This is a genomic window from Vibrio sp. D401a (assembly GCF_030248515.1).
GTDB lineage: Bacteria > Pseudomonadota > Gammaproteobacteria > Enterobacterales > Vibrionaceae > Vibrio > Vibrio rotiferianus.
Window position 1 is genome coordinate 1 of record NZ_JAHGAI010000036.1, and the last position, 115,343, is coordinate 115,343.

A 115,343-nucleotide genomic window follows, 5' to 3' on the forward strand; every position below is an offset into this window, starting at 1 on the left:
TTATTCGAAGAAAGAGTCAGAAGAGCTTCGAGCGCTAAGGCGCGAGAACAAGCGACTCAAAGATGAAATGGAATTCCTAAAAAAGGTCTCGGCGTACTTCGCGAAGCAGAAAGAGTGAAGTACGAGTTCATTGAAAGCTATACCTGCGAGTACTCGATTAGCTTAATGTGTCGTACGTTAGAGGTGAGTCGAGGTGGTTACTATAAGTGGTGTCATCATACGCCGAGTGAGCGTTCAAAGCGGCGAGAGCGCTTTGAACAGCTCGTCATGTGTACCTTTGCCCAATGCAGGGCACGTTACGGTTCAGTGCGCATAGCCGAAGAGCTAAACGAAGCAGGCTATGCCTGTTGCGTGAATTATGTGGCTGATATCATGAAGGAAAAAGGTATCAGGGCACGTAATGGTAAAGGGTTTAAATACAACAAGGATGTGGCTGCGATGACGAATGTTGCTGACAATTTACTGCGAAGAGACTTTGAGTCTGAGATGCCAAATCAGAAGTGGGTCACGGACATCACGTATATCTGGGTGAAGAGCCGTTGGCTCTTCTTGGCGACAGTGATGGGCTTGCATTCAAGGCGTATTGTGGGTTGGTCGCTAGGGAGAACGATGACCGTCGAGCTCATCACCAATGCCCTAAAAATGGCGTTTGAGTCACGTAAGGCGCCTAAGGGCGTCATTATCCACTCGGACCGTGGTGTACAATACAGAGCATATAAATATCAAGACTTCATGCGCAAGCATGGAGGTGTACCGAGCATGAGTCGGCAGGGTAACTGCTGGGATAATGCGGTGATGGAGTCGTTCTACAGTCGACTGAAAGTCGAACTGATATACGCAGAAGACTATCAAACTGTCGAAGAAGCCCGAATGGGCATCTTCGAATACATCGAGGTATTTTACAATCGCAGAAGAAGACACTCAGCGTTGGGGCATGTCAGCCCAGTTGAGTACGAAAGTTTGTAGTTATGTACTGTCTACTTTTTGTGGGGTACACCAATTAAAAGAGAGCATTTTAAAAAATTGTGAAACTGTTTATTGTTCTCAAGAATTCTATGCTCTGTTCAAAAAATACAGACTGATTGGTATTATTTGGTATGCCGAGTTGGAATTTGTAATAGTACCCTTTGTGAAATATTTTGAATATTAAAAAATTTATATTTTTTGAGTGTTTGTGAATTTGGTAGATCCCATTTCCATACTTATGGTTTATAAGAAGCGCACTTACATTAAAGTCATCTATTGTGTTTATCTCAGCTACGTTAGATTCGTCAAATGGTTTACATGACTTACACTCCGATTTTATTATTATTAGAGTCGATGAGATTTTATTAAACACCCATTCGTAATTTACTTCACTAGTACCAAACTTTTCGAATGAGTATTCACCCCAATATTCTATATTATTGATACTTATACCATTGTTATGTAATGGGCTACTTAAGGACGTAGATGATAATAAAATGAGTAATATCGCAATAAATAGCCTTTGCATTTGTCTTTCCTTAGGTTAATCGGTTACTACCAAAAAACCATAGCTTGTCAGTTTATACTGAGTGCTATCAGATTTTTTGGGATTCTGATTGTTTGTGTATGTAAGTAGCTTTTTGGAACTCTCAGTTCTGATCATTTTCTGGATCTTAGCCCACACATGTTTACCGTCTAAGTATGATTGACCAAACGAAGGCTTTGTCATAATACAACCATGACTCCCTGTATCGTCATGGTAGCCAAACCGTATACCATCACGCCACTTGCCATCATGTAAAAACTGATCGTTTATATTGTCATCAACTAAAAATAGACCAAAATAAGATCGGAAACCGCTTGGGTTTTCTGTAATTACCCAGTTACCTTTAGGTAGATGCTTGTAACCATCCCAACCACCAGATGTTGCCTGCATAATGACTTTTTCGCTGCTAGCACCAGGTATAATTTTTTCTACAATAAGCTGACGTTTTTTGATTGAAAACGTTATTTTTAAACTCATGGTCACCTCTTTTTTATGTGTATGTTAGTTTCTAATCGTTGTTAGAGGAACAAAACCACAATAGTCATGCGATAGCCTAGAGTCGGTTCTCATTTTAAATGCAACTTATTGTTTAATTGGGCTAGTTTAGTTCGGTAACTGCTTTAATATAACAAAGAATTTAAGAGTGATTCTCCACGCTTGGCATTTTTGGTTTAGGTTAAGATCTGTGTTTAAGGTGCTAAAATTGAGTATCGTGGTTGCGTGGCTCACACCTTAATGCGGCGTTATTTCCGCAACGGATCTCTCAGGCTGTATGTACGTGGTTGTAGCCTAAGAGTGAAAGTGGCGGGGTAATCGGGTGGAAAAGCGGCGAAAAAAGCGAATATTGGTCATTTCCATGCTAGCCTTAAAGCGCTTTAAGCGCACCTTAATATGGCGCAGCAATTAAAGAGTGACGCTAAAGCGATTTAAGGTAGTGAGCTGCCAAATACTTCGGCTTCGATTTTTGCCTGTATACCGAAAATTTCTCGTCATATCAAAAGATTAGGCGTAAACATAGCCGACTTTAGTTGCGGAATAACAAGACGTTCAAGGCGATTTGAAACGCATTGGGGTTTTAGTGCCCAAATATGCACGGATTTATCAGAGTTTATTTTAGGTTAGGGTGGATCTGCGTCTCTCACACCTTAACTGCGCGTTATGCTCCCGAGTACCCCACGTTTAGTAGACACTTTACTAAGTTAGATCTAGGGTCTAATTGAGAAGTGATTTATGGCTAAACATCGTAATCCAGCGTACACCGAAGAGTTCCGCAAAGAGGCAGGGCGTCTGGCCAGCCTTCCTGGCCGAACAGCCGTCTCCGTTGCCAAGGAGCTGGGCATCAGCGCCCAGCAGATTCGGAACTGGAAGCGCCAGTTCACGCGCCTATCTGATAAACAGTTTAACACCTTAGACGGTGTCGATTACTCGAAGAAAGAGTCCGAAGAGCTTCGGGCGCTAAGGCGCGAGAACAAGCGACTCAAAGATGAAATGGAATTCCTAAAAAAGGTCTCGGCGTACTTCGCGAAGCAGCAAGAGTGAAGTACGAGTTCATCGAAAGCTATGTCGGTGAGTATTCCATTAGCTTAATGTGCCGCACCTTAGAAGTGAGTCGGGGCGGCTATTATAAGTGGTGCCATCATACGCCGAGTGAGCGTTCAAAGCGGCGAGAGCGCTTTGAACAGCTCGTCATGTGTACCTTTGCCCAATATCGGGCACGTTACGGCTCAGTGCGAATAGTCGAAGAGCTCAACGAAGCAGGCTATGCCTGCTGCGTGAATTATGTGTTTGATATCATGAAGGAAAGAGGTATCAGGGCACGTAATGGCAAAGGGTTTAAATACAACAAGGATGTGGCTGCGATGACGAATGTTGCCGACAATTTACTGCGAAGAGACTTTGAGTCTGAGATGCCAAATCAGAAGTGGGTTACGGACATCACGTATATCTGGGTGAAGAGCCGTTGGCTCTTCTTAGCGACAGTGATGGACTTGCATTCAAGGCGTATTGTGGGTTGGTCGTTAGGGACAACGATGACAGTCGAGCTCATCACCAATGCCCTAAAAATGGCGTTTGAGTCATGTAAGCCGCCTAAGGGCGTCATTATCCACTCGGACCATGGTGTACAATACAGAGCATATAAATATCAGGACTTCATGCGCAAGCATGGAGGTGTACCGTGCATGAGTCGGCAGGTTAACTGCTGGGATAATGCGGTGATGGAGTCGTTCTACAGTCGACTGAAAGTCGAACTGATATACGCAGAGACTATCAAACTGTCGAAGAAGTCCAAATGGGCATCTACGAATACATCGAGGTATTTTACAATCGCAGAAGAAGACACTTAGCGTTGGGGCATGTCAGCCCAGTTGAGTACGAAAGTATGTAGTTATGTACTGTCTACTTTTTGTGGGGGCTCCAGATCAATCGAGAGCTAAGGGAAAAAACGAAAGTACTTATAGCAGGAGCCAATGGGTATATTGGTAGCCACGTGACTAAGATGTTTGTCGAAAGTGGCTTTGAAGTTTCGACCTACAGCAGGATTAGTGGTGTCTTACCTCCTGCTCGGAAGTTTAGCAAGGTGCCAACAGATTTTTCTGTTTACTTTGATATCGTTATAAATTGTGTTCGCCCACATTGGTCAGAATTTTCGCCGGAGGAAATAGCTGATATAGAGTCCAAGCTGCTAACGCAGTTGGACAGATTAGCGGCTGAAGGTGCGACAAAAATCCACACATCGGGCGTTTGGTTATTTGGTAATGTAGAAAATTACACATAGCAAATTTTTTAAGAATGAATCGCAACGTGTGGCATTTTTACTATGCGTTGGACTTCGTGTTTATGGCGCAGTGGCGCTGTACATTAGTAGCTTTTTTACGCCTCAACTCATAGGGTATGCCAGCTAGTTTGAGTGAGGAAATGCATAGCTGTGTACTGAGCATAAACCAAGATCTTCAAAAATAGGGCTAAACCTGAATTCATGAGCTTTAATATAAGCACTGACTGAAAAGAAAGGTGGCCAAATGTTAAGTGAACTCAATGATCGTCTTGCTACTGTTTCGGAAAATATCGCTCAACTCGAAGGGCAGTTTGGCGAGTACTTCAAACCAGACCGTTGTCAGTGCACAGTGAATAATCATGAGGTTTTCCTCGAGTATCAGCATGATTTAGTGTTTGAGGAAGCTTCGGAGCAAGCGCAAGTGTTGTTGCGTTTGTTAGACATTCCCACCATTGTTGGTGGTAGACGAAATTTACTGCGTGATGTTTCTGGGAAAGGCGACACTACTAAGCTTCACTTGGACTTATCCTGTACTGAAGAGGATCTATTACTCCAGTATGTTTGTTCTGAGCTGTTGTTATTTTTCCAGAAAATTGCCAATAACCCTTAACTCAAAATTTGAGTTGAGTATTTTTGGTGTATTGGTTTTCACCTAGAGATCTCTCCTATTTGTTGTACGAGCGTACAGAGGTAAGACTGGTCGTGAGCTGACAGACAATGAGTTACCTATATAGTCATCCTGAATGAATTTAACCAATTAATCTGTACTTGGTCATATAGAATTTCTAAACAAGGAGAGTTCTATGAGACTGTTATTAATAGGAATGTTGTCAATAACCAAGCTCCCTGTGTACGCATCAGTTCCAATTACAAGTATCTACAAGTTGATGACACTTGATGTTCTTGGCGTGGTCCCCAGCGAAGTGAGGGTCGTAACAAAGACACCGGAATACTTTGAAGTTACAGAAGTGGATCTCAAGATCACATCACCTGACAAGGGCGGGAAAGCACAGGAAATATTTCCACTAGTTTTGGACGTAGCTGCTACCTCAAATGAAGAGGTGTTGGAAGACTTACGTATAAATGAACGTTTGTATACGCTGTCATTATCCGATCAAGATTTGTCTCGCTTGACCGCTAGTCTCAATAAAATTCGCACTGAAAGGGCTGAAGGACAAAGTGATAAAGAATATAGCTTAGGGATTACCATCGTTAATGGGGGTGTCCGGTCTGAGCAACCTATAAAGTCTGCCCCTGTTTATCTTTATCTTCAGCCTAGTGAAAACATAGGTATGTTTAAAGTATTAGATGATTTTAACCTAGGCTCGCAGGACTTAAGTCCATATAAAAATGTTCAAGATTGGATTGATTGTTGAGCTAATCAGACAACAACTGCTTCAAAAGGTATTATGGGAAGGATAGGCTGCGTAATCATATTGATACGCAGCCAACTATAGATAGGGCTGGCTAGTATTGTCTTCTTGATCCCCTAGTTACAACTTTCGTAACCTGAAGCTAAAAGCAGTTCACGTTCATGCTTAATCAGCTTGGCACGATCTTCAATTAGTTCATTCAATGCTTGAGAGGGTTTACCCGCTAATGCTTTGAATGCGTCAAACGACTCTGCACTGTCAATCTCGTCGATCATGCCGCTGATGACGTTACGCGCTTCGCATGGGTTATCATCGGTAGTGAAGTATTCTACTTGCTTCGCTGCCGATTTCATTTCAGTCAACAGTTCTAATGGGCTAGTTTCTTTTGCCACAGCCATGTAATTATCAAGTACACGCTTCGCATACAACAATTCTTTTAGTGGGATATCACGGCCACTTTCAATCAGCGATTCATTAAGGATCATACTTGAGCTCATGGGCATTCCTTTTTTATCAATAATTCGAACTTCTTGGGCATTGGCTTGAGTCTAATTTATTGAAGCCTGAATGGGAATGCCTAAAAAGCACATTATTAAACGATTTTTCTGATTATTTACGCTTTGTTAGTGAGTAAGTACGCAAGTTGTGTATTTGGTAGAATCTTCAGAAGATAAGTCAGTTAGTCGCTCTGAATGTTCGATTGTTCTCAGAGCTCATCAAATGTGGGTATTATCTGTTCTCAATATTCAACACTAATTCATGAAGAAGCGACCTGGCGTCACCCCAAAGCTTTGTTTGAATAGATGATTAAAAGCACTTACGCTGGTAAAGCCACACTCTAATGCCACGGTAGTGACAGGGTGAGTTTGTGCCAACAAAGTCAGAGAGTGGAACAACCTTATTTGTTGACGATACTCTATGAAAGACATGCCAACTTCATTACGAAACAAGCGGCTCAAAGTACGGCTGCTGACGTTAATTTCTTCGGCCCATTGCTTTAATGAACGATTGTCCGCAGGCTCGTCCAACAGCGAGTTACAAACCAATCCGAGCTTGGCATCGTTGGGAAGAGGGACCTGAATGGATGCTTGTGGTGCGACTTTCAATTGATCCAACAAAACCTGAACAATACGCCAATACGAATCTGTGCTTGCTTGATCGACTGGTTGCTCAGAAAGATGAATGATCATCTCACGCAGCATTGGTGACACATTTAGAACATCACTCTGATTTGGCAGCTCTGTATCGATGCTTGGCAACAAGTAGACGTTTTTCATCGCCGCATCGCCATACATGTATATCTTGTGGCTCTCATGCGCCGGGATCCACACTGCTCTTTGAGGTGGAACGACCCATAACTTGGATTCCGTCTCGACCGCCATCACACCACTGCTGGCGTACACCAGTTGGTTGTGCCGATGGCAGTGCCAATCAATGACGTGTCCATTGGCGTAGTGCTTGGGAATGACCACCGCCTCTAAGCAATTGATGTTGGCATCCAAACAGATGGTTTTGATGTTTTGGCTCATTTGAGCAATAACTTGTCTCAATGGAATCTATACGCCAAATGCTAGCCAGATAAACTCAGCTTGTCATTAATTAGCTTTCCTTTATTTGGTATGGAGTCGAGATGAACCGTTCATTTCACGCAGGTGTCCTCAATGTGGGGCATGCGCTCAATCATTACTTCTTGCTCATTTTTCCTTCTGTTGTACTGACGCTGCATAAAGAATGGGCCATGAGTTACGCAGAGCTGCTCCAAGTGGGGAGTGGGGCAATGCTGGTTTATGGCGTGATGTCTCTGCCTGCAGGTTGTCTGGCGGACCGTTGGAGCCGAAAAGGCATGATGCTCGTTTTCTACTTTGGGATGGGCACCTCTGCGTTATTTACTGCTCTTGCGCAAACGCCATGGCAAATGGGATTGGGGCTTTGTGCCATAGCCTTGTTTGCAGCGATTTATCATCCCGTCGGTATCGCACTTATATTCAGTTCTGCAAACAAAACCGGCAGGGCTATCGCGGTAAATGGACTAGCAGGTAACTTAGGTTTGGCGTTTGCTGCAATGGGAACCGCTTTGTTGTGCCAATGGTTCGCTTGGCAAGCCGCATTTTATATTCCAGGTCTTGTGTGTGTATTTACTGGTGTTGTGTACTGGTTTGCATCGAAAGATGTTACTGATATAGAGCATGCGAAAAATATACGTGACAGCGTAATAATGCCTTCGCGACAACTCAACGTGTTGTTCGCTTGTGCTGCGGTGATTGTCTTCTTCGGTGGTTTGGTCTTTCAATCTACTACGACCTCGTTGCCTAAAATTATGGATGCACAATTTAGCCAATCATTGAGCCTTTCAAGCACGTTAACCTCATCGATTTTTGTTTGTGCCGCGTTTATTCAGCTTGTTGTTGGTGAACTAATAGATCGCGTTGATATCAAGAAACTGCTCGCCTGCATTGCTGGTGGACAGTTGTTATTCCTCCTATTGGCGACGGTTACTCATGAGTGGTCATTGGTTTTCGTGTTTGTTGGTTTGATGTTGTGCACATACGCGCAAATACCAGTGAACGATTGGCTTATTGGCCGTTATACAGATGCGAAATGGCGCTCTAGAATCTATGCCGTTAAGTACACGTTAAGCTTTAGCACAGGGCCTATCGCGTATTGGCTTATTGCAGCGACCTATGCTTACACACAAGAGTTTTTACTGATGTATTTCATCCTTGCAGGTGGGATGGGGCTGGCATCACTGAGCGCATTGATGATGCCTGCTTCAAGCAAAAGAAAAACGGATAGCACCACATTAGTGAAACAGTGAAACAAAAAAGAGCGCATGTTGCGCTCCTTATTTTTATCTAATTAGTTACTTTAGAAGAATACCAGTTATTTTGATACGCCTTTGAAGCAAATAGAGCGTTGGCCTTAGCGCGCTCTATCACGGCAGGGTCAACTTGAATTGGCTTCATAGTTTGGTTAACAAAGTCATATTCCATTGTGGAGACTTTCTTACCCGGTGAGAACACCACTAGGTTATCTCGGGTTAAGTAACCAAAGTTCTTATCGTACTGCATCATTGCTCGCTCATCTTTACGTGCCAGAGGCTTAGTCAAGTCACGACCAATCATCGGTGTTTTGGCATCAATACCAATAAGTGACAATAGTGTTGGCGGCATATCGATGTTGTTTGCAATACGGTCATCTTTACGCGGTTGGATGTCTTTACCAATGATCAACGCAGGAATGTGGAAGTGCTTCACGGGCACCAAGTTAGCACCAAATACACGAGCATCATGGTCAGCAATGACGATGAACACTGTATTATTCCAGTATGAAGACTGCTTTGCTTTGTCAAAGAATGTCCCCAGAGCATAGTCAGAATATTTAACCGCGTTATTTCGTGTCATGTACTCATCATCGTGCTGCTCAATTTTACCCTGTGGGTACTCATAAGGGCTATGATTACTTGAGGTAAATACCAAGCTGAAGAAAGGCTTGTCAGTTTTAGATAAGCGCTCAAACTCTTGGTCTGCTTTAGTGTAAAGATCTTCGTCACTTACACCCCAAGAGCCAACAAATTCAGGGTTCTCATAGTCCTTTTCTTCCACAACATGGTCGAAACCGTTACCGAAGAAGAAGGTTTTCATGTTATCGAAGTTTGCTTCACCACCATAAATGAACTCAGTGTGGTAACCGCGGTTTTTCAGGAAACCGGCAATAGTAAAGAAACCTGTTTGGCTTTTGCTTAGTTTTACAACTGCTCGCGATGGTGATGGCGGGAAACCTGTTGTTACCGCTTCGATGCCACGAACAGAACGAGTACCCGTTGCGTACATTTGAGTGAACTGCCAGCCTTCATTCATCAGCTTGTCGAAGTTAGGCGTGAGGGGAAGGCCACCTAGTGAGCCTACGAACTGTGCTCCCAAACTTTCTTGTAGCAAGATAACCAAGTTTTTTGGCTTCCCTTGGTAAGTCGCTCTATTAGTGTTCATTGTTGGAAGAGCTGATGGGTCAAAGTCAGACTTCGCAGAAGAGGTGCGAACGAGGTCTAGCATCTTCTGGTTATCCATTTTTCCGTAGAACTCTTCCGCGCTCTTTTCTGATTTCATATTGTTTACAGCAAACAACAGAGAGTAAGAGGAGTTTAGTGCCAAATCATTCATCAGTGGGTCGTTAGAAAATGCCACCATTGCAGGGTTTAGAGGGCGATGTCCCAGAGAAGAACGTGCGCCAGCAACACCAATTAGAACCACTAAAATGGCAAGGGCAGGACGCCATTTCCAGTTTACTTGTTGTGCGTTGTCGGTAAGCTTTTTACTCCATTTCCAACCAAGGAAAAGGGTAAGCACCGTGCCTACGGCACCGATAAAGAGCTCTAGTTTGTAACCAGTCCAAAGCATGCTGAACACTTCTTTTGGATAAATCAGGTATTCAACAAACAAGCGGTTTGGACGTAGGTCGTATTCTTGAATAAACGGAGCCGTGGCCAGTTCCATGTAAACCAAGATCCACAAACCTGCGACCATCCAACAACGTAGAACCCACTTCCAGCATTCGCCGACCTTACCTTGGACAGGCAATAGAGCAGAAAGTAAGCCCGGAAGAATGAACAGCCAGCAGATAGTGGCAAAGTCTACGCGTAGGCCCTGACCCAAAATATAGATAAGGTCGTTAAAAGATTCGATTCGGTCAGAGAGCCAAATAGCGAGTAAAATCCGTGAAACGGAAAGAAAAGCAAGCGAAAATAGCGCAAATACAGCAATAGGCTGCAAAGGCCCAAATGCGGGCTTCTTCATAAATATTCCCTAATTTACTGATGTAACTGATTTTTATGGCGTGTCTTTTATCAAAGAAAACGTGAAACAAACGTGAAATATAAGGCTTATTTATAAATTTAATTGTAATGATTAGTACGGCTTTGTAAGGGGGAGTAATGCCATACGGCATGCGCAGTTCGGTTTGTCGCCACGAAAGGCGTGAAAATCGTAGGGTTGATTTCTATAGATTTCTTATTTAGGGTGTTGGGTATGAACTATTTAGCTATTTCTATCTCAACCAACTGTTGTTGTTGCACCTCCCAAGACGTGCGGCGGCTTTCGCGTAGCTATTAGTTAGCAAAAGATCATACAGACATATTAAAGGCCGCCGATGTTTTCATCCGCGGCCTTTTTGCATTTAAAGGAATAACAATATGAGTCAGTCAAAATTACAATTATTCAATACACTAGGGCGCACCCTTGAGCCGTTCAATACCATCGAATCTGGTAAAGTCGGGTTGTACGCTTGTGGTCCTACAGTGTACGACTACGCGCATGCAGGCAACTTAAGAACCTATCTTTTTGTGGATGTGCTCAGGCGCACGCTAGAGCTCAACGGCTACGACGTAAACCACGTTATGAACATCACAGATGTTGGTCACTTGGTGTCTGATGCCGATACTGGTGAAGATAAAATGGAGAAGGGCGCGAGAAAGCAGAACAAGTCCGCTTGGGAGATCGCAAAGTATTTTGAAGACGCATTTTTAGATGATCTTACTAGCCTCAATATCACTAAGCCTTCCATCATTTGTCGCGCTACAGAACACATACAGGAACAAATTGAATTCGTCCAAGAGCTTGAACAAAAGGGCTTTACCTATCAAACCTCCGATGGCATTTATTTTGATTCGGCCAAGCTTCCAGATTACGGAAAACTTGCCAAACTGGACCGCGATGGGTTAGAAGCGGGCATTCGCGTCGAAATGGCAGAGAAAAAGAGCCCAACCGACTTCGCACTCTGGAAGTTTAGCGGCGACACACCAAGACAAATGGAATGGGAAAGCCCTTGGGGAGTGGGTTTTCCGGGGTGGCACATCGAATGTTCAGCGATGGCAGAGAAGTACCTTGGGGAGGTGTTCGATATTCATGTTGGTGGGGAAGACCATATCCCAGTTCACCACACCAACGAAATTGCTCAATGCCAAGCGAAGAATGGACACGTACAAGCGAATTACTGGCTGCATGGTTTCTTCCTTCAATTGAACAAAGAGAAGATCTCCAAGTCCGGTACGTCACTTCGTCTTGATGCGTTAATCGAGAAAGGCTATGACCCGCTGGCTTACCGTTACTTGGTGCTGACCAGCCATTATCGCAGTCATTTGAGCTTTACGTGGGAGAGCTTGGATGCCGCACAAACGGCTCTAAAGCGCCTGAAAGCGAAAGTGTCGGCACTACCAGAAGGTGGCAAAGTCGACCAAACGTATGTTGAGCGTTTTATGTCACTCATCAACAATGATTTAGCCATGCCACAAGCGATCGCACTAATGTGGGAGTTACTTGGAAGTGCATTAAACGATGCAGATAAAAAGGCAACGGCACGCTACTTTGACCGTGTGTTTGGTTTGGAGCTTGATAAAGTAGAAGAAGAGGAAATTCCGCACGAGATCTTGGAATTGGTAGAGTTGCGTTTGCAAATGAAAAAGCAGAAGGAATACCAACAAGCTGACGAAATCCGTCAGAAAGTTGCCGAACTTGGCTACAGAATCAACGATGCTGGTGATGGCTCAACGGTAAGTAAACAAGGCTAGCAAGCTGAAAAACAAAAAGGCTCACTGCGATAGTGAGCCTTTCTTATTGAAACGATAAACGCTCTCGTCGTTATTGAATCGCTAACTCAGGTTGCGAAGCCGTATTCATTTCTGCGGTTTGATTGTACTTCTTAATCACTAGCGTCAAGCGAATCAGCATTGCAATTGCTGCGGTGGTTAAGCCGGTTACGATACCAATCCAGAAGCCTTCTTCGCCCATGGCAGGAACGATTTCATCTGTGATACCCAGTAGCATACCCAGTGGAAGCGCCAAGCCCCAGTAGGCTAGAATCGCCAGAATCATCGGGATCTTAGTATCTTTGTAGCCACGCAGAGCGCCGTTTGCAGACGTCTGTAGTGCATCGCTGAATTGGTACATCGCAGTAAACATCAGCAGAGTCGCTGCTGTTGCTGAAACCACAGGATCTGTGGTGTACAAACGAATGATCCACTCAGGGAACAGCAGGAAGAAGCCGACTGAAATTAACGACAGTAGCGCAGCGGTAATAATGCCTACCAAGCTGCGGTGAGAAGCTGTCTCAAGCTTTTGTTCACCCAATGCATGACCAACGCGAATCGTGATACCAAATGAAAGACTCATTGGGATCATGTACGTCATGCTAGAGATGTTCAGGGCAATCTGCGCCGCAGCAACGTTTTCTGCACCAATACGACCAATCAATAGCGCAATCACCGCGAAGATGCTGCCACAAACCGCGATGTTCAAACCAATCGGCATGCCGAGTTTGAACAGTTGTTTGATCTCTTGCCATATCGGCTTTAGCTCAGCGAAGTGCAGAATGTTTTTGTAGTGATGATGGCGTTTGATGTAGCTAAACAGTAGGGCAGACATCAGCCAGTAAACCAAGCTCGTTGCCCAGCCACAACCAACCGCACCCAATGCAGGCATGCCGAATTTACCGTAAATCAGAATGTAGTTAACAGGGATGTTTACCAACAAACCAATCACAGAAATCAGCATGGGTGCGCGAGTGTTGTTCATCCCTTCGCAGAAGCCATTCAAAGTGTAGAACAGCGCAATGCCAGGAACACCGAACGCCAATGCGACAACATAATCACTCGCGATAGGAATGATCTCAGGCGCAACGCCTAGGCTAACGAGAATGGTTTCGCCAAGCAGCAAGTAAACAATCAAAATTGCGCTAACGAACGCAGACAACCAAAGCATTTGAATAAACGCGATACGTACGTTATCCAAACTTTGTGCGCCGCGGTGGTAAGCAACGACAGGCGTTAGTGCCATGATGATGCCGCGAAGCAAAAGCGAAACGGGTAGCCATAAACTGGTGCCAAGTGCTATCGCAGCAAGGTCGGCAGCACTCACTTGGCCTGCCATTGTTGTATCGATAAAGCCCATCGACTGAGTGGCAAGTTGCATCAGAATGATAGGGATCGATAGGTGTAACAAAGCGCCCGATTCTTTAAAAAAACGAGAAAAAGAGGAAGGTGTGTTTTGCATGGATGTAGTTAAACACCAATATCAATGCACCAGTGGAAGCAGGATGGCGTTGTGCATTGTAGGGTGTGCCGCGTAGGCACGCGCAATATACGGATTTTTGTTATGAGGTTCAATGTGTAATTTAGATCACAAGAAAACGATTGCTTTGGCTGCCAAAAGTATTATTTGCTCTGTGAATGTATTGCGTTTTTTACTGCTCATTTTTAGATGAAAACAAGCGATTTTCGACACACTCGTTTCAATAATAATCAGTCATTATTCCGCTTTTCGATGGTTACAAATCTTTTTATCTGACCTCTCGATTTATTTATTGTGTGATTATTTTCTTGGTGATATTTATCGCCTTAGTTTAGGCAATGCATGGAATAAAGAATGGAAGCCGAGCAATTAGAAGTACTCAATTTCATTAGCCAATACCCACCTTTTGATGACTTACCGGAAGAGCACTTAAGAAACATCGCAATGAATGCTGAAGTCGCGTATTACCGCGCAGGGACGGACATTCTCAAGAAAGGCGATGACATTCGTGATTTGTACATGATCCGCAGTGGTGTGGTCGAAATCTTCCGCCGCAAAGGCGAGTTGTACAACCGTATCGATGCTGGTGGCTTGTTTGGACAAATGGGGTTGTTGATGAACAACCGTGTCCGTATGCCAGCCAAAGCGATAGAAGATACCTTGGTTTACTGCATTCCAGAGAAGATCTTCACTGAGCTATGTGACGAGTTTGAGAACTTTGCTGATTTCATGGAATTGGAAGACAGCGCGAGGCTGCGCACTGCGGTATCAAACCACTCAGATGGGAATGACTTTACTACTGCGAAAGCACGCAAGATCTTAAGCCGCGAGCCAGTGACACTAGAAGCCACTGCAACGGTGCGTGAGGCGGCAATCTTGATGGCGGAAGAGGGCGTTACTGCGCTTTTGATTGTCCGCGCACAAGAAGACATTACTGAAGACGACGATGACCAACTGCTTGGTATTTTGACCGAGAAGGATCTGTGTGTTCGCGTTTTAGCTGAAGGTAGAGACAGTGATATTCCTGTAAGTGAAGTGATGAGCTACGACGTCGTATCGCTCGATTACAGTGCTTACGTGTTTGAAGCCATGCTGACAATGCTACGTTACAACGTCCATCATCTTCCTATTCTTAAAGACAAAAAGCCAATCGGCGTAATTAGCATGACGGATATCGTCCGTTATGAATCGCAAAACAGCTTGTTGCTTGTGAGCTCTATTTTCCAACAAAACTCGGTAGAAGATCTCAAAGCGGTTTCTAAACAAGTGAAAGACTGCTTTGTGCGAATGGTGAGTGAAGATGCAAATGCCCACATGGTAGGGCGTGCTATGTCGGTGATTGGCAGCAGCTTTAAACAGAGACTGGCAGAGTTAGCAGAACAAGAATTAGGTCCTGCGCCAATCCCTTATTGCTTATTGGCAATGGGCTCCATGGCGCGTGATGAACAGCTTATCGTCACAGACCAAGACAACGCGCTGATTCTGGATAACAGCTACGACCCAGCACTGCATGGTGAGTACTTTGCTCAACTCGCAAAATTCATTTGTGATGGACTAGCCGAATGCGGTTACACCTACTGTACAGGCGACATCATGGCAACCAACCCAGAATGGCGCAAAACGCGTTCAGAATGGGAAGAGTGCTTTGCGAACTGGATTGATGATCCAACACCAGAGAGACTTCTCAACAGCAGTATTTTCTTCGACTTACTTGGTGTACATGGACGTGTGAAATGGGCAGAGCAGTTGAGCGGCTTCATTGTGCGTCGTGCTAAGAAGAACAATCGATTCCTGGCTTGTATGGCTTACAACGCGATTCGTCGCACGCCACCACTAGGTTTCTTCAAAGACTTCGTGATGGAGAAAGACGGTCGTCACCGCAATTCCATCAACTTGAAACGCCGAGGCACTGCGCCAATGGCGGATCTGATTCGTGTGCATGCTTTGGCTATTGGTTCCCGTTCGCAAAACTCGTTTGAACGTCTGGATGACATCAACAACGCGGGCATCTTACCCAAAGGCCGTGGTATGGACTTAAAAGATGCGATGGAGTTGATCTACATGGTGCGAATCCGACATCAAGCATTGGATATCGAAAACGGGGAAGAGCCGGATAACAACATCGAGCCAGAAGAAATGTCGGAGTTTGAGCGTCGCAACTTAAAAGCCGCATTCCAAATCCTAAGCAACGCGCAGAACTACATTAAGTTCCGTTACCAGAGAAGTGGCAAATGATGTGGTTTTCAAAACAAAAGCAAGATATCACTGATTTGCTTGATACCAGCCAGACACCTGATTGGCCAATCTTCTTCGAGCAACTCGCCGAGCAAGCGAACGATACTCGATTAAAACGTTATTACTCTAAGCCTATTGTGAATGGTGATACGCCTTTAAAAGAGGTACCGTTTGTCTCCGTCGATTTTGAGACCACGGGTTTAAACGCCGAGGAAGATGCCATTCTCACCATAGGTTTGGTGCCATTTACGCTAGGGCGAGTACAGTGCAGCGGCTCTCGTCATTGGGTGGTGAATCCAAATCGAGAACTGAATGAAGAATCTGTGGTGATCCACGGTATTACCGATTCCGAAGTGAAGAATGCGCCGCAACTTGAACAAATTCTGGATGCCATTCTTGATGAGTTAGCCGGAAAGATTGTGGTGGTGCACTACAAAAATATCGAGCGTCAATTCTTCAATAATGCGTTGTTAAACAGTGTGGGTGAGGGGATTCAATTTCCAGTCGTTGATACGTTGGACATTGAATACGCGATTCAACGTCGTGAGTGTGAAGGTTGGTTAAATAAGCTCAAAGGCAAAAAGCCGGGATCTGTACGACTCGGCCACGCGCGTGAGCGCTACCATTTGCCAGCTTATCAGCCACACCATGCGCTGACCGACGCTCTTGCTACCGCTGAGTTGCTTCAAGCCCAGCTGCAGTATCACTTTGATGGTGACATGCCACTGTCCGTGATATGGCAATAACTCATCCATATCGTCTATGAATTGGCGATAAATTTAATTAGTCGTCCTGATAACAAAATGCAATGCGATATCAGGACGATTAACGCTAAAATTACAAAGTAGAGCAACCCTTCTAAAAGCGACGTAACGATCGCAAATAAGCTTTGCAGCAAGTGACGCAAGAAAGCCATCACTCAAAGTCCTACACAGATTTTAATTTGGTCACGTATTTTAAGGAGATAAATCGTGAGCACCGACAACAATGGCGGTATCCAACGCCCCGACGGTAAAGTGAACCCGATCGATACTGATTACCAGATCGGTCAGGATAACGTCGCGCTAAAAGTAGGTCCTTTTGGACTTGATATTCACAACCGTGTGTTCGCTATTTCAGGTATGTCGATCATCCTGTTCGTAGTGTTAACACTGACATTCAGACAACAAGTTGAGCCGTTTTTCGCGGGTCTACGTGGTTGGCTTGTTTCTAACCTTGATTGGTTCTTCCTATCTGCGGGCAACGTGTTTGTCGTAGTGTGTTTGATCCTGATCGTAACGCCACTTGGTCGCGTTCGTATCGGTGGTACAGAAGCAACTCCGGATTACACGTACGCAGGTTGGCTAGCGATGCTGTTCGCGGCTGGTATGGGTATCGGTCTGGTATTCTTCGGCGTATCTGAGCCTATGTCTCACTTCAGTGCTGCTCTTGGCGGTGTGAACGTTGAGAATGGTGTTCGTACTGACTGGGCTCCACTAGGCGCAGCAGAAGGTGACACATCAGCTGCGTCTGCACTTGGTATGGCAGCAACGATTTACCACTGGGCACTTCACCCTTGGTCAATCTACGCACTGTTGGCGCTTGGTTTGGCGATCTTCTCGTTCAACAAGGGCTTACCTCTAACGATGCGTTCTATTTTCTACCCTCTTTTTGGCGAGCGCGTTTGGGGTTGGACTGGTCACATTATTGATATCCTAGCGGTAGTCGCGACGGTATTCGGTCTTGCGACGTCTCTTGGCTACGGTGCATCACAAGCAGCAACAGGTCTAAACTTCCTGTTCGGTGTACCAATGACAGATATGACGCAAGTTGTGATTATCGTGATCATCACAGCACTTGCTTTGATCTCGGTAGTTGCTGGTCTGGATAGCGGTGTAAAACGTCTGTCTGAAATCAACATGGGTTTAGCGGCGTTATTGCTTTTGTTCGTGATCGTTGTAGGTCCAACACTCGCAATCATGACTGGTTTCTTCGAGAACATCATGTCTTACCTAGCGAACGTTCCAGCGCTTTCAATGCCATTCGGCCGTGAAGACGTGAACTACTCTCAAGGCTGGACTGCGTTCTACTGGGCTTGGTGGATTTCATGGTCACCATTCGTAGGTATGTTTATCGCGCGTGTATCTCGTGGTCGTTCAGTTCGTGAGTTCATCGTGTGTGTAATCCTGATCCCATCAACCGTGTGTGTATTATGGATGACGGCATTCGGTGGTACGGCGATCAGCCAATACGTGAACGATGGTTACCAAGCGGTATTTGACGCAGAGCTTCCACTTAAACTGTTCGCGATGCTAGATGTGATGCCTCTTTCTCAAATCACGTCTATCGTAGGTATTATTCTGGTTGTGGTGTTCTTTATCACGTCAGCGGACTCTGGCTCTCTTGTAATCGATACGATTGCAGCGGGCGGTAAAGTAGATGCACCAACACCTCAACGCGTGTTCTGGTGTACGTTCGAAGGCTTAGTTGCAATCGCACTAATGCTTGGTGGTGGTCTAGCGGCTGCACAAGCGATGGCGGTAACAACCGGTCTGCCATTCACTATCGTATTGTTGGTTGCAACGGTATCTCTAGTGAAAGGTTTGATGGATGAGCCTCGCCCAACATCAAAATCAATGAAGAAAGCGAAAGCGTAATTTAAGCTTCCTTCATAACAACAAAAAAACGGCATGCTTCGGCGTGCCGTTTTCTCATCTGAATTCTTCATCTTTAGCCATCAATCTACTGCAACTTTCTTCCTGCTCGAAACAATTCCCCAGTGCGAAATTGACGATGTTTTGCTCATTTGGCTTCAATTTATTTTTTACCCTATAAATACATTAGAGCTCAAACTATTTTTAAAGTCATGTTCATTTGGTCTTAGTGCGACATAGATCAAATAAGTAAGGTTTTTAAGCGGCTTTGTTTGATTTCTATGCACAATCAGTGTGCATAATAAAAAGGAAATTTAATTAGTGTACGAAGGATATGTATCTACACATGATTACCTCAGCCCCTTGGGTTATGTATCCAGAGATTGGAGAAGACCCAAGCAAAAAATGGATTTTTCGTGAACCTGTCGTGTCTGATGGCGACGATATTTATGGTTTGATCGCAGATTGTCCTCCGCTCGATATGAACTCGTCATATTGTAATTTTCTTCAATCTAGCCATTTCAGCAAAACTTGTATTTTGGTCGAGCACAAAGGCGAGATTGCAGGGTTTGTTTCTGGCTATCAGAAGCCGGATGAACCTAATGTGCTGTTCATTTGGCAAGTTGCGGTTGCCCCTCGTTTCAGAGGAAATGGCTTGGCGTCTCAAATGCTTGAACGCTTACTACAGCGAGAAGGGCTTGAAGACATCAACGCTATCGAAACCACAATCACTAAATCCAATGATGCATCTTGGGCGTTATTTAAAAAGCTTGATGCACAACATGGAAACGCCGGCGAAGTGACGACTTTCTTGGATGAAAAGGATCATTTCAAAGGTAAACACGATACCGAGTATCTGTATCGTATTCCCCTCAAGTAATCCCCACAAAATAGGAATCAAATAACGGTCTTATCATGGATATTTTCAAAAAGCAGGAATCCAACGTACGTTCATACTCGAACAGTTTTCCAGTCGTCTTTCGTAAAGCAAAAGGTACCTGGTTAGAAACAGAACAAGGCGAACGCTACCTCGATTTCCTTGCTGGAGCGGGATCTCTAAATTACGGTCATAACAATCCAGTACTTAAGCAAGCGCTCCTTGAGTACATTGAAATGGATGGCATTACACACGGCTTGGACATGCATTCAGAAGCCAAAGCCGCTTTTCTTGAAGCACTAAATCAATACATCCTTGAACCAAGAGGGCTGGATTACAAAGTCCAGTTCACAGGCCCAACCGGAACCAATGCCGTAGAAGCTGCAATCAAGTTGGCAAAAAAAGTGAAGGGACGCAACAGTATCGTTGCCTTCACAAACGGTTTCCATGGTTGTACGGCAGGCGCACTTGCAGCAACGGGTAATCAACACCATCGCCAAGGGGCGGGTTCTAGTTTAAACAATGTTACTCGTATTCCTTTCGAAGGTTATGCAGATATTGATGGCCTCAAATTGTTTGAAACCATGTTGTCAGATAACTCGGCAGGCATGGACAAACCGGCTGCAGTTTTATTAGAGACAGTACAAGGTGAAGGTGGCCTTAACGTTGCGTCTAACCAATGGTTGCAGCGTCTTAGCAAACTTTGTAAAGCACACGATATCTTATTGATTGTTGACGACATTCAAGCAGGCTGTGGTCGTACGGGTACCTTCTTTAGCTTCGAGCCAGCGGGCATTAAGCCCGATATGGTAACGCTGTCAAAATCGATTGGCGGTTATGGTTTACCAATGGCCATCGTTTTATTAAAACCTGAGTTGGATAAATGGAAACCAGGCGAACATAACGGCACATTCCGTGGCAACAATCATGCGTTTGTGACAGCAGCGAAAGCAATTGAAACATATTGGTCAAATGACCGTTTTGAAGCGCACATCAAGCGTTGTTCGAGCATGGTTGATGAAGTCATTCAGCGATCGGTAAAACGATTCCCAGAAATGTTTATACAGCGCAAAGGTCGCGGGATGATGATTGGTATTGAATGTAAGAACGGTGAAATCTCTGGTGATATTGCAAAAGCGTGTTTTGAGAACGGAATGGTGATTGAAACCGCAGGACCAAATGATGAGGTGGTGAAGTTCTTTTGCCCATTGACCATTTCTGAAGCCGAACTTACCCAAGGGCTTAATATCTTCGAGGGCTCGGTAGAAGCCATCGCAAGCAAACTTTTCAAACAAGCATCATAGCAAGGAAAGAATTATGATCGTTAGAACACTCGATGAGTGTCGCAATAGCGAAAGACGAGTTGTGTCTGATAACTGGGAAAGTGTCCGTATGTTATTGAAAGACGACAATATGGGCTTCTCATTCCACATCACGACGATATACAAAGGAACCGAAACACACATTCATTATCAGAACCATTTGGAATCTGTATTTTGCATGAGTGGAGAAGGGGAAATTGAAGTCGTTGGCGGTGAAACTTACCCAATCAAACCGGGTACGTTGTACATCCTGGATAAGCATGACGAGCATTACTTACGCGCCTATAAAAACAAAGAAATGGTCATGGCGTGTGTGTTCAATCCACCAATCACGGGTGCGGAAGTTCACGACGAAAATGGCGTTTATCCTCTGGTGGACTAGCCCACTGATGTTTTAAAGGGGTGATGTTTCACCCCTTTTTCTTCTCCATTCTTTTAAATTACCAATCATTAAGGCCCCCTCATGACATTTACCGTAGAAAAAATCGGCGGTACATCTATGACAGCATTCGATGCTGTACTCGACAACATTCTTCTTCGTCCACAAAACCCATATAACCGAATTTTTGTTGTTTCCGCGTATGGTGGTATGACAGACGCTCTATTGGAATGTAAAAAAACCAGTAAGCCAGGTGTCTATCAGCTTATCGCTAAACGAGATGAAACTTGGCAAGACGCACTCGCCTATGTTGAAAGCCGTATGCTGCTGACAAACGAACATATTTTTGCCGATCCGATGAATCGTATGCGCGCGGACAAGTTCATTCGTTCTCGCATTTCAGAAGCAAAAATATGCGTAACCAATATCCTAGAAACTTGCCAATACGGGCAGTTTTCTCTGCGCCAGTACTTACCGCAAATTCGTGAGTTTCTTTCATCCATTGGCGAAGCGCACAGCGCTTATAACACCGCCTTAAAGCTAAAGAACATGGGTATTAACTCGACCTTTGTTGACCTATCCGGTTGGGATAACCAACAACCTCGTAGTTTAGATGAGACAATACGTGAAGCGTTTGAAAAAATAGATGTGACCCAAGAGCTGCCAATCGTGACGGGTTATGCGTATTGCAAAGAAGGGCTGATGCTCACTTATGATCGAGGCTATAGCGAAATGACCTTTAGCCGAATTGCTGCAACAACCAAAGCTGACTTGGCGATAATTCATAAGGAATACCATTTAAGCTCTGCAGACCCAAGGGTTGTTGGTGTTGAGCGTGTCAATCCAATTGGAACGACCAATTATGATGTGGCCGATCAGTTAGCGAATCTTGGTATGGAAGCGATTCACCCAAATGCAGCAGCAGGACTGCGTGAAAGTGGGATTGAATTACAGATCAAAAATACGTTTGAACCAGAACATAAAGGGACACTGATCTCTGCAGATTATCGTCCGGAGAGTGATCGCATTGAAATCATTGCCGGTAAGCAGAAAGTATTTGCGCTTCATCTATTTGATCAAACCATGGTTGGAAAGGTAGACAACGTCAGCTACGAGTTGATGGAGATTATCGCAGATGCTCGCGTCAATCTCATAGGGAAGGAGATGAACGCAAACTCTATCACCTATTATCTAGGCGGCAGTGTAGAGAGCTTAAACAAAGTGCGCTACAAAGTAGAGAAACGCTATCCACAAGCCTCAATTAATGGACGCATGGTAGCGCTCATCTCTGCAATCGGTTCTCAAATCGATACCAATAAAACGTTAGCTAAAGGCGTTTTTGCACTGATGAATCGCGACGTGACACCCATTGCTCTCCACTCATCAATGAGAAACGTTAACGTGCAGTTTGTTGTGAGTGACGACGAGTATAAAGAAGCAATTTGTGCGCTACATGAAGAGTTCTTTGAACAAGACAGCGATACAAGTAAGTCGGCGAATGTCGCTTGAAGTTGATTGACGGCAGTTAACTATTAGGCAACGGTTAGCTGCTAATAGAAAAGAAGGGGCGTGTTTATCGTCCCTTTTTTGTGTCCGTCAACAAAGATCAAGACACTTGAACATATAGGGTTAGCTAGATAGAATTTTTGTTCCTCAGTATTTACCTCAACTAACACATGAAACTTATTCGCTGACGACACTTGCCTGATTTTTCAAACTTCACGTTCTACTCTGATATTCGGAGGGAACAAACTCGAATTAAATTAGGTAAACATCATGAATAAGAATCAAACCATTCAATCCGGTCATTACCACCTTAAAATTATCGTTCGTGGCAGCGGTATCCCTTTAGTTATTATCGGCAGCGCAGATTACTATTTGCGTGTCACGCCAACTGCATTGTTCGACCATTTCCAATGTGTCTTTGTCGATCATCGTGGCTTTGCTGAGTGCGACGTTATTCCCAATGCAACTGACGCAACGTTAGAGGCCATCAGTGCTGACATTAAATTGGTCATGGATAAGCTCGGCATCGAAAAAGCGTGGATGTTTGGTCATTCTGGGCATGCATTAATGGCAACCCATTTTGCTGTGAAGTTTCCTCAATATGTTGAAGGTTTAGTGCTTGCGAACATCTCACCAAATTTGTCACCACAAATGCAGGCGTTCCAATTTCAACGTTGGGAACAAGAAACGGACAAGGAGAGAAAGCAAGTTTTCGAACGTAATTTCCCATTACTTGCTCGCGACATTGAGCAAAATCCGGAGCGAAAATTCGTTCACTTGTGCCATCGATTAGGCGCGATGCGTTGGTATGATCCTGAGTTTAATGAACTGCCGTTGTGGGAAGGGTTTCCAACCCATACTGCTTTGTTAGATGAGCTTTGGGGAGAAGTGTTTGCTGAATTTGATACGGCGATTTATCAGCAACTTCCCACTGTACAGGTATTAGTGATCAGTGGAGAGAAAGATTTCAGCATTGCGCCAGTTTCATCATGGGATCAGATTGATTTTGGAGAGGCAGATATGAATCTCGAAATCATTGCAGAATCGGCTCACACACCAATGCTAGAGCAACCAGAACGATTTGTGAAAGTGATGAGCGAATTAGTCGCAACGAGTTAATTCAATCACGTCTATCTATACAAACAAACAAAGCAAAGGAGCCCAAGCTGGCTCCTTTGAAGTATTTCATTCATCAACTTAGATATTTGGACGTGCCGTCTCGTTGGTTGATGGTGGAAGATGAGGAAGTGTTACCTCTGGTTGGTCACCCGTTAATGAGCGTAAGAACTCAGTAATTTTGACCGACTCTTCTTTCGTCAGTTTCTGACCAAGCTGAAGGTCGGCCATCATTGCTACTGCTTCCTCTAGATCCCAAACCGAACCGTCGTGGAAGTACGGATAGGTGAGTTCGATGTTACGTAGTGTCGGAACTTTGAACACAAACTTATCGAAATCATTACCCGTGATCGCTTTACGTCCAACATCTGGGTTATCCGTTGCAAACGGCTTCACTAAGCCCATCTTTTGGTACATTTGACCACCGGCGAGAGGGCCGCTGTGACACGCTGTACAACCTTTCGCTTTAAACAAGTTGTAGCCTTCGACCTGCGCTGTTGTTAGTGCTTTATCGTCGCCCTTCAACCAAAGATCGAACGGTGCGTTTGGTGTGCGTAAGGTTTGTTCAAAGGTCGCAATTGCGTCAGTCACGTTATCAATGGTGATCGTCTCACTGCCGTAGGCTTGTTTAAACCACTCGCGGTATTGAGGAATCGACTTGAGCGTGTCGATCGCAAGCTGGTGACTAAAGGCCATCTCAAGTGGGTTTTCGATCGGGCCAGCCGCTTGCTCTTGCAAATCTTTTGCGCGTCCATTCCAAAACTGAACAAAGTTCAAATCCGAGTTAAACACCGTTGGTGAGTTGATAGGGCCAATTGCCCATTTATGACCAATGGAGCTTGGTAGGTTATCGACGCCACCTTTTGCGATGTTATGGCAAGAGTTACAAGAAATGGTGTTGGAGGCGGATAAACGAGGTTCAAACCACAACGTTTTACCCAGTTCTACTTTCTTCGCATCAAGTCCAGCAACCGGTTCGATCACCTTGATGGGCTCTGCGGATTGGCGCTCTGCGTAGGCACCGAAAGATAGGACTGACAAGACGCTCACTGCTATAAGAGTTTTCATAATAACTTCCTTTTTAAGTGATTTTTCATTCTCACTAGGGCGGCGTACTTCTTATTGGTACGCTCTGGAAGTCACGGTATAGCAATCGTTTTATTCGATAAAATGCAAAAAATCGATGGTTTTTATGGCAAAAAACGATGTTAAAAACGCACAAACTTTGCACGATTTGATTTTGCTAGCTTCCCAAGCAGTTGGTCACCTTTCATTTACAAATATGCAAAGAATATAAACTACAAGTTCGTTGATTTAGGTCAATTATGCAATCAAGTGAACCTTGGTAGGCGAAAAACCTAAGATATAGGAGAGGCTCGGTTTTTATTGCGTAAATTATCGGTAAGAGTGGGGTATATAACAGGCAATAAGTCAGGTGTGTAGAATTATTCTATTTTAGGGATTTTGCTCTAAGTCTAAATGAGTTTTTGCATTTCAATTTCAATAAAGCTTGGTTATTGATCATGTTTCTGAGTATGTGAATTATTATCAGTTATGCATATGGTTGCTCATTGTCTAGTTTGATTTGTGTAACGTCACTGCAGCACGTATTGAGCGTACTACGCTGATTGTCTGTGTTTTCGTGTTGACAGTTTGGTACTAGGTAAAAATCAACAAGACTATGATTTCAAGGAACATTTTATGTTAAAGAAACTACTAAGTTGTTGTATCACCTCGGCACTCTGTTTTCATTCTTCTATCGCTTTTTCGCAATCTAATGAGATTGCGGACAGTGCAGAGTTACAACAAGCTCCCGACGCATTGCCTGCCACTTTGATGCTTGCTCCGGACGACATCGCCATTGCAGATCGCTACATAGTGGTATTTCAACAACCGCAAATGATGGCGAGTAACTCAACGGAATTCGAGCAATTCACGCAACAGTCTGTAGACCGAATGTCCGGTTTGTATTCGATACAAGTGGAGTCGGTTTTCGACCACTCGATCGGAGGATTTGTCGCTAACTTGAGTCCTGAGCAACTAAAAGATCTGCGTTCTGATCCTCGTGTGGATTATATCGAGCAGGACAGAATTCTATCGCTTGACCCAATAGTCTCGGCAGACGCAAATCAATCCAATGCCATTTGGGGGCTAGACCGAATCGACCAACGCAACTTACCACTCAATAACAACTACAGTGCCAACTTTGATGGGACTGGGGTAACGGCTTATGTTATCGATACTGGTGTGAACAATGCGCATGTTGAGTTCGGTGGGCGCTCGTTTTCTGGGTATGACTTTGTCGACAACGATGCAGATGCAAGTGACTGTAATGGACACGGTACACACGTTGCGGGCACCATTGGCGGCAGCTTGTATGGTGTTGCGAAAAACGTCAACCTTGTCGGCGTGAGAGTATTGAGCTGTAGCGGATCGGGTTCTACATCTGGTGTTATCGCCGGTGTGGATTGGGTGGCTGCGAATGCTTCCGGACCTTCAGTCGCCAATATGAGTTTGGGTGGCGGTCAATCTGTCGCTCTCGATAGCGCGGTGCAAAGTGCGGTTCAATCGGGTGTCAGCTTTATGCTTGCGGCAGGTAACTCCAATGCCGATGCGTGTAACTACTCTCCAGCGCGCGTTGCTACTGGTGTAACTGTCGGCTCGACCACCAGCACGGATGCACGTTCGAGTTTTTCAAACTGGGGCAGCTGTGTGGATGTGTTTGCGCCAGGCTCACAAATCAAATCTGCATGGTATGACGGTGGCTACAAAACCATTAGTGGTACTTCGATGGCGACACCACATGTAGCGGGTGTAGCAGCACTGTATCTTCAAGAAAACAGTTCGTTGTCGCCAAGCCAAGTAGAGGCCTTGATCGTTAGCCGCGCAACAAGCGGAAAGGTGACGGATACAAGAGGCAGCGTGAACAAGCTACTTTATAGCTTAACCGATGCAGATTGTGGCCAAGACTGTGGTGGCCCTGATCCAACACCGGACCCAGAAGGCAAGTTAACCTCGGGTGTGCCAGTGAGCGGTTTAAGTGGTTCAACCGGTCAAGTCGCGTATTACTATGTTGATGTAGAAGCGGGACAGCGCCTAACAGTACAGATGTATGGTGGCAGTGGTGATGCTGACTTGTATCTACGTTTTGGTGCAAAACCAGCCCTGAATTCATGGGACTGTCGACCTTTCAAATACGGTAACAATGAGACATGTACGGTCAGCGCAACACAAAGTGGACGCTACCACGTCATGATTCAAGGTTACTCAAACTATAGTGGTGTCAGCATTCAAGCGAGCTACTAGTTATTATTCTCGTTATTACAAGAGAACAAAGCCCACTTTCCGGTGGGCTTTTCTTTTGGCAATACGTGCTTGAGGATTACTGAGTTTCATAGGAGACGTTCGACGTTATTCAAACGCATCAGTCTTTTGCTTCAAGAACTCAATGAGAGTGCGAACTCGAAGCGGCATCAAGGCTTTCTCTTGGTACACCGCATAAATCGGAATCTCTAAATCGTGCACATCGGGTAGAATGCGAACTAAATCTCCTCGCGCTAATTCTTCCTTCATCATAAAGCTTGGCATGATGGCAAACCCAAGATGATTCAAAACGAATTCTTTGACTGTCGCAGCGGTTCTCACTTGCACTTTTGGACTGTGAACCAAGCGCGTGACCTGACCTTGGCTGTTGGTCATCGTGAGTTGCTTATCGCCGTGAACGATATGGTGGCTAATCCAATCCAACGAGAGAAGATCTTCTGGTGCCAATACCGTTTCTACCTTGCTGAGATAGGTTGGCGTAGCGCAAATCATGTCGCGAAAATAGCCCAGCCTAACCGCATATAAACTCGAATCTTCCAAAGCGGAAGAGGCGCGCAATGCAATATCACAACGAGATTCAATCAGATTGCTGTAACTGTCGCTCTCAATAATGTCGAGTTTGATTTCCGGATAGAGGTGTAAGAACTCACTCAATATATCGACCAAAGCTGAGCTAGGCGTGGAGATACGAATCGTCCCACTTGGGATTTGATTGGCGTCTTGTGTTTCTGCATTCGCTTCTGAGGCGATATCACCAATCAGTTTGCATTTCTCGTAGTAACGTAACCCAGCGTCAGTCAACGAAAGCGAGCGAGTGGTGCGATGCAACAGACGAGTATTCAGCGCTTGTTCGAGCTTAGAGACGATCTGCGAGACGCGTGCCTTGCCAATATCAAGATCGTCCGCTGCTTGAGTAAAGGATTGTTTCTCTGCCACTTTAGCAAAGACCATCATGTCATCGAGTGAGATCATACCGATTACTTTCCAAAAGCTATTTATTATTGTTTAGTCAGAATGAACAATTAGTTTAATCAAAGGCTAATTATCTATCAATCATCAAACGATATAGTGTCTCCATCGACAGCGGGAAGCCAAAACAGCTTGGTCATTTCCGCCTTATTCAGAAAGAAATAATGTAAGAATTGAATGGAGAAACCATCATGTCAGATCGCAAAATTCTAGTAACAGGCGCATCAGGTAAACTAGGTTCACAAGTCGTAAAAGCATTGCTTGAAGACCTAAATGTTCAACCAAGCCAATTGATTGTGACCACTCGTAACGCAGATAAACTACAAGCGTTAGCAAGCCAAGGTGTAGATGTTCGCGAAGCGGATTTTTCTAGCCCAGAGTCATTAGAGAAAGCATTCCAAGGAGCAGACAGCATGCTACTGATCAGCATTGACGCTTCTGGTCCTCGTACTCAAGCACACTTGAATGCGGTATCGGCAGCCGAAAAAGTAGGAGTGAACCATATTGCCTACACATCCATGCCTTCAGCAGAAAGCTCGCCAGTGATGTTTGCTCATGAGCACGAAGCTACCGAAAATGCGATTAAACAAAGCAGCATCCCTAATGCCACCATCACGCGCAACAACTGGTATTTTGAAAACTTGGCCGAGTACTTTGCCAGCATTCTGCAATCCGGTTATTGGTTGACGTCGGCAGCAGAAGGTCGCTCGGCTCAACTGTCACGTAAAGATCTGGCTTTTGCAGCGGCGTCTGCTTTAGTAAAACCAGCACAAGGAAAAGTGATCTTGCCAATGAACGGCGCGCAATCTATGACACACGCAGAAATGGCGAAAGTGATAGATAAAGTACTGGGTACATCGATTACTATGGTGGACTTATCTGATGAGGATTACCAAGCGAAGCTTGAGTCGTTTGAACTGCCTGCACCAATCGTAGAGTTGTGCGTCACAATGGACAAACACAACAGAGGAAACTATTCAGATGGTACGAGTGAAGCGTTTGAAAAGCTGACTGGTAAACAACCGCAAAACTTTGAGGCGTGGCTTGAGGAGAATAAAGCAGAACTACATAAGCTGGTGAACGTCTAAGATACACAACCTTATTTAGGACGGTATAGATGAGGAAAAAAGAGGCGTTAAGTTCTAGTAGCAGATACCCGCAAATTTATCCGTCAAAACGAGAGTATGAATTTCATTACTAACGTCCAGAGCATGGATACGAATAGCTAGGTAAGGTTTTGCCAGAGAGTGATCTTTACCAAAACAAACTGTAATAGTGCCTGCAACAAACTGTTTAAGAGTGATTTGCAACGCTTGGCATTTTTGCTTTGCGTTGCATTTAGCGTTTAAGATGGCATGCGGCGGCTCCAGTATTGCCTTGCTCACACCTTAACAGAGCGTTATGAGGCCTAATCTATAAGTAGGCTCTCTTCTTCCCACCGACTCTCTGTACGTTTATCTAGGCGTCCACTCATTCGAGTAAGAAAGAGTGCGACGATCACTATCACAGCACCAATCCACGGGGTATGCATCAATCCCAATTCAGATACAATCATACCACCACCCCAAGAGCCAAGAGCAATGCCAACGTTAAACGCCGCAATGTTTAAGCCAGATGCGACATCTACCGCATCGGGAGTGAATTTTTCGGCTAGTTTGACCACATAAACTTGTAGTCCAGGAACGTTACCGAATGCGAAGGCACCCCAAACTAAAATGGTCGCCACCGCAGCGATAGGGTTAACGGCGGTAAAGTTAAATACAACTAAAATAGTGGCTAGTCCCGAAAAAATAATCGTTAATGCTTTAATCGGCCCCATTTTATCGGCCATTTTACCGCCCCAAATATTACCAATCGCCACGGATACACCGTATACCAGCATAATAAGGCTGATAGCATTGGCGTTGAATCCTGTTTCCTGTTGCAAAATTGGAGCAAGGAAAGTGAAAGCAGTAAATGTTCCACCGTAGCCGAGTGCCGTAATTGCATAAACCAGTAGTAACCTTGGTTGAGTTAGTACTTTTAATTGTGATGATAATTTGGCCGCTGCTGGCTGCTTCAGGTTGCTTGGCACTAAGAAAATACTACCAACCAACGCGATCAACCCCAACAAAGCAACAATTAGAAAAGTCGATTGCCAACCAAAAGTTTGACCGATGTATGTACCGAGCGGCACTCCCGTTACTAATGCTACTGTTAACCCCGTAAACATAATTGCAATCGCGCTGGCTGCTTTTTCTTTGGGCACTAGTCCTGTCGCAATCGTAGATCCGATAGAGAAAAACACGCCATGGGCTAAACCCGTCAAAATGCGGGCAATGATTAGGGTGTTGTAACCAGGTGCTTGCCATGCCAATAAGTTACCAACAACAAACAGTGACATAACAGTAATGAGTACGTGCTTACGGTTCCACTTTCCCGTTAGCGCTGTTAAAACAGGTGCGCCAATCGCAACACCCAGTGCATAAAGGCTCACTAGTAGTCCTGCGGATGGTAGTGAAACGTTTAGGTCAGAAGCCATGGTCGGGATCAAACCCACGATCACAAACTCCGTTGTTCCGATTGCAAAGGCGCTGAGCGTCAATGCGAGAAGTGCTAATGGCATATCATTTACTCTCTTCTGTTAGGTTCTAGTACACAGCAGCGAATGTGTTTATCAAGATGTTGCTGAGTCCTGATTTGGTGGAGAGATTCTGCGTTGAATTTCCATTGCAAAAAATAGGTTATTTAACAAATGATATTTGTTATAAATGCAATAATTAAAATTAAACCGTTCAGAAAATGGTAGGTAAAAATGCGCACAAAATCGGATGATTTAGAAATTCTACTTTCTGTGATCGATACTGGCGGATTTACAGCGGCAGCAGACAGCTTAAATATACAGGTGGCACGGGCATCGCGAGCGGTGAGTAAGGTGGAAAACCAGCTTGGTGTGACGATCTTAAACCGAACAACAAGACGTATTGAGCTAACGGATGAGGGGCGACAATTTGTTGAGTCGGTGCGAATAGGGCTTATGCAGCTACAACAAGCGGAAGATGAAATCATATCCCGAGGCGAATTACCCAAAGGGAAGTTACGCGTCGATGCCGCCAGTCCATTTGTATTTCATCAGTTGGTTCCGCTAGTACAACCATTTAATCAAGCCTATCCTGATATTGAGTTGGAGTTGACCTCTAATGAAGGTTTTGTTGATTTGCTAGAGAAGAAAACCGATATCGCTATTCGTATCGGTGCATTAAATGATTCAACGTTACATGCTAGGCCTCTTGGCAGAAGTTTACTTTACATTGTTGCTTCACCTGATTATTTATCAAAGCGCGGCTTTCCTAGTAAGAATAGTGATTTGGAACATCACGATACCATCGGATTTTCTACGCCCAAAACACTTAATGAATGGCCTCTAAAAGGATTTTCAGGACTGACACCAACGCTCACCTCAAGTAATGGCGAAACAGTTAGGCAGCTCGCGTTGACGGGGAATGGGATCGCCTGTCTGTCAGGGTTTATGGTTAAGGAAGACATTGCTGAGGGAAGATTAATTTCTTTATTAGAGGGAGAAAAAATCAGTCACTCCGGTAGAGAACAAATCAATGCGGTTTATTATAAATCTTCTTCTGTCGCCAAGAGGATTTCTGCGTTCATTGATTTTATTCAGCCTAAATTAGACCTGTAAATGGTTCAACGTGAGGTGAGTCCACGCCTTGCTTACACTACTTTTTCAGGCTTCTTAGGCAAAAACTTTAAAGTCCCACGGTACTTCGACATATAACAGGACCATTACGGGTACATTCTTGAACTCTTTAGCAAATATTATTTGTCTTTGTGGCTATCAATATGATGGGATGGGTTGCCGGTATTCTTCCTAGGTAATAACAGAGCGTTATCCACATTGAATATATATCAAAATTACGATTCAAAGGTGCTCCAACTGCTCCAACTTATGCTTAACCTTTCGATTTTTAACAGGAACCTTAAGTGAAATCCTGCGTTATATTTTCATCGCATATGGCTTAAGGTTTATAGTTTTAAGTTGAACAATCATTCATAATAAGTGTCTTATTTTTTATCTGTTTTATAAATGTACTGGTCGATTCTATGAAATTTGGATTTATGGTTGTCAGTTTGATGAGTAGTTTTTCTCTAAATAGTTTAGCTAACGATATCGTGAGTACTACGTCAGTTAGTGAAGGAGAGGCAAGTTGTATTAGTGTCGTTTGCAAAAGTGTCATTGTAGAGGAAAGTGTTTCTAAGGCTGGGGAGTTTCCAAAAAGAACCGGTAACGAGACCTTGTCGGCAATAGGGAGCGTACTGTTTATAGCTGGTGAAATTGGTTTAGCTGAAAACTTACAAGAAGAAGGTCCTTACAAATGGGCTTCGGAGAGACCTTGAGTCGAAGCGTTCACTTTTACTAAGCTAGATCTAGGTCTATTGTTTGAGCTGGAAAAATACCCCATAAAGGTAATACTGAAGCCTTCTAGTTTTTTGTACCTAAAAGCAAAAGCGCCCACATTTATTCAAAAATATGGGCGTTTATCTTTCTAACTTCCTACTTGGTATTGCTTGGACGCTTCCAATGCTATCATCGACGTTTTATGTTTTGCTCAGTTTGCAAGTTGTAACCATGCGCAAACCTGCTAGAACATTAGCAATTGTCGCTGCGACAACGATAGTAAAGGCATTACCCCGCAATTTTACTTAATGATCATCTGATAAAATTGTAGGAAGCAAGTCCACAAGTAAAGAAATGGGAAGTTTAGATCTGAGATAATATAAGTCAGAAGTAATAGTGGTAATTCAACGAAGCCTTCGTCTCGCTGTTATGTTTGCCAAAAATAGAAGTATTTAGTTGGCTTGTGTCTACTTTGAAGCCGACTGACATATTCTCTGCTACCATGTATCCACCACCTATTTCAATTTGGTTGCTCCAACCTTTGAGTTCCTTAACATAGGTCGTCTTAGGGTTCGCATAGAGCCAATGACCAGCATCAAAACCATACATCGCGTACACACCAGTCTGACCTACTAGTGAGTCTTTGTTGCATTTTACGCCCGCTACTTTTGCGTTCATCCAAGTATTACCACCGTACAGCATCGGTACAACGATGATGGCATCAGTTACTTGGAACTTCTGAACGACACCAGCCATTATTGTATTCGTAGCATCATAGCCTGTAATACCATCACGCTTTTCAGTTAGTTTCTGATAGCCACCAATCGCATCAATAGACCAGCCAAATCCTGAACTTTGATCAATATTGAAGTATCGAGCTCGATAGTCAATGCCACCATTAAAGTTGTTAGTACCAAGCTCTGCTGTCATTACCTGTGAAGTTCCATTTTCTGTTAAGCCGTAAACAAAAGTTGAGCGAACACCTTTATTGTTACCACTTACATCTTTTTCTACGCCAAAGCCAGTATAGCTCGCTGTCGGATCACCATAGTTAACTTTCTCTGTCTCTGCACTTTGACCAAGAAGTCCTGCTTCCTCTTGAAGTTCAGTAGTGATCACACCCTGAACTGTTGCTTCGTCTAAATAGGCTGCTTGAGCACCAAATGTTGATAAGAATGCGAGTGTTAATAATGACTTTTTCATCTGTTTTGCCTTAAGGGTTAATTTTATTTGCTTGCAGTCAATAGCGTTTGCATGACATGCATATCTCAGCTTGTTCCCTTAGCTAGCAATCTTCCTATCGCTTAAATATGTTCTGCTGATAATCCGTTAGGGTTGGAGGTTACGACTATTCGCACCTTGTAAATTTGTTAATTGGGATCTGTATTACTGCTGCGCAGCCGCAGATAGTAGTGTTGGAACTACGTCCAAAAATGTCATTGCAACAGTGCGTTTAGCTTGGTGCTCGGGTTGAGAACCATTGAAGTGAAGAACAATACCTGTTGAAGGTTCGCCGATAGTCACTTGACCGTGGATTCCCACAAATGCCAAGAATTTGTGCCCCTTAATGTTGAAAGTACGAATCTGGTCTTTGTACCAAGCATCTTTTGCCATTTTTGATTCAGAGCCATTAGCCCATGCGATACGCACTTCTTCATTGCCTTCGAGGAGGTTATTGATAAATTCTGGAGCGATGATTTGCTCTCCCGCTCGATTTTTGCCACCGTTGACAAGTACATCCATCATCTTAGCGACATCTCGTGGTACGGCGTTAAGGCCGCCAGAGCCAACCGCTTCACCGTTAGAATTTGATTGTAAATAAGCGTTGTTCTCAAATCCGACTTTTTTCCAGATGCGCGCTTCCATGTTTTCCGCAAGTGACTTACCAGTAACACGTTGAACAATCATGCCTAGCATTTCAGTGTTCGCACATTGATAGTCGTAAGTGATACCAGCCTCTGTATCCAATCGCTTGTTTAGCGTTGCGCCAAAGTCTAAAACCGATTCGAGCTCTGGGTATTGGTTTTTACCGTACCACTCTTGTACATGCGTCATTCGTTCGTCCCAAAGCATGCCTGGTGTAAAATCAATTTTTATACCTGAACGCATATCTGCAACTTCTTGGACCGTTGCACGAGCAAAGCCGGGTGATGCTTTTAGTTCTGGTAAGTAATCTGTAATAAGTGCATTCATATCCACTTTTCCTTCTGCTACTAGCTGTGAAAGCGTCATAGAAGTGAACGATTTAGTAATACTCATCATCAGGTGAGTACGATCTTTATCCATTCCGTTCCAGTAGTACTCGTCGACCAATTTCCCATCCTTCAGAATGACAAGTGCATCTGTATTTAGTCGATCACGAATGATGACATCGAGTGGGTATTCACCGTCAATGTCATGCCCTGATAGTTTCGATAGTTCTAAGCCAGATGCCTTACCCAGATCGTGAGAGTAATCGCCAGTTTTAAGCTCAACATGTGGTGTGAACCTATAGGCGTTAATCATTGTTGTACGAGCAAGTACACCATGGTCCCAGTTTTGTTGAGTAATACCGACTGCTGAAGCTGCTTCAAGGAACGCTTTATCAGGGGTGTGGAGAGTTGCTGCCTGCACGCCAAGTACTGAAGTTAGCGCGATTGTTGCTGCTAGGATCGTTTTTTTCATGCTTAATGCCTCATCTACAAGTGATTGGTATTAGCGGTATTGAGTATTGTGGTTTTCGATACCGCGTTGAGTTTTGATGAGGTCAATTTATCTAGTCGATAATTACCAAGCAATTTGAAAGGTTTTAGAGATTCCTAGAAAACGCTCTATGTGGATGCGTCGGGGTATATACGTACAGGCTTCAAGTTCGGGAAAAAGAAGTTTTAATTAATACGATAAAAATCAGATTGATATAAGGGGGCGTTGTTTCTTAAACGAGTCTAATCTTTTCTAACGCTTTCAAAGAACAAAGGATTACTTTAGAAAAGAGAAGTTAGACATGATGGAGGCCTACAAGAACCGAAGAGGGCAGTGACATGATCTATTTAGCAATCGCCATTATTTCAGAAGTTATCGCAACAACACTTCTCCCTGTTACCAATGGCTTTACTAAACTACTGCCCTCCATTGGCTGTGCAGCTGGCTATGGTGCCGCATTTTACTACCTATCACTTGCAACAGCTTCCGGCATGTCAAGCTCTACAGCCTATGCGATATGGTGCGGTGTGGGTATTGTGCTGATTGCACTGGTTCAAGCTCTGCTCGGTAAGTTGCCAAACGCTCAGACAATTCTTGGCTTAGTTTTCATCATATCTGGTGTTACGTTGATCAATTTAGGTGGGAATGTAAGCCATTAAATTGGCAGTGTCTTTGGGTGATAAAGAGGGAAAAGTATCATGCTTTGCCCCTCTTGGTTACAATTAAGGACTATTCAGACCAACCTGACCATTTCACCCAGCTCTCGATTAATCTTGGGTCTCCATACGTGCGTGCAAAGCGTGGAAAACTTTGTGGACACGACACTCCCAAGGTTAATTGCGACCACTCGTTGAGTTTGTAATGACTGGTGTAACCATCCTCCATCATCGCATCAAAGGCTAAGTGGCATTTCTTCCAAAATGCATGATTGGTTTGTCCTTTTTTTGCTTCCCAAGGGAAAGAGGGCAATACTTCTGATTGGGAATATATCGCCTCTCCCATCATATGCAGTAAGCGACTTACCTTATCGATTCCAATATCTTGTAATGTAATGTCCCTTACAGCGTTAATATCGTCACCATACTTTGCAGCAACGTTATTAATAATAAAATCCATATCGAGGTCAGTACACAGCTTATAGCCAAACCAGTCTAGCTTTGACAAAATCTCATCTCGATAGTCTTCTTTGGTAAACTCTTTGTTGCGAATCGCGCGTCGGTAAGCGACAGACTTTTGATTCTTATCTGTCAGATAGGATTGGAGGTTAGGATAGGCTTCTAACGCTCCTGGGTTCTGTGCCAAAATATCAAGCAATTTCTCTTGATCAGTTAAAATGTCACCTAGTTCAGCGCGAGTTTTAGTATCCATTATCAAATCTCTTCAATAGTCAGCTTGTCATTGATATTAAACGGATGAAGCTGTGTTTTCTAGACTACATAGGCTGCGAATTAACCGCATGTTTTTAAATTTCTCACCTATTATGTGCCTTTTAAATCTACTACCTATTAATTACTTCACTGCTTCCGCTTCCACTAGCGGTGCTTGAGTCGCAGACAAGTTTTGTTTTACGTAACTAGTAAGTTGTAACCATGCAAACAAGCCTGCTAGAACGTTAGCAATTGTCGCCGCGATGACGATTGTAAAAATGTCACCCTGTAACGAGCCGATGGCAATCGCTGGGATGTACAGAACCACCAATCTTACAAAGCAAACGAATAGGGCAGTTTTGGGTTTACCTAATGCGTTGAAGATGGAAGTCACAACCATACACAAACCTAAAGGGCCGTAGCTAAACGGAATCACCCAAAGCGCTAGCTTTAACCAGTCTTGCATTGTGTTGTCCGCCGATAGTAGAGGAACAACGATTGGTAAACTCACCACCAACAAAGTTGCGATGACCAAGTGGAACAAATTCACAAAGCGAGAAGCCGATTGTACGAGCGCTTGGATTGAATCAAAACGTTCGGCACCGAGTTCACGGCCAATCATTGGTGGCAAAGACATGGTGAGTGCCAGCGTGAAGATCAGCAAGAAGCTTTCCACTCGGTTTAACAAACTCCAAAATGCGATTTCATTAGTACCAAGATGAGCGATGAACATAACCGTCACGAAAGCACTGACTGACGGTAAAATCTGATTCATCATGGTTGGAATCGTGGTTTTGATCAGCAGGGCGACATCATTTTTGCTAGCTAAAGCCGAAGAGAAAGGCGCGAACCATTGTCGACCTTTAGCTTTGTGCATCATGTAACCCGCGCTGATGGCAAAGCCAAGCATCGATGCTAATGCAGCACCCGCAATCCCCATGTTTAGAACGAACATAAAGATCGGATCAAGCACGAGGTTAATAAGGCTTGCGATAACAAAGACAGAGCCCGTGACTTTAGTATCGCCATTCGCACGGTAAACACAGGTCATCAAATACAGCACGGCACTGGATAGTGCGCTCAACAGCCATAAGCCCCAGAACTGACCAAATAACGTTTCGAGTTGTTGGTATTGCGCGCCACTGTCTTTCAAAGAGACAAAAGCAGAAAACACGCTTTGCTCCATCAAGCACAACGCAAATCCAATGAGAGTGATAAAAGCGCTGCCGACCATCAATGCAAGTGAAGCGATATTTGTCGCGCGTTGCGTATTATTTGCACCAAAAGCATGTGAGATGATCGACGTTGCTGCGACACCAATGCCGACTTGAATGCCAATAAAGCCAGCTTGAAACGGCATCGTGATACCTTGCACAGTAAGCTCGTTCACGCCAAGCATGCCGATAAACACTGCGTCGATAAGTTGTACTGACATGATCGCAAAAAGACCGACAGTCAACGGCAGTGTTTTTTCGAGAACGGATTTTAAGGTCGAGGAAATCTCTATCATCACAAGGCTCTTGATTCGAAAGTTCGGGAACAATGCCAGTATAGGGTTGCGATTGTTAATGATAAGAGGGCTAATCCCTAAATCAGTTTTTAGATTTGGTTAATAATCCAAATCAGTCGGCGTATTTGTGTTGTGTGTTTGACTGGTTATACTCAACGTATCTTTCTGAAAATATGCGTATTCGTTAGCCAATCTGATATGAAAAACAGCCTCAGTATTCGAGCTTATACCAAGCAATTACAGAGCCATTCACACGGGGATTATCATCAATTGGTGTTGCCTATCCACGGCAATATTGCGATTGAGATGACAAACTTTGTCGGTAAAGTCACCGTTGGTGAGTGTGTCGTGATTCCTGCTGGCACTGAGCATGGGTTCAAAGCCGATGAAATGGCGCGTTTTATTGTTGCGGACTTGGACGTTTTGCCAGAGCACTTTCTTACGGAACAATTGGCAGTGTTTTCTGTTACGCCACCACTGTTAAGCTATCTTCATTTTGTAGAAAAACAGTTGCAGCACCAAGTTGATAGTGGGTTAGAGAGCTCGATTTTGAATGTGTTCTCTATGCTATTAGAACAGCAGACCCACGCAAAGCCTGTTGACCCTAGGATTCGAGCAGTACAAAGCCATATTGCTGAAAACATGGATACGCCTTTGTCTATCGATGAGTTGGCTAAGATAGCTTGTTTGAGCCCGACTCAATTTAAGAAGCGATTTAAAGAAAGTCTTGGTATCAGTACATTGCAGTACATTACTGAGTTGCGAATGGAAAAAGCCAAAGCTTTGCTCACACATACCGACTTACCAGTTCAACTGATTGCCGAGCGGGTCGGGTACACCGATTTATCTGCGTTCAGTCGTCGCTTTTCAATCCACTTTGGTTTGTCGCCACGCGAGTTAGCCCGTCAATAACGTCTCATTAAACGATTCTTGCGTCCTTTCTGCAAAGTCCGTTCTTCTTAATCAACGTATCCTTTTCTCTACGGAAAATCATTATAGAGAAATAAAGCATGTCATCTGTTGCGATTCAATCGACGAGTCAATATCAAGCGGGCGCACTGGCGATCTTGTTCGCTTCTTTGATGTGGGGAACGACAGGCACAGCCGCGAGTTTTGCTCATCAAGTCAGTCCGTTAGCCATTGGCGCTTTTGCTATGGGTCTTGGTGGAGTGATTCAAGCAATGTTATCTTGGCGTAGCATCCGTCATCAACTCCATCAGATTTTACTGTTTAAGTTAGCGTTAACAATAAGCGGCGTTGCATTAGCTGTGTATCCTTTGGCGTTTTACACGTCGATGAAGCTTTCTGGTGTTGCCGTTGGTACCGTTATCTCAATTGCCAGTGCGCCTTTCTTTACCGTTTTAATAGAGTGTCTTTTTAGCAAAGGTAAGCGCATTTCTACCCAATGGTGGGTGAGCTTCGCATTTGGTGTGGTGGGCATCATGATGTTAGTCATGGCGAAATCGGGTGGGGCGGTTGAATCAGACCAAGCCTCTTATCTTTTGGGCATCGTTTTGGGGCTCATCGCAGGGTTAAGTTACGCCATTTATTCGTGGGCCGCTAAGCGAATGATTGATAGCGGAATCAAATCCCAAGCGGCGTTAGGTAGTATCTTTGCTGGTGGTGCTCTGTTGTTATTGCCTAGCTTAGCGTTTACCGGAGAAAACCTATTCACCGGCGTCACGAACGCTTTTGTTTCAGTCTATATGGCGATCGTTCCAATGTGTTTGGGTTATCTCGCGTATGGTTATGGATTAAGGCACGTTGATGTTAGCAGTGCAAACCTTCTCACGTTATTTGAACCTGTTGTTGCGGCGGTGTTGGCGGTTTGGATTGTTGGGGAGAAGATTGCTGTCTCTGGTTGGATTGGCGTTGGATTGATTGGTGTATGCCTGATTCTTCAAACCTTAGATAAAGAGGCGAGCAAACCAAAACAGATGACATGATTTCCTCGCGAATAAGGTTCCCAAACTAACGGACATCGATGAAAAGCGTTAACTCGCATGCATATCGGTTTTTCGTTTTCTATGAAATAGAACTGCCATTGCTACGGTCTGTCTTAATCAACGTATGACCAGTTCGCTATTTACTAAAAGTATGAACACATTCGGGGAAGATTATGTGGATTAAGAAGAATCATCGCTGGGCTTTATCTGAAAACGAAGCGACGCCAGAGTCCGTCTATAAAGAGCGTCGCGAAATACTGAAAAAGCTTGGCATTGCGGTTGTTGGTATGCCACTCGCTGCGAATGCACAAGCGGGTATTTTGGACATCTTCTCGTCAAAGGAAAAGCCAGTCTCAGACAATCGAATTGACCTTAGCGCAGCAAAGCCACAGCAGTACCAAGCGGATCTTTCTCTTACTCCTGAAAGTAAGGTTCTGAAATACAATAACTTCTATGAGTTTGGTACCGATAAGTCTGATCCCGCGAAAAATTCTTCTGAATTTGTGTCTGACCCATGGACGGTTGAGATAGACGGCTTGGTGAATAACCCGATTAAGCTCGACTACGACGACATCTTTAACAAGTTCACACTTGAAGAGCGAATCTATCGTTTGCGTTGTGTGGAAGCGTGGTCAATGAACATTCCGTGGATTGGTTTTCCTTTAGCGGACATCATCAAAATGGCGAACCCAAAAAGTAGCGCGAAATACGTCGCTTTTGAAACCCTCTACGATCCAAAACAGTTCCCAGCTCAAGGCTCGTTCAGCAGTATTGAATATCCTTACGTCGAAGGGCTTCGCCTTGATGAAGCAATGAACCCGCTCGCGCTGATTTCTGTGGGTTTATACGGTAAGACGCTTGCGCCACAAAACGGTGCGCCGCTTCGCTTAGTTGTACCGTGGAAGTACGGCTTCAAGAGCATCAAGTCTATTGTTCGAATTCGTTTAACTGACCGAGAGCCGCCAACAACGTGGAATCGTTTAGCGCCAAATGAATACGGTTTTTACGCGAATGTGAACCCGAATGTCGACCATCCACGCTGGAGCCAAGCAAGCGAGCGTTTCATCGGCGAGGGCAGTGTGCTCAGCTCTCGCAGGCAGCCAACATTAATGTTCAACGGCTACGAGGAAGAGGTGGCACATCTCTATAAGAATATGGATCTGAGGAAATTCTATTGAGAAAGCTGACGCCAAAATACATCATTGCGCTTAAAGTCCTGATCCACCTTGTCTCTCTCGGTTTCTTAGGTCTGCTGGTCATTGCGATTAATACCGACAACTTAGGTGGCGATCCTGTTCAAGGCATCATTCATTACACGGGTATTAGCGCGCTTAATACGTTGTTTATTACCTTACTGGTTTCTCCGCTTGCACGTTGGACCAAGCAGGGTTTGTTAGTTCGAGTTAGGAGACTACTCGGGCTATACAGCTTTTTCTGGGCAGTGCTTCATTTGGTTGCGTTTGCTGTGCTCGATTTGGGGTTAGATTGGAGTTTGCTTGCCTCTGAAATCGTCAAACGCCCTTATTTGACCTTTGGTGCGGCAGTGTGGGTAATCTTGTTACTTCTGGCGGTGACTTCGACTCAATCCATTCAACGTAAAATGGGGCCTAAATGGCAAAAGCTGCATAACTGGGTTTACTTAGCTGCGATATTGGCACCGATTCATTTCTATTGGTCGGTGAAGTCAGAGGTAGCAGAGCCAACCATCTATATCCTAATCGCCATTGGTTTGTTGCTGGTGCGTTGGAAGACATTGAAGCAGCGAGTGTTTCGAAAAATGTTATCCAGTTGATGCGCCGTTAGACTAATTGCGATACATGAATCAACAGACTAAAAGGGGCTACGTGAGCCCCTTTCTTAATTGGATAAAAAGCCGCTAACCCAAAACCCAAGCTTTCTGTTGCTGTTGGCTCACCACGCTTCTATTCCTTTTGTTCGCTCTCGCCAAAGACCTTGAACTAGGTCTATCAAATCCCATCACAACGCTCATACCGTTAGCCCGAACCCTACGACTAATGTCTAACCACCTGAGACTATTTGTATTTTTTCGTTTGGTATAAGGTACTAGCAACTGAATTTTAAGAGTTCATAAAGATCAGTCATCGAGTTCTCGTAGCAGAGAATTTATAGACAACGACTCGCTTAATCTTCGTTTAGTGAGTAAACAACGTTGGTTGGAAAAACACACCTTAGAGTGTGAACGAAAGGAATCACAATGAGCAGCACTTTAGAGTCCGTACATATTGGAATAGATAAGCCTAAAGCCAGTGAGGATGAACTCACTTATGAACAACAACATAAACCAAGTTCGGAGTTTGAGTCCCGAGAACAATATTTAGAGCACGAGTTGCAAATCATGGCGCCTAAGCGTTGGCGTCCCAATTTGCCGTTTAAAGATTATCGATTCGAGGTAGAAGACACCATTCCAGCGATGGCTGCGACCATTGGTAAAGTCGTTATGGTGGGAGCCATCGCAGCAACCTTTGCCGGAGCGCTAGGGCTGAATGAAGGCTTTATTTTAGAAAATGTTCGTTATGAACTACTCATCGCCTCTGTTTTCATTATTCTTTTTTCAGGCTTTCTACTGCCGACCGCAAACCTCGCGGGTACACACGGCCCGCTAATCCCACTAATTCCTATCGTCGTTGCAGCAGGCGGGCACCCAATGGCCTTTGGTCTGTTGATTGGCGCTTTTGGCATACTGCTAGCCATCAGTAAAGGTGGTAGTATGCTGGCAAACCTTACCAGTAAAGGCGTGTGTGGCGGCTTATTACTATACCTAGGCTTTGTTGGAACCGTCTCTCAAGTGAAAAAACTGTTCGCTTGGGCAGAGGGAATAGGGATGAGTCACATCGCTTTTGTCGTGATCTTTTGCACCATTATATTATACGCATTATTGGAACATTTTCGTAAGCGTTGGCTAGCGGTTCCTCTTAGTTGCTTGCTAGGCGGTACGTTAGCTTTTGCCATGGGGGCGCCGTTTTCTTTTCAAACCGAGCCCGGCTTACCCAATATGAACCCGATGTATTGGTGGGGAGAAGATACAGGTTGGATGCTAGGTTTACCGACGATTGAACACTTCATGGTGGTACTGCCTTTTGCTATTTTGGCCGTAGCCATGTGGTCGCCTGATTTTTTAGGGCATCAAGTATTCCAAAAAATCAGCTATCCAGAACGTACAGAAAAAGTACATATGAACATCGACGATACCATGACCACAGCGTCAATTCGTCAGACGTTCGGCTCTTTGCTCGGTGGTACTAACTTTACGTCTTCGTGGGGAACTTACATCGTTCCTGCGGCTATCGCTAAACGTCCTATTCCTGCTGGTGCTTTGCTAACGGCACTGTTCTGTATCATCGCTGCTGTTTGGGGCTACCCAATGGATTTAGCGATATGGCAACCTGTACTTTGTGTTGCGCTTATTGTTGGGGTATTTGTGCCTTTGCTAGAAGCAGGAATGGAAATGACGCGTGAAGGGAAGACCACTCAATCGGCAGCGATTGTTGTATTTTCTTCAGCGCTCGTTAACCCTGCATTTGGCTGGTCTCTCACCATGTTGCTAGACAATTTAGGCTTAGTCGGCTGTAAAGAACGTAGTGGAGAGCTGAGTAAAATGAGCCGTTGGGTGTTGCCAGGCATTATGTTTGTTGTGCTAACAAGCGTAATGGCGTTGGTTGGTCTATTACCGGGAATTCCAGCGATTATCCCGAGTTTTCGTTAGGTAGGCTCATCGTACGATTTTATAGTTTGAAGACCCTTTTTCTAACCTGATAGAAACGGTTTAGTTCTGTTGATCTAAACCGTTTTTTGTCCCATTTCGAGTTAGAACAGAAGTGATGAGATAACACTGGATTAATCCTCTAACATAGGCGGCCGTTTGTTCTTGTGCCAACCTCCTATGGTCGCTCATATCAAATCAACTGATGCTTGCTTTTCGCTACTTCCCGAATTTGATCAACTAATGTTCGAACTTCACCATGCTCACTTTTATCTGCTGCACACATCAACCTCAACTCGCAACGTAATGTTGGTGAAACACGTAGCCGAGAGACCTGCTTCTTCCAATCATCAGGAAAAGCTAAACCAGGGATGAGTGATGTGCCGTACCCAGAGGCTACGATAGAAAACAGTGCCGCAGTGTCTGAAACCGTCGTTTTTATGTTCAGCGTGTGTTGATGCTTATCAAATAACTCCTGTATAAATATTTCACACCCAGAGGAAGACACAATAATCGGTTTATCATTCAAACTTACTAAGTCGACGATCGATGTCTTCGGTTGACCATAGGGGGTAATAAAATAAAACTCATCCTCAAAGAGTAACTCACTGCAAGTCGGATCCATGTTATATGCGACTCCAATATCTGCAATTCCCGCTTTTACCCACTGTTCTACTTCTTGGTCTGTGCCAGTAAATAAGTTGATCTCTAGATTTGGGTGCGTTCTACGGACATTCACCAAGATCTCAGAAAGGATGACTCGAGACACGCAGTTGATTGCTGCTACATTCACTGTGCCGGAAATAGATGAGCCGGCTAGTTTCAATATATCGTTGATGGCGCTCAGTGCGATGGTTGCTGATTCGCTTGCAGCTAACCCAGCGGCCGTGAGAGTAACACCTCTTGATCCTCGTACCGCTATGGGTGTCTCGATTACCGTTTCAATAGCTTTGACCGCATGGCTAACGGCTGCTTGCGTTACATGAAGATGCTCTGCTGTTCGACTAATGCTGCCAGTCTCTCGAAGTGAGTCTAATGCCTTCAACATCATTACACTGATATTAGCATTTTTCATATCGGTATTAAATTATGTCAATTTACTAATATCAACATGGTAATTAGTCTATCTCCAAATTGAAAGCACAAACTCAAGTTCCAAACTAAAAGAACTTGTTGAGTAAGCGCAACGTGCAAACAACTACAGTGTTGTTTATCGGAGGATATAAATGTCGAAAACAATCTTAATTACGGGCTCAAACGGCAGAATTGGCTCTGCATTGGTAAAGTATATCGACGACTTTTTACCTGATTACAAATTGATCCTCGCAGATCTGAGTGTCGATGATGAGCGAGGAATAAAGTTAGATATTAGTGATCTAGCTGCTGTTCGTTCAGTGTTTCAAGAGAATAATATCGATGTTGTGGTTCATTTAGCGGGGCTCGCTTCTCCTGATACGCCATTCAAGCACTTACTACCTGCCAATATCGTTGGTGCTTACAACATCTTTCAAAGTGCGTATGAAAGTGGAGTTGATCGCGTGGTGTATGCGAGTAGCGCGCAAACAATCGAAGGTTATCCGCTTGATATTCAAGTAAAAGAAGATATGCCGACACGTCCTAAGAATCTATACGGTGTCAGCAAAGTCTTTGGCGAAGCACTTGGTGCATACTATGCGTATCAAAAAAATATTGAGGTAGTCGCTGTCCGAGTTGGTGCTTTTGAGTATCAGCAGGAGTGGAGACAAATGAGTTCACGAGACTTGAGTGCATGGAGTGAACCGCAAGACCTCTGCTTATTGCTAATAAAAAGCATTGAGTCTGAATTAAAGGATGAACCTTTCGTCATCGCTCATGGAATCTCAAATAATCGCTTTAAGAGGTTGGACATTACTGAAACTAAAAAGTCTCTTGGCTATGACCCGAAAGCAGATGCTTTTGACGCGTGGAATATGAGCTTTGCAGTCGAGAGCGAGCCTAGCGCTTGTACAGAGAAAAAACCAGCAAAGGAGTCGCTGTTTTGGGATAACTTGAGTACATATTCAAGAATAAAAACGTAATAACTTCACTTCTTCGTAGGGGACTTATATAGAACTAGCGAGCGTAATGGCGTTGGTAGGTCTATTACCAGAGATACCAGTAATTATCCCAAATTTTCGTTAGGTAAGCTCATAGTACGATTTATGGTTTGAAGACCCTTTTTCTGGCCTGATAGAAACGGTTTAGTTCTGTGGAGTTAAATCGTTTTTGCCCCAGAACGTGTTTACAATCGCTCAGCTTTTATGAATACCCCGTACTTCAGATAGGATAAAATCAGCGATACTACTAACGGATCGGAGCGTAATTGGTGATGTGATAGGTTAACCTCAATGTAGGCATGCATATTTGCTAGTTTTGCGGAATTTACGCTCACTAAGCCGTCATTCGGTTCTTCAAAATATCGATTCGTCCAGTTATATCCCTGAGTACCCGCGATGATCCCTACCTTATAATTTGGGTCTCCCAGCATCGCGCCAAAGCTCTCTTCTGATGTTGTTAATGCTAGGGGGATTTCGCCCAGCCAGTTCATCCAAAACTTGTCAGCATAGTGATCCGCGACTGTGCTTCCGTGGTTCGGCGTGCCAATCATCACAACTCTACCCAATCGCTTTTGCTGTAAAAAGGCATGCTCCTCTTGAAGGTAGTGTCGAATCAATAATCCTCCAAGTGAGTGCCCAACGAAATGAACCGTTTGTGTATTTGCGCTTTGGTCTAAGCAACTGTTGATTTGTAAATATGCCTGTTCGATCAGTGCTTTCTTTTTAATACCAATTGAGCGGTAGTCTAGGGTACAAGTTTGATAGCCAGCAGCCCTGAGTTCCTTAGTCAATGCCCCCATTGCTCGACCACTTTTCGCCAATCCATGGGCAAGGATGACCAAATCAGCTTCATCGTTCTCAACTTGCGGTTCTGGGAAGTTCGAACAGCCAACGGTGACTAGCAAGAGAAGTAATACCAACGGCTGCAATAAGATGTTTTGCGTGATACTCATATCGAAAATCTTAATATGATGAAGCCCTTATCACGGAAAATGAGATAAGGGCATCAGGAAGTTTAAGATTGGTTTAGTTCACCGATATTTCTTTAAGTTCAGGTAGTTGGTACTGCTTCATCGCTTCGACATCTGGGCGATATGCGCGAATCTGACCACGCCAACCATCGACATTGGTTTGGGCAAAGTTTACGTTCTGCGCCTCTGCAATGCTTTGGCATTTCTGATCACCAAAGATAACGGTAAAGCTGCCATCTTCATGACTCTTAAATTCTGGACGACTAGTGCTTACGATGTTGTTTTCATCGGTCATCAGGTAGTTTTGCGAGTCATACATGGTTAGAGAACCAAATGCTTTTGCAGGGATAGCGTCAAATGTCGCGGTGTAGCATTTTCCTGCTTCGGTATTTTCAGGTGCCCATGATGCGTACATTGCCGTTGATTCAGGACTTAATCCCCATGAGCCAGCGATTGTGTAGGTCCACTTTTCCCAGTCACTCACGTCATGGATATTGAACTGAACCGAATCGTACATGTTTGGCAGGTTTCCCCACTCATCAAGCAGAGCATTGCGCAGTGCCGCCACTTGTTCTTCGGTTGTGCCTGTCTCATAGGCAACGGCAGAGTTTGATTCAATCTTCATCTTTGGCTGTAGAACATCTTTGATGTAATCGAGATCTTCTTGCGTCGCATCGGTACCTGTACGAATGCCAACGAAGACATAGTCTGTATCAATTTCACCAGCAGCGTATTCGTAGACACCTGGCTCCCATACATATTCAACAAACGTATGGTTCTGGTCTTGAATGTGCAAAGACATAAAACGATCACCCATTTCAGGCACTTCGATAGTAAAGCCTTCACGAGTATCAATAATAGCGAGTGAGTAAACCGTATCCACATTTGGGGTGACAACCCAGTTATCACCCGCTTTGCTCAGCCCTGGGAAGTGAATGAATTCATTAATCTGACCTCGGTTTAGCATGTTCAGCGCAAACAGGTCGCCTTCTTTCTGCTGGTATTCCATTGCTGTCATACCGAAATCAAGAGGGTTCACAGCCCAATTTGAAGAGTCAATATTGGCGATCACCTCAGCAGTGTTCGTTGTCGCAAATACTGAAGATGAAAGTAGGGCGATTGAAAGCGCAAGAGTTGTCTTTTTCATAGTGTTTACCTTATGCAAATTATTAAAGCTGGTAATTAAATTCGATGATGTGAGTGCCGTCTTTATAGCTAAGCTGTTCATTCCACTGGGCGAAATAACGAACGTTGAACTTAGGATTGATTTGGTAAGACGCGGCAAACTCGTGATTCAGCACATTGTCATCATCCACAAACGCATGGTTTTTGTAGTTATCCGAACCAGACAGTGTCTTCATAAACATTGGGTTGTAGTTCAGCCAAATGTTATCGGTTAACTCGAGTTTGCTGTAAGTCCCCACCACCGCGAATGTGCCGGGTACCGTATAGCCACTGATCGTTTCGCCATTGTCATTGAGAGCGTTGTTAGCAAATGCAGCGCCCACTCCGGCTAGTGGATAAAGTTGCAGTGCACCAAACGCAGGTACGGCTTGGATTAGGCTGTAAGAAAGCGAACCGGCTTCCGTATCGAAGTTGTAGTTGAAGTCCACTTGAGAACCTCGACCATTGGTGAGGTCAACCCCAAAGCGGCGTAAGCGCAGGCTATCAATGCTGTCATTGGCATAGTCACGCACTCCGAGTGCATCACCAAAAGCCCCTTTTAGTTCCAATACATTCATGCCCATCGTTGTATCGCTGCCTGTATCGAAGGTCTGACCCATTTTGAGGTTGATACCCTTGTCTGTGTATCCCATACCAACTTGTGTATACACCGCGAGTGGGTCTGACATGTCTTGAACGGCTTCCGTGCCTTGGTTGCTGTGTTGGTCTGCATAAGCTAAAGGTGTAGCCATGAGCATACCGAGGATTAATGGAAGTCGTTTGGTTTGAAACATATCTTCTGCTTTCCGTTGTTGAGGCGATAGACGTATCTTAGGAAAATTGAGATATGCTCAGAAGTGAAGCTGTTGATTGCTAGAAATTAATTATATTAATATCTAAGTCGTTATTCTTTTCAGAGGCTTGCTAATGAAATCGTTTGATTACAACTTACTTAAAGTTCTACGCGTTTTGATAGACACTCAAAACACACGCCAAGCTTCTGAGGTGCTGAACCTGAGTCAATCAGCCGTCAGCCATGCTTTGAATCGTTTAAGAGATACGTTTGATGACCCTCTTTTTGTGAGAGAACGTTATGGATTAGTGCCAACAGAGCGTTGCTTAGATATTGAGAAGTCTTTACCCAGTTTGATAGAGCAAATCGATGGATTGCTTGAGGAAAGCGGGGGCTTCAATCCAATGCAATACGAAGGGAAGATCTCTATCAGCCTAACGAATGCGCTCACCAATGCTATAGGGGCTCAACTGTATCGAGAGTTGAGTAAGCGAGCGCCTAACGCCCAATTTGAGCTCATGGATTGGACATGGCAGGTTGAGTCGGCGCTTCTATCAAGAAAGGTACACGTCGCTTTGGACTATGGCCCAGAAAGCTATTCGAAGCAGATAAGGCAGCAATTGATGCCAAAGAGCCGTTATGTAATCTGTGTTCGCGAAGCGCATCCACTGACCAAGTTGAAGTCTGTGACGCTGAAGGATATTGCTCAATACCCTTTGGTTCTTATTCGGACACCGGATTGGCGTAGTCGACACGAAACAGCGGAGGATACCTTACTTAAAGCAGGCTATATGCCGAACGTCGCTCTGAAGTCTGACTCGCCTCAAGTCAATTTCGACGCTATTCGCCGCTCAGACGCGATATTTCCAATGATACGCTCAACTGAACCACTACCAGAGGGTATCAAGTGTGTCGAGTCCATCGAGCAGTCACCAAAATACAATATGGATATTTATGCCTACTACCTATACCAAACAAAGGACCTTGCATTGAACGCTTGGTTGATTAAAGAGATTGAATTGATACTTGAATCGACTTTCTAGAACTTACTGTCATTCATAGACGGTGAAATTAGGTTAATCCCTAACTTAGAATTGCCCCTTATCTAGATAGACTGCTTTTGACTATGCCATACTAGCGCTTATGAACTTCAACTAATACAAGCAAACCCAAAAGGACCATTGTGACGGTAAACGCTGTGCTTAAGGCGATAGAGATGGTGAAAACCAAGTCTGATAGAGAGTCTATTTGTATCAATCATGATGTCACAATCAACTTTCACCCTGATCGATACACTACATCCAATAAACCTTTACTCTTAGCGATAGCGCAAGATGGGTACTTAAAGTCTCAGTTTGAAACTCAAACCAGCAATGGTGGACTCACTGCATACAAAGGTGGGGAGCGATGCCTTTGGGAACAAAGTATTTTTGGTAGAGCTTACGATAAAGTAGACAATTGCTTTCGCCCCGAATATGGGGCGCTGAATTTTCGAAACTATGACGTTGGGGCGGCACCTCGCTTTGGTTCTTCATATTTTAAATTAAAACCTCATACACTAGAACGAACAACATTCTGTTATCCAGATAGTTACTTTGAACCACAGGACTTCGCTGTTTCAAATCGTCTAGAATCTGTGATAGACAAGGCGAACTCTTCATGTGCAGACTTGTTAGATGATTATATTGAAGCCCATATTCACGGGGTTGTGTCTATTCGAAATGACATTGAGAGTGTCGTGTTAGATCCCATTTATAAAGGCAGTGAAATTCACGACCAAGCGCTGGAGCTAGGGGCTCCTTTGGAGTGGCATGGCGGTTTTGAATTATCAGTAGAAGAAATGAGCCGCTACCCAGACTATCGAGGTCAGTCATTTATTGATTTGGCTAGAGAGCTTGTCCCCAATGGTATGCTCAATGCCAAGTTACTAGGTTTAGCTGTAACTGAGCATGGCTATGAAGAACAAGATATCAAAAAAATTTGGCACTACTTGGCTAGGTTTGGCCGAAAGCGATAGTTTCTTCTTTCTAGACAAATTAGCTTTTCGCATTAGCTTAATTTGGTAAAACGCGCCGTTGTAAAGTATTAGATCTAACACGTTATTGTCCAGAAGTAAGTCAATGACTCTTCAGCTCAGCTCAGTCACTAGAACACCCACGCAAACAAAAAGGGGCTACGTGAGCCCCTTTGCTTTATTGGATAAACAGCCGTTAACCTAAGCTTTCTGTTACTACTGGTTTGGTATTGCGTTTGGCAATCCAGTAAGCAACGCCTCCCCAAAGTACTGTAAGCACCCAAAGTGCGGTCCAGTGTTTTGCGACTTGCTGCCACGTTGCGCCCATCTGGTTGAGTGCTAAAAAGCCTTTGATTGCCCAAGTGCTCGGGCTCAAGTCTGCAAACCAAAGTAGCGGGGCAGGGATCGACTCTACAGGCCAAATAAAACCTGCTAAGAAGATTAATGGCATTGAGCTAACCAGTACGACTAACGTCACTAGCTCGCGTCTTGGTAGCAAATACCCAAGCCACAAACCTAAGCCACAACAGCCGAGCAAGAACGGCAACAGCAAGGTCAACAATTCGCCTGCGTTGGCAACATGGTTGACGTTCAAGCGTTCAAAACTGAAGCCAAAGTAGTAGGCGCTGAGTAGGTAGTAGATAGCTACGAAGACCAAGGTTCTGGCAAGTAGCAGAGCACCCGTTGGCACTTGAGACCAATAACCGCGACCATGACGTTGTGTACCTGTCTGCAAGCCGACGGCCATGATCAATGTTTGTTGAAGGATCAATACAAACACTGCTGGCACCACGTATTCGATGTAGCCCATGGTCGGGTTGAAGGTTGGCTTCATGTTGAGTTTGATTGCAGAGTAGTCATGGCTGGCCATGCTCAGCGGCACGCCATCGATCACCATCTTGCTTACTTTAACTTGAGCGCCAAGCGTACCACCTGCTGTTGCCAAGCCTTCTACCACGGTGCCGTAGACCAAGAAGTAAGAAGCGTCGGCAGCATAAGCCAGAGTAGGACTGCTGCCAAGCATCAAGTCTTTGTAGAAGTGTTCTGGAATCACCAAGAAGCCAGTGATTTCACGATTTAAGAATGCTTGTTTTGCATCGGCAATCGTGTGTAAACGCGTCACGACTTTAACCTGAGGCGTCGCGTCGACCATACGCTCTAGAGTTAAACTTGTTTGGCTGCCATCGAGATTCACAATTGCAATCGGCTGCTCTCTTGGCGTTTGTTGCGCATAAGGAAGCGGGTACAAGAAGGAGTAAAACACCACGCCACCAAAGACAGTCAGTACCACGACAGGATTGGTCATCACTGAGCGAAGTTCTGTTTTAATCAGTCGCCACAGTGTCATACTGCCTCCTGTTTGCTATCTGTTGAAGGCGCGCCATTTTTCAACGCCGTGTTACGATGTTTTGCCATCAGTGCTGCCGTCATCAGTAGCGGAATAATGTACCCAACCATTGGCCAGAGTGAGCCAAGAGATTGTGCTGCACTTGCGCCGTAGCTTGCTTGATCCACTTGAACTTCGATGTAATGCGTAATTGGTAATAAGCCTCGCCATGCTTGCGCCAACGCGTTCATGTCGGAAACCGGGAAGGTAATCCCCATGAACGCGAAGCTCGGTGCCGTAAATGCACCGGCAAAGCTCATCGCGCGTGCAGGATCCATCGATAGGAAGAAGAACAATGCTCCCATGATGATGCATGCGATAGTCGTTACGAACTGCGCCAACAACATCACTAGATAACTGCCTTCCATCGGCCAATCAAGCACCACATAAAACCAGACTAAGAACAGCGCGCCTTGCGCCATAAAGACAGGAATGTACTGGCTTAGAATTTTGCTTAGTCGAGTGAAAGGGCGCTCGCCTAAGAAGGCAAAGCTGTTGTTGCCGTTACCATAAAGGCGAAAATGCGCTGCGAGGATCAAAATAGTGCTGACCACGACGCAGATTTGCCAGATAGCAGGCACAATCGCGGTGACCAAGAACTGAGCGTAGTTGGTGTTACGGTTAAACAGAGCTGTAATCTGGGTGGAAATCGGTACGGCCTGCCCAATGGCGGCCAACGTTGTGGTATTGCCTTTTGCTAGGTTACCCATGGCTTCAAGCTGAGCATCAAAATACCCTTGAGATTGCGCAACCGCAGAGTTAATCAGCTTCGCAACCAAAATGTATTGGCTGTTAAAGAAGACCGATAGCTGCGGTTGTCGATGCAAAAGAATGTCTTGGTCAAATTGAGGGGGAATCACGGCGTAAGCGTAGATATCACCCTCGACCATCGCATTCTTCGCTTCTGTTGCACTGGTGAAGTGGTAATCAACAGAAAGGGTTGAAGAGGCATCAAGAGATTGAATCATCTTGCGTGACAATTGTGAGTGCTGCAAATCAACCACTCCAATCGGGAGATCTCTGGCAATGCCTGCAGAGAAAACGCCCCAAATGGTGACTGCCAATAAGATCGGCACCCATGTCAAGCAAGATAACAGCCATTTATCGCGCCGCAGGACTTGTTGTTGTGAGATTTGAATCGTCATAGTTTTAAACCAACGCGATTACAGCTCAACCACAACACTCATGCCCATGCGTAGCTCAGGCTCTGGTTGGGTAGGGCGAGCTTCGACTTCGAATGTTCGAAGATCAAAACCTTTCGATGCGTCTGTCGCGCGCCATGTTGCGAAATCACCCATTACCGCAACGTGAGTCACTTTAAATTCAACGTCTTTATCTAACGCTGGTAAGTAAGCTTTGAATGTGGTGCCTTTGGTGAAGTGTTTTAGCAAATCTTCGCGTACGTTCAGTGTCGCCCAAGAATCTTGCGTATCAATAACCGTCACAACCGGGAAGCCTTGAGGTGCAAGTTCGCCGCTTTGCAATAGAACTTGAGAGACTTCGCCATCAAACCAGCTAAAGATTTGCGTGTCTTTTGCGTACGCTTCTACTTCCGCAACTGCGCCAGCCGCCATGCGTGCTTTTTCTGCTGCTGCGACTTTGGTTTCGCTACGCGCGCCTTCTTTCGCCATGTTGTACATTTGAAACGCTGCGCTTTCGGTGTATTTAGATGCTTGCCATTGCGTCATGGCTTCATCACGTTTTTGCTCCGCAACTACGCCATCTTTATAAAGGTTGTTTACGCGTTGGTAAGTCTTTTCCATCAAGTCCGCCGCGGCTTTCGCTTTCAACCATTGGTCTTTTGCGGCTTGGATTTGTTGCTCACGCACGCCTTTTTCTGCTTCTAATGCCAAGGCGCCAGCGGCTTTTTCACCCGCCTTGGCTTGTTCTAGTTTTGCTTCGATTTCTGGGCTGTGAAGAGTGAAGATCAATTGACCTTTTTCTACATCATCGCCTTTGCGCACCATGACTTCATCAATACGACCTGGGACTTTAGAAGAGATGCTGTATTGCTGCGCTTCAATCAAACCTTGTAAACGTGCTGGTTCTGGTTGATACGCTTGGTAGAACTGGTAACCAACCCAAGAAGCGACACCCAAAGCACAAAGTGATAGTAGAGCGGGTTTTAGAGATTTTGCTGCCATGACTTATTTTGCCTCTTTGGATGCTGATGCTGGAACGTAAGCAGTATGTTGGTATTGAGCGAAGCTGTTCATTTCGCTGCTCAGTGCTAATAGTTTGGTTAAAGAAATCAGATAACGGAAACGTGCCGCTGATTGCTGTGTTTCTACGCTGGCGACATACAGTTGCGCGTCAACGACATCCAAAGAGGACGATAAGCCCTGAGTGAATGCTTTTTCGCGCAAGCGTAGGTTCTCGTTTGCAAGGGCGATACTAGATTCTAGACCTTGCACTTCATCAATGGCTTGTTGTGCTTCTAGGTAGGTCTTTTGTACTAGAAGCGACAAGTCTTGCTTCGCTTGTGATTTCAGCGCATCCACTTGGGTGACCATGCTTTGTGCCGCTTTCACTTTTTCGCTGCGGCCAGTGGACTCGATCAGTGGGATGTTTACGCCCACACCCACTAACCAATCTGGTTTCATTTGGCTGGCAAGGGAATCGTCTTCATACAGACTGTAATCACCGTACAGGTAAACTTCTGGGTAATATTTGCCTTTTTCAGCTTTGATTAGACTTGATGCTTGTTTGTGTTTGGCATCCAACAAATCTAAGCCGGGGTAGGTCAGCAGGGTTTGATCAACAAACGCGCTCAACGGCGGTAGATTGTTGTTAATGAATAGGGTTTCTGAAGGCTCTACCGAGTCGTTCTGCGCTAAGATCTTGCCCAGAGCCGCTTGAGCGATACTCAGGTCACTGGTGGCTTTTCGCGTTTCAACTTTAGCTTTGTCTAATGACGCTTCAGCTTGAAGGCGTTCAACACGAGCGATTTGGCCTTGTTCTTCCATTTTAATCGCAAAATCACGGTGCTTGGTTAAGCCTTTTTCTACCGCTTGGCGTGTTGCCAATACTTCTTTGGCTAGAACAACAGAAAAGTAGTATTTAGAGAGATCTTCAAAGCGGGCTTGTTGCTCCATCGCGAGCTGGCTTTTCGCCTCGTCCGTTTTACCTTCTGCGGCGGTTTGAGCCGCATTGATGCGGCCGCCAGTAAAGATAGGCCAAATAGCGCGAATAGAAGAAGAGAAGATGTCACGCTCTGTGATCGTCGATGTGGTGTTTGCGAGAGCACTAAAAATAGGTTGGAAAACGGGTGGCACGCTGATGTGTTGCCCAGTGCTATCGAGAATTTGCTGACCAGATAGGGTCACGTCTGTATCTAAACGCGTGTAATTCGCGCCGATGCTGACTTGTGGCAAGTTGAGGTTGTCTGTCGCGCTTTGCTGGTATTCATAGCTTTCTACGTTAGCGCGTTGCGCTTTAAGGGAATAGTTGTTTTCTAACAACAAATTCCATGCATCATCGAATGTGATGGGAGCAGAGTGACAGGCAAGAGAAATCGAGCTGCTGAGAAGGCCCAAAATCCAGAACTTTCCGGTTTGTTTCATAGTGGCTACTTTGCTTTAGAGTATAAGCTCTAATATAAAGTATTCATGAGACAGTGTTAAGTGATTGGACAAAAGAAATGTTGGATAAATGTTGCGTCCAGTTAAGAAGTCCTAAGCTAGACGCAGCATAGTTGTGTGACTGGTGCTAAATCACTTCATTGAAGGGCAATGGTATTCTGCTCTCCATTCAAGCTGACGAGAGCCTCGCATAGTATTCAGTAAGTCTTTACCAGTCATCTGTGGAAATGATAGTAATACTTTTAAATCTGATGTGCTGGCGTCGCTCTTTTCATAAGCTCTGACGTGAGTAAACGTTGAATACATATTCTCTGACAGCATAGCCTTATTCAGGCAAATTCCAAATGTATCGCGTTCCATGTTTTGAGTTTCCTTTTAACTATAAAGCATCTCCATTTATAGTTATTGCAGTTGCAGATGGTGTCTAAGTGTTTGTCCTACGGTCAGTATTTGTATTTTATTATCAATGTGTCTTCAAATTTTCTGACGCAAGTGCTGAGCGTTAAATAGACTTCCAGTAGGCTGCTTTATCATAATGAAGCTCTTAATGGCTTCTGACTAAAAAGTATACGACGGAAAATATAAAAACGCCTCAAAAACAGCTAAATCTGTTGTGATCATGTTCAAGATTTAGATGGCAAAATTTGTATGATGCTGAATAAATTACAACATTATTTCGTTGGTAATATGATTGTTTTTTGATATTTCATGGCGTCTATAAACTAGCCCGTCGGGGCGAGTGATTTATAGAGATAGAGGCAAGATCTGGCGCTTGCCTCGAGTCGCTTAATATTAACAAAGACGGTTAGTCGTCGGCTCCGCATTTAGCGCATTCTTCGTAAGTACGTTCGCCTTCGCTAATCACTACATACTCCTTTACGCATTGGTCGCAAAGTGCAAGCTTAGGGTAAGCGAGTTTTTGCTTCTTGGCGTTTATATTGCCTTCGGTTACGTAGAACTTTCTCATTGGATTTCATTTCAAGTTGAACTGTGGCGAAAGTTTACCTCTATTCATGTGTAATGTTGAGCGATAACCCATTTCTCTTTAACCCGGCGATAAATTGAACGCAATTTGCCGAGATCATTCCGTCTGTTCACAGAATTGTCATTTGATGAAAGCCAGTCTGTTAACTCAGTGTTAATTTAGAGGGTGTCACCACAAAGACGTGGATGTTTTACAGGGATAAGGGAAAGTTCATGAGTTGGAGTACGATCAGCTTTCGCAAGCGTATGCTCATTATAATGACCCTTTCAGGGTTGATTGAGTTACTTATCCTTGTGGCTGCGGGCTTTACTTACCTTAAATTCGATCAAGAACAAGAGATGGGGGAGAAAGCACTAGGTGTTGCGCGTTTCCTATCGACATCCCATATCGTCATCGAGATGATCGAAGCTCAAAACTCTGAGCCATACCAACAGCGATTTCGTGAAATGACCGATGCGTTAGGTGCTGCGTTTATTGTTATCGGCGATAAAGATGGCATGCGTCTGATTCACCCTGTCGACGAGCGTATTGGCAAGCCGATGAAAGGCGGTGACAACCAAAGAGCGCTGGTGGAAGGGAAGTCCTATATCTCTACGGCTCAAGGATCGTTGGGTTATTCCGTTCGTGGTAAAGCAGCAATTTTCGATCAACAAGGCAACATCATCGGTGTGGTTTCGGTCGGTTATTTGCTGGAACGCTTACAAGACCGCATCGAGCCTTTCTTTACATTCCTTATCTTAATGGCATTAATCGTTGTTGCTGCCAACGCGATTGTTTCCAACTATGCATCCCGAAAATTTCAGCGTGCCATTTTGGGTTTTGAACCAGAGGAAATTGGGCGTTTGTACGGTGAACTCGACGTCACCATGAGCACTATTAAAGAAGGGGTATTAAGTATTGATGCCCAAGGTGTATTGCGTTCCATCAACCGAAGTGCGTGTCAGATTTTAGGTATTGAAAGGGAATCGGCTCTGAATAAACCGCTGACAGATACCCTGAGAGACAGCGATTTGTATACCGTGCTGGAAACAGGGCAAGAAGATCACGATATCGAGATCTTCCTTAATCACAAGCGTTTAATTGCCAACCGTTCGCCAATCTACGTCGAAGGAAAAATCGTCGGTGCGGTTTCCAGTTTCCGTCTGCGTGATGAAATAAACGAACTTACTGAACAGCTTTCGCAAACTAAAGAATACGCCGATTTGCTTCGCTCTCAGACTCACGAGCACAGAAATAAGCTTAATACGATCAGCGGATTGGTTCAGATGGGGGAACTCGAAGCGGTTCAACAATTGATTGGGCAAGAGACAGCGCACTATCAAGCGATGATAGAATTTTTACGCGATACCATCAAAGACCCGCTTATTGCTGGCATGTTACTGGGTAAAACCGAGCGTGCACGTGAACTGGGATTACAGTTAGTGGTAGAAGAAGGCAGTCGATTGGAGCCATTACCTGAGTGGTTAAATGCAGAAGATCTGGTCACGGTACTTGGCAATCTGATCGACAACGCTTTCGATGCGACGTTGTCTGCCATTCGTGTTGAATCTGTGTTTGCGTTGGAGCGTCGTAGCATTGATGTGTCGATCAGTGATTACGGCAACGAAGTGATTTTAGAGGTAGTCGACCAAGGGTGTGGTCTACCGGAAAATATTGAGCCACAAGAGCTCTTGAAAAAGGGCATTTCAACCAAGTCGCGTCAGAATCGAGGTGTGGGATTGCATCTTGTTAATCAACTGGCGACGCGTTATCACGGTTATGTTGAGATGCTGCCAAATACAGAACATGGAACGAGAATTACCGTGTATTTGCCTAAGGAAGAACAAGTATGAATACGGCAACGCGAGTCATGATCATCGAGGATGATATTGCTATTGCAGAGCTACATCATAAATATCTGAGCCAACTCTCCGGCTTGGAAGTGGTGGGCATTGCTACGACACGGATGGAAGCAGAATTACAGCTTGAGGTGCTCAAGCCTGATTTGCTGCTCATGGATGTGTATTTACCCGATGGAACAGGATTAGAGATCCTCAATACGCTTCGTGCGAACAATCAAACTTGTGATGTGATTTTAATTACCGCGGCAAGAGACGTAGATACACTACAACAAGCGATGCGAGGTGGGGTAGTTGATTACCTGCTTAAGCCGGTGATGTTTCCGAGGTTGGAGGCCGCATTGCAAAAGTACATTTCGCAACGCCAACAACTCAATGTCGCAGAAAGCTTGGACCAGAATTTAGTTGATAAGATGCTGCAATCAAATGTGGCATCAGACACGTCATCGCAAAGATTGCCCAAAGGGATTGATGGGGTGACTTTGGATAAAATTCGAGGGTTGTTCGTCGGCGAAGAGATGTATACGGCGGATGAAGCTGGAGAGCAAATTGGTGCCAGCCGAACAACGGCCAGACGTTATTTGGAATACTTGATCAGTTCTGGTGAATTAGAGGCAGACTTAAACTATGGCACGGTAGGACGACCTGAGCGTTGCTACAGAAAAGTGACAAGGTAACCCAATTCGAACTTTAAATACTGTTCAGAAGCGCTCCGTAGTAAAAGCTAAGAGAAATGAAAAGCGGTGGCTTATTGGTAGCCACCGCTTTTCATTTGTGAAATATACGGTTTGTTTTTATGTTCTCGAATAAGAACTTGTTTGAGCGGCTTGTTAGGCGTTAGAACTTGTATTCAAGCTTCGCTTCGATAGATCGCTCAGCACCAAACCAACAGTTGTTCTTGTCGTAACAGCTGTAGTATTCCTCATCAAAGATATTGCTCGCAGATACTGTGACGCTTGCGCCGTCGAGTGATTGTGAAGCCGCCGACAAGTCATAGCTCGCCGCTAGGTCAAACAAGGTGTAATCTGGCACTTGGTCACTGTTTTGTGCATCCATTTCTGTTTTACCTACGTAACGAACGCCAGCACTAGTGCGAAGCCCTGCTAAAGTACCTTCGTAGTAGTAGTTTGCCCATAAAGAAGTGGTTTGTTCTGGTACCCAAACTGGCGTTTTGCCTTCTTGGTGGTAGTAGCTGTCTTCTTTAATTTCCATATCGATATAGGTGTAGTTTAGCGTTAGGTCAGCTTGCGGCGTTGCTTGCCATTTCGCTTCAAGCTCTGCACCTTGAGAAACCACTTCACCAGCTTGGTATTGCGGTGCATACGGGTTGTTAGGATCGGTCAAGATCGCGTTTTTCTTGGTGATATGGAATAGGGCTAGGTTGCCCGATACGTCGCCACCCAGAGGAGCATATTTGAAGCCCAGCTCCCATTGGTGACCAGTAGAAGGGTCGAACGCTTTACCTGATGCGTCAGCCCCCGCGATTGGTTCAAAACTCTCTGAGTAAGTCAGATAAGGAGACAGACCAAAATCAAGCTCGTACAACGCACCAACTCGGAAAGAGATGTTGTTTTCATCAAGCTTTTCCTTGCTCGGTGTGACTGTGCCTAGGTAATCACTCACGGTGTTGGTGTCGGATTCGTATGTATCCCAGCGAAGTCCCGCAATCATCACAAGGTTGTTGTAGCGAAGCTGGTCTTGGAAGTAAACGCCAAGCTGTTTCGTCTTGATGTCCAATGCTTGCTGGTAAGCGAACTTTAGAGCGTCGCGGTCAATCTGATTGTGATTAGGATTAAAGATGTCTTGCGTAAGCGAGTAACCTAAGGTGTCTTTGTATTTCACATCAGAATCTAGGTATTGGTAATCTAACCCAAATAGCAAGTTATGCTCGAAATTGCCATGGGCAACGTAGCCAGATAACTGGTTATCAATCACAAATGAAGTTGACTCTTCATCTGTGAGGTAAGCATTACGACCAATCGTGCGATTATCAGCGGCTAATGGGCTGTTGTACGTGTTTTCTTGGTACGAGTCAGCCGTCATGTAACGTGCATTTTGCAAGAACTGCCAGTTGTTGTTGAAGTCGTGCAGAATTTTGTAGCCAACCATCAACACTTCACGTTCATAGGTGTTCCAGTTTTTGTCGCCCAAGTAAGTATCAGGAGACAACGAACCGAGTGGATTATCGAGAACGGAACCCGCTGCTGGTACGGTGGTGTAAATACCTGCCGAAGGATCGTTTTGGTAGTACACGTTAACATTAACAAGCGTGTTGTCTGTCGCTTGCCAGTCGAATGAAGGTGCAATCAGATAACGTTCGTCTTTTGATGTCTCTGCTTGACCATCTCGCTGTTTCGCCAACCCTACGATGCGGTAGTTCACGTTTGAATCACCAATTTGCCCCGTGGTGTCGAAGTTAAGCTCTTTCAGGCTGTTGGTGCCAGTACTGACTGATACCGTGTTAGCTGGCTCAGATTGCGGAGTTTTTGCAATGATGTTGACCATGCCGCCTGGTGGGATGTTTCCATATAAAACAGACGTTGGTCCTTTGAAGACTTCGACTTGCTCTACTGCAGCTGCATCAATTTGTGGCTGTAAGTTCCAGCCGTTGAATAGGAGCGGGAGACCATCGTAGAAGTTGGTGTAGTTAATGAAACCACGGATATTGAATAGGTCTAGACGCGTAACGGCACCACCGCGTAGTTCGGTATTTACACCAGATGAGTAACGAAGTGCTTCACTGACCGTGCTCACTCCGCGTAAATCAATCTCATCCTTGGTAATGATGGTGATTGCCTGTGGGGTTTCTTCTGGTTCTAATGACGTTTTTGTTGCCGTATTTCGGTAAGTTTCGCCTAATACGGTCATTGTTTCGAGTTGAGTTACGTCTTCGTCAGCAACAGCGTGTCCTGCGATCAGCGCAGAAACAACAACTGCAAGTGTTGAGCGATGAAATTTAATCGGGGTTTCCATTTTTCCTAATTCCACTACTTTTTCTAGTTATTGATAATGATTGTTATTTGTATTTTATAGATAGGAAAAATAGAAAAGTTAACAATTTGGTGCAACTCGCTCTAAAGGATAGGACTTTTCTCTTAGTTCGAGTGTTGGCGGTAACGCTCTACGGGTAACCAATATTGCATTTGGGCGTTATCACTGTCTGCCTGGTAGTCTGCCGGATAGTTTTCAAGTTCATACCCATCGACACCGCGATAATTTGAAGCAGGTAACCAACACATAATGAACCACTCAAGGGTTTGCGCAAGTTTCGCTGCCTTACCAATGTGAGTGATTACGGCATAAGTTTGCTGTGGTACGAATAAGGTCTCTAGTTGATCGGACACTGCATTTGGAATGCTTGGTAAATGGACGTTGTCGTCGAGCTCATAACCTGCCCAATATTGAAGATTTGAACCATCAAAGTGAGGTTGGGTAACATCAATAACACCGAGATGGCGAACTGGCGACTCTTCGACTTGATCGGCAATAAGAGAAAGTTGAAGCCACAACTGCGGGACTTTGTAATGGAAGTTTGGAGAAGGGGAGAACAAACCGCTGATTGGTTGAGAAAGCCCCTGTAGATAAAAGCTTGGTTTCGTTTCTATCTTTACTTCGATAAAGTGCCCATCATTGTGCGATGCCTCTGGAAGGTGGCGTAACGTAAATGGTTTACGTAACCCTGATAACTGTTGGTTCTTCCGATACTCACGAGGGCTGACAGAAAACATCTGCTTGAATGCGCGGCTGAATGCGTGCTCGGAGGCAAACCCCATTTCCAGCGCAATATCCAAAGAGCGCTCACTTCCAGCGACTAATCGCTCTGCAGCGTAGCTTAACTTAAGCTCTCTCACGTAGTTTGCAACCGAAAGCCCGGTTTGTTGCTGAAACACGCGCTGCAACTGCCAGCGAGACCAGCAACTTTGTTGCGAGATGTCATCAACGCTCAAAGGAGAATCAAGATTACTATGAATGTAATCCAATACGCCTTGAATACGATACGTCGATTGCTGTTTTGCTGAGCCCTGGGTCATAGCTGTCCTAACGTGTGTTGATAGAATTCTCCATTATCTTTAATTAAGTATCATTATCAACAACTATGAAGTAGAGTTGTAAATTCTGCATAGCGCACAGAGCTTATGTAATGGATTGCAAACTTGAGTGATAAGTAGTCTATTTAGAGTTTTTGCTTAAATTTTGGCTTCTAATCTTCAATGGTGTTTATTTCTTAATTTTCATTGTCTTATGACGATTTTTGTAAATTATTTAAACGTTTGCACTTCCAAGTGTTGATGTAAATCAAATACTCGTAGACAATACGCCCCCGTGTCGGAAATCTCCTCCACAGAGTGCAAGGTTGTACTCGAGAGACATAAGTGTCTTAAATGACCTCCAAACGCTAAATTTCACACACTCGTGAGAGGTTTAGTCATTGCGGTAATTTTAGACTATAGGCTTTACCTATCAACGTAATAGGTAAGACCAATTTTCTATTTTGTGGTGCCATTGATAGGGTTGGCTCAATCCTTTTAGCCGTATCCGGGCACACAATAAGTACCTCGTTTTTAAGGGAAAGATGATGGTAATACCAGAAAACAGTAGCATCGTTATTTTTGGTGCTTCAGGTGACCTTACATACCGTAAGTTAATTCCTGCTCTATACCACCTTTATGCGAACAAGCAGCTTCCAGAAAATTTTGCCATTCTAGGTGTCAGCCGCACTGAGTACAGTGATGAGTCTTACCGTGAGAAGTTGTTAAAATCGCTTCAAGAAATGGAAAAAACTGAGCCAGAAACGCTTAATGCATTTATTAACCACCTGCATTACCAAGCAATCAATACATCTGACACACAAGATTACAGCAAGTTGGCGACACGCTTAGACCAACTGGCAGACGAATACCAATTCGAACAACGTAATACGCTTTTCTATCTTGCGACGCCACCAAGCCTATACAGCGTGATCCCTGCAAGCCTTGCAGCACACGGTCTGAACAATGAGGAAGATGGCTGGAAGCGCCTGATCATCGAAAAACCATTCGGTTACGACCTTGAATCAGCGCGCACGTTGGACAAAGAAATCCACGAGCACTTCCAAGAGCATCAGATCTACCGCATCGACCACTACCTAGGTAAAGAAACGGTTCAGAACCTGCTTGTCCTACGTTTCTCTAACGCGATGTTTGAGCCATTATGGAACCGTAACTTCATTGATTACGTGGAAATCACAGGCGCAGAATTCTTAGGCGTGGAAGAGCGTGGTGGTTACTACGACGGATCTGGCGCTGTACGCGATATGTTCCAAAACCACCTGCTACAAGTGCTAGCAATGGTGGGCATGGAGCCACCTGCACAGATCAATGCTGACGCGATGCGTGATGAAGTCGTTAAAGTGCTTCAGTGTCTTAAACCGCTGGATGAGAACGCACTGCGTAACGACCTTGTATTGGGTCAGTACACAGCATCGGATGTTCGTGGTCAGCATCTTCCGGGTTACCGTGAAGAGAACGGCGTAGCAGACGATTCTCGTACCGAGACTTACATCGGCCTGAAAGCTTACATCAACAACTGGCGTTGGAATGGCGTGCCTTTCTACGTACGTACAGGTAAGCGTCTACCGACTCGCGTGACAGAAGTGGTTATCCACTTTAAACAGACACCACACCCAGTGTTTGGTCAAAACGCACCAGAGAACAAGCTGATTATTCGTATTCAGCCAGACGAAGGCATCCAAATGAGCTTTGGTCTGAAAGAGCCGGGCGCAGGCTTTAAAGCGAAGGAAGTGAAAATGAACTTCCACTACGCTGATCTGCAAGAAACCCAAATGCTAACTGCTTATGAGCGTCTACTTCTTGATGCCCTAAACGGTGATGCAACGCTATTTGCTCGTAGCGATGCGGTTGAAGCGTGTTGGAAATACGTGCAACCGATTCTAGATTTCAAGCAAGACCCACAAGCGCTATTCGGATACGCATGTGGTACATGGGGACCAAAAGAAGCGGACGACTTGCTACAGCGAGCTAACCGCGCATGGCGTTTCCCTTGTAAAAACCTAACAGATACGGACTACTGCGAACTATGATCAACCACAAGATCTACCAAACAGCAGAGCAGGTAGTAGAAAGCCTTGCTAACGACATGAAAGCGTTTAGCGAAATGGGCCGACCTGTTCACATCTCTCTTTCTGGCGGCAGCACACCAAAAATGCTGTTTAAGCTACTAGCAACAGAAGCTTACGCGACGTCAATTCAGTGGCAAAACCTACACTTCTGGTGGGGTGATGAGCGCTGTGTTGCGCCTGATGATGCAGAAAGTAACTATGGCGAAGCGAATGCTCTACTATTTACACAGGTGAATATTCCTGCTGAGAACATCCACCGCATCCGTGGTGAAGAAGAGCCAGAAGCAGAAGCACAGCGCTTTGCGAAAGAGATGGCAGAAGTGATTCCAACTGAAAATGGCACTCCTGTGTTTGATTGGATCTTGCTTGGTGTTGGCGCAGATGGTCATACCGCATCACTGTTCCCTGGTCAGACAAACTACGATGATGAGAACTTATCAGTGTTGGCTTCTCATCCTGAGTCTGGTCAAATTCGCGTATCGAAAACGGCACGCGTACTAGAAGCAGCGAAGCGCATCAGTTACTTGGTACTTGGCGCTGGTAAAGCCGACATTATCGAAGAGATTAACAGCTCACCAGCACGCGTACTTCCATATCCGGCAGCGAAGATCCAAGCGAAAGCGGGTCTGACGGAATGGTATTTAGATTTAGACGCAGCGGCAAAAATCGCTTAATGCGGCCGCTAGTCGAATAAAAGACAATTGGAGAGAAACAATGAAAGGTGATATCGGTGTAATCGGCCTTGCTGTAATGGGTCAAAACCTTATCCTAAACATGAACGACCACGGCTTTAAAGTTGTGGCTCACAACCGTACTGCTGCTAAAGTAGACGAGTTCCTGGAAGGTCCAGCGAAAGGCACAAACATCATCGGTGCATACTCTCTAGAAGAACTAGTAGAGAAGCTAGAAACACCACGTAAAGTGATGCTTATGGTTCGTGCAGGTGACGTTGTTGACACGTTCATTGACAACCTAATTCCGCTTCTAGACGAAGGCGACATCATCATCGACGGTGGTAACACTAACTACCCAGATACAAACCGTCGCGTAGCACATTGCCGTGAGAAAGGCATTCACTTCATCGGTACTGGTGTATCTGGTGGTGAAGAAGGTGCGCGTTTTGGTCCTTCAATCATGCCTGGCGGCGCTGCTGAAGCTTGGGAAGCGGTTAAGCCAATCTTCCAAGGTATCTCTGCAAAAACTGACGCTGGCGAGCCATGTTGTGACTGGGTTGGTAACGACGGTGCTGGTCACTTCGTTAAGATGGTACACAACGGCATCGAATACGGTGACATGCAGCTTATCACTGAAGCTTACCAGTTCATGAAAGACGGTCTTGGTATGTCTGCGGACGAGATGCAAGCAGTATTCGCTGATTGGAACAAGGCTGAGCTAGACAGCTACCTTGTTGAAATCACTGCTGACATCCTTGGCTACAAAGATGAAGACGGCGAGCCTCTAGTTGAGAAGATCCTAGACACAGCAGGCCAAAAAGGTACTGGTAAATGGACTGGTATCAACGCACTAGACCTAGGTATTCCACTAACGCTTATCTCTGAGTCTGTGTTCTCTCGTTGTCTATCTGCACTGAAAGACCAACGTGTTGAAGCTGAGTCTCTATTCGGTAAGACAATCACTCCAGTTGAAGGCGACAAGCAAGAGTGGGTTGATGCACTACGTCAAGCGCTACTAGCATCTAAGATCATCTCTTACGCTCAAGGCTTCATGCTAATGCGCGAAGCATCGAACGAAAACGGCTGGGACCTAAACTACGGTAACGTAGCACTAATGTGGCGTGGTGGTTGTATCATCCGTTCTGCGTTCCTAGGCAACATCCGTGATGCGTACGAAGCGAACCCAGATATCGCATTCCTAGGTTCTGATGAGTACTTCAAAAACATCCTACAAGGCAGCCTAGCAGCATGGCGTAAAGTAGCAGCGAAATCTCTAGAGTCTGGCATCCCAATGCCATGTACGATTTCTGCGCTATCTTTCCTAGACGGTTACACAACAGCTCGTCTACCAGCGAACCTGCTTCAAGCTCAACGTGACTACTTCGGTGCTCACACTTACGAGCGCATTGACCGTCCACGTGGTGAATTCTTCCACACTAACTGGACTGGTACAGGCGGCGACACAGCGTCTACAACGTACGACGTTTAATTCGCAGTCAGTAAGCTGATCAAAGCAAAAGGATGCCCAAGTGGCATCCTTTTTTCATTCTTACTCTATAGGAACTCAAAGAGCGCCTAAGCGCTCTTTTCTTTTACATTGCCTTTTGGGTGATGGCCGAATCTGTCATTCAAGTAGAGAAGTCCACTGACGAAAAGTGCCACAACGGAAACCGTAAAGAGGGCATACATACTTAATACCCAAGCGAATGTGGCTGTCAGAAAGGCAATGAAGGAAAACATTCTGCTGAATGACATCACATGACCTAATTTTTTACTTTTCATAACGCCTCCCAGAGCTTAGTGGGTAGTATCAGAGTGTTCTCACTCCGCATTTGTATTGTCTCTTTTTTGCTCAGAAGATACCCAAAAAACGGGCTAAATATTTCTCAAAAAAGATTAAATATTGACCTAGTAGACAGTTTTGAATAGAGATGTGTTGTGAGTTTCATTGCATAAAAAACGCGTCGGCAATTTTGATTGTGGTGAGCATCAGAATTGATTCCTAACTTTAAGTAGAGTGAATGTATCGCAACTGATAACGCAGGAAATTCTTATGCTAAAGACTCAACTCAAACGTATCGCTGTGCTGACTGGCTTACTGGTTTCATCTTCTGTTCTGGCAAATACCAGCAACTACAACACAGATATTCCAACAAGCATCATGACGCCGAATACGGTAGAAACAAGCATCGGTACTTTGAATTTCAAGGATGGTGTGCCAAGTCAACAGACCATGGATACGCTTTATAACAATCTCGATACTATGCGAGCGACAGAAGTATTCATGAATGCCATCCCTCTGGCGTCGTTAGAAGCGCTACGTATGGGACATGAAAAGATGGGATTGACGAAATCCAATCAGGTGATGCTATTTGATAACTTGATGGATTCAAATCCTTTATTCCTAACCGGTAACACGGATACGGTTTACGCATCGGCGTTTCTTGATCTAGAGCGTGATGGTCCAACGGTTGTGGAAATCCCGCCGGGCATGGGGCCAACTACAGTCAATGATGCCTTCTTCCGTTTTGTGACCGATATGGGCGTAGTAGGGCCAGATAAAGGTCAGGGCGGCAAATACCTTATCTTGCCACCAAACTACGATGGCCCAGTGCCTGAGGGCTACCATGTTTCTCAATCGACAAGTTATGTGAACTGGTTTATCGCACGAGGCTTCTTGAAAGACGGTAAAACGGATGCAGCGGTCAACTCGTACCACACTGGTTTGAAGATTTATCCTTTGTCTAAGAAGGATGATCAACCGAAGATGGCCTTCACTTCAGGTAGTGGTAAAGCCTTCAATACTATTCACGCCAATGACGAACATTTCTATGACGAAATCAAAGTGGTTATCGACAAAGAGCCTATTGATTTTATTGACCCAGAAATGCGTGGTTTGATTGCGACTATCGGCATTCAGAAGGGCAAACCATTTGCACCGGATGCTCGCATGCAAAAGATCCTTGAAGATGGTGCTGCTATTGGTAATGCAACGGCTCGTGCGCTGATGTTTAACCCACGTACAGAAAACGCGTACATTTGGGACGATCGTAACTGGAAAACTGCTTTTATCGGCAAAGATTATCAGTGGCTGATTGATGAAGGTAAAGGTGGACGTAATCTGGATGCGCGTACTTATTTCTTCTACATGGCAACGGTAAACACGCCAGCGATGGCGCTTAAGATGATTGGCAAAGGCTCTCAGTACGCCATTGTTGATAAAACGGCAGAGGGTAAGTTCTTTGATGGCGGTAAGAATTACAAGCTGACGATTCCTGCGAATGTACCAGCGAAGAACTTCTGGTCTGTGGTGGCTTACGATACGCAAACACGTTCAGAGCTACAAACTAGTCAACCGTTCCCAAGTAAGAACGACAAACGTGATGAGATGATTGCTAACTCAGATGGCTCGATTGATTTGTACTTTGGCCCGAAAGCTCCAAAAGGCAAAGAAGCAAACTGGATTCAAACCGTACCTAACAAAGGTTGGTTCACCATCTTGCGAGTATATGGTCCACTAGAACCTTGGTACGACGGTACTTGGAAGCCAAGTGATATCACGGAGGTTAAATAAGATAAGAGCTTAAGTCCTAGAAGCTGAAGAAGTAAGCCGACCTGTTTATTGGTCGGCTTTTTTGTATTCGTTGACGATGTGGCAATTGAATTTAGTGGCTTAGCTAAGTGCTTGTTTAATAAATGCTTCTACTTGAGCAATGATCGGATGTTGGTAGAAGGCACGATGGTACTGAATGCCAACGTCAAACATCATGGGTTTTCCTTCCAACGTCAAAGGCAATCGACGAATGCCTGCGGGTAGCTCTTTGTCATCGATATACATGCCAACAAATACATACGGGCTGACTTTCACACAATCTAGCGCAGCACTCATGGAGGAGACGGTCAGTTTTTGTTCTAGATTCACGCCAGTCAACTTACGCATTCGCTCGTAATAGGCGCTCACATCGAGCGAACCCATTGAGACGCGCACAGTATCTAGGTTCTCCATATCGCTCAGCTCAATTTCTTGTTGTTGACTGAGTGGGTGTTGATCATTGACGTAAGCGAAAATCGGCACTGAGCTGACTTTGCGTTCGACCATCCTTTCATTGAGTTCATTTGGAAACCCACCAATCCCAATTGCGACAGCGCCGCGCTTTGGGTTCTCTATGCTTTCTATCGACCAATCAATAAAGGAAATCTTAGGCTTTTGTTCATCTGTGGTAAGGGCGGTAACCAAAGGGATCGTTAACATGCCAGAAAGAGGATTGATAATACTGAATAGGTATTCGTTAGCATGCTGATTCGCATTGTAGCTTTGTGCCAGCTGCGGTATCTGCTCAAGTTGCTCTAGAGGTTCCCCGATAGCCTCACACAATTGTTGACATAGCAGCGTAGGGGTATAAACGCCTTTCTCTGCATTGAACAGTTCGTTATCAAATCGCAGGCGGCATTCGGCGAGCTGCCTAGTAAAGGTGGCTTTGCTGATGTCTAGCGTATGACACACTTTCGCCTGCGACTTTTGCTGGCTCAGTAGATAAAGAAAGCGATACAAATTTAAATCGATGGTATTTTTCACGAAGTAAGCGCCTCAAAACGTTAAGCTTTAAGTATCAACGTCTCTCATCCTCTGTTCCAATAAAATCGAAAACAAATTTTCCTTTTGTGACATGGGGTTAGGTCGTAAGGGTATGGTGTATCAAATCTGATTAAGAAACAAAGATTGCATAAAAGGTGAAAAAGAGTGCTAGGTAAGCCTTTGAACTCATCCTATAATTAGCTTGCATATGGAGGATGTTTAGTAGACAAACATCCTCTATTTTTTGAAACCTACAACAAGGAACCGGCATAAGTCGTTTTTGCTGGTGTTGTTTACATTTACCAAGAAGGTGATTTAACACTATTAATTGAGGTTCTTACGATGACTCTTAACAAGTACTTTGTTTTCATTCCGGCAGATATGGATCAGGAAACGCACAAGGAACAGAAAGTGAATTCTGAAACGGAAACTCAACGTCAGGCATTAGTAAAACAGGCGCAGCAAGAAGGCGGACTGTAAGGCTAGGTTTCAAAATAAGAAGAGCACCCAAAGAGGTGCTCTTTGTTTATCTCTCACACTTCATCATTTCAGCATACCAAGACTCTTGAGTTTGCGATAAATGGTATTGCGGCTCAGACCCAACATGCGCGAGGTTTTACTGATGTTGCCTTGGTTTGCTTGGTAGGTTTTTACCAACTTATCTTCCACAGTCGTACGCATGTCTCTGGTTTTTGACGTATCCACTTGTTTGATAACGTTTGTTTGGCTTAGCTTTTTGGCAAGATGGTTAGGTACGTGGCTAAGCTCGAGTTGCGCTTCTCCTTGCGCCATCAAGGCTGACACTTTGATTAAGCTGTCGAGCTCACGCAGATTCCCCGGCCAACCATAGCCCAACATTAATGATAGTAGGTGAGGGCAAATGCTTTGTTCAGACTCGGCGTGACGACGATGAATGTTCTCAATCAGCGCTTGTTTGTCGCTACGCTCTTGGAAACGAGGCAATTCGACGATGAGTCCGTTTAGGCGGTAATAAAGATCCTGACGAAACTCACCTTGCTCAACCAATCGCTCTAAGTCTTTGTGTGTTGCGGCGATGATTTGTGTATCCACTTGGATGGTTTGGTTTGAGCCGACAGGCAACACGGTTTTGTCTTGGAGAACATGCAGCAGTCGGCTTTGCGCTTCTAATGGTAAGTCTGCGATTTCATCTAAGAACAAGATGCCTTTGTGCGCTTGACGGATCTTACCTTGGTAGCCTTTGTTGTTTGCTCCGGTGAAGGCACCTGCGACATAACCAAACAGTTCGGATTCGACCAAGTCTTTCGGTAGCGCACCGCAGTTCACGGAAACCAAGGGGCCGTTTTTTCTCTGGCTGTTTTTATGCAGAGCTTTAACGAACTCATTTTTACCTACGCCCGTCTCGCCAAGGATCAACAAGCTAATGTCTTTATCGATAACGCGATTGGCTTGCTGCCAACAGTGCTCGACGGTGGTGTCGCCGTAATGCAGGTCATTCGAGGCAGAAATAGCACGAGATGATGTTTTTCGCTCCGATAGTGGCTGAGTTTTGAAGACTAAAGATTGGTTACTGGCAGAATCGTCAAGTATGGAGGCGAGTTGTTGTCCAACAACATTGGTTTGAGCCAGCAGTTGTGAGGCTACTTGGTTATGAGCCAGAATTTGACCTTCTTCATTGGCGATGATGATGCCTTGCCAACCGCTATTCAGTAAACCTTGCTCACAAGCTAAATCAACTCGAATGTGCCCTTGAGGGATTTGGTTGAGTAGTTGGTTTTCTACCTGTTGAACCATGTTTTGGACTAAGACTTGTGTTGAAAAGTCATGCTTCTTTTGCTCACTGGTAATGTCCAGTACACCAATCAAATTACCCAAATGATCAAAGATCGGGCTCGCTGAGCAACTGATAAAGCGATGATGTTGTATAAAGTGTTGGTCACCAATCACGGAAACGGGTTTTGCTTCCACTAGCGCAGTGCCAATGGCGTTGGTGCCTTTGAGTTTTTCCTGCCAACACGCGCCAGAACTAAGCGCAATTTCTGTCAGCTTTTCACGGAACTTAGGTTGCCCCCAGCTCCCAATGATCACGCCTTCGGCATCGGTCAGTATTAATCGACTGTCGCTGTGGGAGAACAATTGATTAAACAAAGGCAAGGCAAATTGCTTAACGGCATCGATTAAGAAGTGGAGCTGGTGGCGTCGGTCCTCAAGTAACGCTGAGGTGACACGAATATCGTCTGGTCGACGTCGCTGTTTTAAACCCGCTTGTTCACTTCTGTCCCATGAAGTGGAAAGCCAATTGCTGTTGGTAATGTGTTGAAGTTCCATGACTGTACCATTTTGTCACAGTGAGGGTGTGCCATTCTGGAACACTTGAACACTGGTGTTCACACCATACATCCGCTCAAACGTCACTCACTTAGTTTGTTATCGCTTGGTAATCATAGTTTTACATTTAATTAACAACAAGGTACTCATTGTTGGCATGTGACTTGAGTGATGTTCTTGCAACAATGCTGAGTTGAACACTCGGTTGTTTAAAACAAAAAAATGAACGAGAACAAAAGGAAGAGTTATGATCTATGCACAGCCAGGTAGTGAAAATGCCATCGTTAATTTCAAATCGCATTACGACAACTACATCGGTGGCGAATGGGTAAAACCAACGGGTGGTGAATACTTCGACAATACATCGCCAATCAATGGCCAAGCGTATTGTAAGGTCGCTCGTTCTGGGGAAGCAGACATCAACCTTGCACTGGATGCAGCGCATAGCGTAAGAGCACAGTGGGCGAAAACCAGCGTGACTGAGCGTGCGAATATACTGCTAAAAATCGCAGACCGCATTGAGCAAAACCTCGAAGAGCTTGCAGTTGCAGAAACATGGGAAAACGGCAAACCCGTTCGTGAAACGTTAGCGGCAGACTTACCTTTAGTTGTGGACCATTTCCGTTACTTTGCAGGTTGTATCCGTGCTCAAGAAGGCAGTGCGGCTGAGTTAGATGAACATACCGCAAGTTATCACTTTCCTGAGCCGATTGGTGTTGTGGGGCAGATCATTCCTTGGAACTTTCCAATGTTGATGGCGGCTTGGAAGTTGGCTCCTGCGTTGGCCGCGGGCTGTTGTGTGGTACTTAAGCCTGCTGAGCAAACGCCGACTTCAATTCTGGTTCTGATGGAAAAGATTGGTGACCTTCTGCCGGCTGGCGTGGTGAACGTAGTCAATGGCTTTGGCTCAGAAGCTGGGCAAGCACTGGCGACGAGTAACCGAATTGCTAAGTTAGCGTTTACGGGGTCAACTGAAGTGGGCAACCACATCCTAAAATGTGCGGCGGAGAGTCTAATTCCGTCGACGGTTGAGCTCGGTGGTAAGTCTCCGAACATCTATTTCCCAGATGTGTTTGATCACGAAGATGAGTATTTAGATAAGTGTATTGAAGGTACTTTGCTTGCTTTCTTTAACCAAGGCGAGGTGTGTACTTGCCCATCACGTGTGCTGGTACATGAATCTGTGTTCGATAAGTTCATTGCTAAAGTTGCAGAGCGTGCAAAAACCATTAAGCAAGGCAATCCACTGGATACTGATACTCAGGTTGGCGCTCAAGCCTCGCAAGAGCAGTTCGATAAGATCCTGAGTTATCTAGAGATCGGCCGCCAAGAAGGAGCTAAAGTCGTATTTGGTGGAGATGTAGCGAAACAAGAGAACGACTTGGAACAGGGCTACTATATTCAACCGACTTTGCTACAGGGTCACAATAAGATGCGAGTTTTCCAAGAAGAGATCTTTGGTCCGGTAATCGCAGTGACTACTTTTAAAGATGAAGCAGAAGCGCTGGCGATTGCCAATGACACTGAATACGGTCTGGGCGCAGGCGTGTGGACACGTGATCAAAACCTTGCTTACCGCATGGGACGTAACATAGAAGCGGGACGCATTTGGATAAACTGTTACCACGCTTACCCTGCGCATGCTGCGTTTGGCGGCTACAAGAAATCCGGCATTGGTCGAGAGACGCATAAGATGATGCTCGATCACTATCAGAACACGAAAAACCTGTTAATTAGCTACGACGTCAATCCGCTAGGATTCTTCTAAATACATCGCCTTCAGGCAAAAGAAAAAGCAGTAAAACAAAGCCCCGAGTGTTCGGGGCTTTTCTTAGGGTCTGTTGTTCTTTTGTGGTTAAATTTTGTTCGAGATAAAATTGTTTTAGGCGAGGCAAGGAGTGTGTAGCCTAGTCATTCTAAGCAAATACTCCTTAACAAAGCATGAAACGATTTTAGCCGAACCCTTTGGGCAGCGTATGTTGGTTATTCCTACTTCACTATCGACTTCTCATGTAGGCTAACTACACATCAAAATCTCTGCCTTGTGTAACCGCCCGACAATTCGCTGCAAAAATCAGCTCGAAAGGTCAGCAGACCCTAGTTAACAAGCAACGGCGTTTTGGGTACCTTCGTGGTCTCGATGATGTGCACGGATCGCTAAAAACTCGTCTAGGTGTTCGATCAGCATGTCGACGCAATCTGGGTCGAACATCAATAACCTATGCTCTTTAATAAAGTTTGCCGTATCAGACAGTGACCAAGCAGCTTTATACGCGCGCTTACTTAGCAAGGCATCGAATACATCGGCCAGTGTTACGATCCTCGCTTCTAAGGGAATGTCGTCACCACATAATGCATCGGGTAAACCTGTACCGTTGTAATATTCATGATGATGGCGAATGATGTTCTTAATAAATTGCACTTCATCCTGTGCAATCATTGATGTGTCAGACAGCGCGACAACGTCTTCAATGATCCGCTCTCCAAAAATGGTGTGCTGATTCATAACTTCGCGTTCAGCTGCTGTAAAGCGCTTATCACTGAAGAGTACATCGTCAGGGATTTTGTATTTTCCTATATCATGAAAGGGGGCATATAGCCTGATACGATGGATAAACTCAGGGGTAATAGACCTATTTTTATCTGCTAGTAACCGTGCAAGTCGCTCACTGTATTTTCCCATTCGTATTAAATGCTCTGCTGTTTCAGGGTCTCTTTCGTGCCCCATCTTCAAAGCAATCGCTAAAGCTGATTGAAAGTGCTTTTGTTTTTCATCTAGCTGAATGAATATTCCCGATATGATTTGGCTCAGGTAGGCGAAGTCTCGCTGCGTATGCTCATCCGAGAAAAACTTGGTTTTTGTTGCATTGCAGAAAAGGAAACCAATGATAGAACCACGATTATATATAGGTGATGCATAACTGCTTTTGTGGCCGAGTTTGATCAGTTTCTTTATGCGTTCGGTGTTGTCGAAGTTCTCTAGGTCATCAACGATTCTAACTTGGCAGTTATAGGCGACCTCCGTCAATGAAGAGTTTATACGAAGCTCTTGGTCCTCAAAATCAAGACCAAATGGTTGAGCTATAGTGTCATTTACATAGTAGTTAGAAGCCTTGTTTCCTTTGATTAATACCACAGAAAAGCGGCTGAACTCTGGGTAACTTGTTTGAGTGAGCTTAAATAGCTCATCCAGTATTGCTGTGGTCTTCTTTTCTTTGGTCGCTGTTTTACTTAATAGGGGATAATCGAGCATGTTTGCCAACCTTTGTTGCACATTTTTGCTTTTTATAATGGAATCGATTTCTCATAATTTAGACTTAAAATGTAGCACCCGAATTACATTCAATTAACCCGTCTTACTTTGAAATTAGATTCCCATCATAAAAGTAAGGTTATGTATGTAACGATATAGTAAAAAAGCTTGAAGTAACCACATATAACGAGAATGTTAGACATTACTTAACTATCTGTATTTTTAAATTATTCATGAATTTCTAGGATGTGATCTTGTGCGTTAACAACTTGTTAATAGTTGCTATACTTACTTCACTACAACAACGGAGAAGGACATTCAATGTTTAAGTTAAAACAGCTCGCAGTGGCGGCATCGCTAGTTGCAATGAGCGCAAGCTTTTCAGTTTCTGCTAAAGATACGTTTGTGACCATTGGTACGGGCGGTGTAACTGGCGTGTATTACCCTACGGGTGGTGCAATCTGTCGTTTGGTGAATAAATCACGTGCTGACCATGGCATTCGTTGTTCAGTGGAAAGTACTGGTGGTTCGATCTACAACATTAATACCATTCGTGCGGGTGAACTGGATTTAGGTATCGCTCAGTCAGACTGGCAGTACCACGCTTACAACGGTTCGAGCAAGTTTGAAGACAAAGGCCCATTCAAAGAGCTTCGTGCAGTGTTCTCTGTACACCCAGAACCGTTTACGGTTGTTGCTCGTAAAGATGCCAACATTCAATCGTTCGATGATCTAAAGGGCAAACGAGTTAACATAGGTAACCCTGGCTCTGGTCAACGCGGTACGATGGAAGTACTGATGAAAGAGTACGGTTGGACGAATGACGATTTCAAATTGGTGTCTGAGCTAAAAGCATCAGAACAGTCTAAAGCGCTGTGCGATAACAAGATTGACGCGATGATCTACACTGTAGGCCACCCAAGTGGTGCTATCAAAGAGGCGACCACCTCTTGTGACAGCAACATCGTAACTGTGGCTGGTCCGCAAGTCGATAAGCTAGTTTCTGACAACAGCTTCTACCGTATCGCAAACGTACCGGGTGGTATGTACCGCGGTTCAGACAGCGATGTACAAACCTTTGGTGTGGGTGCGACGTTTGTTTCTTCTACGGCAGTGCCAGATGAAGTGGTTTACAACGTAGTGAAAGCGGTATTCGAAAACTTTGACGATTTCCGCCGTCTACACCCAGCATTCGCGAACTTGAAAAAAGAAGAAATGGTGAAAGATGGTCTGTCCGCGCCGCTTCACCCTGGTGCTGAGAAGTACTACAAAGAAGTTGGTTTGATTAAGTAATCTGTCGCTACGCCAATAAAAAACGCCATCGTATTTCACGATGGCGTTTTTGTTTGTCGTTCGTCAGTGTTATTGCACTTTAAACCGCGAAACTACATCACCCAGACCAGTAGAGGTTGCTTTCAGTTCGTCGCTGACTGATGTTGTTTGCGAGGCGTTCTCGTTGAGCTTACGAATGATCTCTTGAATCGCGCTCATGTTACGGCTGACTTCTTGAGTCACCTGACGCTGCTCTTGAGCAGATGTCGCCATCAAAGTGTTCAAGTCGTTAATCTCTACCACAGAATCTGTCACTACGTTTAAAGAGTCCATTACCTGATTGGTGCGATCTGCGGTTTGTTGACAACTTGAACGCGTTGAGTCCATTTCATTGACCACATTATCAGTCGTCGACTTCAATTTCGCTAACATCTCATTGATTTGAGAGGTGCTTTGCTGTGTACGAGCGGCGAGGGCACGCACTTCGTCAGCGACGACTGCAAAACCACGTCCTTGCTCACCGGCACGGGCGGCTTCAATTGCAGCGTTTAATGCTAGTAGGTTTGTCTGTTCTGCGATCTCTCCAATCACTTGTAACACAGAGCTGATCTGCTTGGTGTCTTCGCTCATTGTTCCAATGGTGTCAGACATAGAGGCTACCTGAGTGACCATGTCACTTACGCTTTGAACCGCGTTTCCAACAGTACGCTTCGATTCCTCTGCATAGCGATTGGTACGGTCAGTAAGCTTAGCTGCATCATCAGCACTGCTCGCAATAGACTCTGCCGTGGCGCTCATTTCTTCAATGGCAGTGATGGCTTGTTCTGATTCAATAGTGTGCTGATTTAGAGTGCTACTATTGTTATCCGACTGTTTGGCAAGCTCACCAACCGCGTGGTCGATATGCGCAGATGAATGAGACACTTCAACAAACATCTTCTGCAGTTGGGCAATGAACAGGTCTATTGATTGGGATATATGGCCGATCTCATCCTTGCTGTTGATATTGAGTCTTTGAGTTAGGTCGCCGTTGCCATCAGACAGGTCACTGACTAATTTCTTCAATTGCTCAAGCGGCTTAAAAGCAAAGTGGAGCAAAACAATACTACCCAAAATGATTGCAATGCCAGCGATTGATAGCGCTAATGTAATCATCCAATTCAGCTTGTCCGTGTTAGCTTGAATGTTACTTTGGTCAATATATCCTATCAGCTGCCACTGGCCATTGCCGAATGAGATGTTACGCTCTACAGGCGTTAATTCACTGCCTTGCTTATTACTGTAAATAACAGTTCCATCACCGATAAGTTCAGCAAAGCTTCCCTCAGCCGCAAGTCCAACAATGACCTTACTTAAGGAAGCCAGGTCGTAAGTGAAAAAATCAACGGAGTCGTCAAATCTTTTGATTGAGAAAGTGATGTATGGGACAGTGTCTTTGACAGTGATAGGGCTAATACTTAGTTGCTCAGTTTGGGTCTCTGCAGCGTCGATAAAATATTGAGCATCTTCTTCACTCATGTTGCCCGTATCATCGAACGCGTAACCGTTGACGATTTTCACAACCTGAGCAAAACCAGAGGTCTCTTTTGCGTCTGCAATGTCCATCATACTGAAGTTGAGATTGGTGGCTTGCGCAACTTTACTATTAAGTTCAGCTTCGAGTTTGTCGCGGGTGATGTCAATGATATGGGTGATGTTCTTGCTGTCTGATTGATGAATGTAGTTGCTTATAAAGTGGTTGACGCTGAAGTAAGAGATAAGAGTGGTTGTGGTGATGATCGCGATGATCAGCAACACCAGTTTATTCTTAAACGAAAGGTGAGCCATATTACCTATACATCCTTGTTGAGTGACCATAAAAAAGACTGCAATCCGGCAGTCAAACAAAATTACGTTTTTTGTTGAATTGGCTCAATAATAAGACACCTGTATGGTAAATGTAAATAAGTTCATATATTTATGTTATCGCTTGAGGCTCGATTTTTAAGTGTAAACATCGATAAAAAAGTAGATAGTGATGGCGATAGAAGAAAGGGCAACGAAGCCTTTTACATGACTAGGATTCAACCGGCGAGATACACGCGCTGCCAAGTAGCCGCCAACCAATGTGCCAACCATTACAACGCTGCCTTTGGTCCAATCGATTGAACCGTTAGCAACAAAGATCACGATGGCAATCAGAGAAACACAGGTCGAAACCAGTAGCTTAAGCCCGTTCATTAAGTTGATGTCTTGGTGCCCTGCAACCACTAAATAACTTAATACGATCACGCCTAGTCCGGCATTGAAGAAGCCGCCATAAGCAGAGACACCAATCAAAAGAAGACTTAATGCAATCACACCCAGAATGCCGGCGTGTTTGGTCTCTTTGGTCAGAAATTTAATCAACGCGGTCATGCGTGAGCCAGTTAAAAAGAGCACGGTTGCGAATAAAAGTAGCCATGGAATAGCTTCAAGAAAAACAGATTCCGGCGTATTCAGCAGAAGGTAAGCACCGACTGCACCACCGATCAAACTGAAAGAGATAGTGAAAGCGAGTTCTTGCTTGTTCTTCATGATTTCTTCGCGAAAACCGATTGCACCACTGATGTAACCTGCGCAAGATGCATAAGTATTCGTCGCGTTCGCCATGATGGGAGGCACGCCAACCGCCATTAATGCAGGGAAGGTAATGAAGCTACCACCACCGGCGACGGAGTTCATGATCCCACCAACGACGCCCGCAGCAAACAAGAGAGCAAATTCCAGCAGCATAAAAAGTCCTTTTTTGTTCTTATAGTTTTTGTTTCTGAACGATTAACACTACGCAACTCACCCAAAGAAATAAAGTAGCGATTAGTCCAAGAAAAAAGCCACCGCAGAGGGTGGCTTGGTTTCAAAGGTCTATCTTGAGGGAGAGATAGAATGCTTATTGCTCAACTTTCACTGGTTGCGCTTTAAGCTTTTGAAAGAGTTTTACAAAAAGTGGACTGCCAAGTACCAGTACCGCAAGCACTGTGAATGTCAGTGTGATTGGGCGTTCCCATAAGAAGCTCAGTTCACCGTCGGAAATCATCAATGCACGGCGCAGGTTTTCTTCCATTAATCCACCAAGGATAAAGCCAAGCAACAGCGGTGCGAGAGGGAAGTTTGCTAACCTTAGTGCGATGGCTGCCATTGCCACAAGTAACATCACAAACACGTCCATGGTGTTGAAAGAAACCAGATACACACCCGTAATGGAGAAGAACAGAATCATCGGCAACAACACGGTTCTTGGTACTGCCAACAGCTTTGAGATGTATGGGATCAGCGGTAGGTTAAGAATCACCAACACAATGTTGCCGAAGTACATGGAGATAATTACCGACCAGAACACATCTGGATGTTCAACAAACAGACGAGGACCTGGTTGAATACCGTAAGCGATTAATGCTCCTAGCATGATTGCGGTTGTACCAGAGCCCGGAATACCAAGAGTCAAAAGAGGAACGAAAGAACCACTTGATGCCGCGTTGTTCGCTGACTCCGGAGCGACCAAACCTCGAATGCTGCCTTTACCAAACTGCTCTTTTTTATCCTTTGGAGCAAGGTTACGTTCCATGCCGTAACTTAAGAAGGCGGCGATGGTTGCACCTGCGCCCGGAAGAACACCAGTAAAGAATCCAAGGATTGAAGAGCGAATAGAAACAGGCGCTACTTCTTTGATTTCTTCCTTGGTGACTTTCATCGAGCCAATGTTGCTCAGCTTATCTTGTTCCTCATCACGCGTATCTTCAGAAGGCTTCAAAATACCCATCAAAGTTTCACCAAGTGCAAAGGTCGCCATCGCCAACAATAGGAAGCTAAAGCCATCCATCAAATCCGTTAGACCAAAGGTGAAGCGTTCGACACCGACGCCTTTATCAATGCCGACTGTAGACAACATCAAGCCTAGAATGGTCATCATCCATGCTTTTATTACTTGTCCTTTGCCAGCGAACGCAGCCACTGCGGATAAGCCAAGAAGCATTAGCGCAAAGTAGTCAGAAGATTGGAAGCTTAACGAGACGTTAGCCAATGCAGGTGCCGCCACAAGCAGCATTATTGCTGAAAGCGTGCCACCAGTGAAAGAAGAGTAAGCCGCCAGTGCAAGTGCTTTACCTGCTTGTCCTTTCTGCGCCATTGGGTAGCCATCAAACGCGGTAACTACGGTTGAAGAACAACCCGGTGCGTTGATAAGAATAGATGAAGTTGAACCACCAAATACCGCACCATAGTAAACACCTGCCATCAGAATCAGACCCGAAGATGGATCCAAACCATAGGTGATAGGAATCATCAGAGCGATGGCAGAAATAGGACCAAGCCCCGGTAGCATGCCGATAAACGTACCAACAAAACAGCCAACAATCACCATCATGATGTTCATTGGCATCACGGCGGTGGATAAACCTTGTAGAATTCCATCTAACATAATTCAGTCCTTTCTTTTGACTACCAGATGGTGAAAATCAGACCAGGCTCAAGGTAGATATCCAGACCTTGAGTGAGCAACAAGTAAAACGCGATAACGAACGGGAATGAGGCTCCAAACAACACCGATTTACGTCGTTCGCCAAGAAGGTAAAAGCCCGCAAGCAGGAAGAATCCTGTCGCTAATACAAAGCCGATGTAAGTCAAACCCAGACCATAAAGCGCCATCAAAACTAAAAAGGCGATAAGCAATTTCCAGTTGAATGACATCACAGCGCCGCTTTGTTTATCGGGCTGACCAGTGACCAATAGCATTAGCGCTAAACCAATCCCGACGTAGGTCAGAATGGTCGGTAAAGTGCGAGCCGTGAAGGGTTCGTATTCATCCCCGGGAAAGAGAGGGATTTGCGTAGTTTGGTAGCCATAGCATAGGCAAAACAACAAAAAGATCATCGCGCCAACACGATCGCGGCACAGCAAGTTCTCTTTGGTAAAAATATTGGTTGAATGAGACATATCCAACTCCTAGAACAACAGGAAAAGACCGTATATGGGCGTTAATGAAGAAGGACCAAGTCATTAACAATTAAGCGCATCGCTGCTAGTCGAATTACTTAGTGTTTACCAATCAATAAACAAAGGAGTTTTTACTTGTCGAATATCGACAATGCCCATATACGGTGAAATTAGAGTGCAAATACAACGGGGCTAGGGATAGCTAACCCCACAAACTCGGATGGGAGTTATTACTTTTTAAGGAAACCTAATTCGCGCATTAGATCGCCCATTTGCTGCTCTTGCTCTTCTAGGAACGCGAAGAACTCTTTATCCGCTTTGTAGTTGTCAATCCAACCATTGCGGTCACGAACAACTTGCCATTCGTCCGTTTTGTACATTTTGGTCAGAGCCGCGTTCCATTCGTCGAGCTTGGCTTGGCTTGTGCCAGGAGCGGCAAAGAAGCCACGCCAGTTCGCGAACACAGTCTCATTGCCATATTCTTTCAGGGTAGGGATGTTTGGTGCAGCGTCTAGACGTTTTGGTGCCGTAATCGCCAGTACTTTTACCTGACCAGATTTCGACATCTCTAATACTTCGCCAAGACCGGTTGAAAGCAATTGTGTTTCGCCAGACAGAAGCGCTGCCATTGCTTTGCCGCCAGCGTCATACGCGATGTAGCGAACTTTACGCGCGTCAAAACCTTCGCCTTTAAATGCAGCTGCGACGACAAGGTGATCCATCGAGCCACGAGCAGAACCGCCGGCGATTTTTACTTTACGTGGGTTAGATTCGAAATCTTTGACCACATCTTCCCATGTGTTGTACTTCGAATCCGCGGAGGTCACGATAGCGCCGTAATCAGCAATCGTTGCGGCTACTGGTGTGAGATCTCGGAAAGATTGCGGGAAGATACCCGTCAGTGAACGAACAACGATTGGGGTTGAGTTCACCATCAACGTATCAGGTTGGCGCTCAGCGGTTTCGATGAGGTGTGCAATGGCTTTACCACCACCGCCACCAGAGAGGTTTTGGAAAGAGACATTTTCAACGATGTCGGATTTAACCAGTACATCACCTGTACCACGAGCCGTCATATCCCAACCGCCACCAGCACCACCTGGGATTAGGAAATGGATTTTTTCAACATCAGCAGCAAAAGCGTGGAAAGAAAATGAGGCTGCAATGATGGATGCGGCGAGCGTTGGTTTGAGTACCTTTAACATGTTTCACGTTCCTTATGTTGGTGACTCTCTTGTTTTGAAGAGTCTTATTATTTGTTCTCCTAGCGAGGTAGGGTGACTCGCTAGTGATGAGCTAAAGGTTAATAAGGTGTTAACGTGATGTCTCTAATGCGTAGATAAAGAGAATATTGAGCATAAACGACGTTTTGTTCATAAAGTTCATGAAAAAGGGATCCAAGGCTGGATTTAGTAAAAGACTAGATTGGTCACATCAATTGGGCGCCTTAAAACGCCATAATAATGGAGGTTTAATAGGGAGTGACAGCGATGAAAGGAACCTGTTTATGTGGCGCTATTGAAGTGACCGCACCTCAACACAATGAAGTGAGCTTTTGTCATTGCGACATGTGTCGAAAGTGGTCAAGTGGACCTTTGCATGCGGTTCATTGTGGACCGGGCGTAAGATTTAGCGGTGCTGAGCCTAAACGTTATCAATCATCCCAATGGGCAGTACGAGGTTTTTGTGGTGAATGCGGCACGAATATCTATTACCACTTATTGGCAACGGATGAATATATTCTTTCTGCGGGATTATTTAATGAGCCAGATTTCAAATTAAGCTTAGAGATCTTCACTGATGAGAAGCCCGCGTACTATGATCTGCAGCCACACAGCAAGAAAATGACAGCTCAAGAAGTTTTTGACCAATACGCGCCTGAAGAGTAGATAATAATGAAGTTTCTCTGGTTAAAGGTTTTACTGACAGTAGCGGTATTTGCAGGTTTATTTTTGATTGTCTATCAGCAAGTACAAAGTGGTGTGAGCTAAAGATTGAGAAAGCCGAGTTTATCTCGGTTTTTTTTCACCTAAAAACAATAACCTCTCACAATAGGCGTTACGGTTGTTATTAAGTTGTGTAATATGTTGCACATAAGGTTTGTGCAAAGACATGATAGGTGACGCAGGGAGGCGCTCTTAGATGAAGCAACAGCGCGCAGGGGTAGTTTTGATTAACCGAAACTTCCAATTATTGCTCATTGAGAGGAACAAGGACGGAAGAAATTATCATGTTTTCCCGGGCGGTTCAGTAGAGAGTGATGAATCAATAGTTGAGGCAGCGAAGAGAGAAGCTCTGGAAGAGACAAGCATAGTACTCGATTTGTTGGAGCATGTGTTCGAGATTCGAAATCAAGCGCGAATCGAACATTACTTTCTATCGTATGTCGACAATCCAACAGTAAGACTTGGCTGCGGCCCTGAACAACAGCGAAGATCGGATACTAATCAATACAAGTTAAAATGGGTTGGCTATGAAGAAATAGCTCCTCTCAACCTTTATCCAATTGAAGCAAAGAAGCGTTGTTTAAGAAATAAGGAATGGTTTGGTGGTCGATAAAGTATGTCCATTGGTGTTGAGAAACCAAAATAGTGAGATTCTTCTTTTCAAGCATCCTCTTGCTGGTATCCAGTTGGTGAAAGGTACCGTCGAATCATTTGATGGTGATTTGTTAAGTGCCGCTAAAAGGGAACTAACAGAAGAGTCAGGCATTGTTCAAGTAAAACGAACAAGCTATTTAGGCTGTTGGGAAAGTGAGTTCCAAGAGCAAGTGTGGCATTTTGTTTTATGTGAGTGCGGGGCTCTTCCAGAACAATGGGTTTTTCATACAAAAGATGATGGTGGGCATCATTTCGCTTTCTTTTGGCATGATATTACGCAAGATATCACTTCACACGCGCATCCTGTTTTTCAACGTGCTTTAGAGCAGGCCCGTGAGTTTATCCGCCTCGGTAAGATTGATTTACCAGTATCTGAAGAGGGAAAAAACTAGGCGGAGTGCCGTTCTTTGTATTCGATACCGTTTTTTCGGCTATTGCCGACACCTTGGTCTTACCGTACACAATCACCATGCAAGCTGAAAAAGGCTCAATAGACGTTAATTAAGTAGTTATGCGACCTTTCTGATGAACGACTATTCTTTGGGTATTGGTGTTCAACCGCGAGAATGTGTGACTTTGGGACTGAAATAGGCGTTTTTAAAGTATGATCGCTCTCAAAAATGAACATCAAATTATTGATATCTCACATAGTCTAGTATGATTCGCCATCAAAACGATGATAAGGAAGCCAACAATGAAGGAAAAGTTTGCAGTATTCATCCTTTGTTCGTATCTGCTTGTAGGCAGCGTTATACATATTTATGACAACGTAACTGGTGGTTTCTTGCCATATACCGAAGTGCCGCAATGGCTTAATAGCTACTGGACGAGTTTAGGGATATTAAACTTACTCTCAATCTATTTGCTTATTAAACACCGCCGCACTGGGGTATTGATGTTGATTCTGACGATGGGCAGTGATGTCGTCTTTACCTCATATGCGCACTACAACTTTGGGCTTTTTAGCGATGAAGTTCCTTTGCAACTTCAATCAATGATCTTTGGTTTTGCTTTAGCCGCATCGTTATGGTTATGGAGTGCAAACAGGGTTAGAAACTCTCGTCAGATATTCCGCTAATTTTATTTTTAAATTGTTTTCTAACAGGGATGAGTTATGAACAACGTTAAGGATCTTGCGAGCTTTGGACTTTTCGCAGCGATCTCTGGCTTTAGCTTTGGTGCAATCTTTTTTGGGATTGCGTTTGTTTACTCTGCTATCAACAAACAACAAGATGTGAGTATGTTAGCGCTTGCGTCAATTGTGTTAGGTGTTATTGGCTTGTTTGTTGGCGTAACCCAATCAAACAAGAAGCGCGATTTGATCAAAGCCTAATTCCAGCAGAGCATAAATGCTTCAACACGTTTCTAGTGGAGACCCTTCGGTCGAATCCCTTTCCAGAGATTGCTTTCATGAACTGAGAGCAATCTACTCCCCAAACAAAACCGCAAAACCAACTTCAGGCAAAGATGAATGGGTCACTTACGCCTATTATATTGAAACCAAGGTTGTTGCTTGTATCAAAGTCAAATTAACAAGCAGCGAACTACAATTATCGGGATTAGCCGTCGAAAGAGCATCTCGTAAACAGGGCATCGCTCGCCGCTTAATTCCGGCTTTGTGTGAGTTATATGATTCGGTGAATTGTTTGAGCGTCTGGTGTGTAGAAGAGACGGGTAATGTTGTTGTTTTTGAAGCACTCGGCTTTGAAGTGCTACAAAGTGAGGAGTCGATGCTATTCTCATTGACCAATGGTAACCCTGCAACGGAAGTTAAGCTGGTTTATTCAATCCGAAACACACTGGGATGAGTTGTAGTCGCATATTCGTGATACATATCATCTAGGTAGGTCAGTAACTCGTCCTCATCGAGAAAGGGCGGCACGACAAAATCTCTAACAGGGCGCTTTATCGATGTTTCCGAGTCGATATAAAGCGTCCAAATCCCATCTTTGCATTCAGCAAGCATGATTTTTCCAAACACATTCACTTTCATCGAACTGGTCATAGCGAAGACTTGTCCTTAAAACGAAATGGCTGTGTGAGCAGTTTATCCAATCTTTGCTCGTCTTTGTCGCGGATCTCTGGAACACCAATCACAACATCATCATGACCTAATTCCGGCTGAGAGCGGTATGTGCCAAACAAACGGTCCCAGATAGACAAGAAAAAACCAAAGTTAGAATGGGTTTCTCGCGCGATGACAGAGTGGTGCACGCGGTGCATGTCTGGCGTCACAACCAACTTACGTAACTTCGAGTCCCAAGGCAGTGGCAGCTTTGCATTGCTATGGTTAAACATCGCGCTAGCATTCAATACAATTTCAAACACTAAGATGGCGATAGGAGAGACGCCCAAAGCGAAAACAGCGGTGATTTTTACAATCATTGAGAGAATGATTTCTATCGGGTGGAATCGTGTTCCGGTTGTGACATCGATATCTAGATCAGCGTGATGCATGCGGTGAAGCTTCCACAGCGGTTTAACGCGATGAAAAACTAAATGCTGTAAATAGATGAAGAGATCGAGTAATACGACAGCAATCAGCACATTTAGCCAAGTTGGCAAGGCAAGAGCGTTGAGTAGGCCCCATTGGTTTTCATAAGCGATGATGGCTGCTTGGAAAGCGGCAATAGGCATGACAATAGCAATGATGACACTATTTAAAGCGACCAGCGTAAGGTTGTTAAACCAGCGAAATGATCGCTCGACCGTAAGCTTCTTTCTCGGCAGCTTGTTTTCCCATAGCGTACAGAGTAACAACACACCAATGAAGATGCTAAGCCTTAGCCAGGAAGGGTCGTTAAATGCAGTTTCAGTCACTCTAATTTCCTTGATTAATTCGCTTAACTCCTAAGACCTTACGACATCAATGTATCTTTCATCGAAAGGTAGGAAGGTGAATTGCGGTCTGTTTGCGAGCATTCCTTGAGACTAACAGACGATGCAAGTAGAATCGCGCTCTACTTTATAAAGACCCTAACAACTGGCACTTTCTATCCATGAGAATCCACGCTTTCCATCGTTTATACCAGCACCGTCAATCTATCTCAACGAAGCCATTTAATGCTCGTGGTTGTAAAGTGGTTCGTTGTCCATATTGTCAGGTTTCTGAGCAATTTTGTTTGTGCGACATTCAACCGAACATCGAATCTAATATCGCGTGTATGCTGATTGTGTCGGAAAACGAAGTGTTCAAACCAAGCAATACCGGGCGTTTAATTGCTGATACGATTCAAGAGACCTACGTGTATCAATGGAATCGCACAGAACCTTCTGAAGAGATGCTGGCGCTGCTAAAGAACGACGCTTATCAACCTGTGGTTGTCTTCCCAGCAGATTACGTCGATGAGCCTGAGCGTTTGTTAGACGGTTTGAATCCAGAGCGTTTGGCGACAGAAGAAGGTAGCATGGATAAAAAGTGGCTGCTGATTTTCATTGATGGCAGTTGGCGTGAAGCTCGCAAGATCTTCCGCCGTTCAGAGTTTCTTAGATCTTTGCCTGTGCTTTCTATTGAGCCGGAGTCACTGTCTGAATACATTATGCGTCGTTCAGATAACGAGCAGCATTTATCTACGGCTGAAGTGGCGACGTTAGTATTCAAACAAGCGGGAGAAGAACAAGCGTCAGAGTGCTTGAAATTGTGGTTTGAAGCATTCCGTGAAACTTACATGCTAACAAAAACTCGCGTGAAAACTGACTGGTCTCGACCGCATCTGAAACGTTTCAAAGAGTGGGCTAAAATCGAGAGCTAACTCTAAGGAATGAACTTTTGTTGATGGCTTGTTGTTCAACTGGCTTTAATGAGGGGATAAATCTGCATTCGGTCACGGTTTGCAGGCGTACAGATATGGATAATGCCTAAAGTTTATATTTTTGACTCCAGCATTTTTTGGGAGTCGTTTGAGCATTTTAGGAGAGAATTGCATGTATTACGGCTTTGATGTCGGTGGCACTAAAATCGAGTTTGGTGCGTTTAACGATAAACTTGAGCGTGTAGCAACAGAACGTGTACCAACACCAACAGACAACTACGATTTGCTGGTAGAAACCATCGCAGGTCTAGTAAACAAATACGATGCTGAATTTGGTTGTGAAGGTACGATTGGTCTTGGTCTTCCTGGTATGGAAGATGCCGATGACGCAACAGTACTAACGGTTAATGTACCTGCGGCGAAAGGCAAACCACTTCGTGCGGATCTAGAAGCAAAAATTGGCCGCAGCGTAAAAATCGAAAACGACGCAAACTGCTTTGCGCTTTCAGAAGCGTGGGATGAGGAACTTAAAGACGAGCCATCGGTACTTGGCTTAATCCTTGGTACTGGCTTTGGTGGCGGCTTCATCTACGAAGGTAAGGTGTTCTCTGGTCGTAACCACGTAGCAGGTGAGGTGGGTCATACCCGTCTTCCCCTTGATGCTTGGTTCCACCTAGGTGAAAACGCACCGTTACTAGGTTGTGGTTGTGATAAGAAAGGCTGTCTAGATAGCTACCTATCTGGTCGTGGTTTCGAACTTCTTTACACGCATTACTACGGCGAAGAGAAGAAAGCGATCGACATCATTAAGTCACACGCAGAAGGCGAAGCAAAAGCGGTTGAACACGTTGAGCGCTTTATGGAGCTTCTCGCAATCTGTTTTGCGAACCTATTTACTGCAACTGACCCACATGTAGTTGTGTTGGGTGGTGGTCTATCTAACTTCGAACTGATTTACGAAGAGATGCCAAAACGTATTCCTAAGTACCTGCTTTCTGTAGCGAAATGTCCGAAGATCATCAAAGCAAAACATGGTGATTCAGGCGGTGTACGTGGCGCTGCGTTCCTAAATATCAAGTAATCGTCAGAGTTTTCATTAAGAGAAAACATTTAAGACAAAGATTGAAAGCCTCGCTTCCCTTTAAGGTAAGCGAGGCTTTTTTATTGCTGTTATGTCGTTGCTATCTTTACCCAGTTTTACGCTTCATTTACGTCTCTTGAACTCGTGATTGATAAGCTGTTTCAATTGCTTCCATGAACAGTAGGAATGAAGATGTTCAACTCGTTAAGATTTCGGTATGGTGTTCTTAGTATCGCTTTAGTTGGTATGGTCTCGCCGACGCTTGCAAAGCCGCCAGCACCTAAGCCCCCAAAACACGTAAAGAAAGTGGTGGTAGTTAAACCTGTTTATCGTCCCGTTTATAAAGCGCCAGTTCATCGCGTATACCATTACAATAAAATTCCGAGAACCGCGACTTACCTAGTGATTGCGGGGATCACTTATGCCGTCGTTGATAATGTCTATTACAAGCGAAGTGGCGATCAGTATATTTATGTGGAGCAACCTCCGGTATCCGTGCAGAGTGAAGTGAATACAGCGAGTAGCACTGTCGTAGCAAATAAGGGAATGGCAGGTAAGATAGTCGATGTGTTGCCGAATGAAGCGACTACGGTGACCGTTAATGGGGCGACTTTCTATGTCCAAGGCAGTGATTGGTATGCGCCAATTGCAGGAACGAACCAGTTTGTGATTGTTGAGCCTCAGTTATAAAGCCTTACCCTTGGATTTCATGCATAAAAAACTCGCGACGAATCGCGAGTTTTTTGCATTGACCTATTTGGTTAGGCTTATTTGTTCTTTTTACCTACGCCCAAGTTTTCTTTTTGAGCTAGGGTGATTTTGCTAAAGCCTAATTTTCTGAAGTAGTTGTCGCGGTAGTTGCGCACTGCTTTAGTGTCAGATACTGCTTCGATTTGTTGCTCCATCTTTAGGAACTCAGTGATGTCGATACCTTCTGCTTCTGCAACCGCTTCTTGAATGTTGCGGTGTTGCTGGTACGAGAACGTCAGTTCTTTGTCTTGGTCTTTGTAAGTGTAAAGAATGGTGCGAGCCATAGCTGTCTCTCTGAAAAATTTTTCTGTAATCAATAAAAAGGCCAGACATGCTGACCTTTGAATTCTGAATTGGCCTAGATTCTGCCTTGAAGCGGGATAATTGTCACGCTTTCTGCTGCTTTTACTGTATCAACAGCAGGGGAGATTTCGATTAAACAGTTTGCCTCACTCATTGAACGTAAAATACCAGATCCTTGTTTGCCTGTTGTGCGAACGGTTAGGCGACCTGTTTCGTCTAGCTCGTAGATACCACGGCTAAATTCGGTACGACCTTGGCGAGAGCGTAGATTTTCTGTGGCAATGGCGCTGACTTTAAGTGGCTTCCAGCCTTGTTCGCCTTGCATCTTACGCAGCGCTGGTTCAACAAAATTGATGAATGAAACCATCACGGCAACAGGGTTACCCGGCAAACCAAAGAAAGGCTTATCGTTGATTTGACCGAACGCAAGCGGACGACCAGGACGCATGTTGATACGCCAGAAATCAATTTGCCCCAGTTTATCCAATGCCAGCTTAATGTAATCGGCATCGCCAACGGATACGCCGCCAGAAGTCATCACTACGTCGGCTTGCGCAGAAGCATTTTCGAGCGCTTCAATCATCAACTGCTCGTTGTCTTCTAGAATTCCGAAATCCAAAATTTCGCAGCCAAGTTTCTCTAACATGCCCATGATAGTGAAACGGTTTGAGTCGTAGATTGAATTCGCTTTCTGTTCTGTACCCGGTGCTTGTACTTCGTCACCGGTAGAGAACACAGCAACTTTTAACTTGCGGAACACATTCGTTTCACCAAAGCCAAGAGAAGCAATCATGCCCATCTCAGGAGAGGCTAGGCGAGTACCGGCAGTAAACACATCGCTACCAATTGCTAAGTCTTCACCCGCTTGGCGAACGTTTTGACCAGTTTTGATGCTCGCACCATTGAACGTGACAGTATCGCCATCCTGTTCCGCTTGTTCACGCATAACAACGGTATCACCATTGGTAGGTGTTGGTGCGCCCGTCATGATCTTAACCGCTTGACCAACTTCCAGAGGCTGATCGTAAGCATGACCCGCCATCACTTCAGCAACTACTTGGTAGCTATCACGCTCGACGTCATCACCGCGAATGGCGTAACCGTCCATTGCTGAGTTGGTGTATTGCGGAACGTTCACTGGTGACACAACATGATCTGCAAGCACGCGGCCGTACGCATCTTCAATCTTGCACGCTTCGGTTTCAGAAACCGTGTTTACCAACGAAAGGATCTTTTCTTGTCCTTGAACCACAGAAAGGAAAGCTGGAGAAAGGGTATCGCAGCAAGCGGCTTCTTTCTCTTTACTCTTTGGTGCTCTCGCTTCTTGAACATACTGAATAACGAACTGGGCAATCGCTTCAAGATCGTTGATGTTCATTTGTGGCAGATCAGAATCCAATTCGCCGCTGTCTGAAGCAATCGCGATAATGTTTTCATCATTTGGATGAAGCCAAGGCTTGCCGACTTCTTCACGGTGCAATTCGATCTTTGGAAAGGCAATGTTTTTGCAGCCTTCCACTAGAACCACGTCTAGCTTGTCTTCATCGAAACGTGTCAGTAGGTAATCAAACTCCGATTCTGACTCTGGTGTTTCTGTCATCAGTGCGAAGCGGTTGCGAGAAGATATCAGCATTTGCGATGCGCCTGCTTTACGTAGGCGATGGCTGTCTTTACCCGGTTGGTCGACATCAAAATTATGGTGTGCGTGCTTTAGCATACCGATGCGTAAACCTGCTTCGGTCAACTTTGGTAGTAATGCTTCAAGTAGCGTAGTTTTGCCCGTACCAGAGTAGGCAGCAAAACCAAGAATAGGGATGTTTAGCGTGTGTTTCATGATTCGAGTTGTCCAAATTGCGCCAATTCTTCAGGCGTATTTAAGTTGACGAAACAGTTTGGTGAGTCGCTAAAGTCAACGTAACTGGTGTTGCACTCTTTGTAGAGTAGGATGATCTTACGATCGCCACGTTCTAAAAACGCGGTCAGCTTTGGCAGTACGCGCTTGTGATAAAGCGTGAAGACAGGCTGCTGGTGGTCGCCATCATGAGCAACCAAAATATCGGTGTCTTCTTCTACTGCATTGCAAAAACGCTCAACAAGATCAGTGTTGATTTGTGGGCTGTCGCAAGGGACGAAGCCAACCCAATTGGTTTCTGCATGAACCAAGCCCGCGTGGATACCACCCATCGGACCTGGGAAATCTTTAAATTGATCACTGAAGACGAAACCAAACGCACGGTAGGCGTCTTGGTTTCGGTTCGCATTGATTAGAATGCGTGGTGTTTGCGGAGATAAACGTTCGATAACGTGTTCGATGAGTGGCTTCTGATTCAGTTCGATCAGACCTTTGTCTTTTCCACCCATACGGCTGGCTTGACCACCAGCCAAAATGACCCAACTAGTTTGTGTTGGCTGAAGCATATGCGTTCTCTTGGGATGTTTCTTTTGGTATGACATACAAGAGTGGAGACTCTACCAAAGTCTTGTCTTTAATCCACCACTGTTTTTTACATAAATCCGTCAACGCGTTCGCTTGGTGGCTAGTCACAACAATACTAGAGCCGCGATCAAGCAGATCTTTTGCCATGATAACCAGACGTTCGATCGACTCTTGGTCGAGAGAGGCACTTGGTTCGTCCATCAACAAAATCGATGGTTTTAAGATCCAAGCTCGTGCCATTGCTACGCGTTGTTTTTCGCCACCGGACAATACAGAGATGTGTTCGTCGGCTAAGGTTTCTAACCCTACCATGCGCAGCGCACTAATAACTTGAGCTCGCTTATCTTTTGCCGAGTCTTGTTGATATTTAACTCCATAAACGACGTTTTCATATACAGTGCCGTCAAAAAGGTAAGGAGATTGATGGAGATAAATCACATCAACACGACCACTACGACGCGTCCACTTTTTAAGCCAAGTGTCTTTAGGTGCCACCACTTTGCCCGTGGAAGGCTTTAGCAAGCCAGCTAGGATTTTGAGTAGGGTAGTTTTACCAACACCGTTGTCGCCTTTAAGGTAAATCGCGTCATTTGGACCAATAGCCAATTCAGGAATGTGAAAAAGCACGCGCTCTTTAAAGCGCATGGACAATTGCTCGGCGGTAATTTTTATAGTCATAATACACCCTTATATTGGGATGATGGCGAGTCGATTGCTTGCTTCATGTTCTTAGATAACCTTTGCCTCTCATACTAGATAAGAGAAAGTTGAGCGCTAACGCTAGAGATAATAATACAATTCCTAATGCAACTCCTTGCGCAAAAGCACCTTTACTACTTTCCATAGCAATGGCAGTCGGAATATTGCGGGTCACGCCCATAATATTACCACCAACCATCATCGAGCAGCCTACCTCGGTGACGATTCGTGAGAATCCCGCGATGATTGCCGCCAATAAAGGGAAACGTGTCTCCCAGATCATAGTAGCAGCGATACGAGGGATTGACGCACCTAACGTAATCGCTGTTTCAACTGCGCGACGGTCACTCGATTGAAGCGCACCGTGCATCATGGAAACCAGAACCGGAAAACAGACGATCATTTGTCCTAAGATCATGGCTTTTTGCGTAAACAGCATTTGCCAATCACCCAAAGGGCCTGCTCTTGAAAGCATCATGTACAGCAGCAAACCAATCACGACCGTTGGCACCGCCTGTAAGGTGTTCACAATGGACAGCAAGAACCACTTACCACGAAAGTCGGTGTAGGCGAGGACAAAAGACATCAAAATAGACGGCAATACCACCAAAGATATTGCCGTAATAGAAACACTAAAGGAGACCGCAACGATCTCCCATAGGTCTGCATCAAAATTCACCAGTAAGCGCAGGGCTTCTAGTGTTGTATCAGCAAGATTCATATTGCGTTATTTGCTCTCAGCATTCGCAACGAACAATTGTTTACCATTCAGGCGGAAGCCATTGATCAGCTCTTGACCGCGTGGGTTCACCAACCAGTCACTGAAAGCCTTCGCGCCTTGGTAGTTGATGGTTGGGTAACGCTCTGGGTTAACCAAAATCACTTGGTACGGGTTAAACAGTTTTTCGTCGCCTTGGAATAGAATCGCAAGATCTAATTTGTTTTGGTAAGCCAACCAAGTGCCACGGTCAGTCATGGTGTAGCCTTGCATTTCTGACGCCATGTTTAGAGTAGGGCCCATGCCTTGGCCTACACTGCGGTAGCCACCAAAGTTTGGTTCCATCTTAGTTTGCGCCCAGATGCCCAACTCTTTTTTGTGTGTACCAGAATCATCGCCACGAGAGATGAATGTCGCGTCTTTGTTTGCGATCTCTTTGAATACGTCTAGTACTGACGCATCGTCTTTTACTTGTGCTGGGTCAGCTTTAGGACCAACAATAACGAAGTCGTTGTACATCAGTTTACGAGGAAGGACGCCGTAGCCGTTCTCAACAAACACACCTTCTGCTTTAGGAGCGTGTGTCATAACCAAATCAACGTCGCCGTTTTCACCCATCTTCAGCGCTTTACCAGTACCAGCAGCGATGATATCCACTTTGTAGCCAGTGTCTTTTTCAAATTGAGGAAGTAGGTAGTCCAGTAAGCCAGAATGGTAAGTACTTGTTGTTGTCGCCAGGCGAATGTGTTCGCCATCTTGAGCTGAAAAAGCAGAGTAGCTTACAAGAGTGATTGACGTTGCAGCTAGAGTCAGCGCAATTTTTTTCATTTTAGTTGTTTCCTTTCCAATGATTCTTTGGCTTCTTAAGTCTTGGGTTACTAAAGAAGTCGCCAGAGCGTCAGAGAGCGCTCAAATCACAAGCCACCTTAGGGTGAGGGAGTGAGAAGCGATGGTATTGCATTGATGTCTCCCACATCCTGAGGTCACTTGGACACTCCATATAGCAAACAAGATGCCAACATTTTACAAGCTCAAAATGTTTGATTTATGCGCTAATTCATGGACTTATTTGCATAAAAATTTGCGTTGGTACAAAATGTCGCACTTTTTGTAGGGTATCTCTGTTTAAACTTGGTACACTCTGTCCCATTCCAATCCAACTGGGGTAAATATGTCTACTCAATCCCATATTAGTACAAACCAACAATACAACGCTTTTTCAGTACTGGTCGTTGATGATGAACTCGGTATGCAAGCCATCCTTAAAAAGGCTCTGGGCAAACTGTTTTCGCAAGTCGATACAGCGGGCAGCATTGAAGAAGCGGAAGAGCTACGTAACTCGCGCCACTACGATTTGATTCTGTTGGATATCAATTTGCCAGGGCGTTCTGGGATTGAATGGGAGGAAGCCTTTGAGGATGACGACAAACGCGCCGATGTTATTTTCATGACCGGTTACGCGGATTTAGAAATCGCGATTCGAGCACTTCAGCTCGGCGCATCGGACTTTATTCTCAAGCCATTTAACCTAGAACAGATGTTGAAAGCGGTCAGTCGTTGTATGGATCGCCGCTTAAACGAGCGCATGCAATACGCGATGAAGCGTGACTATCAGCGTCATCATACCTCAGAGATTATTGGTGGCTCAGAGAAAACGCGTCAACTTAAACAGATGATTGCTCAGTTTGCACCGTCTCGCGCGTCTGTCCTAGTTGAAGGTGAGTCGGGCACGGGTAAAGAACTGGTCGCGCGAGGCATTCACCAAGCAAGTGGGCGCACTGGTCCATTTGTCCCACTTAACTGTGGTGCGATAGCGCCGGAGCTTTTAGAGAGTGAACTATTTGGTCACACCTCAGGTGCCTTTACCGGAGCGAAGAAATCACGTGAAGGTCTATTTCGCGTAGCCAATGGCGGCACATTATTCCTTGATGAAATCGGTGAAATGCCTTTATCCATGCAAGCGTCACTGCTGCGTGTGTTAGAGCAACGCACCATTCGCCCTGTAGGCTCAGAGCGTGAAATCAGTATCGATGTGCGCATTGTCGCGGCGACCAACCGCAATCTGCAAGAAGAGGTCAATAAAGGTAACTTCCGTAGCGACCTTTACTATCGTTTAAACGTATTGAAGATCGAAGTTACCCCTCTGCGTGAGCGCAAAACTGACTTGTTTGAACTGGTTCCATACTTCAGCAACATGCTGACCAGTGAACTTGGCATGCAAGCACCGAAGTGGGCGCATGAAGACATGGAAGCGATGAGCGAGTACGAGTGGCCAGGTAACATTCGCGAACTTAAAAACCTCATCGAGCGTTGCATTTTGTTAGGTAAACCGCCTGCGCATCACTGGCGTGAACTCAATGGCGGTCATGCTTTACCTAATGTTTCCATTACCGTGTCACACAGTGAAGAATTGCCGACCTTCAAAGAGGGCAAAGAGTTCTCTGGTGAAGGCTATCCAAACACTTGGACATTAAAAGAAGTGGAAAAAGCGCATATCCAACAATTGGTTAATTTGCACGAAGGCAACAAGTCGGCGGCGGCTCGAGATTTAGGAGTGGCACGAAAAACGCTAGAGCGCAAATACAAAGAGTGGGATTCTGAGGACGAGGATTATGCCGAGTAGTAGTTGGCAGCAACACAAAGGATTGTCTAAATGGACGTACCGATTCAAAACCATGGTGCGTTATCGACTGTTGATTTTGACATCTGCGCCAATCTTTCTAACGCTGATAGCCCTTATTGGCATTACGATCTATTGGTCGATTCACTATACGTGGCAAAACGCATTGTTAGACGTATCGGAGCGTTTGGGTGTCGCTAATAACAGCATTACGCTGCTGCAACAAAAACAAGCGAACTACGTCAAATCGTTCGCGGACTCTTATGACTTCCGTACCCGAGTGAACCAAAATGTCCCACAAGCAGAGTTGCAAAAGTGGGTGACGGCGCAGAAAAAACGCTACGGTTTGGACTTTTTGTCCTTTCAACGTGTTAATTCGATGGAAAACAAATTCCGCTTTATGGATTTAACCAAGCGCGAATCTTTCTTCGATGTTCTGGACAGAAAAGAACTGGAAAAGCTAGACCCGGAACTCGCCAAACGTGCTGAAGTACCGATTCTAAAGAATGGTGGTGTAGAAGCGCGTGGCTTGGTGAGTCGAACCGTGATCCCGGTTTACAGCCAGCAGAATGACTTGATTGGCTTCTTAGATGGCGGTTTGCTGCTCAACAATAGCACGGTATTGGTCGATCAAATTCGTGATCTTATCTATTTGAGTGATCATGACACCCTCCGTCCAGTGGGGACTCTGACGGTATTCATGGATGACCTTCGTGTTAGTACTAACGTTCCCTTAGACAGCGACCAACGTTTGGGGCGCGCTATCGGTACACGAGTAAGTTCTGAGGTATACAACAAGGTATTGGCGGAAGGTGAGCAATGGGTCGACCGCGCGTTTGTTTACGATGCTTGGTATATCACCGCTTATCAACCAATCAAAGACCAGTACGATAATGTCATTGGGATGCTCTACACCGGTTACTTGATGTGGCCATTTGTCAAAGCGTATATGACTAATATCGTTGAGATCAGCTTGATTACCTTAATGTTGCTCTTAGTTTCTGGCGTGATGGTGTATCGCGGCTCTCGTGATCTATTCCGTCCAATCGAGCGAATCTACAAGGTAGTGAAGCTTGTCCAGTTGGGTAAAGAAAAGCGCATTGGCCCATTAGGGCTGGATGAACACCACGAACTCGCTCAGTTAGCGCGCCAGTTCGACAACATGCTTGATGCTTTGGAAGATCGTAAAGTCGAGCTTAAGAACTCTGCCATGCAGCTGGAAGGTAAAGTTCAACAACGTACGGCGAGTTTGAAAGACAAAACTGAAGAGCTTGAACTTCATATTCAATTGCTTAACCAAACCCGTGACAAACTGGTCGTTAACGAAAAGCTTGCTGCACTGGGTGAGTTAACTGCGGGGATTGCCCATGAGATTAACAACCCAACCGCAGTGATTCTGGGTAACGTTGAATTGATTCAGTTTGAGCTAGGTGAAGAAGCGAGTCGCGTTCAGGAGGAGATTGATGCGATTCACGCTCAGATTGACCGTATTCGCAATATCACACGCAGCTTGCTGCAATACAGCCGTCAGGGTGGTGTACAAGACGAAATTACGTGGCAACACGTGAATCCAATCATCGATGAGAGCATCACGCTGGTTAAAACTGGCACTAAGAAGCGTGATATTGAGTTTGTCACCGATTTACAAGCTCATACTTCGGTTGAGATCAATCGCCATCACTTGCTGCAGATTCTGGTGAACTTGCAGATGAATGGCATTCACGCGATGGACGGCAAAGGCAAGCTAACTGTTGTGAGTGAAGATTGGATTGAAGACGGCGAACTAAAAGGTGCAGCGATTCATGTCACCGATGAAGGTTGTGGTATCAAGCCAGAAAACTTAAGTCGTATCTTCTCTCCGTTCTATACCACTAAACGCGATGGTACTGGTCTCGGGCTTTCTGTTTCGCAAAGTATTCTTAGTCAAACAGGTGGCGAGCTAAAAGCAGAATCGGAATGGGGCAAAGGCAGTACGTTCAGTATCTACCTGCCAAAGAAAGCCGAGCTACTGCTTGAGGTAACGAATATCGCTTAACCGGCGATTCCAATTCATAACGCACAAAGAAAAAGGGTCAGTGTAATCACTGACCCTTTTTGTATCTGTCCCTCTAAAGGCGAGAGGAATACGTTGAATTAACCCGTATGCACCGCAATCTTCGGAGGATTGATACCGTGCTTCTTGAACTCTTTCATTACACGCAGAGTAATGTCGGTTTCAAACAACTTCTCGTAGGCGGTGTCTACCACGTAAGCCTTACAGGTTAGCTGAATCGCCAAGTAGTTATCCGTAATGGTCTGCTTCACAAGCACCGTTACCGGTTTAGGTAGGTGGATATAACGACTTGAAGACGCCGCTTCCTGAATCAAGTCACGCGCTAACGTAATGTCTTCATTCATGCCCACATAGAACGGAATCACCACCTGCATATCCAGTGCACCGTAGTTACCGCTGACCACAACTTCACTCAAGAACTTGTTGTTTGGAATCGTAATGATGTCATCGGTTAGGGTACGCATGCGCACAGAGCGCAAACCAATTGCAATAATATCGCCGTAGTTACCTTCGAACGTGACGCGGTCACCAACTTGGAACGGGCGGTCAACCATAACCGTCATACCCGCGATGAAGGATGCGGCTAGGTCTTTCAAGGCGAAACCAACCGAAACCGCTAACGTACCACCAATCAAAGCAAGGATTTGATCGTTAATACGGAAGCTCATCATAAACACGACAGAGCCAGCGGTTAAGTAGATAAAGAACTGTAAGAAAGACTGAAGCTTTTGCAGCACCATGCGGTATTGCACGAACTGGCTACCAATACTTTCTACCATCGAGTTCATGAACTTAAGCAATAGCCACGTTGAGGCAATCACAATGATGGAGAAGAACACGCCGCTCCAACGAATTAGGCTAGCGATTTGCGAGATATTATCCACACTCGCGATCTCTTCAGTCGCCAATGCAGAGGTGCTTAATAGCGATAACGCTAATACGGTGAGTAGTTTTTTCATCGTTATTTCACCAATAAATGTTGACGGTCGAGAACGTTGGTAATATGACGGAACCAGTGATCCGACACGCGAGCTTTGTCTTCACTCCACTCAATAAAGCCGCGGCTTTGGAAGTAGCGCAGAGTACCGATAACTTCCGCAATACTTAGCTGAGTACATTCAGACAACTCTTCCGGCGATGCCACCTCAAGCTGAACAATAGAACGCAGCACGGCCAGCATCGGCTTCGGCATTTTCTCGAGCTCTTGAGACTCTGGTGCGTGGAACAATCGAACCACGACTTGTTGCGTCTCTTTATCCTGACGCAGAGACAAGCGGAAAAAGCGTAAGCCAACCGTCGGGTTACCATCAGAGTAATGCCACAGAATACGGTAGAAACCTTGTTTCGCACGTTCTTCTTCTGTGATGTCTTCTTGATCCCATTGCTTAGGCACAACGAGACCGTCAAACGTCACTGGGTTCTCAATCTGTTGGTTAATACGCGTATCAAACAGTGCAGACAGTTGTTTCTCACTCCAGCGTGGCATAAACGCCACCCAGTCAAACAACAAACGTTCACCACGAGCACGGTCGACAAAACGCCAGCTTGCTTTCTCAATCGCCATCACAACACGGTGGTTCTTCTTAGAGCGACGAAGTAGGTTAGTCAGCTTAATCAAACCGCTTAAGCCGCCTACCATTGGCTTAACTAAGCGCTGGGCGTTATCAACTGCGATAAGGTAAGGCGTATCACTTTTACGTAAATGCGCAAGAACCTGTATCTCAGACGCGTCTTCTTCTAACCCAAGTTGTAGTGCCAGCTCTTTTAGTAGTTCACTGTAACCTGCGTATGGACAGTTCAAATAAAGTGGCTCGGCGTTCTTCACTTTGTTCAGGATAGTGCGCAGGAAGGTTGTTGTACCGACGCCACGCTCACCAGAAATCACGCACACAGCGGGACTATCTGTCAGCAAGTATTTAGACAGTTGCTTGATTTCGTCAGAGGCATACTCGACCAGCTCGCTGTCTTCGCTACCAGGAAGAATATATTCGAACGTTTGCTCGCCTTTGATCCTTACTAGATTGGTATCACCACCGTTATTACCCGTTTGTTTGGCAACTTCGATCCGGAACAAGTACGCCAACGCTTGGCTGAACATGGTGTAGTTAGACAACATTGCGACGATGCGGTGTTTAAAGCTGTGCAGCATAATCCACACAGCACAAATAGCCGTACCGATGATGCTTAGCAACAAGGTATCTTTACGACGGATTGACCAGTTTACCCAAACAGGGCGATCAGAGAGCTTCTCCGCGACTTCAAATACCTTTTTACGCCATAGGCGCAATACTGACAGCGTCACTAATACAAACCAGAAGAACAGCGCGCTGTAGATCCACGAGTAGATGGTGCCTTTACCCAGCGTACGAATCGAGATTTGCAGAATTACGCCAGCAACAATGGCGCTCCAAACGTAACGACGAATGGTTGAAAGACGTAGGGCAATCACCTCTTGGCTAGTGCTGCGGCTGTTGCGATAAGTAAACTCGAGAATAAAGCTAATCGCGATAGAGCCACCTAGAACCCACCAAGTGAAGATTTCTAGAATGATCAAATGCTGCAAGCTTGGGATTTCTGATAGCACTCGTAGCGAGAGCGTAATCGCAATCAACCAAGCAATTGCTCTGTGCGCACGGCTGATATACCAAATCAAACGAACCCAGATTGGCGGTTTAGCGACGTTATCCAGTTGTGTTTCGCGGAATAGGGTAATGATGCGCTTGCTATTGGTTAGCCACCACACCAAACCGAAGTAGATAAACAATACTTTGATGCCAGCCCAAACGACCGGAATCGGTGAAATCAGAATTTCTTTAATCAGAGATTGGAAAGAACGAATCTGGAAGAACACCAAGTATTCAACGTTAAGCTGAGTTTGACGCCACTCTTGCTTAAACTGCGTGACACCATAAGGGCCAAAACCGGTCAATTTGTCGTGCGTGATAGGGTCGGTAAGCTCTAATAAACGTTCTTTGCTTTGACCTAGGCTGTTGACCGTAAGGTAACTGGATTGCGTCTCAAACCATTCTTTGTCTTCACCAGATTCACGGAATGTCTTTAAGTGTTGAGCAAAGATAAGGGTTTGTTTGCGCTGCTCACTCATTACTGCATTGAGCAGTTGGTTGACCTTACGTTTGTCTTGGTCAGACATAAATAAAGGTTCTGGCAGCTTGTTGATCTCCTGAGTGATCTCTTGCGCCACAGGGAGGATTTGAGGCTCAGGTTGGAATTCGTACTCCCACTCAGCGTGAGCAGGTAAAGAAAGCACGAGACCGACTAGCATTAAAATGCGCGCCATGAAATGCATAAAATTCTCTTAAAACTTATAAGGTTAGAGTTAGTGTAGTTGCTTTATCGCGATATGCGAGTTTTACCCAATGACCGTGCACGATGTTGCGATTTCCCTTGATAAACTGATGCTTAAAAAAGGCATAGCGTACGGGAATGATAAAAGGGGACGCACTATAAACCTAATTTCATGGAGTATGTCAATGCTTGGTTATGACGAATTTATGTCTCATATTTGAGTCGGTTAGGGTAGGAGCGCTTATTAGTAGCAAGGTTTATGTTAGCCAAATCTCAAAAAACAGCCTGCTAAAGAATGCTTTTTCTCATTAATTAATAAAAACAAAACTTGAAGTGTGTAGCCTTAAGCAGTAACGTTGCGCGGTTTTTCCTAATAAACTTGAATTGCTAAGGTAAAGGTTTTGATTTCCACAGCGAATATTACTCAACAATTTGGCGCTAAGCCGCTATTTGAAAACATCTCAGTTAAGTTCGGCGAAGGTAACCGCTACGGCTTAATCGGGGCTAACGGTTGTGGTAAATCAACCTTTATGAAAATCCTGAGCGGTGAGCTTGAACAAACAAGTGGTAACGTAAGCTACGATCCAAACGAGCGCGTTGCAAAACTGAACCAGGATCAGTTCGCGTACGAAGAATTCACTGTAATCGATACAGTAATCATGGGTCATAAAGAGCTATGGGAAGTGAAGCAAGAGCGTGACCGCATCTACTCACTTGCTGAAATGAGCGAAGAAGACGGCATGAAAGTGGCTGACCTAGAAGTTCAGTTCGCGGAAATGGACGGTTACATGGCAGAAGCGAAAGCGGGTGAGCTTCTTCTTGCTGTGGGTATTCCAATGGAACAACACTTCGGTCTAATGAGTGAAGTTGCACCGGGTTGGAAACTTCGTGTGCTTCTAGCTCAGGTTCTATTTGCTGACCCAGACGTAATGCTTCTTGACGAACCAACCAACAACTTGGATATGGACACTATCCGTTGGTTGGAAGACACGCTAAACGCACGTAACTGCACCATGATCATCATCTCGCACGACCGTCACTTCCTAAACTCAGTATGTACGCACATGGCTGACTTGGATTACGGTGAGCTACGCGTTTACCCAGGCAACTACGATGAGTACATGACTGCGGCTTCTCAAGCTCGCGAACGTCTACTAAACGACAACGCGAAGAAGAAAGCACAAATCGCTGAGCTACAAACGTTCGTTGCACGTTTCTCTGCAAATGCATCGAAAGCAAAACAAGCAACATCTCGTGCGAAGCAAATCGACAAGATCAAACTGGACGAAGTGAAAGCGTCTAGCCGTCAAAACCCATTCATTCGTTTTGAACAGTCCAAAGAGCTATTCCGTAACGCTCTGATTGTTGAAAACCTAAGCCAAGGTTTTGAAGAAGACCTATTTGCTAACTTCAATGCAATTTTTGAAGTCGGTGAGCGCGTTGCAATCATCGGTGAGAACGGTGTGGGTAAAACAACCCTACTGAACACACTTGCTGGTGTACTAGAACCACGTACTGGTGAGTTCAAATGGTCTGAAAACGCGAACATCGGTTACTACGCGCAAGACCACGCACACGACTTCGAAGAAGACCTAAACCTAACTGATTGGATGGGTCAATGGCGTCAAGAAGGCGATGACGAGCAAGTGGTTCGCAGCTTCCTAGGTCGTATGTTGTTTGGTCAAGACGACATTAAGAAGTCAGTAAAAGTACTGTCTGGTGGTGAGCAAGGTCGTATGTTGCTTGGTAAGCTAATGATGCACAAACCAAACATGCTGCTAATGGACGAACCAACCAACCACATGGATATGGAATCGATCGAATCATTGAACACGGCACTAGAGCAGTACAAAGGCACATTGTTCTTCGTATCGCACGACCGTGTATTCGTAGACTCGCTAGCAACACGTATCATCGAAATCCGCGATGGTAAAATCACAGACTTTAAAGGTACTTACTCTGAGTTCCTAAAATCTCGAGGCATTGAAGGCTAACGCTCTCATAGCCCAAAATAGAAGTCTAAAGATAAAAAGCCCCAAGCATGCCTTATGCTTGGGGCTTTTTTACATCTCTTTGCTAAAAGATGCCGCTCAAGTCTTTAATAATTGAAAAGGTGCATAGCAGCGGCGCTGAACTTCCCCGTAGCTATGCTTTTTCCATCAATACTTAAATTGACCAAGTAGCGTTTGTAATCTTGAACTTACGCTCTCAACCTCGTTACTCGATGTAGAAGATTGGGCAACGAGTTGATGGGTCTCACTGGCTAGTACCGCAATTTGGGTAATATTACGGTCAATCTCACTAGACACTGTGCTTTGCTCTTCGGATGCAGCGGATATTTGGGAATTCATATCGAATAAGGTATCCACTTGCGTAGTGATTGACTCTATTGAGCCTTGAGCTTTTGAACTGATCGAATTGGTTTCTTCGGCTTGCTCGAAACTGGTTTGCATCATGTTTACGGCTTGTTGCACACCCATGCCAAGCTGACTAATCGTCGTTTCAATTTGATGGGTCGAATCATTGGTAAGTATTGCCAATTGTCTTACTTCATCGGCCACGACTGCGAATCCTCGTCCACTATCACCAGCTCTTGCTGCTTCAATAGCCGCATTAAGTGCGAGTAAGTTTGTTTGTTCTGCAATACGCTGAATAGAGGAGACGATATGGTTGATCTCTTGGCTCTGGCCTTCCAAATCTTCAACGGTAGATTTGGAGGCATGGATATGCTCCATTAGAGTTGTGGTGCTCTGCTTCGATTGCTCAGTTAAAGAAAGTGTTTCTATTGCACTACGACGAACTTCGCTTGCTGTTTGCGCCGCAGCATCGATATTGTTGTTGATCTCATTACTCGTCATCACCAACTCATTGACCGCCGTTGCGACAGACTCCGCTTCGACCTTTTGCAATTGGCTATTATTCATGCTCTTGTCTGCGCTGTGCTTACACGTTGAAGCACTTACTTTAAGAATCTCTAGCACTGCAGCGAGCTCAATCATATTGTTGTGTATTTTTTCTATGAAGAAGTCAAAGGACTGAGCCAATTGTCCCAACTCATCTTTGCCTCTCGCTTCCATTCTTACGGTCAAATCACCATCACCTGATGAAATGTTGTTCATCATATGTGTGATTGCATTCAAGCGTCTCGATATGGTCACAGATAGTAAGATAAGCAATGTCGATACGAACAGTGCGATGAACGCTCCAATCATATGAAGTTGGAACTGAACTTCTTGTTGTGCATTTTTGGCCATTACTTCAATGTTCTTTTGTAGATCAAATAGCTGTTGCTCTAAGAGGTGGACATTACTTCTTAATGCCCCACTGAAGCCTAGACTAGGGGTATAGCCAATACGCTCAAAACTTGAGACTAAAGATGTTAGGGAAGATAAATACAGGCGTGAAGAGTGTTCAAGAGAAGGGAAAGTCACGGCTTCTATATTAAGTAAATCTGAGGCTTTTGAAATGAGACGCTGGCCAAGGTTCATAGAAGGCTGGGAAAGATATTGATAATCCAACTCAACTAACTCTAAGTAGGCGATTTTTGCTTGTGCGCTGTGTGTGTCTATTGTCGCTCTCTTTAGCTCTTCGCGTGCTTTTGCCAACTGTGCATAAAAGCCGTTTGGTGTGTAGAGTTTTGTTACTTCGTTACTCAGCTCTTTGAATTGTCGTTGATACTCAAAAATACGGCTTTGAGCTTCTTGGATAGTTGAATTGTATTGCGGTGCATTTTGTGTGATAAACGTATTCAGTTCATCCAGTGACACTTCGAGTTCTTGAAAGGTTTTACTAAATCTTGAAAGGTATTTGGGATCATGACGAGCAAGAAAGTCTTTTTCATGCCTGCGTAGGGTGAGGAGTTCTATTTCGCTGAGCTGATTAACCTCGATTGCGTGCCTCAGGGAATCAAGTCTTTCAAAGCTCGCTTGCTCAATATAGGCGTATCCAGAAATTCCTATGAGAAGAATGACAATAATGGATGTAAGTTTTGCTCGGATGGATAGATTGGTAAGTCGTTCAAGTATTGGTGACCCTGGCATGGACACCTCCCTAGCTATTGACGTTTAATTTATGCACCGCAATTCATAATGAGATGTCATATATAAAACTAATAGTATATTGGAGGTGTATTGCAAGTCTGAGTGATAGAGCCTTTACGAGTTACCCTTTACGTCGAACTCAATCTTCTCTGCTCCGGTAAATACTTGGAAGCGTAAGCCTTTCGCTCGAGCGATAGTAGTAATGCCAAACTTTTTCGCCAGATCCAAACCCATTTGAGTTACGCCCGAGCGAGAAAGTAAAACAGGGATACCCATCTGCGCTACTTTAATCACCATCTCTGATGTAAGGCGCCCCGTTGTGTAGAAAATTTTATCTTCACCCGTTTCTTGATTAAGCCACATTTCACCCGCTAGCGTATCAACTGCGTTGTGACGACCAACATCTTCCACAAAAGACAGCACTTCGTTGCCTTTACACACGGCACAGCCATGCACAGCGCCCGCTTTTTTGTAGGTATCGTTGTAATGCGTTAATGCTTCAAGCGCCGCGTAGATTTCAGATTGCTTCAGCGGCACTTGTGGCACTTGGTAATCTTCAAGCTGCTTCATCACGTTGCCATACATAGTGCCTTGACCACAACCAGACGTCACCGTCTTCTTCTTCAGCGCGCCTTCTAAGTGCTCAGTATTTTCTTTGGTGATAACCGCAGCTGAGTGCGTTTCCCAGTCAATAATGACCGATTCAATCGCTTCAGGATCAGACAAGAAGCTCTGGTTCTTCAAATAACCCAACACAAGCGCTTCAGGACGAGAGCCAAGCGTCATTAGCGTAACGACTTCCTTCCAGTTCAACATCACCGTAAGAGGGCGCTCACAGGCGATTTGCTTAGTTAGCTTCTCACCGTATTCGTCAAACACTTCTACTTCGATGGTCTGTAGGGGATTTTCACTGGTTTTAATAATGTTTGGTTTTACCACAGTCATGTCCTAATGAATGAGAGAGCCGATACACGCTCTCATTAATGGGTCTATTCGTCTTAACGCTACAACAAAGCAATTCTCATTCCAAAATAGCTGTTATAAGGAAAATTGCGAGGCATTGCTTCGATTCTGGATTAATTCTGCGATATCGCAGCAATGACACAGGTGCTAATTTGAATTTCTACTAGTTTTGAACTTATGAGCTTAGCGAAGGTAAGGCTTAATCTGGCGCGTTTATTGCTTTGTACCGCTAAAATGGTTGAAAGCAAAGTACAAAATGTCCTTTTCTGTCTTAAAGCCAACATAGAACAAACTGGGTGAGTTATGTCGGATAAGAAACAGTTCGAGAAAAATGAAGATTCATGGTCGATAGGCGTGGATCTTGTAGAGCATGAGATCAGTACCGGTATTTGGGTCACGACCCAATGGCAACTGACGGGATTTGAAATTAACCCAACCGAAGACACTCAACACGTGTGCTTGCTGCAATTGCACAAATACGAGCGCACCGATTACCGCTTTAACCTGAGCTCGCAACAACCAAAGCTTTTTTTGGTTATGGATAATGTCGACTCTGGTGATACACCGACGATTCAATTGCTTACGGCGTCTCAAACTGTCGCTGCGCAATATATGGATGGCGATAACCTAGTATTATCTAATGATATGCCGTTAGCTATTCAAGCTTGGATGGAAGCCTTTATTGGGCGTCACGGTGAGTTGTTAGAAGTAAGACGCAAGAAACGCAAAGGAGCGGGCAGAGCAAATGGCAACTAGTTTTTTTAGCCGTTGGTCGAAACGTAAGTTAGAAGAAACCACTGCAGAGCCTTCAGACGCTAAGGTTGTGGACTCTGTTGAATCTACTGAACCAGAAACCGCACAAGCTCATGAAGAATTAAGCACTGAAGCGCAAGCATTAGCTACTGAGGCTTCTGCGACAGAGACTGAATCTCAACAGGCATCAAACGAAACTACTGATCCTGAAGAGATGTCCGTAGCGCAGCTATTAGTGTCTGAGGCTTCAGAGAGCGTTAAGAAAGCCGCACTGCGTAAGATGTTCTTGTCAGAAGAGTTTAACGTTCGCGATGGTTTGGATGATTACGACGATGATTACAGTAACCTCAAGTCGCTTTCTGAAGGGGTGGCTGAAACACTTCGTGATTGGGTGAAAGAGAAAACGGAAGAAGAACCAGCAGAAGAAACGACACAATCAACTGAATCTCATGAAGAAAGTGATATTGAATCGGCTGATGTAGAACTTGCTGAAGGTGCCGAAATTCCCGAAGAACAAAAAGAACTGGATATAAACACAGTATCTAATGAAAGTGATATTCTAGAGACAAAACTAGCCCCTGAAGAGGTGGGACAAAATATACCACACAAAGAATAGGTACATTTTGACTAAACGCTCAATGAACCGGCTGAGACAAAATGTCCCAGTCGGTTTTTTTATCCCTACAATTTCTAAGATAAATAGCTAACCTATTGAAAATTGGCTGATATTTAATTGGCACGACATTTGCTATCTGTTGCTCATTACCATTCTTGTTGAAGTTAGACCATTTGCCCAACAGGCAGTGATAACCCGGGGGGGACTACCTAAAAGGGGTAGTTACTGACGAGTTAATCAGCAGAATCGCCTGCGCTAACTACAATGAAAGATGGAAGAAACTATCCATGCGTATAAATGGAACTGAGCAATGTTGAAACAACTATTAGAACAAGCAACTTCCAATAACGGTAAAGCGCGTCTGTATGCGTTTGAAAATACTGTAGAGTTGACCAACCTTATTCCACCAACGGTGAGCTACGAGAGTGGCGGCAATACACTGATTGTTGGACCGACTGCCATCATTGAGAGTGCAGCCGCGCAGCTATCTCAAATGAACAGCCTGACACTTCTTTCTACAGACGGAGAGAAGGGCACCAATCCAGAACTGTACTTTGCAAACTCAGTTCAGGTTTCTGGTTTCCTAGGTACGTTTGAAGTGCTTATCGAAAATAACGGTCTAGCAAGCAACCTAGCAAAAGTCGCTATCAATAGTGATTGTTTCGATGTTGTTCTCGATCTTTGTCTAAGTAGCTGTATGTCAGAAGAGGTTCCGGTTCCGGGTTACTACCCAGTAGGGCGCGGTTATCCAAAACTGGCAGAAGCGCTAGAAGAAATCCCAACATTAATGGGTACGTTTGATAAGCCAAAGTTCTTCCGTCTGGACACTGATCTATGTGCGCACAGTTCTCGTGGCGTGAAAGGTTGTGAGCGTTGTGTGGATGCTTGTCCTGCTGGCGCACTATCAAGTGAAGGTAGCGATAAAACCGGTCACCGCATCGAGATTAACCCATACCTATGTCAGGGCGTGGGTACTTGTGCAACGGCTTGTCCGACAGAAGCGATTCATTACGCGCTACCTAATCCTGAAGATACGCAAAAATTCATTGAACGCACGCTAGCGAACTACGAGCAAGCGGGCGGTCTGGATCCTATCGTTCTTATCTGTAGTTCTCGTCACGAGACTTACAACGTGATGGCATTGAAAGCGCTACCAGATAACGTTATTCCAATTGTGGTTGAAGAGCTTCCTTCTATCGGTATCGATACATGGTTCGCCGCTCTAGTTAATGGCGCGACGCAAGTGCTATTTGCAGCTTCTCGCTTTATGCCTGCAACCATCATTCGTGTTCTGAACAACGAAGTAGGTATCGCGCAAGAGCTATTGGATCAACTTGGTATCGCAAAAGAGACCATCGATATCCTTTACTTGGAATCACTTCGTGAAGGTCCTCCAACACTATGTACAGATTCATTCGATCTTGCTCTTGGCGATCTTCAAGGTAACAAGCGTCAGCGTCTGTTTACTGCGTTGGATGCGATGTCTTCTTCTCGTATTCCTGTTGAGAACATTGTTGAACTGCCTGCGAACGCGCCTTACGGCAATGTTTCTTGTGAGAGCAAAGATTGTACGTTGTGTATGAGCTGTGTGGCGGTTTGTCCAACACGTGCACTTCATACCGACGGTGAATCTCCATCACTTAAATTCGTTGAACAAGATTGTATTCAATGTGGTTTGTGTGAAAAGGCATGTCCAGAGAAAGTTCTGACTCTAACGCCACGCATGAACTGGGTGAAAGAAGAGCGCCAAAAAGCGGTTGTGATTCACGAAGAGAAAGCAGCGGAATGTATTCGCTGTCATAAGCCATTCGCACCTCAGTCTATGATCGACATGCTACAAAACAAGTTACGCGGTCACTCTCATTTCTCTGATGAAGCGGCGATCAATCGTATCGCGATGTGTGAGGACTGCCGTGTGATCGACATGTTTGAGTCGATGGCAGAAGACCCAATGAAACAACTGAAATACTAGGAGCTCGCAGTGGATACACAACGAGAACAAGAACAAACACTGAGAACAGAGATCTACTTGGTTTTGTCTGCGCTTTTCCGAAGCGCTCCAAGTGAGGAGATGATCGAGTTCCTAACTTCTCTAGAAGTTGAACCGTCAGAAAGCGCAATGCAAAAAGCGTGGATTGCGCTTCAGCAAGCGGCGAAAGATTCCAACCGCGAAGCGCTAGAAGATGAATACCAAGATCTTTTCATTGGTATCGGTCGTGGTGAAGTGATGCCATTTGGCTCATGGCACATGACAGGCGCAATGATGGAAAAACCACTGGCTGAAATTCGTCACGATTTGGAACTGCTTGGTTTCGAGCGTGATGAGAATGTGAAAGAGCCGGAAGACCACATCGCGGCACTTTGTGAAGTGATGTCGATGCTAACGGGTGAAGAAGAAGACCTTCAACAAGCGGTGTTTAACAAACACATCGAACCTTGGTTTAACTCTTTCACTCAGCAACTAGAAAACGCAGAGAGCGCGAACTTTTATAAGCCAGCAGCTCAACTGTGTGAGGCGTTCTTAACACTGGAACAAGTGCGCTTTAGCGTGAACACCAAAAGCAGTAAGCACAAATTAAAAATTGATGTGAAAAACGTCACTGATTACGAGTAATCGAGCAGTACTTGGTCATATCGATAGAGGGGCAATAGCCTCCAAAGATCTACCGTAAGGTAAGGAAGCAATGATGAAAGATAATAAAGAAATAAACACAAGCCGTAGGGATCTCCTGAAAGGCTTAACGACTGCAGCCGTAGCTGGTGCGGTTGTCGCTGGAACAACAAAAGTGGCAAGCGCTTCAGAAACGGTTGAGCCTTCTGAAAAAGACGTGAAGAAGAAAGGGTATCGTGAAACTCAACACATTCGCGATTACTACGACACACTTTAGGAGATAACGGATGAAACTTGTCAAACGCTCCGACAGTGTGAGCAAAGAAACCAATCAGCTTGGCGTTTCTCGCCGTGCATTCATGAAAAACACCTCGCTTGCTGCTGGTGGTGCGGTTGTAGGTGCAAGTCTTTTTGCACCGGGCATGATGAAGAAAGCACAAGCTAAATCGGTGGATCCAGAAGCGAAAACAGAAGTAAAACGTACCATCTGTTCTCACTGTTCTGTAGGTTGTGGTATCTACGCTGAAGTTCAAAACGGCGTGTGGACAGGTCAAGAGCCTGCATTCGACCACCCATTCAACGCTGGTGGACACTGTGCAAAAGGTGCAGCACTTCGCGAACACGGTCACGGTGAGCGTCGTCTGAAATACCCAATGAAGCTTGAAAACGGTAAGTGGAAGAAGCTTTCTTGGGAGCAAGCGATCGAAGAAATCGGTAACAAGGTGATGGACATCCGCAAAGAGTCTGGTCCAGATTCCGTTTACTGGTTGGGTAGTGCGAAGCACAACAACGAACAAGCGTACATGTTCCGTAAGATGGCGTCGCTTTGGGGTACCAACAACGTTGACCACCAAGCACGTATCTGTCACTCAACAACCGTAGCAGGTGTGGCAAACACTTGGGGTTACGGTGCGATGACCAACTCTTTCAATGACATGCACAACTGTAAGTCGATGCTGTTCATTGGCTCTAACCCTGCAGAAGCGCACCCTGTTGCGATGCAACACATCCTAATCGCGAAAGAGAAGAACAACTGTAAGATCGTTGTTGCGGATCCTCGTCGTACTCGTACAGCTGCAAAATCAGATCACTACGTATCGCTGCGTCCAGGTTCTGACGTTGCATTTATTTGGGGTGTGCTATGGCATGTCTTTGCGAACAACTGGGAAGACAAAGAGTTCATTCGTCAGCGTGTTTTCGGTATGGATGAAATCCGTGCGGAAGTAGCTAAGTGGACACCAGCAGAAGTTGAGCGCGTAACTGGCGTTCCTGAGTCTGAAGTTTACCAAACAGCGAAACTGCTTTCTGAAAACCGTCCGGGTTGTATCGTTTGGTGTATGGGTGGTACTCAGCATACGACTGGTAACAACAACACACGTGCTTACTGTGTACTTGAGCTTGCGCTAGGTAACATCGGTAAATCGGGCGGCGGTGCAAACATCTTCCGTGGTCACGATAACGTACAGGGCGCAACTGACCTTGGCGTACTATCTGACACGCTACCAGGCTACTACGGTCTATCTGAAGGTTCATGGCGTCACTGGTCAAAAGTGTGGGAAATCGATTACGAGTGGGTGAAAGGTCGTTTCGATGACAACGCTTACGGTGGTCAAAAACCAATGAACAGTGCAGGTATCCCTGTATCTCGTTGGGTGGATGGTGTTCTTGAAAACAAAGACAACATTCGTCAACGTGAAAACATCCGCGCCATGTTCTACTGGGGTCACGCAGTAAACTCTCAGACTCGTGGTCCTGAGATGAAGAAAGCGATGCAAAAGCTGGATATGATGGTTATTGTTGACCCATACCCAACAGTCGCAGCGGTAATGAATGATCGTACTGACGGCGTTTACCTGCTTCCTGCAACGACTCAGTTCGAAACACACGGCAGTGTAACAGCATCTAACCGCTCACTTCAGTGGCGTGATCAGGTTATCGAGCCATTGTTCGAATCTAAACCTGACCACGAAATCATGTACCTGCTAACTAAGAAGCTAGGTTATGAAGATCTGCTGTTCAAAAACATCCGTGTTGAGAACAACCAGCCAGTGATCGAAGACATCACGCGCGAATTCAACAAAGGCATGTGGACCATCGGTTACACAGGTCAAAGCCCGGAGCGTCTAAAAGCGCACCAACAAAACTGGCACACATTCCACAAGACGTCTCTGGAAGCAGAGGGTGGTCCTGTAAATGGTGAGACTTACGGTCTACCTTGGCCATGTTGGGGTACGCCAGAGATGAAACACCCAGGCACACACATTCTGTACGATACGTCGAAGACGGTTGCAGAGGGTGGCGGTAACTTCCGTACGCGCTTCGGTGTTGAGTTTGAAGGTCAAAGCCTACTTGCTGAAGATAGCTACTCAAAAGGCTGTGAAATCAAAGACGGTTACCCAGAGTTCTCTGACAAGCTAATCAAACAGCTTGGTTGGTGGGACGACCTAACGGCTGAAGAAAAAGCAGCAGCGGAAGGTAAAAACTGGAAAACTGACCTGTCTGGTGGTATCCAACGCGTAGCAATCAAGCACGGTTGTATCCCATTTGGTAACGCTAAAGCGCGTGCGATTGTTTGGACATTCCCAGACCGCGTACCGCTACACCGTGAGCCGCTATACACGCCTCGTCGTGACCTTGTAACGGATTACCCAACTTGGGACGACAAAGAAGCAATCTTCCGTGTACCAACGCTTTACAAGTCTATCCAGAAAGAAGACAAGTCTGGCGAATATCCAATCATCTTGACTTCTGGTCGTCTGGTTGAGTACGAAGGTGGTGGTGAAGAGACTCGTTCAAACCCATGGCTTGCTGAACTTCAACAAGAAATGTTCGTTGAAGTGAACCCGAAAGACGCAAACGATCTTGGCTTCAAAGATGGCGATGACGTTTGGGTTGAAGGCGCAGAAAAAGGTCGCATCAAGGTGAAAGCGATGGTCACTCGTCGTGTTAAACCGGGTCTGGCGTTCATTCCGTTCCACTTCGGCGGTAAGTTCGAAGGTGAAGACCTGCGTTCTAAGTACCCAGAAGGTACGGACCCTTATGTTGTTGGTGAAGCAGCCAATACGGCAACCACTTACGGTTACGATCCTGTTACTTTGATGCAGGAAACTAAAGTAACCCTATGTAACATTCGTAAAGCGTAAGGAGTCTGACAATGGCACGAATGAAATTCCTATGTGACACCAAACGCTGTATCGAGTGTAACGGCTGTGTTACTGCATGTAAGAACGAAAACGATGATGCGCTTGAGTGGGGTATTCAACGTCGCCGCGTAGTAACACTGAACGACGGTGAACCAGGCGAAAACTCAATCTCTGTAGCTTGTATGCATTGTACAGACGCGCCTTGTATGGCGGTTTGTCCAGCTGACTGTTTCGAGCACACAGAAGATGGCATCGTCCTTCACAACAAAGATCTTTGTATCGGTTGTGGTTACTGTCTGTTCGCTTGTCCATTCGGTGCGCCTCAGTTCCCGAAACAAGCATCGTTCGGTGAGCGTGGCAAAATGGACAAATGTACTTTCTGTGCAGGTGGTCCAAACACAGAACCAGGTTCTCTAGAAGAGCGTGAGAAGTACGGCGCGAACCGTATTGCTGAAGGTAAGCTACCTATGTGTGCGTCACTTTGTTCCACAAAAGCACTGCTAGCGGGTGATGCAGAGAAAGTTTCTGACATTTTCCGTCAACGTGTGGTTGAGCGCGGTGCGAAAAACGCAGGTTGGACAGACGGTAACGATCTTTCTTACGACGCAACTAAAAGCTAAGTAGGAGAGACACATGTTAAATACTCTTAAACGTGCGTCTCTTGTAATGCTGTCGATGATGACAGCATTACTGCTGACCTTTGCGATGCCAGCGTCTGCGCAAGAAGACACATCTCCAGTGGTACAACAGGAGATGACGCAACTTGCAGGTGCAGACTTTTGGCGTCAGGTCAAAGAGGGGCAAGAAGGCTATACCACGTCGAAATCAGCGGAACACGGTGTGCTGATCAGTACTCCGGGTGAGACTTGGTACATTCTTAAAGAGAAATGGATGTCTCCTGCGGGCGCTGTCGCAATTTTCGGCAGTATCGCAATGGTTATCATGGCTTACGTATTCGTTGGTCCTCTGATGCTAAGCAAGCCACGTACTGGCAAGAAGATGAAACGCTGGTCTCGACTAGACCGCGCACTACACTGGAGCATGGCGTTTACTTTCTTAACGCTGGCATTCAGTGGTTTGATGTTGGTTTACGGAAAACACTTCTTGAAGCCGTACGTGCCTACTGAGTTCTGGGGCTTCATCGTCATGTTGGCGAAGCAGTACCACAACTACATGGGTCCGCTGTTCTTCATCTTGCTAATGTTTGTTCTACTGAAATGGTGGCGCAAATCTATCCCTAA

Annotated in this window: 102 protein-coding genes and 2 pseudogenes (1 of these 104 running past the window's edge); 60 read left to right on the forward strand and 44 right to left on the reverse strand. The window is 45.0% G+C overall.

Features of this window, described 5'->3' with window-relative positions:
• Window positions 1–72: 72 nt before the first annotated feature.
• Entirely contained in the window at window positions 73–966 is an 894-nt protein-coding gene (locus KIV41_RS15570; RefSeq protein WP_285337023.1) for an IS3 family transposase, read from the forward strand.
• Between the two features lie 544 nt (window positions 967–1,510).
• Here the strand turns inward: KIV41_RS15570 and KIV41_RS15575 are convergent.
• Entirely contained in the window at window positions 1,511–1,990 is a 480-nt protein-coding gene (locus tag KIV41_RS15575; RefSeq protein WP_252040522.1) for a hypothetical protein, read from the reverse strand.
• A gap of 753 nt (window positions 1,991–2,743) precedes the next feature.
• Between KIV41_RS15575 and KIV41_RS15585 the strand changes: the two genes are divergently transcribed.
• From KIV41_RS15585 to KIV41_RS15610, 6 genes and pseudogenes are all read left to right on the forward strand, one after another.
• Window positions 2,744–3,052: a transposase gene (locus KIV41_RS15585; RefSeq protein ID WP_252040519.1), complete on the forward strand. Its 309-nt coding sequence runs from the start codon at window positions 2,744–2,746 to the stop codon at window positions 3,050–3,052.
• Window positions 3,049–3,726, forward strand: a pseudogene (locus KIV41_RS15590) (IS3 family transposase); the annotation flags it as partial. The gene KIV41_RS15585 and the pseudogene KIV41_RS15590, both read left to right, overlap by 4 nt.
• Before the next feature lie 77 nt (window positions 3,727–3,803).
• On the forward strand, window positions 3,804–3,899 hold the full coding sequence (locus KIV41_RS24870; protein WP_353505807.1) for an IS3 family transposase: 96 nt from the start codon (window positions 3,804–3,806) through the stop codon (window positions 3,897–3,899).
• Window positions 3,900–4,010: 111 nt separating this feature from the next.
• Window positions 4,011–4,280, forward strand: a pseudogene (locus KIV41_RS15595) (NAD(P)-dependent oxidoreductase); the annotation flags it as partial.
• Window positions 4,281–4,533: 253 nt separating this feature from the next.
• Complete coding sequence (locus KIV41_RS15605; RefSeq protein WP_138942478.1) at window positions 4,534–4,899, forward strand: hypothetical protein; 366 nt, start codon at window positions 4,534–4,536, stop codon at window positions 4,897–4,899.
• A 193-nt stretch (window positions 4,900–5,092) separates the two neighbouring features.
• A complete protein-coding gene (locus KIV41_RS15610; protein WP_252040515.1) occupies window positions 5,093–5,665 on the forward strand; it encodes a hypothetical protein in 573 nt (190 codons plus the stop codon).
• A gap of 113 nt (window positions 5,666–5,778) precedes the next feature.
• Here KIV41_RS15610 and KIV41_RS15615 read toward each other — a convergent pair whose 3' ends face one another.
• Window positions 5,779–6,159, reverse strand: coding sequence for a hypothetical protein (locus KIV41_RS15615; protein WP_010448413.1), 381 nt, complete (start codon window positions 6,157–6,159; stop codon window positions 5,779–5,781).
• A gap of 255 nt (window positions 6,160–6,414) precedes the next feature.
• On the reverse strand, window positions 6,415–7,191 hold the full coding sequence (locus KIV41_RS15620) for a helix-turn-helix transcriptional regulator (RefSeq protein WP_045390403.1): 777 nt from the start codon (window positions 7,189–7,191) through the stop codon (window positions 6,415–6,417).
• 101 nt (window positions 7,192–7,292) lie between these two features.
• On the opposite strand from KIV41_RS15620, the gene KIV41_RS15625 reads away from it, so the two are divergent.
• On the forward strand, window positions 7,293–8,477 hold the full coding sequence (locus tag KIV41_RS15625) for an MFS transporter (RefSeq protein ID WP_252040513.1): 1,185 nt from the start codon (window positions 7,293–7,295) through the stop codon (window positions 8,475–8,477).
• Between the two features lie 37 nt (window positions 8,478–8,514).
• Here KIV41_RS15625 and KIV41_RS15630 read toward each other — a convergent pair whose 3' ends face one another.
• Window positions 8,515–10,452: an LTA synthase family protein gene (locus tag KIV41_RS15630; protein WP_285336967.1), complete on the reverse strand. Its 1,938-nt coding sequence runs from the start codon at window positions 10,450–10,452 to the stop codon at window positions 8,515–8,517.
• A 395-nt stretch (window positions 10,453–10,847) separates the two neighbouring features.
• On the opposite strand from KIV41_RS15630, the gene cysS reads away from it, so the two are divergent.
• Window positions 10,848–12,221 (forward strand): cysteine--tRNA ligase, encoded by a 1,374-nt coding sequence (gene cysS, locus KIV41_RS15635; protein ID WP_252040509.1) that lies wholly within the window; start codon window positions 10,848–10,850, stop codon window positions 12,219–12,221.
• Window positions 12,222–12,291: 70 nt separating this feature from the next.
• Here the strand turns inward: cysS and KIV41_RS15640 are convergent, their stop codons facing one another.
• On the reverse strand, window positions 12,292–13,701 hold the full coding sequence (locus KIV41_RS15640; RefSeq protein ID WP_252040507.1) for an MATE family efflux transporter: 1,410 nt from the start codon (window positions 13,699–13,701) through the stop codon (window positions 12,292–12,294).
• Window positions 13,702–14,073: 372 nt separating this feature from the next.
• On the opposite strand from KIV41_RS15640, the gene KIV41_RS15645 reads away from it, so the two are divergent.
• The 8 genes from KIV41_RS15645 to KIV41_RS15680 all read left to right on the forward strand — a co-directional run bounded on the left by KIV41_RS15645 (window position 14,074) and on the right by KIV41_RS15680 (window position 23,790).
• On the forward strand, window positions 14,074–15,954 hold the full coding sequence (locus KIV41_RS15645; RefSeq protein ID WP_054823531.1) for a DUF294 nucleotidyltransferase-like domain-containing protein: 1,881 nt from the start codon (window positions 14,074–14,076) through the stop codon (window positions 15,952–15,954).
• The gene (locus KIV41_RS15650; protein ID WP_285336968.1) at window positions 15,951–16,700 is read left to right on the forward strand and encodes a 3'-5' exonuclease; all 750 of its coding nucleotides are present in this window, start codon (window positions 15,951–15,953) and stop codon (window positions 16,698–16,700) included. Before KIV41_RS15645 ends, KIV41_RS15650 begins: the two co-directional genes overlap by 4 nt.
• A 225-nt stretch (window positions 16,701–16,925) precedes the next feature.
• Window positions 16,926–18,590 carry a BCCT family transporter gene (locus tag KIV41_RS15655; RefSeq protein WP_009704320.1) on the forward strand — a complete coding sequence of 555 codons (1,665 nt, stop codon included), beginning with the start codon at window positions 16,926–16,928 and terminating at the stop codon, window positions 18,588–18,590.
• Between the two features lie 343 nt (window positions 18,591–18,933).
• Complete coding sequence (gene ectA / locus KIV41_RS15660) at window positions 18,934–19,467, forward strand: diaminobutyrate acetyltransferase (protein WP_252040503.1); 534 nt, start codon at window positions 18,934–18,936, stop codon at window positions 19,465–19,467.
• Between the two features lie 35 nt (window positions 19,468–19,502).
• Complete coding sequence (gene ectB / locus KIV41_RS15665; protein ID WP_285336969.1) at window positions 19,503–20,768, forward strand: diaminobutyrate--2-oxoglutarate transaminase; 1,266 nt, start codon at window positions 19,503–19,505, stop codon at window positions 20,766–20,768.
• A 13-nt stretch (window positions 20,769–20,781) separates the two neighbouring features.
• A complete protein-coding gene (locus KIV41_RS15670; RefSeq protein ID WP_285336970.1) occupies window positions 20,782–21,168 on the forward strand; it encodes an ectoine synthase in 387 nt (128 codons plus the stop codon).
• A gap of 81 nt (window positions 21,169–21,249) precedes the next feature.
• Window positions 21,250–22,674, forward strand: a complete 1,425-nt coding sequence (locus KIV41_RS15675; RefSeq protein ID WP_285336971.1) for an aspartate kinase — start codon at window positions 21,250–21,252, stop codon at window positions 22,672–22,674.
• Between the two features lie 267 nt (window positions 22,675–22,941).
• Window positions 22,942–23,790 (forward strand): alpha/beta fold hydrolase, encoded by an 849-nt coding sequence (locus KIV41_RS15680; protein WP_285336972.1) that lies wholly within the window; start codon window positions 22,942–22,944, stop codon window positions 23,788–23,790.
• Between the two features lie 78 nt (window positions 23,791–23,868).
• On the opposite strand, the gene KIV41_RS15685 is transcribed toward KIV41_RS15680, so the two are convergent.
• A complete protein-coding gene (locus KIV41_RS15685) occupies window positions 23,869–24,855 on the reverse strand; it encodes a cytochrome-c peroxidase (protein ID WP_045481884.1) in 987 nt (328 codons plus the stop codon).
• A 633-nt stretch (window positions 24,856–25,488) separates the two neighbouring features.
• On the opposite strand from KIV41_RS15685, the gene KIV41_RS15690 reads away from it, so the two are divergent.
• A complete protein-coding gene (locus KIV41_RS15690; protein ID WP_285336973.1) occupies window positions 25,489–27,093 on the forward strand; it encodes a S8 family peptidase in 1,605 nt (534 codons plus the stop codon).
• Between the two features lie 105 nt (window positions 27,094–27,198).
• Here the strand turns inward: KIV41_RS15690 and KIV41_RS15695 are convergent, their stop codons facing one another.
• On the reverse strand, window positions 27,199–28,083 hold the full coding sequence (locus KIV41_RS15695; protein WP_285336974.1) for a LysR family transcriptional regulator: 885 nt from the start codon (window positions 28,081–28,083) through the stop codon (window positions 27,199–27,201).
• Between the two features lie 188 nt (window positions 28,084–28,271).
• Between KIV41_RS15695 and KIV41_RS15700 the strand changes: the two genes are divergently transcribed.
• The gene (locus tag KIV41_RS15700; RefSeq protein ID WP_285336975.1) at window positions 28,272–29,168 is read left to right on the forward strand and encodes an SDR family oxidoreductase; all 897 of its coding nucleotides are present in this window, start codon (window positions 28,272–28,274) and stop codon (window positions 29,166–29,168) included.
• A gap of 320 nt (window positions 29,169–29,488) precedes the next feature.
• Here the strand turns inward: KIV41_RS15700 and KIV41_RS15710 are convergent, their stop codons facing one another.
• Window positions 29,489–30,685 carry an MFS transporter gene (locus KIV41_RS15710; RefSeq protein ID WP_171358188.1) on the reverse strand — a complete coding sequence of 399 codons (1,197 nt, stop codon included), beginning with the start codon at window positions 30,683–30,685 and terminating at the stop codon, window positions 29,489–29,491.
• Window positions 30,686–30,874: 189 nt separating this feature from the next.
• Here KIV41_RS15710 and KIV41_RS15715 point away from each other — a divergent pair, with 189 nt between their 5' ends.
• Both KIV41_RS15715 and KIV41_RS15720 read left to right on the forward strand, forming a co-directional pair.
• On the forward strand, window positions 30,875–31,756 hold the full coding sequence (locus KIV41_RS15715; protein WP_171358189.1) for a LysR family transcriptional regulator: 882 nt from the start codon (window positions 30,875–30,877) through the stop codon (window positions 31,754–31,756).
• Window positions 31,757–32,178: 422 nt separating this feature from the next.
• A complete protein-coding gene (locus KIV41_RS15720; RefSeq protein ID WP_045389512.1) occupies window positions 32,179–32,472 on the forward strand; it encodes a hypothetical protein in 294 nt (97 codons plus the stop codon).
• Between the two features lie 385 nt (window positions 32,473–32,857).
• Here the strand turns inward: KIV41_RS15720 and KIV41_RS15725 are convergent, their stop codons facing one another.
• Window positions 32,858–33,676 (reverse strand): hypothetical protein, encoded by an 819-nt coding sequence (locus KIV41_RS15725; RefSeq protein ID WP_252040485.1) that lies wholly within the window; start codon window positions 33,674–33,676, stop codon window positions 32,858–32,860.
• Window positions 33,677–33,859: 183 nt separating this feature from the next.
• A complete protein-coding gene (locus KIV41_RS15730; protein ID WP_252040483.1) occupies window positions 33,860–35,137 on the reverse strand; it encodes a serine hydrolase in 1,278 nt (425 codons plus the stop codon).
• 356 nt (window positions 35,138–35,493) lie between these two features.
• Here KIV41_RS15730 and KIV41_RS15735 point away from each other — a divergent pair, with 356 nt between their 5' ends.
• Entirely contained in the window at window positions 35,494–35,814 is a 321-nt protein-coding gene (locus KIV41_RS15735) for a multidrug efflux SMR transporter (RefSeq protein WP_045389517.1), read from the forward strand.
• Between the two features lie 70 nt (window positions 35,815–35,884).
• On the opposite strand, the gene KIV41_RS15740 is transcribed toward KIV41_RS15735, so the two are convergent.
• Together KIV41_RS15740 and KIV41_RS15745 are read right to left on the reverse strand one after the other, a co-directional pair.
• Complete coding sequence (locus KIV41_RS15740; RefSeq protein ID WP_285336976.1) at window positions 35,885–36,523, reverse strand: hypothetical protein; 639 nt, start codon at window positions 36,521–36,523, stop codon at window positions 35,885–35,887.
• A gap of 141 nt (window positions 36,524–36,664) precedes the next feature.
• A complete protein-coding gene (locus KIV41_RS15745; protein ID WP_285336977.1) occupies window positions 36,665–38,032 on the reverse strand; it encodes an MATE family efflux transporter in 1,368 nt (455 codons plus the stop codon).
• 198 nt (window positions 38,033–38,230) lie between these two features.
• Between KIV41_RS15745 and KIV41_RS15750 the strand changes: the two genes are divergently transcribed.
• From KIV41_RS15750 to KIV41_RS15770, 5 genes are all read left to right on the forward strand, one after another.
• Window positions 38,231–38,944 carry an AraC family transcriptional regulator gene (locus KIV41_RS15750; protein ID WP_285336978.1) on the forward strand — a complete coding sequence of 238 codons (714 nt, stop codon included), beginning with the start codon at window positions 38,231–38,233 and terminating at the stop codon, window positions 38,942–38,944.
• A gap of 98 nt (window positions 38,945–39,042) precedes the next feature.
• Window positions 39,043–39,978: a DMT family transporter gene (locus KIV41_RS15755; protein WP_285336979.1), complete on the forward strand. Its 936-nt coding sequence runs from the start codon at window positions 39,043–39,045 to the stop codon at window positions 39,976–39,978.
• Window positions 39,979–40,151: 173 nt separating this feature from the next.
• Complete coding sequence (msrP, locus tag KIV41_RS15760) at window positions 40,152–41,156, forward strand: protein-methionine-sulfoxide reductase catalytic subunit MsrP (RefSeq protein ID WP_285336980.1); 1,005 nt, start codon at window positions 40,152–40,154, stop codon at window positions 41,154–41,156.
• Window positions 41,153–41,770 (forward strand): protein-methionine-sulfoxide reductase heme-binding subunit MsrQ, encoded by a 618-nt coding sequence (gene msrQ, locus KIV41_RS15765; RefSeq protein ID WP_285336981.1) that lies wholly within the window; start codon window positions 41,153–41,155, stop codon window positions 41,768–41,770. Before msrP ends, msrQ begins: the two co-directional genes overlap by 4 nt.
• A 423-nt stretch (window positions 41,771–42,193) precedes the next feature.
• Window positions 42,194–43,702: a DUF3360 domain-containing protein gene (locus KIV41_RS15770; protein ID WP_285336982.1), complete on the forward strand. Its 1,509-nt coding sequence runs from the start codon at window positions 42,194–42,196 to the stop codon at window positions 43,700–43,702.
• A 190-nt stretch (window positions 43,703–43,892) separates the two neighbouring features.
• On the opposite strand, the gene KIV41_RS15775 is transcribed toward KIV41_RS15770, so the two are convergent.
• The gene (locus tag KIV41_RS15775) at window positions 43,893–44,774 is read right to left on the reverse strand and encodes a LysR family transcriptional regulator (RefSeq protein ID WP_252040472.1); all 882 of its coding nucleotides are present in this window, start codon (window positions 44,772–44,774) and stop codon (window positions 43,893–43,895) included.
• Between the two features lie 151 nt (window positions 44,775–44,925).
• Here KIV41_RS15775 and KIV41_RS15780 point away from each other — a divergent pair, with 151 nt between their 5' ends.
• Window positions 44,926–45,756: an NAD(P)-dependent oxidoreductase gene (locus KIV41_RS15780; RefSeq protein ID WP_285336983.1), complete on the forward strand. Its 831-nt coding sequence runs from the start codon at window positions 44,926–44,928 to the stop codon at window positions 45,754–45,756.
• 203 nt (window positions 45,757–45,959) lie between these two features.
• Here KIV41_RS15780 and KIV41_RS15785 read toward each other — a convergent pair whose 3' ends face one another.
• The 3 genes from KIV41_RS15785 to KIV41_RS15795 form a co-directional block, all read right to left on the reverse strand.
• Window positions 45,960–46,727: an alpha/beta fold hydrolase gene (locus tag KIV41_RS15785; RefSeq protein ID WP_285336984.1), complete on the reverse strand. Its 768-nt coding sequence runs from the start codon at window positions 46,725–46,727 to the stop codon at window positions 45,960–45,962.
• A gap of 73 nt (window positions 46,728–46,800) precedes the next feature.
• Complete coding sequence (locus tag KIV41_RS15790; RefSeq protein ID WP_285336985.1) at window positions 46,801–47,892, reverse strand: DUF1254 domain-containing protein; 1,092 nt, start codon at window positions 47,890–47,892, stop codon at window positions 46,801–46,803.
• Window positions 47,893–47,914: 22 nt separating this feature from the next.
• Window positions 47,915–48,667 (reverse strand): hypothetical protein, encoded by a 753-nt coding sequence (locus KIV41_RS15795; protein ID WP_285337024.1) that lies wholly within the window; start codon window positions 48,665–48,667, stop codon window positions 47,915–47,917.
• 169 nt (window positions 48,668–48,836) lie between these two features.
• Here KIV41_RS15795 and KIV41_RS15800 point away from each other — a divergent pair, with 169 nt between their 5' ends.
• Together KIV41_RS15800 and KIV41_RS15805 are read left to right on the forward strand one after the other, a co-directional pair.
• On the forward strand, window positions 48,837–49,745 hold the full coding sequence (locus tag KIV41_RS15800) for a LysR family transcriptional regulator (protein ID WP_285336986.1): 909 nt from the start codon (window positions 48,837–48,839) through the stop codon (window positions 49,743–49,745).
• A gap of 173 nt (window positions 49,746–49,918) precedes the next feature.
• The gene (locus tag KIV41_RS15805; RefSeq protein WP_252040462.1) at window positions 49,919–50,719 is read left to right on the forward strand and encodes a DUF3626 domain-containing protein; all 801 of its coding nucleotides are present in this window, start codon (window positions 49,919–49,921) and stop codon (window positions 50,717–50,719) included.
• Window positions 50,720–50,912: 193 nt separating this feature from the next.
• Here KIV41_RS15805 and KIV41_RS15810 read toward each other — a convergent pair whose 3' ends face one another.
• The 6 genes from KIV41_RS15810 to KIV41_RS15835 all read right to left on the reverse strand — a co-directional run bounded on the left by KIV41_RS15810 (window position 50,913) and on the right by KIV41_RS15835 (window position 56,651).
• Window positions 50,913–52,064, reverse strand: coding sequence for an ABC transporter permease (locus KIV41_RS15810; RefSeq protein WP_285336987.1), 1,152 nt, complete (start codon window positions 52,062–52,064; stop codon window positions 50,913–50,915).
• Window positions 52,061–53,248 (reverse strand): ABC transporter permease, encoded by a 1,188-nt coding sequence (locus KIV41_RS15815; protein WP_285336988.1) that lies wholly within the window; start codon window positions 53,246–53,248, stop codon window positions 52,061–52,063. Before KIV41_RS15815 ends, KIV41_RS15810 begins: the two co-directional genes overlap by 4 nt.
• 18 nt (window positions 53,249–53,266) lie before the next feature.
• Entirely contained in the window at window positions 53,267–54,247 is a 981-nt protein-coding gene (locus KIV41_RS15820) for an HlyD family secretion protein (RefSeq protein WP_285336989.1), read from the reverse strand.
• A gap of 3 nt (window positions 54,248–54,250) precedes the next feature.
• Entirely contained in the window at window positions 54,251–55,666 is a 1,416-nt protein-coding gene (locus KIV41_RS15825) for a TolC family protein (RefSeq protein WP_285336990.1), read from the reverse strand.
• A 150-nt stretch (window positions 55,667–55,816) separates the two neighbouring features.
• Window positions 55,817–56,044: a hypothetical protein gene (locus KIV41_RS15830; RefSeq protein ID WP_010448347.1), complete on the reverse strand. Its 228-nt coding sequence runs from the start codon at window positions 56,042–56,044 to the stop codon at window positions 55,817–55,819.
• Window positions 56,045–56,489: 445 nt separating this feature from the next.
• A complete protein-coding gene (locus tag KIV41_RS15835) occupies window positions 56,490–56,651 on the reverse strand; it encodes a hypothetical protein (RefSeq protein WP_010448345.1) in 162 nt (53 codons plus the stop codon).
• A gap of 230 nt (window positions 56,652–56,881) precedes the next feature.
• Here KIV41_RS15835 and KIV41_RS15840 point away from each other — a divergent pair, with 230 nt between their 5' ends.
• Window positions 56,882–58,501, forward strand: coding sequence for a sensor histidine kinase (locus KIV41_RS15840; protein WP_285336991.1), 1,620 nt, complete (start codon window positions 56,882–56,884; stop codon window positions 58,499–58,501).
• Window positions 58,498–59,184, forward strand: a complete 687-nt coding sequence (locus tag KIV41_RS15845; protein WP_050933166.1) for a response regulator — start codon at window positions 58,498–58,500, stop codon at window positions 59,182–59,184. The genes KIV41_RS15840 and KIV41_RS15845 overlap by 4 nt, the downstream gene beginning before the upstream one ends.
• Before the next feature lie 160 nt (window positions 59,185–59,344).
• On the opposite strand, the gene KIV41_RS15850 is transcribed toward KIV41_RS15845, so the two are convergent.
• Both KIV41_RS15850 and KIV41_RS15855 read right to left on the reverse strand, forming a co-directional pair.
• The gene (locus tag KIV41_RS15850) at window positions 59,345–61,480 is read right to left on the reverse strand and encodes a TonB-dependent siderophore receptor (protein WP_285336992.1); all 2,136 of its coding nucleotides are present in this window, start codon (window positions 61,478–61,480) and stop codon (window positions 59,345–59,347) included.
• 122 nt (window positions 61,481–61,602) lie between these two features.
• Entirely contained in the window at window positions 61,603–62,538 is a 936-nt protein-coding gene (locus KIV41_RS15855; protein ID WP_285336993.1) for an AraC family transcriptional regulator, read from the reverse strand.
• Between the two features lie 545 nt (window positions 62,539–63,083).
• On the opposite strand from KIV41_RS15855, the gene zwf reads away from it, so the two are divergent.
• The 3 genes from zwf to gnd are packed head-to-tail and all read left to right on the forward strand — an operon-like array spanning window position 63,084 to window position 66,788.
• On the forward strand, window positions 63,084–64,586 hold the full coding sequence (gene zwf / locus KIV41_RS15860; RefSeq protein ID WP_038884774.1) for a glucose-6-phosphate dehydrogenase: 1,503 nt from the start codon (window positions 63,084–63,086) through the stop codon (window positions 64,584–64,586).
• The gene (pgl, locus tag KIV41_RS15865) at window positions 64,583–65,299 is read left to right on the forward strand and encodes a 6-phosphogluconolactonase (protein WP_050910697.1); all 717 of its coding nucleotides are present in this window, start codon (window positions 64,583–64,585) and stop codon (window positions 65,297–65,299) included. Before zwf ends, pgl begins: the two co-directional genes overlap by 4 nt.
• Before the next feature lie 40 nt (window positions 65,300–65,339).
• Window positions 65,340–66,788 (forward strand): decarboxylating NADP(+)-dependent phosphogluconate dehydrogenase, encoded by a 1,449-nt coding sequence (gene gnd, locus KIV41_RS15870; RefSeq protein ID WP_285336994.1) that lies wholly within the window; start codon window positions 65,340–65,342, stop codon window positions 66,786–66,788.
• Between the two features lie 86 nt (window positions 66,789–66,874).
• Here the strand turns inward: gnd and KIV41_RS15875 are convergent, their stop codons facing one another.
• Window positions 66,875–67,081: a hypothetical protein gene (locus KIV41_RS15875; RefSeq protein ID WP_020197504.1), complete on the reverse strand. Its 207-nt coding sequence runs from the start codon at window positions 67,079–67,081 to the stop codon at window positions 66,875–66,877.
• 271 nt (window positions 67,082–67,352) lie between these two features.
• Between KIV41_RS15875 and KIV41_RS15880 the strand changes: the two genes are divergently transcribed.
• Entirely contained in the window at window positions 67,353–68,873 is a 1,521-nt protein-coding gene (locus tag KIV41_RS15880; protein ID WP_285336995.1) for a DUF1254 domain-containing protein, read from the forward strand.
• Between the two features lie 99 nt (window positions 68,874–68,972).
• Here KIV41_RS15880 and KIV41_RS15885 read toward each other — a convergent pair whose 3' ends face one another.
• Complete coding sequence (locus KIV41_RS15885) at window positions 68,973–69,875, reverse strand: LysR family transcriptional regulator (RefSeq protein ID WP_285336996.1); 903 nt, start codon at window positions 69,873–69,875, stop codon at window positions 68,973–68,975.
• Window positions 69,876–70,217: 342 nt separating this feature from the next.
• Here KIV41_RS15885 and KIV41_RS15890 point away from each other — a divergent pair, with 342 nt between their 5' ends.
• Window positions 70,218–70,355, forward strand: coding sequence for a hypothetical protein (locus tag KIV41_RS15890; RefSeq protein WP_009704374.1), 138 nt, complete (start codon window positions 70,218–70,220; stop codon window positions 70,353–70,355).
• 63 nt (window positions 70,356–70,418) lie between these two features.
• Here KIV41_RS15890 and KIV41_RS15895 read toward each other — a convergent pair whose 3' ends face one another.
• Window positions 70,419–72,182, reverse strand: a complete 1,764-nt coding sequence (locus KIV41_RS15895) for a sigma-54-dependent Fis family transcriptional regulator (RefSeq protein WP_285336997.1) — start codon at window positions 72,180–72,182, stop codon at window positions 70,419–70,421.
• Window positions 72,183–72,429: 247 nt separating this feature from the next.
• Here KIV41_RS15895 and KIV41_RS15900 point away from each other — a divergent pair, with 247 nt between their 5' ends.
• On the forward strand, window positions 72,430–73,950 hold the full coding sequence (locus KIV41_RS15900) for an aldehyde dehydrogenase family protein (RefSeq protein WP_138954054.1): 1,521 nt from the start codon (window positions 72,430–72,432) through the stop codon (window positions 73,948–73,950).
• A 333-nt stretch (window positions 73,951–74,283) separates the two neighbouring features.
• On the opposite strand, the gene KIV41_RS15905 is transcribed toward KIV41_RS15900, so the two are convergent.
• Entirely contained in the window at window positions 74,284–75,435 is a 1,152-nt protein-coding gene (locus KIV41_RS15905) for an HD-GYP domain-containing protein (RefSeq protein ID WP_285336998.1), read from the reverse strand.
• A gap of 321 nt (window positions 75,436–75,756) precedes the next feature.
• On the opposite strand from KIV41_RS15905, the gene KIV41_RS15910 reads away from it, so the two are divergent.
• Window positions 75,757–76,728, forward strand: coding sequence for a TAXI family TRAP transporter solute-binding subunit (locus tag KIV41_RS15910; RefSeq protein ID WP_010448314.1), 972 nt, complete (start codon window positions 75,757–75,759; stop codon window positions 76,726–76,728).
• Between the two features lie 69 nt (window positions 76,729–76,797).
• Here KIV41_RS15910 and KIV41_RS15915 read toward each other — a convergent pair whose 3' ends face one another.
• From KIV41_RS15915 to KIV41_RS15935, 5 genes are all read right to left on the reverse strand, one after another.
• Entirely contained in the window at window positions 76,798–78,534 is a 1,737-nt protein-coding gene (locus tag KIV41_RS15915) for a methyl-accepting chemotaxis protein (protein WP_285336999.1), read from the reverse strand.
• A gap of 156 nt (window positions 78,535–78,690) precedes the next feature.
• Window positions 78,691–79,461, reverse strand: a complete 771-nt coding sequence (locus tag KIV41_RS15920; protein WP_285337000.1) for a sulfite exporter TauE/SafE family protein — start codon at window positions 79,459–79,461, stop codon at window positions 78,691–78,693.
• A 154-nt stretch (window positions 79,462–79,615) separates the two neighbouring features.
• Window positions 79,616–81,142 carry a tripartite tricarboxylate transporter permease gene (locus tag KIV41_RS15925; RefSeq protein WP_005451899.1) on the reverse strand — a complete coding sequence of 509 codons (1,527 nt, stop codon included), beginning with the start codon at window positions 81,140–81,142 and terminating at the stop codon, window positions 79,616–79,618.
• Between the two features lie 20 nt (window positions 81,143–81,162).
• Entirely contained in the window at window positions 81,163–81,657 is a 495-nt protein-coding gene (locus KIV41_RS15930) for a tripartite tricarboxylate transporter TctB family protein (RefSeq protein WP_005451900.1), read from the reverse strand.
• 230 nt (window positions 81,658–81,887) lie between these two features.
• Window positions 81,888–82,862: a tripartite tricarboxylate transporter substrate binding protein gene (locus KIV41_RS15935; RefSeq protein WP_009696966.1), complete on the reverse strand. Its 975-nt coding sequence runs from the start codon at window positions 82,860–82,862 to the stop codon at window positions 81,888–81,890.
• Between the two features lie 285 nt (window positions 82,863–83,147).
• Between KIV41_RS15935 and KIV41_RS15940 the strand changes: the two genes are divergently transcribed.
• The 7 genes from KIV41_RS15940 (at window position 83,148) to KIV41_RS15970 (ending at window position 86,065) form a co-directional block, all read left to right on the forward strand.
• Window positions 83,148–83,546, forward strand: a complete 399-nt coding sequence (locus KIV41_RS15940; RefSeq protein ID WP_045389598.1) for a GFA family protein — start codon at window positions 83,148–83,150, stop codon at window positions 83,544–83,546.
• Between the two features lie 253 nt (window positions 83,547–83,799).
• Window positions 83,800–84,216, forward strand: coding sequence for an NUDIX domain-containing protein (locus tag KIV41_RS15945; RefSeq protein WP_045389601.1), 417 nt, complete (start codon window positions 83,800–83,802; stop codon window positions 84,214–84,216).
• A complete protein-coding gene (locus KIV41_RS15950; protein ID WP_045389604.1) occupies window positions 84,206–84,649 on the forward strand; it encodes an NUDIX domain-containing protein in 444 nt (147 codons plus the stop codon). The genes KIV41_RS15945 and KIV41_RS15950 overlap by 11 nt, the downstream gene beginning before the upstream one ends.
• Window positions 84,650–84,654: 5 nt before the next feature.
• A complete protein-coding gene (locus KIV41_RS15955; protein ID WP_227741912.1) occupies window positions 84,655–84,762 on the forward strand; it encodes a YceK/YidQ family lipoprotein in 108 nt (35 codons plus the stop codon).
• 189 nt (window positions 84,763–84,951) lie between these two features.
• A complete protein-coding gene (locus KIV41_RS15960) occupies window positions 84,952–85,335 on the forward strand; it encodes a hypothetical protein (protein ID WP_010448293.1) in 384 nt (127 codons plus the stop codon).
• A gap of 36 nt (window positions 85,336–85,371) precedes the next feature.
• On the forward strand, window positions 85,372–85,590 hold the full coding sequence (locus KIV41_RS15965) for a hypothetical protein (protein ID WP_038884798.1): 219 nt from the start codon (window positions 85,372–85,374) through the stop codon (window positions 85,588–85,590).
• 16 nt (window positions 85,591–85,606) lie between these two features.
• The gene (locus KIV41_RS15970) at window positions 85,607–86,065 is read left to right on the forward strand and encodes a GNAT family N-acetyltransferase (RefSeq protein ID WP_285337001.1); all 459 of its coding nucleotides are present in this window, start codon (window positions 85,607–85,609) and stop codon (window positions 86,063–86,065) included.
• 193 nt (window positions 86,066–86,258) lie between these two features.
• On the opposite strand, the gene KIV41_RS15975 is transcribed toward KIV41_RS15970, so the two are convergent.
• Window positions 86,259–87,077 (reverse strand): sterol desaturase family protein, encoded by an 819-nt coding sequence (locus tag KIV41_RS15975; protein ID WP_285337002.1) that lies wholly within the window; start codon window positions 87,075–87,077, stop codon window positions 86,259–86,261.
• Window positions 87,078–87,256: 179 nt separating this feature from the next.
• Here KIV41_RS15975 and KIV41_RS15980 point away from each other — a divergent pair, with 179 nt between their 5' ends.
• From KIV41_RS15980 to KIV41_RS15990, 3 genes are all read left to right on the forward strand, one after another.
• Window positions 87,257–88,009 (forward strand): tRNA-uridine aminocarboxypropyltransferase, encoded by a 753-nt coding sequence (locus KIV41_RS15980; protein WP_285337003.1) that lies wholly within the window; start codon window positions 87,257–87,259, stop codon window positions 88,007–88,009.
• Between the two features lie 172 nt (window positions 88,010–88,181).
• Window positions 88,182–89,090, forward strand: coding sequence for an N-acetylglucosamine kinase (gene nagK / locus KIV41_RS15985; RefSeq protein ID WP_010448284.1), 909 nt, complete (start codon window positions 88,182–88,184; stop codon window positions 89,088–89,090).
• A 192-nt stretch (window positions 89,091–89,282) separates the two neighbouring features.
• The gene (locus KIV41_RS15990) at window positions 89,283–89,780 is read left to right on the forward strand and encodes a hypothetical protein (RefSeq protein WP_285337004.1); all 498 of its coding nucleotides are present in this window, start codon (window positions 89,283–89,285) and stop codon (window positions 89,778–89,780) included.
• A gap of 77 nt (window positions 89,781–89,857) precedes the next feature.
• Here KIV41_RS15990 and KIV41_RS15995 read toward each other — a convergent pair whose 3' ends face one another.
• The 6 genes from KIV41_RS15995 to KIV41_RS16020 all read right to left on the reverse strand — a co-directional run bounded on the left by KIV41_RS15995 (window position 89,858) and on the right by KIV41_RS16020 (window position 94,825).
• Window positions 89,858–90,124, reverse strand: a complete 267-nt coding sequence (locus tag KIV41_RS15995; protein ID WP_005377584.1) for a DUF2960 domain-containing protein — start codon at window positions 90,122–90,124, stop codon at window positions 89,858–89,860.
• 74 nt (window positions 90,125–90,198) lie between these two features.
• Window positions 90,199–91,977 (reverse strand): bifunctional molybdopterin-guanine dinucleotide biosynthesis adaptor protein MobB/molybdopterin molybdotransferase MoeA, encoded by a 1,779-nt coding sequence (locus KIV41_RS16000; protein ID WP_285337005.1) that lies wholly within the window; start codon window positions 91,975–91,977, stop codon window positions 90,199–90,201.
• Entirely contained in the window at window positions 91,974–92,561 is a 588-nt protein-coding gene (gene mobA, locus KIV41_RS16005) for a molybdenum cofactor guanylyltransferase MobA (protein WP_181144071.1), read from the reverse strand. Before mobA ends, KIV41_RS16000 begins: the two co-directional genes overlap by 4 nt.
• The gene (locus KIV41_RS16010) at window positions 92,539–93,258 is read right to left on the reverse strand and encodes an energy-coupling factor ABC transporter ATP-binding protein (RefSeq protein ID WP_010448265.1); all 720 of its coding nucleotides are present in this window, start codon (window positions 93,256–93,258) and stop codon (window positions 92,539–92,541) included. Before KIV41_RS16010 ends, mobA begins: the two co-directional genes overlap by 23 nt.
• A 43-nt stretch (window positions 93,259–93,301) precedes the next feature.
• Window positions 93,302–94,000, reverse strand: a complete 699-nt coding sequence (locus tag KIV41_RS16015) for an ABC transporter permease (protein ID WP_005427748.1) — start codon at window positions 93,998–94,000, stop codon at window positions 93,302–93,304.
• A 6-nt stretch (window positions 94,001–94,006) separates the two neighbouring features.
• On the reverse strand, window positions 94,007–94,825 hold the full coding sequence (locus KIV41_RS16020; RefSeq protein ID WP_005441551.1) for a substrate-binding domain-containing protein: 819 nt from the start codon (window positions 94,823–94,825) through the stop codon (window positions 94,007–94,009).
• A 343-nt stretch (window positions 94,826–95,168) separates the two neighbouring features.
• Between KIV41_RS16020 and KIV41_RS16025 the strand changes: the two genes are divergently transcribed.
• Window positions 95,169–96,620, forward strand: coding sequence for a sigma-54 dependent transcriptional regulator (locus KIV41_RS16025; RefSeq protein ID WP_285337006.1), 1,452 nt, complete (start codon window positions 95,169–95,171; stop codon window positions 96,618–96,620).
• Window positions 96,610–98,652 carry a cache domain-containing protein gene (locus KIV41_RS16030; protein WP_285337007.1) on the forward strand — a complete coding sequence of 681 codons (2,043 nt, stop codon included), beginning with the start codon at window positions 96,610–96,612 and terminating at the stop codon, window positions 98,650–98,652. Before KIV41_RS16025 ends, KIV41_RS16030 begins: the two co-directional genes overlap by 11 nt.
• Window positions 98,653–98,750: 98 nt before the next feature.
• On the opposite strand, the gene KIV41_RS16035 is transcribed toward KIV41_RS16030, so the two are convergent.
• Together KIV41_RS16035 and KIV41_RS16040 are read right to left on the reverse strand one after the other, a co-directional pair.
• The gene (locus KIV41_RS16035; protein ID WP_005427576.1) at window positions 98,751–99,629 is read right to left on the reverse strand and encodes a mechanosensitive ion channel family protein; all 879 of its coding nucleotides are present in this window, start codon (window positions 99,627–99,629) and stop codon (window positions 98,751–98,753) included.
• A 2-nt stretch (window positions 99,630–99,631) separates the two neighbouring features.
• Complete coding sequence (locus tag KIV41_RS16040) at window positions 99,632–101,977, reverse strand: ATP-binding protein (protein ID WP_285337008.1); 2,346 nt, start codon at window positions 101,975–101,977, stop codon at window positions 99,632–99,634.
• 400 nt (window positions 101,978–102,377) lie between these two features.
• Here KIV41_RS16040 and KIV41_RS16045 point away from each other — a divergent pair, with 400 nt between their 5' ends.
• Window positions 102,378–103,970: an ABC-F family ATPase gene (locus tag KIV41_RS16045; protein WP_071236111.1), complete on the forward strand. Its 1,593-nt coding sequence runs from the start codon at window positions 102,378–102,380 to the stop codon at window positions 103,968–103,970.
• 165 nt (window positions 103,971–104,135) lie between these two features.
• Here the strand turns inward: KIV41_RS16045 and KIV41_RS16050 are convergent, their stop codons facing one another.
• Both KIV41_RS16050 and KIV41_RS16055 read right to left on the reverse strand, forming a co-directional pair.
• The gene (locus tag KIV41_RS16050; RefSeq protein ID WP_285337009.1) at window positions 104,136–106,016 is read right to left on the reverse strand and encodes a methyl-accepting chemotaxis protein; all 1,881 of its coding nucleotides are present in this window, start codon (window positions 106,014–106,016) and stop codon (window positions 104,136–104,138) included.
• A gap of 114 nt (window positions 106,017–106,130) precedes the next feature.
• Entirely contained in the window at window positions 106,131–106,955 is an 825-nt protein-coding gene (locus tag KIV41_RS16055) for a formate dehydrogenase accessory sulfurtransferase FdhD (RefSeq protein WP_045389713.1), read from the reverse strand.
• A gap of 327 nt (window positions 106,956–107,282) precedes the next feature.
• Between KIV41_RS16055 and KIV41_RS16060 the strand changes: the two genes are divergently transcribed.
• From KIV41_RS16060 to KIV41_RS16095, 8 genes are all read left to right on the forward strand, one after another.
• Complete coding sequence (locus KIV41_RS16060) at window positions 107,283–107,735, forward strand: DUF3305 domain-containing protein (protein WP_285337010.1); 453 nt, start codon at window positions 107,283–107,285, stop codon at window positions 107,733–107,735.
• On the forward strand, window positions 107,725–108,348 hold the full coding sequence (locus tag KIV41_RS16065; protein ID WP_114091949.1) for a DUF3306 domain-containing protein: 624 nt from the start codon (window positions 107,725–107,727) through the stop codon (window positions 108,346–108,348). The genes KIV41_RS16060 and KIV41_RS16065 overlap by 11 nt, the downstream gene beginning before the upstream one ends.
• Before the next feature lie 310 nt (window positions 108,349–108,658).
• Window positions 108,659–110,320 (forward strand): 4Fe-4S dicluster domain-containing protein, encoded by a 1,662-nt coding sequence (locus KIV41_RS16070; RefSeq protein ID WP_050936464.1) that lies wholly within the window; start codon window positions 108,659–108,661, stop codon window positions 110,318–110,320.
• Between the two features lie 9 nt (window positions 110,321–110,329).
• Window positions 110,330–110,962, forward strand: a complete 633-nt coding sequence (locus tag KIV41_RS16075; protein ID WP_258455631.1) for a molecular chaperone — start codon at window positions 110,330–110,332, stop codon at window positions 110,960–110,962.
• A gap of 73 nt (window positions 110,963–111,035) precedes the next feature.
• Window positions 111,036–111,236 carry a twin-arginine translocation signal domain-containing protein gene (locus tag KIV41_RS16080; protein WP_005427585.1) on the forward strand — a complete coding sequence of 67 codons (201 nt, stop codon included), beginning with the start codon at window positions 111,036–111,038 and terminating at the stop codon, window positions 111,234–111,236.
• A 10-nt stretch (window positions 111,237–111,246) separates the two neighbouring features.
• Window positions 111,247–114,102 (forward strand): formate dehydrogenase subunit alpha, encoded by a 2,856-nt coding sequence (locus KIV41_RS16085; RefSeq protein ID WP_017190158.1) that lies wholly within the window; start codon window positions 111,247–111,249, stop codon window positions 114,100–114,102.
• A gap of 11 nt (window positions 114,103–114,113) precedes the next feature.
• The gene (gene fdh3B, locus KIV41_RS16090) at window positions 114,114–114,722 is read left to right on the forward strand and encodes a formate dehydrogenase FDH3 subunit beta (protein WP_005427693.1); all 609 of its coding nucleotides are present in this window, start codon (window positions 114,114–114,116) and stop codon (window positions 114,720–114,722) included.
• 13 nt (window positions 114,723–114,735) lie between these two features.
• Window positions 114,736–115,343: the 5' portion of a formate dehydrogenase subunit gamma gene (locus tag KIV41_RS16095; protein ID WP_285337011.1), read on the forward strand. 445 nt of this gene lie beyond the right edge of the window; 608 of the gene's 1,053 nt are visible here — the first part of the coding sequence; it begins with the start codon at window positions 114,736–114,738; its stop codon lies beyond the right edge, outside the window.

Excerpts from the sequence above, each read along its gene's own strand:
- KIV41_RS16060 (WP_285337010.1), top strand. The coding sequence starts at position 107,283 with ATGTCGGATAAGAAACAGTTCGAGAAAAATGAAGATTCATGGTCGATA.
- KIV41_RS16040 (WP_285337008.1), bottom strand. The coding sequence starts at position 101,977 with ATGCATTTCATGGCGCGCATTTTAATGCTAGTCGGTCTCGTGCTTTCT.
- KIV41_RS15675 (WP_285336971.1), top strand. The coding sequence starts at position 21,250 with ATGACATTTACCGTAGAAAAAATCGGCGGTACATCTATGACAGCATTC.
- fdh3B (WP_005427693.1), top strand. The coding sequence starts at position 114,114 with ATGGCACGAATGAAATTCCTATGTGACACCAAACGCTGTATCGAGTGT.
- KIV41_RS15990 (WP_285337004.1), top strand. The coding sequence starts at position 89,283 with ATGTTCAACTCGTTAAGATTTCGGTATGGTGTTCTTAGTATCGCTTTA.
- nagK (WP_010448284.1), top strand. The coding sequence starts at position 88,182 with ATGTATTACGGCTTTGATGTCGGTGGCACTAAAATCGAGTTTGGTGCG.
- KIV41_RS15875 (WP_020197504.1), bottom strand. The coding sequence starts at position 67,081 with ATGAAAAGTAAAAAATTAGGTCATGTGATGTCATTCAGCAGAATGTTT.
- KIV41_RS15745 (WP_285336977.1), bottom strand. The coding sequence starts at position 38,032 with ATGATAGAGATTTCCTCGACCTTAAAATCCGTTCTCGAAAAAACACTG.
- KIV41_RS24870 (WP_353505807.1), top strand. The coding sequence starts at position 3,804 with ATGGGCATCTACGAATACATCGAGGTATTTTACAATCGCAGAAGAAGA.
- KIV41_RS15810 (WP_285336987.1), bottom strand. The coding sequence starts at position 52,064 with ATGACACTGTGGCGACTGATTAAAACAGAACTTCGCTCAGTGATGACC.
- KIV41_RS15615 (WP_010448413.1), bottom strand. The coding sequence starts at position 6,159 with ATGAGCTCAAGTATGATCCTTAATGAATCGCTGATTGAAAGTGGCCGT.
- KIV41_RS15680 (WP_285336972.1), top strand. The coding sequence starts at position 22,942 with ATGAATAAGAATCAAACCATTCAATCCGGTCATTACCACCTTAAAATT.
- KIV41_RS15625 (WP_252040513.1), top strand. The coding sequence starts at position 7,293 with ATGAACCGTTCATTTCACGCAGGTGTCCTCAATGTGGGGCATGCGCTC.
- mobA (WP_181144071.1), bottom strand. The coding sequence starts at position 92,561 with ATGCTTCAGCCAACACAAACTAGTTGGGTCATTTTGGCTGGTGGTCAA.
- KIV41_RS15970 (WP_285337001.1), top strand. The coding sequence starts at position 85,607 with ATGCTTCAACACGTTTCTAGTGGAGACCCTTCGGTCGAATCCCTTTCC.
- KIV41_RS16030 (WP_285337007.1), top strand. The coding sequence starts at position 96,610 with ATGCCGAGTAGTAGTTGGCAGCAACACAAAGGATTGTCTAAATGGACG.
- KIV41_RS15835 (WP_010448345.1), bottom strand. The coding sequence starts at position 56,651 with ATGAGAAAGTTCTACGTAACCGAAGGCAATATAAACGCCAAGAAGCAA.
- KIV41_RS15795 (WP_285337024.1), bottom strand. The coding sequence starts at position 48,667 with ATGCTCATGGCTACACCTTTAGCTTATGCAGACCAACACAGCAACCAA.
- KIV41_RS15670 (WP_285336970.1), top strand. The coding sequence starts at position 20,782 with ATGATCGTTAGAACACTCGATGAGTGTCGCAATAGCGAAAGACGAGTT.
- KIV41_RS15685 (WP_045481884.1), bottom strand. The coding sequence starts at position 24,855 with ATGAAAACTCTTATAGCAGTGAGCGTCTTGTCAGTCCTATCTTTCGGT.
- KIV41_RS15995 (WP_005377584.1), bottom strand. The coding sequence starts at position 90,124 with ATGGCTCGCACCATTCTTTACACTTACAAAGACCAAGACAAAGAACTG.
- pgl (WP_050910697.1), top strand. The coding sequence starts at position 64,583 with ATGATCAACCACAAGATCTACCAAACAGCAGAGCAGGTAGTAGAAAGC.
- KIV41_RS15940 (WP_045389598.1), top strand. The coding sequence starts at position 83,148 with ATGAAAGGAACCTGTTTATGTGGCGCTATTGAAGTGACCGCACCTCAA.
- KIV41_RS15735 (WP_045389517.1), top strand. The coding sequence starts at position 35,494 with ATGATCTATTTAGCAATCGCCATTATTTCAGAAGTTATCGCAACAACA.
- KIV41_RS16050 (WP_285337009.1), bottom strand. The coding sequence starts at position 106,016 with ATGCCAGGGTCACCAATACTTGAACGACTTACCAATCTATCCATCCGA.
- KIV41_RS15825 (WP_285336990.1), bottom strand. The coding sequence starts at position 55,666 with ATGAAACAAACCGGAAAGTTCTGGATTTTGGGCCTTCTCAGCAGCTCG.
- KIV41_RS15710 (WP_171358188.1), bottom strand. The coding sequence starts at position 30,685 with ATGCCATTAGCACTTCTCGCATTGACGCTCAGCGCCTTTGCAATCGGA.
- KIV41_RS16035 (WP_005427576.1), bottom strand. The coding sequence starts at position 99,629 with ATGAAAAAACTACTCACCGTATTAGCGTTATCGCTATTAAGCACCTCT.
- KIV41_RS15780 (WP_285336983.1), top strand. The coding sequence starts at position 44,926 with ATGTCGAAAACAATCTTAATTACGGGCTCAAACGGCAGAATTGGCTCT.
- ectB (WP_285336969.1), top strand. The coding sequence starts at position 19,503 with ATGGATATTTTCAAAAAGCAGGAATCCAACGTACGTTCATACTCGAAC.
- KIV41_RS15855 (WP_285336993.1), bottom strand. The coding sequence starts at position 62,538 with ATGACCCAGGGCTCAGCAAAACAGCAATCGACGTATCGTATTCAAGGC.
- KIV41_RS15830 (WP_010448347.1), bottom strand. The coding sequence starts at position 56,044 with ATGGAACGCGATACATTTGGAATTTGCCTGAATAAGGCTATGCTGTCA.
- KIV41_RS15890 (WP_009704374.1), top strand. The coding sequence starts at position 70,218 with ATGACTCTTAACAAGTACTTTGTTTTCATTCCGGCAGATATGGATCAG.
- KIV41_RS15770 (WP_285336982.1), top strand. The coding sequence starts at position 42,194 with ATGAGCAGCACTTTAGAGTCCGTACATATTGGAATAGATAAGCCTAAA.
- KIV41_RS15910 (WP_010448314.1), top strand. The coding sequence starts at position 75,757 with ATGTTTAAGTTAAAACAGCTCGCAGTGGCGGCATCGCTAGTTGCAATG.
- zwf (WP_038884774.1), top strand. The coding sequence starts at position 63,084 with ATGGTAATACCAGAAAACAGTAGCATCGTTATTTTTGGTGCTTCAGGT.
- KIV41_RS15820 (WP_285336989.1), bottom strand. The coding sequence starts at position 54,247 with ATGGCAGCAAAATCTCTAAAACCCGCTCTACTATCACTTTGTGCTTTG.
- KIV41_RS15715 (WP_171358189.1), top strand. The coding sequence starts at position 30,875 with ATGCGCACAAAATCGGATGATTTAGAAATTCTACTTTCTGTGATCGAT.
- KIV41_RS15900 (WP_138954054.1), top strand. The coding sequence starts at position 72,430 with ATGATCTATGCACAGCCAGGTAGTGAAAATGCCATCGTTAATTTCAAA.
- KIV41_RS15815 (WP_285336988.1), bottom strand. The coding sequence starts at position 53,248 with ATGACGATTCAAATCTCACAACAACAAGTCCTGCGGCGCGATAAATGG.
- KIV41_RS16070 (WP_050936464.1), top strand. The coding sequence starts at position 108,659 with ATGTTGAAACAACTATTAGAACAAGCAACTTCCAATAACGGTAAAGCG.
- KIV41_RS15740 (WP_285336976.1), bottom strand. The coding sequence starts at position 36,523 with ATGGATACTAAAACTCGCGCTGAACTAGGTGACATTTTAACTGATCAA.
- ectA (WP_252040503.1), top strand. The coding sequence starts at position 18,934 with ATGATTACCTCAGCCCCTTGGGTTATGTATCCAGAGATTGGAGAAGAC.
- KIV41_RS15700 (WP_285336975.1), top strand. The coding sequence starts at position 28,272 with ATGTCAGATCGCAAAATTCTAGTAACAGGCGCATCAGGTAAACTAGGT.
- KIV41_RS15935 (WP_009696966.1), bottom strand. The coding sequence starts at position 82,862 with ATGTTAAAGGTACTCAAACCAACGCTCGCCGCATCCATCATTGCAGCC.
- KIV41_RS15775 (WP_252040472.1), bottom strand. The coding sequence starts at position 44,774 with ATGAAAAATGCTAATATCAGTGTAATGATGTTGAAGGCATTAGACTCA.
- KIV41_RS15630 (WP_285336967.1), bottom strand. The coding sequence starts at position 10,452 with ATGAAGAAGCCCGCATTTGGGCCTTTGCAGCCTATTGCTGTATTTGCG.
- cysS (WP_252040509.1), top strand. The coding sequence starts at position 10,848 with ATGAGTCAGTCAAAATTACAATTATTCAATACACTAGGGCGCACCCTT.
- KIV41_RS16000 (WP_285337005.1), bottom strand. The coding sequence starts at position 91,977 with ATGAAACACACGCTAAACATCCCTATTCTTGGTTTTGCTGCCTACTCT.
- KIV41_RS15695 (WP_285336974.1), bottom strand. The coding sequence starts at position 28,083 with ATGATCTCACTCGATGACATGATGGTCTTTGCTAAAGTGGCAGAGAAA.
- KIV41_RS15920 (WP_285337000.1), bottom strand. The coding sequence starts at position 79,461 with ATGCTGCTGGAATTTGCTCTCTTGTTTGCTGCGGGCGTCGTTGGTGGG.
- KIV41_RS16065 (WP_114091949.1), top strand. The coding sequence starts at position 107,725 with ATGGCAACTAGTTTTTTTAGCCGTTGGTCGAAACGTAAGTTAGAAGAA.
- KIV41_RS15980 (WP_285337003.1), top strand. The coding sequence starts at position 87,257 with ATGAGAATCCACGCTTTCCATCGTTTATACCAGCACCGTCAATCTATC.
- KIV41_RS15960 (WP_010448293.1), top strand. The coding sequence starts at position 84,952 with ATGAAGGAAAAGTTTGCAGTATTCATCCTTTGTTCGTATCTGCTTGTA.
- KIV41_RS15880 (WP_285336995.1), top strand. The coding sequence starts at position 67,353 with ATGCTAAAGACTCAACTCAAACGTATCGCTGTGCTGACTGGCTTACTG.
- KIV41_RS15585 (WP_252040519.1), top strand. The coding sequence starts at position 2,744 with ATGGCTAAACATCGTAATCCAGCGTACACCGAAGAGTTCCGCAAAGAG.
- KIV41_RS15790 (WP_285336985.1), bottom strand. The coding sequence starts at position 47,892 with ATGAAAAAGACAACTCTTGCGCTTTCAATCGCCCTACTTTCATCTTCA.
- gnd (WP_285336994.1), top strand. The coding sequence starts at position 65,340 with ATGAAAGGTGATATCGGTGTAATCGGCCTTGCTGTAATGGGTCAAAAC.
- KIV41_RS15755 (WP_285336979.1), top strand. The coding sequence starts at position 39,043 with ATGTCATCTGTTGCGATTCAATCGACGAGTCAATATCAAGCGGGCGCA.
- KIV41_RS15610 (WP_252040515.1), top strand. The coding sequence starts at position 5,093 with ATGAGACTGTTATTAATAGGAATGTTGTCAATAACCAAGCTCCCTGTG.
- KIV41_RS15725 (WP_252040485.1), bottom strand. The coding sequence starts at position 33,676 with ATGAAAAAGTCATTATTAACACTCGCATTCTTATCAACATTTGGTGCT.
- KIV41_RS15620 (WP_045390403.1), bottom strand. The coding sequence starts at position 7,191 with ATGAGCCAAAACATCAAAACCATCTGTTTGGATGCCAACATCAATTGC.
- KIV41_RS15895 (WP_285336997.1), bottom strand. The coding sequence starts at position 72,182 with ATGGAACTTCAACACATTACCAACAGCAATTGGCTTTCCACTTCATGG.
- KIV41_RS15925 (WP_005451899.1), bottom strand. The coding sequence starts at position 81,142 with ATGTTAGATGGAATTCTACAAGGTTTATCCACCGCCGTGATGCCAATG.
- KIV41_RS15785 (WP_285336984.1), bottom strand. The coding sequence starts at position 46,727 with ATGAGTATCACGCAAAACATCTTATTGCAGCCGTTGGTATTACTTCTC.
- KIV41_RS16010 (WP_010448265.1), bottom strand. The coding sequence starts at position 93,258 with ATGACTATAAAAATTACCGCCGAGCAATTGTCCATGCGCTTTAAAGAG.
- KIV41_RS15575 (WP_252040522.1), bottom strand. The coding sequence starts at position 1,990 with ATGAGTTTAAAAATAACGTTTTCAATCAAAAAACGTCAGCTTATTGTA.
- KIV41_RS15945 (WP_045389601.1), top strand. The coding sequence starts at position 83,800 with ATGAAGCAACAGCGCGCAGGGGTAGTTTTGATTAACCGAAACTTCCAA.
- KIV41_RS15850 (WP_285336992.1), bottom strand. The coding sequence starts at position 61,480 with ATGGAAACCCCGATTAAATTTCATCGCTCAACACTTGCAGTTGTTGTT.
- KIV41_RS15905 (WP_285336998.1), bottom strand. The coding sequence starts at position 75,435 with ATGCTCGATTATCCCCTATTAAGTAAAACAGCGACCAAAGAAAAGAAG.
- KIV41_RS15650 (WP_285336968.1), top strand. The coding sequence starts at position 15,951 with ATGATGTGGTTTTCAAAACAAAAGCAAGATATCACTGATTTGCTTGAT.
- KIV41_RS15930 (WP_005451900.1), bottom strand. The coding sequence starts at position 81,657 with ATGTCTCATTCAACCAATATTTTTACCAAAGAGAACTTGCTGTGCCGC.
- KIV41_RS16020 (WP_005441551.1), bottom strand. The coding sequence starts at position 94,825 with ATGAAAAAAATTGCGCTGACTCTAGCTGCAACGTCAATCACTCTTGTA.
- KIV41_RS15730 (WP_252040483.1), bottom strand. The coding sequence starts at position 35,137 with ATGAAAAAAACGATCCTAGCAGCAACAATCGCGCTAACTTCAGTACTT.
- KIV41_RS16085 (WP_017190158.1), top strand. The coding sequence starts at position 111,247 with ATGAAACTTGTCAAACGCTCCGACAGTGTGAGCAAAGAAACCAATCAG.
- KIV41_RS15800 (WP_285336986.1), top strand. The coding sequence starts at position 48,837 with ATGAAATCGTTTGATTACAACTTACTTAAAGTTCTACGCGTTTTGATA.
- KIV41_RS15915 (WP_285336999.1), bottom strand. The coding sequence starts at position 78,534 with ATGGCTCACCTTTCGTTTAAGAATAAACTGGTGTTGCTGATCATCGCG.
- msrP (WP_285336980.1), top strand. The coding sequence starts at position 40,152 with ATGTGGATTAAGAAGAATCATCGCTGGGCTTTATCTGAAAACGAAGCG.
- KIV41_RS15750 (WP_285336978.1), top strand. The coding sequence starts at position 38,231 with ATGAAAAACAGCCTCAGTATTCGAGCTTATACCAAGCAATTACAGAGC.
- KIV41_RS16025 (WP_285337006.1), top strand. The coding sequence starts at position 95,169 with ATGTCTACTCAATCCCATATTAGTACAAACCAACAATACAACGCTTTT.
- KIV41_RS15840 (WP_285336991.1), top strand. The coding sequence starts at position 56,882 with ATGAGTTGGAGTACGATCAGCTTTCGCAAGCGTATGCTCATTATAATG.
- KIV41_RS15605 (WP_138942478.1), top strand. The coding sequence starts at position 4,534 with ATGTTAAGTGAACTCAATGATCGTCTTGCTACTGTTTCGGAAAATATC.
- KIV41_RS16080 (WP_005427585.1), top strand. The coding sequence starts at position 111,036 with ATGAAAGATAATAAAGAAATAAACACAAGCCGTAGGGATCTCCTGAAA.
- KIV41_RS15720 (WP_045389512.1), top strand. The coding sequence starts at position 32,179 with ATGAAATTTGGATTTATGGTTGTCAGTTTGATGAGTAGTTTTTCTCTA.
- KIV41_RS15965 (WP_038884798.1), top strand. The coding sequence starts at position 85,372 with ATGAACAACGTTAAGGATCTTGCGAGCTTTGGACTTTTCGCAGCGATC.
- KIV41_RS15690 (WP_285336973.1), top strand. The coding sequence starts at position 25,489 with ATGTTAAAGAAACTACTAAGTTGTTGTATCACCTCGGCACTCTGTTTT.
- KIV41_RS15645 (WP_054823531.1), top strand. The coding sequence starts at position 14,074 with ATGGAAGCCGAGCAATTAGAAGTACTCAATTTCATTAGCCAATACCCA.
- KIV41_RS16015 (WP_005427748.1), bottom strand. The coding sequence starts at position 94,000 with ATGAATCTTGCTGATACAACACTAGAAGCCCTGCGCTTACTGGTGAAT.
- KIV41_RS15640 (WP_252040507.1), bottom strand. The coding sequence starts at position 13,701 with ATGCAAAACACACCTTCCTCTTTTTCTCGTTTTTTTAAAGAATCGGGC.
- KIV41_RS15805 (WP_252040462.1), top strand. The coding sequence starts at position 49,919 with ATGGTGAAAACCAAGTCTGATAGAGAGTCTATTTGTATCAATCATGAT.
- KIV41_RS15845 (WP_050933166.1), top strand. The coding sequence starts at position 58,498 with ATGAATACGGCAACGCGAGTCATGATCATCGAGGATGATATTGCTATT.